Consider the following 115,343-nt stretch of genomic DNA (forward strand, 5'->3'; position numbering starts at 1 on the left):
GCTAGGTGGGAAGCTAGCGACGTTATCGCACGCGCGATCCCGTCGGCGGCGACACAAGCGCCTGAGCGGGCCACGAGTGCGCAAATATATGGTTCGCGGGTTCGGGATCCGTGCTGGCAGACAAACCGCCAGCACGAAAGTCAATTCAGGCAGCTGTTTCTTCGTCCATGGCCGCTGACAATAGCTTGTCGCGTTCGCGTAGTCCTTTATTGAAAAGCCTCGCGACTTTCACCATCAGGGCCCCGATCGCGGCCGGGTCCGCGTCGACACCTTTCGCACGCGCGACCTCCCTTACCACACCGGCGCATAGACGTGAATCTTCCTTCGAAACTGGCGCTATCATTCTTGTCCCCTTGGTCTAGCCCGCCCCGAGCGGGGCGGGCCTGCTTGGTTGCCTAGAAATCCATGCCAGCGGCGGCCGGCAGAGCAGGAGCGGTATCCTTCCTAGGCTTTTCAGCGATCATCGCTTCCGTCGTCACCAGCAGGCCGGCAACGGATGCGGCGTCTTGGAGCGCGGTGCGCACGACCTTTGCCGGATCAATGACGCCCTGCGCGTAGAGATCGCCATACTCACCGGTCTGCGCATTCCAGCCATATGACAGCTCGCTCTTTTCCCGCAGCTTTCCAACCACGATCGATCCCTCGGCGCCGGCGTTTTCCGCGATCTGCCTGATGGGAGCCTCGATCGCCCTTCGGACGATGTCAATCCCGACGCGCTGATCGTCGTTGGCGGTTGGCAGACCGTGGAGTGCATTCACCGCGCGAAGCAATGCAACACCTCCACCCGGAAGGATGCCTTCCTCGACGGCGGCCCGGGTTGCATGCAGGGCGTCGTCGACTCGGTCCTTCTTCTCCTTCACTTCAACTTCCGTCGAACCGCCGACCCGGATGACAGCAACGCCACCGGCTAGCTTGGCAAGGCGTTCCTGCAGCTTCTCGCGGTCGTAATCGGAGCTGGTCTCCTCGATCTGCGCCCGGATCTGGGCGACGCGACCATCAATTTCGGCCTTGGAGCCGACGCCATCGATGATGGTGGTGTTTTCCTTTTCGATTGCCACCTTCTTGGCACGGCCCAGCATGTTCAGCGTGACGTTTTCGAGCTTGATGCCGACATCCTCGGATATAACAGTGCCGCCAGTCAGGACGGCGATGTCTTCCAGCATCGCCTTGCGGCGGTCGCCGAAGCCCGGCGCCTTGACGGCGGCGATCTTAAGGCCGCCGCGCAGCTTGTTGACGACCAGGGTCGCTAGAGCTTCGCCTTCGACGTCTTCCGCGATGATCAGAAGTGGCTTGCCTGACTTCACCACTGCTTCCAGGACCGGAAGCATGGCCTGTAGGTTCGAAAGCTTCTTCTCGTGGATCAGGATGTAGGGATCCTCGAGTTCGACCCGCATCTTGTCCTGGTTGGTGACGAAGTAGGGGCTGAGGTAGCCGCGATCGAACTGCATGCCTTCGACAACCTCGAGCTCCGTCTCCGCCGTCTTGGCCTCCTCGACGGTGATCACACCCTCATTGCCGACTTTTTCCATCGCCTCGGCGAGGTAACGGCCGATCTCTTCATCGCCGTTCGCCGAGATTGTGCCGACCTGGGCGATCTCGGAATTGCTGGTGATCTTGCGGGCGTTGGTCTTCAGTTCCCTAACGACGGCGTCGACGGCGATGTCGATGCCGCGCTTGAGGTCCATCGGGTTCATGCCCGAAGCGACAGCCTTGGCGCCTTCCTTGACGATCGCCTGTGCGAGCACGGTCGCGGTCGTGGTGCCGTCGCCGGCAAGATCATTGGTCTTTGATGCCACTTCTCGCAGCATCTGGGCGCCCATGTTCTCGAATTTGTCTTCGAGCTCGATTTCCTTGGCAACGGATACGCCGTCCTTGGTGATGCGCGGTGCGCCAAAGGACTTGTCGATCACGACGTTGCGCCCCTTTGGGCCGAGGGTCACCTTGACCGCATTGGCAAGCACATCGACCCCACGCAGCATGCGTTCACGGGCATCGGTGTGGAATTTGACTTCTTTCGCAGCCATTTGTCTAACTCCTCAATAGGCAGCTACTGACTGATAGTGGTGGGTATACGAAACAGCCCGTCAGGCCGCCTTCTTCTGCTCGGCTTGAACGTCAATGATGCCTAGGACATCACTTTCCTTCATGATCAGCAGGTCCTCACCGTTAATCTTGATCTCGGTGCCGGACCATTTGCCGAATAGGATGCGATCGCCAGCCTTGACGTCGAGCGCCTGGATCTGGCCGGCCTCGTTACGCGCGCCAGTGCCGACAGCGACGACCTCGCCTTCTGACGGCTTCTCCTTTGCGGTATCGGGGATGATGATGCCGCCCTTGGTCTTTTCCTGGGATCTCGACCCGGCGGACGAGAATGCGATCGTGAAGTGGTCGGAACGACATGTTTTCCTCCATTGAGCAAAAATGATGACGTTGAAACCCTACCGAACCGGATGACCAGTCCGGGCGGGTGCGAACCTCAAACGAGCGTTGGCGGGCAAAATTTATTTTCGAGATTTTTCGATTTCAAGAGGGTCGACAAGAAAAATTAGCACTCGGCGTCGTTGGCTGCTAACATGCTGGAAAGGAACAATAAACAGCATCGCCGAATTCAAAAAAACATTGATGAGTGCAAGATTTTAAGTCACCTTCGCAGCGTCATGAAACGGAGATGAAGCATGCAATTCTCGTCGGATCTGGAGCGTCAGCTCAACGGCTACGGGCTGACCACCGCGCATATCCTCTACCGCATTCCCGACTTCGAATCCGTCCTGCAAACCTACGTCTGGCAGGACTATGATCTCGCACCTGATTTTCCGGAGATGCACAAGTTCCTCGGCTTCTGGCAGGCGAACCTCGACGGGCCTCTCCACTCTGTCCGCTATTCCCACCAGCGGCTGATCGGGCCACACGAATGGCGCCGTGTCGAGGGCGAGTTCAAGCTCCATTGAACTCTTGATTTTGATTTTTCGTCTTCCTCGCTTTTCGACCCACCGAGGACTGCCGAGCTTGGTGCCCCCGAAGGCGACGGAGTAACACCTCTATGGAAGAGAACATCAATATCCTCAAGAACGTCGCATGGATGAACGCGAAGGAATCATAGTGGACTTTGCTCGCTGGCTTGAGACCGCCTCAAAAGAAGCCCTAGTCCAGTAAGGAAAGTTCGCAACGATGTCGAGCATTGCAAAAGCAATCCGTGTCAATGCTGGCGAGCTTGCACGCGGTAGACCGGAGGCAGCCGAGCGTGTTCAGCAAGCATCTGAGATGATGGCCCGGTTCGAGCCCGCCTATCCTCAATCCTAGCGATAAACGCCGAAATCATCCGATTTCGGTCGGTGTGGAATTTTTCGCGCCGCGGATCTTGAAGCCGAAACTCTCAAAAGCCAAATTATTTTCCAGCCAGTTGCTGAGGACAGAGCTGGCCTTGCTGGAGGCGCCGCCTTTCGGCGTTTCCGTACCCATGTTGCTTCAAGGAGGATATGGCTATGGGACCATCTTACGACTACGCCCCCCTGTTCCGCTCGAGCATCGGGTTCGATCGGGTCTTCAATCTTCTCGAAAACGCTCAGCGCGCCCGCTCGATCAGCGACTGGCCGCCCTATGACATCGTAAAGACCGGTGACGACGGTTACCGCATCTCGATCGCGGTGGCCGGGTTTGCTCAGGACGATCTCGACATCACTTTTCAGTCCAACCTGCTGACTGTCAGCGGCAAGAAGCAGGAATCCTCCGCCGATGCCTACCTGCATCGCGGCGTTGCCGGACGTCCGTTCGAGCATCGTTTCGAGCTTGCCGACCACGTCCGGGTGAATGGCGCGGATCTGAGCAACGGCCTCCTTTCGATCGATCTCGTTCGTGAGATCCCGGAGGCGTTGAAGCCGCGGAAGATTTGGATCCAGGGCTCACCAGCTCTGACTTCGTCCTGCCCCGCTCACATCGAGGCGCGGGAAGCGGCGTGATCGAGCTTGTCCACTAATGGGCGCCACGCGCCATGACACCCACCAACATCGCGGGTCGGAAAGGAGAGAGAGATGAAGCCCGATATGTTCAGAGAGCCAATTTGCATTCTCGTCGGCCTAGGTTTTCCGGCCGAGGTTCACAGTGCGACGGACGCGTATCGTCATCTTTGTGAATGGCCAATGAGGCTGAGGGATAATGCGCATGCTGTTGCCTTGAAGGCCTGCGGCGCCGCGTTGCGCGGCGAGATCGAGGCCGAAACGGCGCGCGGCCTTTTCGCGGCATTCGCTGAAAGGCATGATTTGCTGGCGCCGGAAACGGGTGCCATAGCCGCGTCTCGCCTGAGGCGGGATCAAGATCCGCACATCCGGTGAGGAGGAACCCATGCATAGTCAACTGCAACGGGCCGCCAGCCAAGCCGCGACGATAGCGCTGGTGGTTCTCGTTCCCGGCCTTCAGCTTCGGCGGCCGATCGACGTCGTCCGTGCGCCATTTCTCTCGATTGATGATCGTCGCGCCTTCCCGGCGGCTTGGGCACCAGACTTGTAGGTGGTGGATCTCGCAATTATCGCAGCGGCATCTCCCGGGAACGCCAGCCAGGCTCAATGGAGGAGGTGCGGGCGGCTCCGAGGGAGCTTGATCACGACGCTACTGTCGAGTGCACAGCCTGGGATTGACCTCGATGGCACCCCAGGGACGCTTCGCTCCAAGCTGGCGGTGAAAACAGCGCGAGCCGCGTTCCAAGTATATCCATCGACATCCACCACGTGCTGACGGTGGTGGATGCGTATCGGCTCTCACTGTCGCCTAGTTATTACCTATCATAGGGTCCACAAATGATAAGAGGGGCGCGCGGCCTCGCCCCTCGAAGGCGTCAGCCGATCGGATAAATCGGGATTACACGATCACCGATTTCTAACCTGCCTTGCGCAGTTGCAGTCTCGATACGCCGGCCGCGACATTCAGACCGGTCCCGACTTCGGCGCTGAGCGGCTGCAGGCCAAAATTCTTGGCGTTGCCGCCGACCAGCGCGTTCGCCCCCAGGCCGAGGCCAACCGTAGCTCCAGCCGACGCGCCAACGTAAGTACCAGCTAGGCTGCCTTCTCCAACTGTCGTTGGCTTGGTGTTGATCACGACCCAGCTCAAATAGGACTTCCCTGTTACGCCGACATCGATGCCGAGCTTTCCGATCGTACCGGTGTAGCGTTCGACCTTGCCGGTCCGCTGTTTGAACTGGCAGTCAACCGTTCGGCTGGAGCCGATCAGTGAGCCAATACCACCGGCGACTTCGCAAGAAAGTGTACCCAGCCGCTCTTTCGGCTGCGAGGCAACTTTCTCGTTATGCTGGCTTTTGCCGTGGCGGGTATCGGCCGCCGTGGCAACGGAGACAAGGCCAAGGGTGGTGGCCAACGCGAGAATGAGCGTCTTCTTCATTTTCTCTTCCTTGTTCGAGATTAAAGCGTGTTAGGTCGCACGACCGGCTTCACGCGAGCTTGGATGTGGGCGCGACCCGCAGACCGCAAAGCACCGGTCTCGACGTGAAGTCGGCGGCGATCGCGCTCGCCACGCGTGCGGCTTCTTGCGACGACGCCGTGCCGGCTAGCATGATGGAGCCGTCGACGACTTCGACTTCGATCTGGCAGTCTTCCAGGCCATGGGTGTACGCCAAAACGCACTTGATCGCCTCAATAGTCGAAATGTGATCCGCGACGGTCGCCGCGCTTGCGAAAGATTGAAAAAGCATCGGGTTGATCCTTATTGGACGACCACGGCTCGCCTTCGCGGCGAGCCGGTCGATCGCGGAATCTTACTTCAACGCATCCTTAACGGCGTCCTTGCCTTTACCGACGGTGCTCTGCACCTGGCCAGCGGCCTTGTCGACCTTGCCCTCCGCTTCAAGTTTCTCGTTGCCAGTGACCTTCCCAGCAACTTCCTTGATCGTGCCCTTAAGTTCCTTCGCGGCACCTTCGATACGGTTCTTATCCATAATGCGGCCTTTCCTTAGACAGTGTTTCGATCATTGACCCCGGGTATTTCGGCGTCATGAAGAAGGAGATAGAACCGCGATCGGAAGAAATTCAGAGCTGAAAGTACTAGTGCGATTGGTATCCCGTGACCTTTTTTGGAGGTGAGATCTCACTTTTTTCTCGGCCTTCGCTCGGGCCGCTTCCGAGATTTTGGATCGGGTGCCGTGAAGCCGCGCTCCCGAGCCCAAATGACCGCGGCAGCCCGGCGGTTAACACCGATCTTCGCATAAAGGGAAGCGACGTGATTTCGAATTGTATTTCTTGAGAGATGCAACGTTTCGCCCATTTCGGCATCGCTTTGCCCGCTACAGATCAGACCGAGAATTTCCCGCTCTCGTTCGCTGAGTTCCAGCAGTGCTTTCGTCGGAACCGTCGAACCCTGCTTGAGGGTCGCGAGGCGCTCTACAATGGAGCGGCTGAACCACGACGTATCGGCCATTACACTTTCGATCGCCTCGACGAGTTGAGCCTCGCTGCGCCGGCGTTCCGTCACATCCTGGAGTGCCCAGACCACGCACTGCTCGTCATTGATTTCGACCCGCTCGGCGGACACAAGACAGTCCGCGAAATCACCGTCCTTCTGTTTCAGCCGCATGGGTTCGTTTCGAACGAAGATGTTATCGCGCAGCTTCTGCTCCACGGCTCGTCTAGCGGCAATATCATCCCAAAGCCGGACCTCGCCAGCGGTCCGGCCGACAACTTCCGTCAGCTCGTAACCCGAGATCTCCAGAAAGGCGTCGTTTGCCTCGGTGAACACGAAGTCTTCGAGCCGTGAGATTGCAGCCGGGGCAGGCGACAGCCGAAACGACTTGGAGAACCGCTCTTCGCTTTGACGAAGTGCGTTCTGCGCCTTTCGCCTGGCATCGAGGTCGGCAAAGGTGAACAGCATACAAGGCTCTTCGACCACGGAAATAGGTTCACCGGCGACAATCACAAGCCGGTCGCCGCCGTCGGGCAACGGAACCAAGGCTTCGCGGTGGCGTATCACCCGCCCCTCGTTCAGTTTAGACAGTGCATCTTCCGCGGTTTCGCAGTTTGAGAATAGACCGATGGCTTCCACGCTCCTGCCGATGACATCGTCCTTGGTGAAGCCCGTCATCTCCAGGAATCCCTCGTTGACCCGAATGAAACGCTGATCGTGGAGCCGACAAATCAGGCCGGGAGCGGGATTGGCATTGAATGATCGCTCGAACCGCTCCTCTGCTTCAAAACGCGGGGTCTCATCTCTGATGATCAGGGCCAGTGCGTCGGGCTTGTCGCTAGCGTCGGTGATGAACATCGTGCGAACGGTGTGCACCCAGACCATGTCAAGATCGGCCGCCGGCGATACCTCGACTGTCACATCGTCGATTGTCTCGCCAGCGAGAAGTCTCTCGATCGGATATTGGCCTTCCTCGAGAGGATGATTGTTTCGATACCGCAAGGTGAACGCCCGACGATATCCTCTTGCGTCACCACCGAGTTCATCGATGCTGCTAGCGCGATGCATTGCGATCGCCGCGGCGTTTGCCCAGGTTATCCGCCCACCCTGTTCAACAAGGATGATACCATCACTCAGGCCCCCAATCAGTTCTTGGAGGCTACCCTTGTTGATTTTAGGCGGATCAGGATTATCGCTCATTTTGTCCTCAACTGCATCGGCTGACCATTACTTTTCCTCCCCGCTGAGGATTTAAAGGGGCAATGATCATGGAACTGCGCCAACTATCTCTTTTCCGAGCGGTCGCCGAGGAGCTTCACTTCGGGCGGGCCGCGATCAAGATGAACATCGCCCAGCCAGCGCTCAGCAATCATGTCATGGCGCTGGAACGGGAACTCGGCTGTCCGTTGTTCATCCGCTCCACACGTCGGGTTGAGCTGACGAGGGCAGGGGAGACCTTCTACGATCGTGCCGTTCGCATCCTCAGCGAGATGGAGCTGACGACCGAGCTGACGCGGGCCGCCGGCGGCAGTCGCATCCGCCAGATCAAGATCGGTACCGTCTATCCAGCCACCATGGGCATGCTGCCCCTGTTCCTCGGCAAGATCGCCCGAAAGTTTCCCGACGTCCGCATTCACGTTGCTTCAGGCAACACAGGGGACATTATACGCGGACTGGAGACCGGACAATTGAACCTCGGTTTCATCAGACCGGTCGAGAACATCTGATCGCTGCGCTTCTTCTCGGTTGCCCATGAACGTTATCTTCTGGCGGTTGCCGAAAGCAATCCGCTGGCTTCCCTCAACGAAATCTCGATCGAGGACCTACGCGATCAGAAGATCATCGCCTTCAATCGGCAGAACCTCTCCTACACCGAACGGTATTTCAACGGGAGGTTCGAGGAATACGATCTGCCGGTCTTGGCATCGGCTTCGCACCGAAGTGGACAACCGATATCCCGAACCGCAGCTTCGTGCTTAAGAAGGTCAGGGGGATCGACTTCAAGATCGGGCTTGGCATTGCCTGGTCGAAAGAGGATCCGACGGCGTCTCGGGATGGTATCGTCGAGATCGCGAAATCGATGGTGCGGCGAGGTTAGTAGTACTCAATCAAACTGGGCTCGTGAGCGTTCTGGTGTCATGCAACCAACAGGTGCTGAAGGCGTGCCTTGAAGGATCGCGTGACAGTGTCGACGTTGCTTTAGTTGACAAAGTTGCTTTGGCGCTTATATTCAAAGCATCGGAGGTCCGGACCATGGCTACGAAACCGCTACCCAAATCGCATCTGCGCTCCACAAGGGCGAAGCGCACGTCGTCCAAAGACGTTATGACGATGTTCACTGTGAAGCGTGGGGCGGCTAAAGCGTTCGCAGGGCTTGAACTACCCGCCGGCGCCGAGATCGCAATCGTTTCCACTCGGCCTGAAACGGCCGCAAAGATCAAAGAGACATTTCGTGATCGCGTTACGCGGGTTGCGGAAGTGGTCGCCCGTAATCCAGCGAAAGCGCAAGAGAAAGCCTTGCCACTCATAGACAAGAGTGCGTTCGAGCCCGACGCGCGAAGCCGCGCAGTCCTTGCGGGGATCCGCATCGCCCAGGAAGACCTGCGGCATGCAGGTGGAGCTTATGATTTGGAACAGGTGCGCACATTGATGCGCGGTGTTTCCCGGCAGGCGGTCGACAGACGCGTGCAGGAAGGTTCTTTGATCGCTGTGCCCGGCCCAAGCAATCGACGCAGCTATCCGACCGCTCAATTCACACGCGACGGATCAGTCGTGCCAGGACTCAAAGCCGTGCGCGATGCATTGCGGACGACGAACCCTTGGACAGTCCTCAATTTTCTTATCAATTCCGATAGTCGCTTGAATGGACGTAAGCCGATCGACCTCCTAAAGGAAGGTGAGGTGACGACTGTCGTCGACGCAGCCAAGAGACATGGCGAGCAGGGAGCGTGACGGTACCGCTTCCTCCGCATGACCTTGACGCGCGTGACCCGCTTTTGGTCGATATTCCCGCGGGGACAACGTTGGGCCGCTTCTACACGGCGGCGTACGACCCGATTTTTTCGACACGTCGACGCTCGGTCGTTTCAACGCGCCGGATGCTTCCTACGGTGTTCTTTATGTTTCAGAGAACACGGCGGGTGCCTTCGCGGAAAGCTTTCTACGCACCCCCGGAAGGACGCTGATCGACACCGCTCTCCTGAGCAGGAAAGCCTATGTTCAGATTGCGACCAGCCGTCCCCTTTCCCTCATACGCATGACCGGACCTGGTCTTGCACGGTTAGGAGCTACGGCGGAAGTGACCCACGGAGGCTTGCCGTATAATGCGCCGCAGGCATGGTCCATGGCTCTGTCGAAGCATCCGGTGACAGCTGACGGCATCGCCTACTATTCAAGGCATGACGATGAGGAATTGTGCTTCGCGATCTTCGACAGGGCCGGGAGCGCGATCGTTGAGGTTACGCGCGAAACCGATCTCGATCAGGACTGGTTATGGGAAACGGCGGAGCGCTACGGCGTCGGTCTTGCACCATAATACCCCGTTTCGGCGTTTATGCGTGGACGCGTCATGTAGCTCTCCGACCCCAACACAGTCTTTCGAGTGCTTAATTTGGCCATGTATCGGTCATTGGCGATGGAGTGACTGCCGGAGCGATCGAAACCTATCCGGTCACCAAGGGAGCAGACCAATCTCGCTCTATAGTGATGGCGTCATGGGCCAGCGGATCTTCCACGATCACCCATTTCGACCGCCAGCAGCTTCAGCAGGGAGCAGGAAATCGTCGATGTCCTCGGCAGGGATGTCTTCGCCGATCTGCTTGATACCTTCTTCAGCGATGCCGCCGCCATCCTCTCTGATATTAGCCGACATATGCGCGGTGGAGACCGGAAAGCATTGACCAACAGCTTCATTCCCTGAAAGGGGCTGCCGCCAATGTTGGCATGCAGACCATCGCCGACATGGCACAGAGGCTGCGCCAAGACACTGTCATTACCAGTAGCGATTCTGCTCAAGATCAAAAGAGCGGTCGATGACCAGTTCATCGAGGCTCACACCGAGCACCTCTTTGACCAGCACCGGCACGAGGATTTCTTCGGCGTCACCCTCTCCAGAATCAAGCTTTTCGCGAACAGAAGATTGCTGCGGACGCGTCAAGATGGCGCTGAATGCTTCGGATTTTTGGTGCCTTCAGGCAGCGCTAGGCTGGTATGCTTCGCAGCGCGACCCGCTCCGGCCTAAGATAGTCCGGAAATTTGGGTTGAGTTCGTCGAGTATATCACCTGAGTGTCGGGGTAGCTCGCTCGGTCAAAAAGGGGATTCTGAATACGAGCAATCCCGTCTAGCGATCGTGCCCCGTAGCGTGGTGTAAGTCGACGGTAGCAAAGCCGCTCGCGAGCGCGCCCTTAGCGCGCTGTAGCGAGTGAGCGGCTTTGCGGGCGGTCATCGATAATCTCCGGTATGGTTGGGTTGCTGACACTCAACCAGATACGAAGGATACATCGATGACCAACGACATAATGGACCTACGCGAGCTCGTGGAGAAGACCCCGGACGCGGATATTCTGCGCGACATGATCGGTTTTGCTGCTGAGCGACTGATGGAATTGGAAGTTAGCGCTGCAACTGGCGCGGCCCACGGTGAGAAGAGCCCATCACGATTGGCGCAACGCAACGGTTATCGCGACCGTGACTGGGAGACCCGTGCAGGTACGGTAGAGCTGCGTATCCCAAAGCTGCGTAAAGGGTCCTACTTCCCAACCTTCCTCGAGCCACGCCGCATGGCCGAGAAGGCGCTGACAACTGTTATCCAGGAAGCTTACATTCAGGGCATCTCGACGCGTTCCGTAGATGATCTCGTCAAGGCCATGGGGATGAGCGGCATCTCAAAGAGCCAGATTTCCCGCCTGTGCGAAGAGATCGATGACAAGGTCAAAGCCTTTCTCGATCGGCCAATCGAGGGCGACTGGCCGTACTTGTGGGTGGACGGCACCTACCTCAAAGTGCGGCGCGGTGGTCGCATCATCTCTGTTGCCGCCATCATCGCGGTGGGCGTCAACACCGATGGTCGACGAGAAGTCCTCGGTATGGAGGTCGGGACCTCAGAAGCTGAGCCGATCTGGACAGAGTTCTTGCGCAAGCTGACGCGACGAGGCCTACGCGGCGTTAAGTTGGTCATCTCCGATGCCCACGAGGGCATCAAGGCTGCCGTCTCCAAGGTCCTGTGCGCTAGCTGGCAGAGATGCCGGGTCCACTTCGCCCGCAATGTGCTGGCCCATGCAGGCAAGAGTGGCAGGCGGGTTGTTTCCGCCTTCATCGGAACAGCTTTCGCCCAGGAGACCCTGGAGGCCGCAAGCAGCCAATGGCGCAATGTCGCCGATCAAATCCGCCCTAAAGTGCCCAAACTCGCTGCGATCATGGATGAGGCCGAGCACGATGTCCTGGCCTATATGAGTTTTCCGAAGCAACACTGGACGAAGCTTCACTCCACGAATCCCATCGAACGTCTCAATGGAGAAATCAAGAAGCGGACGGATGTCGTCGGCATCTTCCCGAACGAAGACGCCATTGTCAGGCTCGTCGGTGCGATGCTCCTTGAGCAAAATGACGAGTGGGCGGTGCAACGGTCGCGCTACATGACAGTAGTCGGCAGCCTGAAATCACTGCCGTACAGGCCGTTAGACAGGCTCGGCCGTTATCCAGCCGCATGATATCCGCCATATATTCCGATGCCGATATAACCGACGAACGCGAAAATCGCGATGCCTATCCCTATCCAGATGGCAGCTCGTCCAAATCGCAGTTTCGCTCGGTTTTGAGCCGGGCTATCTGCGGACGGCGCGAGAGCTGGATCGTTTTTTTGATCGTTTGGCATCGTAATATTCCCTTGAACAATTCAGTACTCTAAAGCACTAGGGCACGATTTGTTCCTTGTCTCTCATTGTCGCCAGGGTGCGGTCAGGAAGCATGGCCACGTTCAAATTCGCGGGACGTGTCAGCAGGTTCCAGAGAAAGCTCGTTGGCGGCATGATCAAAAACGGCTCAGCCAAGAGTTCCCGGAGAAGAGGTTCAAGCAGATCGGAAACCATGGGGCAGGGACCAGAGGTGAGGGGACCCCTGCTCTGCTTCCATGGTTCTACCTTCCGACATCGCTAGTACCTATTCGACGAATTCTTCAGGGGCCTAAGCTTCGGATGCCTCAAACTGGCAGCGCGCGTTTGACATCACCAACCGATGGCCCTCGAACGATCCGGTATCGTGCCTCAACAAGGTTATATATGCCGAAAGCCGCCAAGCCAACTGCGACGACCACATAGACGATAGATCCGAACGGTAGCTGCCTCAGCCATGACAAGGCCTCGGAGATACTTCCAGCCTGCTCGGGATCCACTGTGAAGCCAGCATACGCGAATAGCACACCAGTGATCGCGAAGACGACGCCACGCGCCACCAGGCCATAGATGCAGACCATGCCGACGACACCTTTGGCATTCGGAAGCCGCAGGTACTTTTCGAATTTTCTAGTCAGGCCCTTCGCCGATGTCACCACGCCACCAACGATGAAGCCGATGCCGATCAAGATGGCGATATAAGATCCAAACGGCTGCGACATGACCCATTGGGCGAGGCCTTTCTCTCCTGAGCCCTCGCTACCGCTCGCTTTCGAAAACGCGTGGCCAAGCGCATAACCAGCCAGGCCGAGATAGGTGATAGCGCTGCCGAGCATGGCAATCCGGATGGCGATTGCCTTTCGATCGGTTCCGTGACCGTCACTGTCTGCTAGCGATTGCGCGAGGCGCCAAGCCACGAACCCGAGCAGACCAAGACCTATGAGGCCGACCCAGACCCGACCGAACGGTTGCTCGAGTAATGTGGAAACTGCTGATTTCGTGTCGGCCTTTCCTCCCGCTACTCCAGAGAGAAGGGCGAGCCCGGCAACGAGAAGGAAGACGATCCCGCGGGCGGCGTAGCCTGACCTGGCGAGAAGTTCGAAGTTGGGTTGGCGGGGCATGTGCGCGTCCTAATGGTGTTGTCTCTGAGGAAAACGCGCGATGTGGACAAAAGTTTTACGTGGCGTTGACGTTGGTCGGCTGTTCGAGAGCGATAAGGCGACGCGGGAATTCAACGGGACGCTGGTTATGGGGCCAAAAGTGGCGATTATGCTAGGGAGCTCAGTCGAGGATTTGGCTGGACGAATCCAATCAATCGTTCGCCCGTAGCTTGTCTCGTTGGACGCGACAACCAGCGACTAGGTCAGGACCAGGATGCCTGTAGCGGCGCGATCGAATTAGTTCCATAAGCTATCTTATGCGATCTTTTCATGTAGCCGCAAAGTTAGAATGTCCTAATTTGGCAAAGTTAGAGTGTCACACTCCCCGCGTTTGATAACGCGGAGACGAGCAGATGGGATTGATAGCGATGAGCGAGCGGGATCTGCGGCGGATCGAGGTTTTGTCGAAGGTGGCGGCTGGCCGTATGACGAGGGTGACGGCGGCGCATGTGCTTGACGTGAGCACGCGCCAGGTGCGCCGATTGTTGACCCGGATGAGCATTGGAGGAGCCGCATCGATCCGCCACAAGGCGATCGGACGTCCATCGAACAACCGGATCAGCGACGGCGTTCGGGATTACGCGGTGACGCTGGTCCGGGAAAGTTATGCAGACTTTGGCCCGACCCTCGCGTCAGAGATGCTGGCGGAGCGGGATGGATTGTGTGTGTCGCGCGAGACGTTGCGTCATTGGATGATCGATGCCGGCATCTGGTTGTCGCGCAAGCAGCGCCGGACCTTCCATCAGCCAAGATTGCGTCGCGAGGCTTATGGCGAACTGGTGCAGATTGATGGCTCCGACCATCGCTGGTTCGAAGATCGTGGCGATCCGTGTACGTTATTGGTGTTCATCGACGATGCGACCGGCAAGTTGATGCAATTGCGGTTTGTGCGATCGGAAAGTGCGTTTTCCTACTTTGAAGCGCTAGGGCTTTATTTGCGTGAGCACGGTGCCCCAATCGCGTTTTATTCAGACAAGCATTCGGTGTTCCGAGTGGCAAGGAAGGATGCCAAGGGCGGCCAGGCCATGACGCAGTTCGGGCGTGCGCTTTGCGAGCTAAACATCGAGATTCTCTGCGCAAATTCCAGCCAAGCCAAGGGTCGTGTCGAACGGATGAACCGGACATTGCAGGATCGCCTGGTCAAGGCGCTGCGACTGGCCAGGATCGATGACATGGAGACTGGCAACGCGTTTCTGGCGAGTTTCATGAGCCGGTATAATGCGCGATTTTCCATCGTCCCTGCCCGTTGCGATGATTTGCACCGGCCGCTGAATCTGGCGCCGGATCGATTGACCGAGATCCTATGTAAACGCGAGCAGCGTTACGTCGGAACACAGCTGACGTTTTCGTTTGAACGCAAGCGGATCATGTTGGCGGAGACCGACGTGACGCGTGGTCTGGTTGGCCATTATGTCGAGACCTATGCCTATGCGGATGGTCGCCTCGATGTACGCTGGAAAGGATACTCCCTACCCTATACGGTGTTCGACAAGGACCAGCGGGTAACGCATGCGGCAATTACCGAGAACAAGCGGCTCGGTGATATTCTGGCTTACGTCAAGGAGCGTCAGGACCAGCATGTGCCGCCGGTCGTCAAGACCAATAGCGAGAAGATCGGTTACCAGCCACGGGGTCGAAAGCCGGGACGGAGCACGGATTTCATGAATGATCCCGCGGTGATTGCGCGGCGCAAAAAGGCGCTGTTGAAGCAGGCAGCCGCGGAGTGAGCTGAAGGTCGAATAACCTCAAAGCTAAAGCCGAAGAGGTGTGTTTGCCACCCGCCCCGATCTGATCTTGCAAGCGGGATTAGCCGCTCCGATCGGGGCTGGTCGGTGTGCCGTGTAGCGACCAGTCGGACATTTCTACTTTGCATATCGGCGGACATTTCAACATGGCTGCCACATTTCATGTAGCCGGGGCAGATTCAATTTTCAAATGCAACGAGGACAATAATGGCCATGGTTTCAGGAGGATGGAATGGCCCGCTCTTTTGTGCAGTTGAGTTTGGATGAACGCCGCATCATCGCGCGGATGCATGAGAAGAAGATCAGTCAAGCGGAGATCGCGCGCGCCCTTCGCCGCGATCGCTCGACGATCTGCCGGGAACTGCGACGCAATTTCTGGCGTGATCGTGACGTTCCGATTGCCGAAGGATACTGGCACGTCACTGCACATGGGATGGCGGTCGACCGACGCCGCAAATACCGCAAGCTGCTGCGGGATCCTGGTCTGTGTGCCGCCGTGATAGATCGCTTGAAGGATGGCTGGTCTCCGGAACAGATTTCCGGGCGGCTGCGGCTTGCCGGTGGTGCCGCCACCCGGCTGAGCCATGAGACAATTTATCAGTACGTCTATTCGCAGGAAGGCCAGGATCAGCAATTGGCGCGTCACCTGCCTGAACGACGCCGCAGACGGCGGCCGAGATATGCACGCAAACCAAGAAACCTCGTATTTCCAATGGAATGCGCCATTCGCAACAGACCTGACATCATCAACTCCCGAAGTGAATTCGGTCACTGGGAAGCGGATCTGATGATCTTCAGAAAGGAGCATGGCGCCGCAAACATCGCCACCGTCGTGGAGCGCAAGAGCCGTTACACTCTGCTGTTTCGCAACAATGACCGGCGCTCGAAGCCGATCATGAACCAGTTGATCCGGCATCTCGCACCCCTGCCCGTCCAAGCCAGGCAAAGCCTGACATTCGATCGAGGACTGGAGTTCGTGTCATGGCGCGAGCTCGAGCACGGCATGGGAACGACCGCCTGGTTCTGCGACCCCCAGGCTCCCTGGCAGAAGGGCACGGTCGAGAACACAAACAAGCGTGTTCGACGATACCTGCCGCCAGAAACGGTCGTGCTGGATGTCAGCGATCAGGAGATCCGTTCCCTGTGTAACAGGCTGAATGACACGCCGCGCAAGTGCCTAGGATTTCAAACGCCAAGGGAGATGTTCAGCAGACCTCTATTGGATCTGGAAAGGCAATGTGAGTAGCTTACGAAGCAACGTTGCATTCAATCTGGAGTCAGCAATCGTACGTTAAATCAACAGCGAAGCCTGAGCCATTTGCACCGCTTTCTGACCTAAGCTCGCTTGCGGAGACCATAGACGTTGTTTCATCGCCTACGCCACGTGCAGCTTAAAAATTGTCGCCGAGTGAGCTGGAAGGAAGTTTCGCTTGAAAGCCGTCACATAGTAGACGAGAAAGGTAGTGTAATCGCGGACGAGGAAGTCACTGCTCTTTGTTTTTGAAACTCCGAGCCATTGAAGATTGCTACGCCAGTTGCGGCGATAACCATTTGTCCAACCACGATCCAATCACCATTTCGGAGATTGGCGTCGATTAGAAGAAACTTCCTGGAGTCAGGTTCTCTCATCCCCTGGCGGACTTTCTCCCAACCGGTTGATAGCTGAAGCCATGTCTCGTGACTTCGGCGATCGGATAGATGTTGCGCAGATCGACCAGCACCGGCGTCTTGACGAGCGTCTTTAGCCGCTTGAAGTCGAGTGCGCGGAACTCTTCCCATTCGGTGACCAGCACCAGCGCATCGGCGCCTTCAGCGATCTCATAAGGGTCGCTGCCGTAGACGACCGGGCCGAGCAGGTCTTTCGCCGCATCCATCCCCTCGGGATCATAGACGTGGACGGTGGCACCACCGTCGAGCAGCGCCTGGATGATGGTGATCGAGGGCGCATCGCGCATGTCGTCGGTATTCGGCTTGAAGGTGAGGCCGAGGATGGCGATCTTCTTGCCACGCACGTTGCCATCGCAGGCCGCGACCACCTTGCGGCCCATGGCGCGCTTGCGGTTGTCGTTGATGGCGACGGTGGTCTCGATCAGCCGCATCGGGCTGTCATGATCCTGCGCGGTCTTGACCAGCGCCAGCGTATCCTTGGGGAAGCACGAGCCGCCGTAGCCTGGACCGGCATGCAGGAACTTGTCGCCGATGCGCTTGTCCATGCCGATGCCCTTCGCGACCTTCTGCACGTCGGCGCCGATCTGCTCGCAGAGATCGGCGATCTCGTTGATGAAGGTGATCTTCATGGCGAGGAACGCGTTGGCGGCGTATTTGATCAGCTCGGAGGTGCGGCGCTCGCAGAAATAGAGCGGGGCTTCGTTGAGATAGAGCGGGCGGTAGACTTCGCGCATGACCTCGATGGCACGCGGCTCCTCGGTACCGAGCACGATGCGGTCGGGGCGCTTGAAGTCGGTGATGGCGGCACCTTCGCGCAGGAATTCCGGGTTCGACACGACCTCGATGTCCTTGTCGGGAAACTCTTCGCGGAAGATGCGCTCAAGCTCATCGCCAGTGCCGACGGGGACCGTCGACTTGGTGACAACGACGGTGAAGCCTTCGACGGATGCGGCGATTTCACGCGCGGCGGCATAGACGTAACTGAGGTCCGCATGACCATCGCCACGGCGCGAGGGCGTGCCGACCGCGATGAAGACGACGTCGGCGGCGGCCACGGGGGCGGCGAGATCCTTGGAGAAATCCAGGCGTCCGGCGGCGCGGTTCTGTGCGATGATGGTGTCGAGGCCGGGTTCGAAGATCGGTACCTGGCCTGCTTCTAGCGCGTCGATCTTGGCGGCCGACTTGTCGACGCAGGTGATATGATGGCCGAAATCCGCGAGGCAGGCCCCCGAGACGAGGCCGACATAGCCCGAGCCGATCATCACAATACGCATTCGACCTCACAATTCCGGGGCGATGAAGCGCCCCAACTTAGCAACGAGTTAAACTGTCAATTGAATTGGGCAATCGCCTTCTGCCCTCAGGTATAGACCCTAAAATAGTCCACGCGCATATGCGTCAACTTATCCTCGTCCCGCAAAGGTTGTGGAAACGGCACGTCGGTTCTCAACGCAAGCGTCAAAAGGGGCCAGAACACGTCAAACTCATCGTCCAGCCGTTCGGACCGTGTGATCGGCCAGTTCGCAACTTGCCCCGTCTTAGTATCCACCACTGGTTTGCGATTGAAGTACGGGACGCACCGTGTGTCATCGACGAGCATGCCGTAGAGGCAATAGCCCGCCGTCATGTCGACTGACGTCTCAACGCCCGTGCTTCTGCTACTTGCGTCCGGGCCTCCCCATTCATGAAGATATGTCCCATAAACAGTCGGCTCCCATCCCTTGTGCTCCACGACATCGAGCTCAATACTGGTTTTGGGCTCCAGGATACTGCGACCGTTCAGCAACCAGAATGCCGGCCAGGTTAGGGGATGACGCGGAAACAACATTCGGGCCTCGAAGTAACCCTTCCGCCAGCCTTTTAGAACCACCCCATCCTTGCGTGCGGATTGGAGGCTTCCGGAAATCCACTGAAATTCGGGCAGAGAGTTCCCATAATACTTGCGCACGTCCATCGGACGGCCAATGTATTTGGCGGCTATCTGCAGTGCCTTGCCGTCTTCGGCAGCATCGTCATCGACAATCGAATATGGATTGAACCCTTCCTCTCCGTGTCGGGTCGCAAAGGCCGAGCGGCCATAGAATCCGGTGCCGTCTGTGGTTGCTTTCGGCCCGGCGTTCCAGATTGACCAGTCGAGCGAATTGAATCGATCCTCGAACACGATGTTCCTGGATGCCGTCGGGTCATTTGTCGTTGCCGCTTCGGATGAAAAGCCTCCACACGGCATCGCTAGCAAGGTGGATGCACCTTGAAGAAACCGACGTCGATCGAATAGTTGCATCATGTGCGCGCCCCGTTCCAACGGTTGTTTCTATGCAAGCTCCTGGACAGCCGAACGAAGCGCCTGCGCGTGAATTTCAACCACGCGTTCCGGGCTGTATCTTTCGATGAAGGCTTTCCGGAAATCAGAATGCGCCTTTTCGCTCGCTATGTTGTCGCAGTAATAGATCATTGCCTCGACCAACGTCGCGCCACCATCCAACGCGACGAGCCGGCCAAGACGACTGTCCACTAGGATATCGCTAGGCCCAAAGTCGCAGTCCGTGGATACGACCGGCAAGCCGAAACGCAATGCCTCGCATATAGCAAGCGACCAGCCCTCCCATCGCGATGTCGAGACGTAAACATCGCTTGTCGCAAGAGCGGGCTCAGGGCTGCTAGGATAGTGCTCGATACGGACAACCTCATCCAACCCGAGCTTTGAGATCTCAGCGCGCAGACTGGCTTCCTCGCTGCCGTATCCGACGACCTTCAGTCTGACGTTTGGACGAACCTTGACGAGCCTCGAGAACGCATGGAGGAGAATGTCCTGGCCCTTTTGAAAGGCAAAACGCCCCACATTGACGAATGTGACCACGTCGGACGACTGGTCGGAAGCTGATCCATTGTCAAGATCAAAAGACCGCACCGGATTAGGCACCCACACTTGTGGTGTTTTGCTGTTGAACATCTCCTTGAAAGACTCCAACTGCCTCGGAGAGGTGCCAAAAACATATGACACTCGAGACAGGAAATAGGTCCGCATCAAAAAGAACAGCACCTTTGCCTTGAAATGGGCCGCCTCGCGCTTCGGATTCCCGTGCAGATGCACGGCAAACCGGCGCTTCAGGCCTAGGCAAGCCGCCATGCACATGACGGTCGGCTCGATTTGCGGGACAACGACGAGGCTGTAATCTGTCGCCTTGATGACGCTCCTGAATGTCCGGATCAATTCGATCCTGCTACGCGCGACCCGGTCGATACTGCGATAGCCGCGTGCTTCGGTGGGGCGGTTTTTATGGACTGATGTGTAAAGGACATCAACCTCGAAATCATCCGGATATCGGTCCGCCAGCATCGCGCAGACGGCATCGACCACCCGCTCTATGCCGGCAAACGCGCTCGTTCCAGGCTGGATATAAAGGATTTTAAGGCGGCGCTTCGGTTTATCGCGCACGCTTGACCCAACCTGAATGTTCATTCGTCCTCCGGGCCAATACTTGGCTAAACACGAGCCGCCGGCACAGGCAGATGGCTTTCACAAAGGGTTTTCACTCGACAGTTGTCGCCGAGACCATCTCAACGTTCGGCAGGCACTTGCTGTGATCGTCGCCACCTCGGCGGCGGCGTTGAACGCCGTGCCAAAGACCGACGATGATGGTTATAATGCAGCCTCGGCATTACTCGGATGTGACAGTTTTATAGACAATACTATCTCAATAAAGATGCCGTGGCTGAGGCGTTATTTTCTAGACGTCTTGCACTGCACTTGTTATGCTGCTTTGCAACATAATCTGTGCGGAGAAGGTTTGCAAGATGTTAAAGTCTCAGCCCCTGCTAAGCGTCATCATTACTTGCTATAACTACGAAACGTACATCGATGAATGCATTCAAAGTGTTCTCTCTCAGGACTATGATAATCTAGAAGTAATTGTTGTTGATGACGGGTCGACCGACGGCTCTTGGAGTAAGATCCAGAAATATGGTGACCGGATCACCGCCATTCGAGGCGAAAACAGTGGCCCGCTTAAGGCGTGTAGAAGTGGCTTGTCACGATCGCATGGCGCCTTCATCTATTTCCTTGATGCCGATGATGCTTTGTGCGAAGGCGCACTGACGGAACTAGAACCCTATCTACGATCTGACGTCTCCAAGATTCAGTTCATGCTACTGCCCGTCGACAAAGACGGGAAGGCCATTGGCAATCCGTTTCCTGAACTGCGTAGATCGGCCAACTCCCAGCAACTTATCCAGTCCATTCGACAAAAGGGTCACTACAATACGCCGCCGACATCCGGAAACGTCTATCGTCGGGATGTCTATGACGGGTTGGGCGAGATGACGTATGAGCGGGCGATCGACGGGGTACCCTATCTTCTGGCGCCCTTCGTCGGAGAAGTCATCTCCATCGACCATCCGCTTGGCCGATACAGAATCCACAACGCTAACCTCTCGTCCTTTTCCGACATCAGTTCCAAACGCATGAAAGCATATGTCGAGCGTTTTATGGGTCGCCTCCACCATCTGGCCGAGCTCGTGGAAGCAAGGAGCGCCACGGCCGCCAAAGTCAACGTGCGTAACGACTATGCCTACGTCACGGAATTGAACACGATGAGTCTGGTCGTCGATGGGAAAAGACCCAGCGTTGGGCAGATCTCGGCGCATATCGGCGCGGTCGTGCGCGAAAATTCTGGCATGAAGCGGGTTGCACTATGCCTATTCGCAGTTGGACTGTTCGCACTTCCAAATGTTCTGGCGAAGCGCCTGGCCGCCGTCAGAATCGATCCTTCCCGCGCGCGTCGGATGCGCTCGCGCCTCAAGCACGTCTTTTCGCTCGCTTGACTTCAACCTACGGTTAGCTTGCCATCGCTGGGGAGGCCGCCGAGGGCGCCCTTGCCTCGTTATAGACCTCAAGTGTTTCCCTGGCGACACGTTCAATCGTCAGATGCTCTATTCTGAACTGGCTTTTCTGGCGCCATTCGGACAGGCGACTGGGAGCTTCCAACAAATGTCGAAGCATGTCGGCAAGGGCGGCCGGATCACGCGGTGGTACCAGAAGACCGGCTTTGCCATGTTCCAACAGCTGTGGAATTCCATCGACAGACGAACCGACGACAGCGCAGCCGGCCTCGCGCGCTTCCGACAGGACGAGAGGGGCCGGATCGGCGTGCGACGGCAAAACGAAGATGTCGGCGCCCAGCATGTAGGGATAGGGATCGGTGGTCGAGCCAACGAACGTGATGTCGCGCGCACTGTCCAACGCCGCGGCTCTGGCTTTGTATTCCTCGCGTAGCGGGCCGTCGCCAACGATGTAAAGGCGGGCATCCGAGTACGATTTGTGGACGACTTCAAAAGCATCGAGAAGATCGGGTAGGCCCTTGCGCGGGTGGAGGCCACCAACGAATAGGATGCTTGGGGAGCGCAGTGGTTTCGGCTCCTCGCTGCGGCCCGTCGACCGGCTCGATCCGATTGTGCCGTTTAGCACGACCTTCAACTTTGAGGGACGCACACCTCGTCGTTGCATCGAGGCGCCAACGACGTCGCTAACAGCAATGACGCGGGTGCCAAGTCCCATCAGCGTTGCGCTTTTCTCGAACTCATTGTGAACAGTGGTAATCAGCGGAACACCCCGCAACTTGCAGATCGGGAACGCGATCACTGCGCTTGTCATCATATGCGCGTGGACAACATCGACGTCATATCTGCCAATCGCACGATGCAAACCAAAAAGCGCCCTTAAAAGATGCGGAATTTTCCGCTGATGTGGGATGTAGATTGTCTTGACACCGTTTGCCTTTAGCAGGCTGTCAAAGTCGCCACCCTCGCTCGCCATGAAGACCTCATGCCCAAGCTTTACTTGCGCACATGCGAGGTCGACTGCGGCATGGACATGCCCGTTCTGGCGCCGCGTGTGATTGAGAACATGTAAAATCCGCATGGTCGACCTCGTGTGACACTCTACTGAGACCCTGATCCGATCTCCGTTGATCGTAGCAATCTCATTGCGATGAGACGGCATTTTCAACGTCCAACGTCGAGACCCGGGCCGTCGGCTGATAGTTGAAGCCGCCCTGGCGGCCGATCGATTCCACGCCGAAGGCTTTCAATCTCGAGATCGCCCGGGCAGCGTCCTGCGCGGCACCTTTAGCGTAGATCGGATAGGCGTTGGCGAGCGTATGGCTTCCTTCGAGCTTGAGATCGCCGAGGAACAGTCGATTGGCATTGGCGTGCCGGCGAAAATCTGCTTCGGCCTCTTCGCACGAATCGACTTGGCCGGCGATGACCTCGACTGCAAAATACTCACGACCATCGACGCGACCGTAAAAGTCTGAGTAGACCGTCAAACGCTTCCATGCACCCTCGTGTGAGAAATTGTAGATGATCGCCTGGGAAAAGCCCTTGTCGCCGGAAAAGCTGAAGTAGAGCGTAATCAGTGTGATCGTCTTCAATCCCGAGGTTTGAACGTTGCCGCATATGCGTTCGGCAACGCTAATCGGAACCGTCGACACGACTCGCTCGGCAACAAGCGTTTCTCCCTTGTGCACCAGTTCATAGCCCGTGGATGCCCGGCTGAGGTGGAGGGCCTCAGCCGATAGTGTGAACACCACACCACGACCTTCGAGCTTGCATCGAGCGAGGCTGTAAAGCGCTTCGAAGCCTTCTCGTGGCCGCGCCATTTGACGATTCTTTGGACCGCTTGCCTTTTTGCGTTTCAAAAATCGACGGCTCAGATTGATGATCGAGGCATATTCGGAGATCCAAAGCATGCGTTTTCGTGCGAGATCAAGGTCGATCTCTTCAGCGGCAATACCATAGAATCGCTGCATGTAAGTCCCCAGTCCGGATCGGTGTAGCAAGTAAGCGCCGATCCAGTAGCGTGCGAAGTCACGCGCGTTTTCCATGCGGCGGCGAAACAGGCGCGCATAAAGGACAGAAGCGAAAATACGCACTACGCCGAGAGGCCCGGCTGCTAGAATGTCGTCGCGTATCGAAATTGGATAAAGCGTGATTTTCCCCTGCGGATTTAGTCTCCCCCAGCTCGGCTTGATGTGTACGTAGCGTTCAAGGAGCTCGGGAAAGTGTCGGAGCAATGGAGAATCGTCTTGAAATATCAGGCTCCCGACATCAAAGGTGTAGCCCGCCCGCGACGACCAATCCATGTGGTTTCCGCCCACATGGGAGTACTCGTCGACAACGGCAACCCGCTTGCCTTCCCCTGAAAAAATCGCCGCGGCAACCAGGCCTGAAATGCCGGCGCCGAGCACGATGACGTCAAAATGCTGCACTGCGGACATGCGTGAGGGTTGATGGCTCACATCATCCATTGTTCACCCCCGAACTGCTATCACTCACGAAAGTGATACAGTATAATTCAATTGAAAAAGCGTCGTTATATCAATCGATACGACGACCAAAGAATAGATAGGTAAATAAATTTTGCAACTATTCTGCACTGCAAAATAAATAATTTTTGCACTTGATGGAATTAAAATAATGCTGCAGAATTTTTGCAATTGCGAATTCACTGATCCAGTCCTTGTTGCAGCGCATCCACAGCAACAGTACTGTCCAATGACAGGAACGGGGCCGATCGATGGCAAAGGGTTATTCGGTGCCACGGCAAAGCCTCGCCCATCTGCTGCAAGCACCCCTGGACGGTATCGACTTGATATCGACAGATGTGTTCGACACCCTCCTCTTGCGGCAGCCTCGATCCCAAAGATCGCGCTTGATACAAGCCGAGAAGCTCTTTTCAGGAGTGCTGCGAGATGAGGGATTTCACATCAGCCCAGATCATCTGTTTCGCACGCGCCAACTTGCCGAGCGCTTTGGTTACCGCGCGCTCAATATCGGTGGCGGGGCCGGAGAAGTTCGGCTTGTCGATATCCTCAAACGTCAGTTCGCAATTCTCGGCCTGCCGGAGCGCTTCATCGAGAAGCGCATCGCGATCGAGGTGGCGATCGAAAAGCGCTCACTGTCGGCAAACCAGATGCTTGCCCGAGTGCTGCGCCTTCATCGCCGGACCGGCATTCGCATTGTTGCAGTCTCGGACACGGCACTGCCAAAGCGCCAACTGTCGGAACTGATCAATCATTTCCACGGGCCCGGTCTGATCGACGATATCTACTCGAGCGCCGAGGTCGGGGAAAGCAAGCGTTTTGGTCATCTCTTTTCGCATGTCCTCCTGACGGAAGGCATTGCGGCATCACGTCTTTTGCATCTCGGAGACGATCTTCTTGCCGACTGCACGGTCCCAAGAACCATGGGTATCCACACGCTGCATCTTCCTAAAGGACGCCTTAGGCGCCTCGCCACGCAAGCCGACGGTGCCAGGTCACAAGCAGCCCGTGGCGTTCGCAATACCGTCATCAAGCCTGCCCGCGTGCCACATCTCGCAGATCGGGAAGGCTTCGGCCGAGACGTCTTCGGTCCTGTTGTCGCGCAGTTTTGCTTCTATATCTGGCTCTACGCCCGACAGGCGGAGATGAAAGGCGATGCGGCTCTCCTGTTTTGTGCGCGCGGCGGTATCGGCATCCGCGCAGCCTTCGAGAAGCTGGTCGCCAAACTTGATCTCCCGATTGCAATCCGACGTGAGAATATTCTCATTTCACGCCTGATTGCCGCGCGATCAGCGCTCATCCAGCAAAGCCCCACAGTTCTTGATGAGTTGGCACGTGAATTCAAGAAGAACACATTTGCCGAGGTAGCCGACGCCCTTGGTGGCGCAACCTACAGACTGTCCGACGCCTGGCAACGACCCTTTGATCCAGCCCAGTTCTACGGGTTGCTGGAGACCACCGAAGGCGGCCGCGTGCTTGCTGATATCGCGCAGCAGAACGCGCTCTTCGAGCGCCATCTGGCGCAGATTGCCGGCGATGCCAAACGCATCATTCTCTGTGACACCGGTCTCTATGGAAGCACCCAGCGTCTCGTCGCAGCTGGGCTCCCCCAGCGCAAATTTGAAACGATCCAGTTCGCGCGGTGCAACTACAAAGGCCTCAGCGAAGATCACTTCTCGCGCGTTACGGGTTTGGTCGTTGAAGAAGACCTCTATAACCCGCTACGGATCGAGACGGTGATTTTGCGTTACTGGCAGATCATCGAGAGCCTGTTCGAACCAGCAATCCCTTCGGTTCGCCATCTTAGCGAGTCGGACGACGGATCCGTTCATAGCAACGCCGGTCCGATCGCCTATGGGCAGCTTGATCCAGCGCAGGTCAACCCCTTGCTTACGGGTGTCTTTCAATACATCGATCGTGTCGAAAGCGGTGCAAGGGTCATGTCGGATGCAGACCGCGCTTGGCGGAGACTTAAGAGGGCAATCACCAAGCCTGACGCGTTCGACATTATAGCACTGGGCGTGGGCGCGCGATCCGTCGATTTCGGACGTGCCGACAATGTCCACGTTCTCGAGAAATCGAACGCACCCAATCTGGCCAACAAGCTGACGGAGATCAAGTCACAGCTGTGGCGGGAAGGTGCGATCGTTCGAGACTTTCCGTTGCTCAAGAGCGCGTTGCTCCCAGCCCTGGAGATGGTCCACATTATCAGGCAGGTGTCTGCACGGCTCAAATAGCCGCGCCAAGACACTGTCCACAGCAAGTCAGATTTCAGCACAGTGATTAAGTTACCCGGCATGGGGGCCTTTCAAGATTGCATGGCCCCGCACAATCACAGCTTTACAGCCTGGCGCAGTGAACGAGCGCTTGAACTTGGAGTAAGAGATGCTTGCGGTAAAGACGATCAAGGGAGCCGGATGGCTGGTCTTTTCCCGCTTTCTCGGACGCATCATCGACTTTTTCACCCTGCTGGTCCTCGCCCGTGTGCTGACGCCGGGCGACTTTGGCCTGGCGGCGATCGCCACATCGCTCGTCGTGGTCGTTGATACGGTGCTTGAGGTTCCTGTAACGCAGGCCCTCGTTCGGCTCCCGACAATCAACAAATCCCACCTTGATACCGGTTTTACCGTAGGCGTGATGAGAGGTGTCGTTATCGGAGCGATAGTCCTGGCGATCGCGTGGCCTTATTCCTGGATCAATCACGACAGCCATCTCGTGCTGCTTGTCGCTGTGCTAAGCCTCGGCCCGATATCCAGGGGGCTGGCCAGCCCAGCAATGGTGAACTTCGCACGGGAGCTGGGATTTCGTCAGACGTTCATTCTGGAATCATCGGGCAAGTTGACCGCCGCGCTCGTTGCTGTCTTCGTTGTCCTTGCCGGTGGAGCGTACTGGGCAATCGTCGCCAATTTCGTTGTCGCCTCGCTTGCATCAACAATCGTGTCCTACGTCCTCGCGCCCTACCGTCCCGCCTTCTCGCTCGCGCGTCTTCCCGACTTCGCCGGCTTTATCGGCTGGTTTTCCTCGGCACAGCTGATTTCTGCATTGAACTGGCAGTTCGATCGATTTCTTGTGGGAGCGCTGGCAGATCGTCCGACCCTCGGTCGCTATGCGGTTGCAAGCGATGTCGCGGTGATCCCAACGCAAAGTCTGATTGGCCCGGCTCTTCAGCCCGTCATGGCTGCTTTTTCGCAAATCAATACCGATCGCGTCCGCGTAAGGCAGGCCTTTTTGAAGGCCACGCGCATCGCGATGATGGTATCGGCCCCCGCCTGCGTGGGCATATCGCTGACAGCAGATCTCGCGACCGATATCCTGCTTGGCGCGAAATGGGAGCATGCAGCACCCCTCCTCAGCCTGCTGGCGTTGGCCGTTGCGCCAATCCCCTATGTTCAGACACTCTCGTCAGTGAGCATCGCGCTGGATCGGCCGCAAATCATCTTTCGGCTGAACGCTATAGACCTCACCTTTCGCGTGCTGCTGATCTCGATAGGCTTCTACCTGGCTTCCGTCACTGGCGTCAGCGTGGCCAGGATCGCCTTGTCCTCGCTCATGTTTGCCTTCTACCTTGCTGAAGCGCGCCGGCTGCTCGACGTTTCCTTTGCAGCCCAACTCCTCAATATTTGGAAGGTGGTGGTTGCGGTGGCTCTCATGGCTGTGGCCGTGTGGCTTTTACGAGAAGAGCTTGCCGGAAGAAATTTTCCGCACGTCGTGGAGCTTGGGATCGCTATAGCCGCCGGTGCAGCCACCTATGCCGCAGGGCTCCTGCTCCTTGGGGTTAGGGTGGCGGCAGGTCGCGGCCGGTTGGCGCTCTACGACAGATATTAAGGTACTGCTCAGCAGGCCTCCGCCGTCAATGGGGGCGAAAAAGCACTGCCAAACCCCAAATTGCGCGAGGCAGTAACCCGGCCTGAGGCGCTTATCAAAGCGGGACCAGCTTAGAGTTGTCAGTACCGGAGCAATACTCCCCATTCGTGCCGTTTCATCTTCCCCAGGTGCTGCGGCCGCTGGTCTTCCGGGGCGCGCGCCGGAAGACCAGCGGCGCGTCATCGCCGATACTCCTTCCGATGGTCGGAAGGGGGACATTGGTGATCAAGCTGAGGGGGACGATCATGATCCTGGATCTGCATCAGCAGGGGCTGACGGTGTCGGCTATTTCCAGGGAAACAGGCATTGATCGCAAGACTGTGCGCAAATAGATTGAACGAGGCCTTGAGGCTCCGGCTTATGGACCGAGAAAGCCTCGCGCGACAGTTATCGATCCGTTCGCTTCATCGGACTGATTGGCATAGTCTTCTATGCTGGCTGGTTCTCCAGGTGAGGCGACGGAAGCGCGAAAATCATGCATAGGCGGATGATGGTCGGATCAAGGGCGACATCAACTTCCCGACCGCATACTTCAATCGCAAAGGTCATTTTTCCGAGCGCAACAAAAACGCAAGGCTAGTTCATATAACGCGTTGACCTGACGCATTGCTTTGAGCTCGCGTCGATCTGTATGCCCTACATCAAGGAGACGCGCGGAGACAACGACCTGGCCGAGTTTGGATTGGCGCCATTCGACGGGCACCTTCACCGTCGTTTTTGATGGTCGCTCGGTGACACCATCCTCCCCCCGGCTCGGGCGGAGGTCGGCATCGGTGCCGTCATGGCGCCGGTCTATACCGCAATGCAGCAGCGTTCGCATGCCACAATGACCCGACATGGATTTGGGTGCTCAGTCGCTCGCTGTCGCGTGACCTGAGACAGTCTCAGTCGTCCGGCCGCAGGAAAACCACTAGCCTTAGCCTATCCACGCGTACGGTTGATCACCGTTCCAATAACATTTGCTCCTGCACGGCGCAGCAACTGAACCGATTCCGATATCTCCTCGATCGTCGTGTGCCCGGCGCGGGCAACGACAAGAACAGCATCGGCATAGCTTGCCAAGGCAAGCGCATCCATCGAGTGGCGCAGCGGCGGCAAGTCGAGCAGAACATCACCTCGAGACCGCGCCACTTCAAATATGCGCCGAACACGAGGATTTCGAAAGTCGGTGAACAGATTGGCGTTGGCGTCTCGCGAGTGGATTGGCAACACCGCAACGCCACTGACTTCCTCAAACGACAATTGCTCCGGCATAAGCCCAGCAAAGGCCGCCCCGGCCAAGGAAAGAGCCGGGCCATGGTCCTCAACTGCGTGGAGATCGGCGCCATCCGAAGCCTTGAAAAGCGTAACCTGCCGACCGCCCCGACTGATCAACTGCGCGACACTGGCACATAACGTTGACACCCCGGCACCCGGGGTCCAACCAACAATGGCGATTACGATGCTTTTTTCGTTCCGCAGGCTCGTGCACGCGATTTCAATGGATGTACGTAGATCTCGAATTGCGGCGACGTACTTCTGTTGCTGAGGGCTTGTAATATGCCAGGGAACGCCTTCTGCCCCGGGCACGTCAGGGATAGATCCCAAACAGCGAAGATCGACTTCGTGCGCCAGTTCTTTAGCGCTGCGCACGCGCCGATCAAGTGCCATGCGCAGGACCACCACGCCGGAACCGAACAAAAGTCCGACAACGGCGCCAAGCGCCATGATAAGTGATCTGCGGGGCGCCGACGGTCCAAGCGGCGGCAAGGCTGCACCGATAATGCGGGCGTCGGCGTCAGGAGTTGCGATCGCCGGCAGGGTGCCGAGGTGCATCGCTTCGCGCGCTGCATCGGACTGCCGAGCAAGCGAATCCAGCCGCCCTTGTAGGGCCTCGGTGCCCGCGCGAGCAATCTGTTCCTTGAATGCCACGGTCTGGTAGATGTACCCCGAAATCGTCGCATTGGCGACGCGCGCCGGTAGCTTCGGGTCGGAAGAGGAATAGTCGATCTGGATTACGAAGGACTGACCGACGCGCCGCGCGTTCAGCCGTGAAAAGAACTTCAGAAAGGCTGCCCGGTCCGCATCATTGTCAAGCTCATCGGTGGCACTGGTTGCACCTGACGCGGTGCCGGTGGTGTCGGCCACGGTATCTGCCGGTCTGGGCCCGAGTAGGTCGAACAACCGCGCGATGAAGCCTGGCTGCTTGCCAGCAAGCTCCGGATCGCTTTTCATGTTCAGGCTCTCAAAAACCGCCGACAGAAGACGCTCGGACTTTATGGTCTGAAGCTCGCTGTCGGCACGATTGAGATCAAGCGTCTGCTGAGCGCCAAATTCCCCCGAAGAAATCACCGATTGACGGGGCTCGAGCAGCAGTGTCGCGGTCGCCTGGTATGTGGGTGGTAAAGAGTAGGCGTAGAGCGCGGAAACGGCCAGGCCGACCGCGCAGCAAATCGCAAGCGTGGCCTTGTGGCGGGCGGCAAGTTCGATAAGAGCGCGCAAAAGCGCGATTGGCCCATCGCCAGCCACGTTGGCTTGCGCCTCATTTTCCCGCCAGAACCTCGATGTGACGTCAATTGGGCGAGGTCTGTTGAACATTGTTCTGCTCCTAGCGTTCATATGGCTTGGCGGCTGGTCGAGGTGTCTCGATCGCTGCAGCGCGTTCCGGCTCAAGGCGCCCTCGTAGGGCGTCAAATGCAGCCAACAGATTGCCGCGGACCCGGCCGCGTCGGTCAATGAATGGCTCGGGCCAGAAGGCTCCGATAAAATTGCTCGCGGTATTGCGGAAGATTTGACCGACGACTTTGGGCAGGCTCATCGTGCCTTTGGTCAGCATGTAAAGCGGGTTGATCACCTGCGAATAGCCAAGCCGGTCGCCACTCACACGCCCGCCTTTTACACCCATATGAACGCCGAAGGATCGCCCCGATTTGACGAGCCGGCCACCGCGCTTGGCAAGAGCAGCGGCGAAGTCGCGATCCTCCAGCCAGCCGTAGAGAACCAAGCGCTCATCGAACCTGAGATCTCCGATGGCCCTGAACCGGAAGGCCATGTTGCAACCATACGGACTGAACCGCTCCTGCCACGTTGCGTCCGATCGTCCTGCCTCGACCAGGTCCACCGCCTGCTGAAACGAAATTCCAGGTCCCTTGATCCCATCCGCGATGACGTTGCCTGTGTAGCCGACAATCTGGTGTTCGTCGCGAAAAGTCTGGATCGCAGCCGCAAGCCAGCCTCCATCGGCGACAAAATCGTCATCGAAGAAGGCAACGATTTCGGTATATGGCGCTACATGCCGCAAAGCCGTGTTGCGCTGCGCGGCAAGACCTGGAGGCCCAGTGATGATCGTCACGTCCGGATGGTCGCTGAGGTCTCCGGCATCGGCCACGTCTACACCGGAGACAATGATCTTATCGGGCGCCACGGTTTGCGTCGCGAGAAATCGACGAACGCTAGCGGCCACGACATCGGGACGCCCGCGCGTCGCGAAGATGACGCTTACACGTGGCAGGCTTGGATCAACGGTCTTGTGCGCGCGGATTTCGGCCTTCGGATTGTCCAGCAGGTCGACATATCCGCGCGCAGAGGTCTCCCATGAAAACTGACGTCGCTGTTCGTGACCAGCACCCACGAGATCGCAACGTAGCTGCTCTGAGGACGCAAGGGCTTTGATCTGCTCGATCCACTCGCGAGGCTCGAACGGAGACGCCGCGAGCGCGGCTTTTCCATAGACTTCGGGCATGCTCGCACTGTGTGACGAGATGACAGGACAGGATCTGGCCATCGCCTCCACGATCGGAAGCCCAAAGCCTTCCGCTAGGGAAGGAAACGCTAGACACAAGGCACGGTCCAGCAAGTAAGCCAAATCATCATCGGAGACACGTCCGAGGAAGTACACATTGCTGCGATGCCGCAAGGTTTGTTGAGCAAATATGCCGTCACCTCCGCCGGCGATGACGACATCAAGGCCCATCTCGTCGAGGGCTTCCGCAATGTCGATCAGAAGAGAAAGGTTCTTATGGATCGCGCGCGACCCAAGCGCCAGAACGAACGGTCGCATTGTCGATCTCGTCGCCAGAAATGTCGGCGCTGCCCGTGCTAGCGAAGGATCCCAACGAAGCGCATGCTCGTGTCCGTTTGGTAGAACCGCGATCTCTGACACGCGAACCGGTAGATATCGGGCCAGCTGTCGCGCCGCAGCGTGCGACACCGTGGCGACGCGAAGTGAACGCCGAACCAGGAGTGGTTGAAGCGTGTGATACAACGCGCGAAACGACCGGCTGTAGCTTTGCGGTGCTGCGAAAATGTTGGCATCATGGATGCAGACAAGCTGATCGCCCTTAAAAGCCGGGGCCGTGTTGCAAAGGTTCAAAAGCGTGCGGTTGCTGCTTAACAATGGCAACTCGACTTGCTCCCAAGCATGACCGGTTAATCGCCCGCGTGTCTCCGATCGTAGTCGTTGCAAAGGGAGTTCGCCGGAAGGCTGCGGCGCGATCAGGACGGCGTGCTCGGCGCCGGCAAGCGTGTCCATCGCAGTGACGATGTTTCGGGCGTAACGCTGGACACCCGTGAGCTCCTGGGTGAGGAAGCGACCATTGACCGCGACGTCTGTTACGCTCATGCACAATCTCCCGGCGACCATCAATCCGCGTCTTGACCACGCAGCTTGACGCACGTGCCGTGAAGCACGTTGCAACAACAATCACGAAGGTGGAAAGGCGCGGTGCCGCGCCGTGTAATGTCAGTAGCTGCCGCGCGAGCGAAGGACCGCCGGAACGGTTTTCAGCATGATTGTCAGATCGCCCAGAACCGTCTGTTCCGCGACGTAGCGCACGTCGAGCTGTACGCGTTCGCTGTAACTGGTGTCACTGCGCCCGCTGACCTGCCACAGACCCGTTACACCCGGACGAACCTGGATGTAATCAGCATAATGAATGCCATAGAGTTCAGCTTCGCCGGCAACGATCGGCCTTGGTCCGACCAGGCTCATCTGACCGCGTATGACGTTCAGAAGCTGGGGAATTTCGTCAATGCTGCTTTTACGCATAAGCGCACCTAGCGGTGTGACGCGAGGATCGTCTCGCAGCTTGCGCGTCGCGTTCCATTCCGCGTTGAGCGAAGGGTTTGCCGCCAAGTGCCGATGGAGAACCTCGTCTGCATTCTTCACCATTGTCCTGAACTTCAGGCAGGGAAACATGATGCCGTGCCGGCCGATGCGCCTATGCGCAATAAAGATGGGCTGCCCCTGCAAGACGAGAAGTACCACGACCAACATCGCAATCATCGGCGCCAAGACGACGAGGCCTACGACTGCGATTGTCGCATCGATGCCATATTTGATGCCATCGAGAATGGCGGAACGTTTTCCGCTTTCAAAAAGATCGGACCGTCGGGATGTCGTCCTGCGAGCGGGCCGCGGCGCCTTGTTGAACCGGCCGAAGTTCCGACTGAGATCAATTTCACTCATCTGCGTACTCCCTTGCAATAGTTCGGAATGTGGGCACGTGCAGACAATGCCTTGTGGCATGCAGAAGAAAGTTAACAAGTATTAAACGGTTTGACAATAAAATTATTGCGCTGCACTATGTAACGGTGCAATGCGGGAAATAACGTCACTAACTGTTCATAAAACTGTTTTTCGTGCCTAATATAAATGCCGAACGTCTAATTATTGATCGATATTTCGGCAAGAACTACACCCGCAATGCAAGCCACGATGTTTTCGATCGATGTATCTCGGGGAGCTTGGCGTGCGCGTAGCAATTATTCACTACTGGTTGGTCGGAATGCGCGGTGGCGAGAAGGTTATCGAAGCCTTGTGCGATATCTTTCCCACAGCTGACATATTCACGCACGTGTGCGATTTGTCCGCGATTTCCGACAAGATTAAGCGGCACAAGATCCAGACGACCTTCATCGGCGGTCTCCCCTATGCGAAGCGGATGTACAAGCGTTATCTTCCGCTGATGCCGATGGCGCTCGAGCAAATCGACCTTTCTCCGTACGATCTCGTTATCAGCAGCGAGTCGGGACCGGCCAAGGGCATTATACCGACCTCGCCTGCGCTTCACCTGTGCTACTGCCACTCCCCGATGCGTTACATCTGGAACATGTACAACAGGTACTACGAGAGCTCCGGGTTGATGACGCGAATGATGATGCCTCCCATGGCGCACTATTTGAGAACATGGGACGTCGCAACGGCCAACCGCGTGGACGGTTTCGTCGCCAACTCGACAACCGTCGCTCAAAGGATCAAGAGCTATTACCGACGCGAGGCCGATGTCATTCATCCTCCCGTCGACACAGCGGCCTTCAGGCCGGTGGCGAGCCGTGAGGTCGAGGACTACTATCTGATGGTCGGCGAACTTGTTAGCTACAAGCGGCCGGACCTTGCAGTCGAGGCGTTCAATCGGATGAAGGCAAAGCTGGTCGTCATTGGCGGCGGCGAAATGCTCGATCACCTCAAGAAGATTGCCGGGCCAACGGTCACCGTTCTTGGCGCGCAGCCTTTCGATTCTCTCAGACATCACTACGCGCACTGCAAGGGGCTGATTTTCCCGGGCGAGGAAGACTTCGGCATCGTACCGGTAGAGGCGATGGCAAGCGGCCGGCCTGTGATCGCCTTTGGTAGAGGGGGTGCAACCGAAACCGTCGTAAACAACAAGACGGGCGTTTTTTTCGAGACCCAAACGACCGATGCCCTCATCGACGCGGTCGAACGGATGGAGCGGCTGGATTTCAATCCCGCAGATGCCGTGTCGCGCGCAGCCGATTTTCGAAGGGACGTCTTTGTGGATCGCTTTCGAGGCTATGTTGCACAAGCCACAGGCGTGAAGCTGGCTGTGTCGGCCTGAGCCCAGACCGGACCGTTGTCAAATAGGAGTATACGATGCCGCTTTCTGCCCTCCCCCGAGTCCTCGTAAGAGGATGCGGCTTTCTTGATCTCCGTTTGATCAGACGCGCCATCAATGCTGGTGTTTGCATCATCGCGTTGACCGCCACAGCTGCAAGCGCAACAATAGCCCATGCCGCAGAGGAATACGTTCCAGGACCGCAGGACACGCTGAAAATCCGCGTCTACGAGTGGCGGCCCAGTACCATGACAGCATTCGAGTGGGCTCCCCTATCCGGCGACTTCGTCGTCTCTTCCGCCGGCAACCTCTCGCTGCCGATCATCGGAAATGTATCGGTGGCCGGCAAGACGCTTGAGCAGATCTCCGAGACCATCGGACAGCGTCTGCAGACGGAAGTCGGTCTGCAAAAGCGACCAAGCGCTTCTGTGGAGATCTCGTCCTATCGTCCCCTCTTTGTCACGGGGCTCGTGGCCAATCCTGGTAAATACAACTTCAGTCCAGGCCTTACCGTCGTTCAGGCACTAAGCATGGCCGGCGGAATAGGGTCGACGGATGCCAACATAATTGGTCTGCAACGGGACGCATTGTCCAGCCAAGGCCAGGTGCGGGCACTGGAAGCAGAGCGGCTCGGGCTCCTTGCGCGGCAGGCACGTGTCGATGCGGTCTTGAGCGGAGCGTCGTCGGTCTCATTCCCACAGGAGTTGATCTCAAGAGGCAGCGAGCCTCGATTTGCCAAGATGATGGACGAAGAGCGGTCGTTGTTTGCGACGCGTGAGCAATCGATGAGGACGGAGATTGACGCTCTCGGCCGCGCCAAGGTTCTCGCCAACAACCAGATCGCGGCACTGAAGGAAAAAACAGTAGCTCTGGCCAAGCAGATTGATCTGGCAAGCAAGGATCTGTCCTCGGTCAACAAGCTGATATCCCAGGGTTTGACAATTTCCGCCCGCCAACTGGGCGCGAACCAGACGGTGGCCGAACTAGAGAGCCGAAATCTCGACGTTTCGCTGGCGATCTTGAAAACCGAGCAGGATCTCGCCAAAGGTGACCAGGATATCGCCGATGTACGAAACCGCTATCGTGTCAGCGCGCTAAGCGAGGCGGCGGAATTGCGTGACCGATTTGCCTCCAACGCTGAAAGGCTTCGGACGGAACGAGACCAATTGAGAAATCTTGAAGTTCGCGCACCGTCGGCAATAGCCTCTCTTGCTGACGAGCAGAACCCCTTTGCATACCTGATGACGGTCAATCGGGTCGTAAACGGCAGCATGGAAACACTCGTCGTCGACGATAACGACCCGGTCACTCCCGGCGACATGATCAAGGTAGAGCGGCGCGAAAAGACTGCCGCCGCGCCGGCTGATATCAGCAGCAATTAAGCTGTTGCCGTTGTCACACGACGGGTCATAATTTGCACTTGCCTCGACATCCCATATGCGGAATTATATCTGCCTGCGGTTCCACGGATTGGGAGTCAGGAGCGACCTATGGGCTGGGCACTTGTTATCTCGCTGCTGATCGGCGCGATCTGTGCCTTGCGCGTGCCTGTGCTTGTGTTCGCACTGTTGGTCATAGCCGTTTTGGTGATCTACGCCGTCGTCAGCTACAGTAGTGGAAGCACACTGTGGCACGCGGTCCTGTGGGGAGGCGCCTTCGCGGTTATGCTAGAGGCTGGATACGTTTTGACCCACGTCCTTCTTCACGCCTTCTATACCCGTCGGGTCGATAACGATGAGAAACGCACCCCGCAAGGCGCGAATCCCAAATACCCCGCTGACTAATCAAAAGGCCTGGGACTAGACCGTGTTGTTTTGCGGAACCGCTTTCGTCTGGGCGCCCGCCTTTGCCTGATCGGCCAGTCGGGAAAGGGCGAGTTCTTCCGCCTGGGCCATGCCGAACTTCAATCGGTATCCGGCATCCCGCAGCCGCCGGCTGGAAAACCGCATGCGCCATAGCGGGTTCCTCAACGGGAGCGTTCTGAAGCGAAGGAAGTCGTGCAACCAGTCGACAGCTGAGGGCGCACTCACGACGCGGTAATGCGGGTCCCCACTTGCCCTGAACGCCTTACGCATAAAGTCGATATGGCGTGGTTGTGGCCGATCGTCTTCCGCAAGGTTGAAGATCTCGACGTCGCCTGGGGTTCCCCGGCCAGCCAATGCCTGTTCGACAGACCAGATGAGTGCGTCGGAGACATCCCACACGTATATGTGATGGGCATGTCGATGTGACGCAAGCATCCGCTTTACCAAGCTCCAGTCGCGTATGCCGATGATCTGGTCCAAATCCACGACGACAGCTGGCCTGAAGATTATGCATCTCATCTGGTCGGCAACGCGTGAAATGGCTCGTTCGCCTGCAAGCTTCGTGCGTCCGTATTCCCGCACGTAGTCGAGCGCCCAATACTCCGAAGCGTTATCCTCATCAATCGACAGCACCGGCGAAGCTTCGGAGATCTCGATCGAGCGTCCGGAACCATAGACGGAAACTGAACTCGTGTAGCAAAACGCCCCAACCCGCGCGTCCTGCGCCGCCTTCGCGAGCCGCTCGGTCGCATCTTCATTGAGCGCCCGCATCCGGCTCTTCTTGCCGATTTCTGCAGCCAGATGGATAACCGCATCGCAACCATCCACCAGCGGAAGTAGATCGTCGTTGCGGGCCAAGTCGGCTTGACGCCATTCGAGCCGCTGAACGCCTTCTGATGGCGGCGACTTTGAAGTAACCGCCCTAACGTGATATCCACGCTGTAGCAGATCGGAAACGACGACCCGGCCGATCCGACCGGTGGCGCCTGTGACGAGCACGATTTTATCCGACACGGGCCATCATCTCCAAAACCAGCGGACGTTGGGCTTTTTCCCTTACATGATCGGCCAGGCGAATAGCCATCGCGACAATCATCTGCGTCGGGTTGCAGTGCCCGGCGGTGGGAAAGACGGAGCTACCGGATACATAAAGTCCCTCGACCCCATGAACCTGGCAATCAACATCGACGACACCGTTCGCCGGATCGCTTGACATGCGTGTCGTGCCGGTTGGATGAGCAACATCGACGAAACTTGTGGGAATGGGTGCCTTATCGCGTACCCAATCGGCAAGCGCTGCAGTAGGAAAATTCAGACGGGAGAATTCGCTGGCGACCAGTTCAGCCATCCGGTGCATCGTCCGCGCCTCGGCCGGATGGCTGCGCCAGTCGATTTTGGGAAGCGGCATGCCATGACGATCGCGACGGTCCGAGAGCGTTACCCTGCTGTCTGCATCGGGCATCTGCTCGCACATGCATTCGAGAGTGAGTTCTCGCAACTTGCGTGGCAACCCATTGCGCGCGACAAAATAGTCGACCGCGCCGCGCACCATAAGTGGAATATTGCGCGCCACGTCGACGAGGTCGTCAGGCAACTTCGGCTTTCGGGCGGCCAAGCGCCGCATCGCGTCCCATGGATCGTCCGGCGCCAAGGTCTCGCCGAGCCAGGCCGCGCAGTTAAGCAGGCGCTCCTCGCGCTGAACCGCAGGGCTAAGCCTAAGGCCCGCCCGGAAAAATCGACCTTGAACGTTGTAACGTCCGAACCTGCGCTGCAGGGCAGCGGAACCTGGCACGGAAATGAACGCTGCCGGGCCGCGCAGATGATCCATGAGATAGCGGCCAACCTGGTCGCGATCGTTGCCAAGTGCCGGACGACCGGGCTCATGTGAGTTAAGCAGAAGACGAGCATTTTCGATGCCGCCGGCACACAGAACCACGGAACCTGCCGCAAGCGTATGCGTACGTCCGTCACCAGTCGCAAACTCCAGCCCGCCGACCTTATTGCGCGTGTCATCGACCAATAGGCGCAAAGCGGTTGCTCCAATGACAGTTGTGACATTGGAACCAAGCCGCTTGGCGATATGGCGACCAAACCGCATGTATTCAAACGGGTAGCTTTCCGCATCATCTCTGCTGAACTGCCAGAAGAATGGCAACAGCAGGTTGGCACGAAATTCTTCCTTCGGTGCTGGTCGTCCCGAAATTCCCCAAAAGCGATCATTGCTGTATCCGGTGCCGACTGCGAGTCCGAGATGAACAGCGCTGCGTTCCAAATAGGGGTCCAGCTCCTTCATGGCGATCGGCCATCCGGAATGATCAACCCACTCTCGATGTTCGAAATCGATAGCGTCAAACGGGCCGCATCGCCCCCCCCACGTGTGCGAGCTCCCGCCAAGAATTCTATTTCTGACGGACCACTGGTCGCTCGCACGCGGCCGGCCGACATTGTCGATGTCGTTTAGTGCATCATTTTCCGCCTGTCGTGTTGTGCCGCCACTCTCGAGAAGGACAATGCTTAGCCCTGACCCCGATAGCTCTCGCGCCAACGTGGCGCCAGCCGGCCCTGATCCGACAATGCACACGTCGCATCGAAGCAATGGTACGATGCTGTTGCCTGGCTGAAGATCGATCACTGGCATTGTCAGTCCCCCGCGGGTCGTTGCCGCGACGCCGTGCAAGGCGTCTCGGAAATGCACTGTCCTCGTCCTAACGACGCATTCTGGTTATTCGTATGAGATAACTTGGCTGATACACCTAGCTCGTCCCCCACCGGGTGGAGAGCCTGTTCTGCTCGCTTAGCTGGAGAAACGGTGCGGGCGCATCGGCAGTGGATGTCGGTCGGGATGCGGCCAGACCCGCTAGAATGAAAAATAGAAGACCAAGATCGACGGTCGGCCCAACGATGAACGATCCAGTAAGCAAACAAAGGCATCCATTGCGTGCCGAAAGCTGAACATCGGCGGTGAAGCTTCTAGCCATTGCACCCGAAGGGCCAAGCGCCGTTGCGATGAACAGCAGGTAGAATACTGCTCCCGGGATGCCTACGTTCGACAACACTGCTACCAGGAAGCTCGAGGTTCGCGCCGTTCCAAGCCCCACACCAATGCCATATGTATCGAAGAAATTCTGCATTCCGTGCGTGTTCCACGCACCGCGCTCCATACCTGAAGCCGAGGTCGATTTGCTTAAGATAGCCATGTCGATATAGTCGTAGATCGAGTTGAATATATCGGTCTGCAGCACAACAGCGAGGCCGACAGCGACGGCGACCAACGGCGCAAAGATGACCACCGCGCTACTGTTGGCGCTCCCATGCGAAGTCCCACTTCGGATCACAGCCGTCACATAGAAAATGGCAAGGCAGACGGGTGCGGCGACAAGCCCACCGGATGAGGTCGACAATATAATCAGCGCAAAAGACGTCAGGGCAAGTGCCCCTGTCCACCTGGAGGATCGCCCACATAGCCACAGCGTGGACGTAAAGCCGAACGCGCCGAGCGTCGTGCCGGCAAACGCGGAAGCTTCTGGCCAAGAGCCAACGATACGCTTCATTCCGTTGATTTTGTCATTGTCATGAAAGACATACTGCGCATTGCGCATAAACTGCAGCATGTCTTGGGCACCGATTGCCCCGGTGACAACGTCGAGCGCCGCGAACACGATGTTGAGAGCCGTGTAGGCTATGAGGCCGCTGATTATGGCCCGAAACCCCTGGGTCGTTGAACCGATCGCCGTCACCAGCAGGAAGCAAGCGAGGTCTGCGATCAGATAAACGGTTTGGGTCAGGTTGCTGGAGACTGGAGCGAGTGACACAACGCCGCTGGTCAGCGGCCGGTCGGCCACACCCAAGGGAACGATCATCGTTGCATCCGCAAACAGGCGCGGAAGAAAGTACGCCGAAAGGCCTCCATAAAGAACCAGGCATCCCAACCAAAATCCTGGGCGACCGAAATGCAACCCATCCGCCAGCGGCGTGGTTTTCTGGGTGCCGCGGAAGATCGAAAGAGCTACAAAAAGAAGAAACAGATGTGCGGGCTGAACGCTGGAAGAGCCGACCACGAAAGCGGCTGCGGCTCCAAGCAGCGTCAACGCAACAAAAACCTTCATCGTCGCAGCCTGATCGAGCGACAGGCAATACAGTCCGAGAGTGACCGTAAAAATACCGATCGGCTCGAAACTCATGGCAAAACGCCCTCGTCCCGGCGCTTCGTCGTCAAATCGCAGCAGTGCATTCCGCGGAGAATGAGATCGACAGAAGAAAGCAACCCAAGGTGGATAACGCTTATGGGCGAGCGTCCCGTGAACGAACTCTTCATCGACATGGTCATTACTCCCGCCGCTGCGCACCGGATTAAGGCTAAATACTACGCTGCGTCGCACAATAGGACGGATTCTAAGATCTGCAAAGAGGATATTGCATTGCGACACTATCTGGCACTTGAGACAAAATATCTAACCAAAATTCCCTCGGCCCATCAGTCTACTAGGCGATCTTGTCGCTAGGAAAGATGACTCACGCATTAAAATGTTGATTATTATAGATTAAATATAAGAAGATGAATATGCGACGTCGGCCTAATCTGGGCCTCAGAATGTTGCGGCGCGTCAAATATTCGTCGCGAGACCGGTGAATTTCCGCCTTGGACTAGGTGACACTTCTCCAATTGTGTTGCATTGTTTGATTAACCATGAGAAATATTGCCAATGACTGGAAATAAAATGACGCGCTTTATCCAGTTAATGCGAGCACCAGGTATCTACTTCAGGATATTCGGCGCTACTTTTGGATTCTCTATAATCGCATATCTGCATTACAGGTCCGTGACTTTGACGTTATACTACAGCGTTATTTGCATGTTTCTTATGCAGGTTGGCTACATTGGAGGCGTTCTGTTCCTTATCTGGCGGGAGGGGGTTCGTCAGAAGATCCACTAGGGGTTGTTTCGAGTTCGTGTGTCATGCCCGGGATTGGAGGACCCGGACATGGGCGCACACATTACAGGGTCTATGTGTGTGATGAAATTTGGGACAAGCGGGCTTCGAGGCCTTTCCGAGGATCTGAAGGGCCGGGCATCGGCACTCTATGCGACGGCGTTTGGCCGCTATCTTCTCGAAAGCGGCCGGGCGAAGGCGGGAGACCCGATCCTTGTCGGTCGCGACTTCCGCGATTCCAGCCCTCAGATATCAGCCGATTGCATCAAGGCGCTCGGCAGGCTCGGCTTTGCGATGATCGATTGCGGCACGATCCCGACGCCGGCGCTGGCGCTTTACGGCCTGCATCTCGGCGCCGCCTCGCTGATGATCACCGGCTCCCACATCCCAGCCGATCGCAACGGCATCAAATTCTATCGGCCGGATGGTGAGATCGACAAGGCTGACGAGGCCGCGATCACGGCGGCCGCCGCAGACCTTGATCGCACGGGTTTCGAATGGCCGCTGGGTGACCGGCAGGCCGAGGATCAGTCGGTCGAGTGTCTCGCTCTCTTCACGAAACGCAACGCCAGCCTGCTACCCGCCAATGCGCTCGCGGGCCTAAAAGTCGGCGTCTACCAGCACAGCACCGTCGCCCGCGATCTCATGGTCGACCTGCTCCAGCACTTCGGCGGAGAGGTCAAGGCGTTCGCGCGCTCCGAACACTTCATTCCCGTCGATACCGAAGCCGTCTCGGAAGAGACCATTGCACTGCTGAAACAGGCGGCACGCGATCATGGCCTCGACGCCATCGTTTCTGCCGATGGCGATGGCGACCGGCCGCTGGTGTCAGATGAGACAGGCACCCCGCTGCGCGGTGACCTCCTTGGCCTGATCGCCGCCAACTTCCTCGGCGCGGACGCCGTGGTGACACCGGTGACCTCCAACTCCGGCATCGAGGCATCAGGCTCGTTCAGCGTCATCCGCACCCGCGTCGGATCGCCCTTCGTGATATCGGGCATGCAGGAGGCGCTGGCATCGGGCAAGACCGGCGTCGTCGGCTTCGAGGCCAATGGCGGCACGTTGGTGGCGAGCGATTTCAATCTCAACGGCACGACGCTTCTGGCCCTGCCGACCCGCGATTGCTTCCTGCCTGTTCTGGCGACGCTGGCGCAGGCGGCGGCAAACAAGCGCCCGCTGTCTTCAATCGCATCCGGCTACGCACTCCTCTTCGCCGCAGCCGACCGACTTGAGAACTTCCCGGTCGAGACCAGCGCGAAACTGATGGCGCATCTGCGCGCGAGCCCGGCCAATCTCTCCGACTTCCTGCAGCCGATTGGAGAAGTCGACAGCACCAGCGACATCGACGGCCTGCGGGTGACACTTGCCGACAAGCGCATCATCCACTTCCGCCCATCGGGCAATGCGCCGGAGATGCGCTGCTATGTGGAAGCGGAAACGGAGAGCGCTGCCACCGACCTTCTTGCCGCCGGTCTCAAGCGCATCCGCGCCTGGGCGAGCGCAAACTGATCAACGATTAAAGACCATTTCGAGGACCAATGCAGATGACGCAGAAGATCGTTCCGGTAATCATGGCAGGCGGCAAGGGCACGCGCCTGTGGCCGCTGTCGCGCGCCGCCGCCCCCAAGCAGTTTATCCGCTTCATCGGCGATACCACCCTCTTTCAGGACACGTTGCTGCGCGTCTCCGACAAGGCGCTCTATGAACCGGCGATCGTCATCACCAACGAGGAATTCCGCTTCCTCGTCGCCGAACAGGCCCGCGAACTCGATCTGACGCTGTCGAGCATCCTTCTGGAGCCGATGGCCCGCAACACGGCCGCCGCCGTTGCCGCAGCCGGCGCGCTGGTGCGTGACCGCTTCGGCGAGAGCGCCATCATGCATGTGCTCGCCTCGGATCACGAGATCGATGCAGACCAAGTCTACTTCGACGCGGTGCGCGCCGCGATCGCCGCCGCATCCTCGGGCAAGCTCGTCACCTTCGGCATCAAGCCGACGGAACCCGCAACCGGCTATGGCTATATCGAAGGCGGCGAGGCGCTGCCGAGTGGCGCGCTGACGGTCAAGCGCTTCATCGAGAAGCCACCGCTCGCGAAAGCCGAGGAGATGCTGGCATCCGGCGGTTTCTACTGGAACTCCGGCATGTTCATGTTCCCGGTCGCCAAGCTGCTCAGCGAGATGACCACGTTTGCCCCCGATGTCCTCAAGGCCGCCGGCGAAGCCGTCATCAAGGGTATCAAGGATCTCGACTTCATCCGCCTCGACAAGGCGGTCTTCGCTGAAAGCCCCGATATCTCGATCGATTACGCGGTCATGGAGAAGACCAAGAACGCAGCCGTCGTTCCCTCGCCCTTCCAATGGTCTGATCTCGGCAGCTGGGACGCGATATGGAAGAGCGGCAATCCTGACGAAAAGGGCAATGTCGCCGCCGAAAACACCACCGTCGTCAACACCCGCAACTCGCTGGTCATGACCCACGGCGTGCATCTCGCGGTCAATGGCATGGACGACGTCGCCGTCATCGCCAGCGAGGATGCCGTCTATGTCGGCCACCTCAAGGACAGCCAGGACGTCGGCGCCACCGTCAAGATGCTGGCCTCCAGGCCGGCGACATCGAAGCTCACCGAGACGCACCCGACCTCCTACCGCCCCTGGGGCGGCTACACCTCGATCTTCAACGGCGACCGCTTCCAGGTGAAGCGCATCTTCGTCACCCCGGGCAAGAAGCTGTCGCTGCAGAAGCACCATCATCGCTCCGAGCACTGGATCGTCGTCAAGGGCACGGCGGAAGTGACGATCGGCGAGAACGTGCAGATGCTGCGCGAAAACGAGATCTGTCTACATACCCCTTGGCGAAGTCCACCGCCTCGCCAACCCGGGCAAGATCCTGCTCGAACTGATCGAAGTCCAGACCGGCTCCTATCTCGGCGAGGACGACATCATCCGTATCGTCGACGAGTTCGGCCGTAGATGACGACAAAGATTGACATCCAGAAACTTGGAGGCGCGCAAATGGGTAACAGCCTGACGGAACATTCATCCCAGACGAGGCAACAACCCGCCCTTGTCGGATTCAGTCGACTCCAGCGTGAAAGCCGGTTCTTTCAAGAAGATTTGGACTGCGGATCGGCTTGCGGCGGCGACAATGCCATCCCTGAATTTGAACCGTTACGACGGCTCAGAATTGGAAGGGTGGATTTTTGAGCGCTTGGCGGTGGCTCAAGCGCCGATCCTCATAGACCGGAGATCAACCGATGCAATCACTCATCAAAACGCAATGGCTCAGACTGCGTGGCGAAATCGAGCGAGGCGACTCGAAAGGACATCGATATGAAGGTTTGGACATACTAAGGGGCGTCGCCGCGCTCGCTGTCCTTTTCAAACACTTCCACTCTCGTCTCGATCTTCCCTATCTCGCTCCAAACGGCTACCTCGCGGTCGATTTCTTTTTTGTCCTCAGCGGCTTCGTCATCGCCAACGCATACGGGAAACAGCTCGAGGATGGAACGCTATCCACAGGCACCTTCTTTTGGAAGCGATGGATCAGGCTCATGCCGCTGATTGTCGTGGGTATGATGATTTCTGTGATCGCGCAGCTCGGGCGACCCGATCCCGATCAGACGCGGCATTTGAGCGATGTAGCAATTGCGCTAATCTTTGGTCTGAGCTTGATGCCGATCCTTCAGACGTCGTTTTTCAAGACGCCGACACTTGAGCAATCGGTATTCCCGCTGAACACACCGATGTGGTCCTTGTTCTTTGAGGTTTTCGCCAACATTGCTTTCGCGGTCTATACAAGGCTTCGACTGCCGCCGTGGTCTCTTCTCGTGATCGTTGTGGTAAGCGGTCTTTGGCTATTGATTGGGATCAGCAGTAGAGGTGACGTAAACTTTGGTTTCAATACAAGTGGCTTTTGGTTCGGCTTTCCGCGGGTGATCTGGTCATTTTCCATCGGCATGCTGATCTATCGGTATCGTTCATTCGCCCCCAGGAACATGTTTTTCCCGGCGATGGTCGTCTTGGTCGCCATTCTCCTAACGCCCACGCTTGGCCTCTCCAGGGTGGCAGCCGATATGATCATCGTGATGATCATAATGCCCGCAATTGTCTTTGCATGCTTGAATGCGGATCTCGGCAGCCGCGCTCGGCTGTGCGCGACCTGGGGCGGTAACCTCTCCTACCCGCTGTATGCGCTCCACTATCCGATCGTCCAAGTCTTGGGCTACGTGGCAAAAGCGCAGAACTTGCCATGGATAATGCAGGCTGGTGTCGTGATCGGAGGAACGGCCTTCCTTGTTGGCCTGTCTGCGGTCGTCTACACCATGGTAGATGTTCCGCTGAGAAGACGCATATCGATGCTGGTGCGGCGCGCTTGAGCGCTTCTTCGATCGCTCTGGGAGCCGTGTCACAGCCAATCAGTGATGGTTGGATTTCGAATGCCAGTTCCAGGCCGAGCTGATGATCTGGGACAGATCATGCTGCGGCACCCAGCCGAGCACTTCGCGTGCCTTGTCGTTGTTGGCGACCAGCGTATGCGATCGCCTTCGCGGCGGCCGACATATTCGACGGGGAATGGCTTGGCGGAGACGTCTTCGATCGCGCCTAGCAGTTCCTTAACCGTCGTGCCGGTGCCGGTGCCGAGATTGAGCGCGACCGAGTCACCGCCGCGCAGCAGGTGCTCGACGGCGCGGACGTGTGCATCGGCAAGATCCAGCACGTGGATATAATCGCGCACGCAGGTTCCGTCGCGGGTCTCATAGTCGCTGCCGAACACCTTGAAGCCGTCGCGCCGTCCGAGTGCTGCGTCGATCGCGAGCGGGATGGCGTGGGTTTCCGGCTGATGCCACTCGCCGATACGACCTTCGAAATCGGCGCCGGCGGCGTTGAAATAGCGCAGCACGACCGAGCGAAAGCCGGTGTACTTGTCGTAGTCGGCAAGCGCCTGCTCGACGATGTATTTCGTCTGGCCGTAGGGGTTGATCGGCACCTGGCGGTGGGTTTCATCCAGCGGCACGCTCTGCGGCAGGCCATAGGTCGCGCATGTGGAGGAGAAAACGAAAGCCTTGATGCCAGCTGCCTGGGCCGCTGCCAACAAGGTGAGCGTGCCGATGACGTTGTTTTCGTAGAAGGTGACCGGGTCTTTTACGGATTCACCCACCTCGATCAGGGCCGCGAAGTGCAGGATGGCTGCGGGCTTGTGCTTGGCCAGAACCTCGTCGAGGCGCGCGCGGTCCCTGATATCGCCTTCTTCTGCCGGACCCCATTTGACGAACTCGCGGTGCCCGTTGGAGAAGTTGTCGTAAACGACGGGCTTGAAGCCCTTGTTGGCGAGATCGAGACATGTGTGGGAGCCGATATAGCCTGCACCACCAACGACCAGAACTGTTTCACCTGACATGCACCACCTTCTACAGTGCCACCATCACAGGGTAATGGCCACGTTCTTCTCATCTGGCAAGGGTCATCCGGGTGCCATCATCTCGAAAGCAAGCGCAACAAAGGCCGCACTTAAACACTTACCGCCCATCCTCAGGCATTCATCAAGCGGTCTTGAGCGGCTAGCTTCGCGTAACGGGGAACGTTGACGTTCTCGAAGGCAGTAAAAAGAAACAGTTTCAACGCAGTGACCTCTATTTCCATCGCAGCCGCCTGTGCTGGATCAGAAGCAGTCCATTGCCGCACGGTTGAGATCGACCTGCTCAGCGCGCCTGGAGAGGTAAGGTTGGCTGCGTCAAACTTCCCGCTATCCGTTACATACCAAACGAACAGGCGGATCGCGACATAGGCTGGATTGTAGTAACCCTCCGCGCAAATATTTTCATGCTCCTTGCGCAGCATAGCGGATGTTTCGCGTTTTAGTCCACGCATGTCCAACCCGAGCTCGCAAAGCTTATCGGCGACACTTTCCGACTGAGTTTCAGGCCTAAGCCTTGCGAGTATGGGTCTCATTTCCATACGCACAGCGTAACGCGAGATTGGCGAGTTGAGAACGGTGCTTACATAAGCAATTTGGCTAATGTAGTGCAGCAAAAATACAGACCGCGATCTTCTATCCAGATCTCGCGGAATTCGCATCGGACATACCGATCAAGTAGGGTTGATGTCTCTCGAAACCCGCTGGCCCTTGAGGCGCTTTGTTCTATTGAACTTTCCTGGACCCTTGGTCGGTGTCAACCACGATCCCGTGCTTTAGGGCTTCGTCCACAATTTCCTCGATCGCTTGCCTTACGCGGTAAACTGCGATGTCAAATCCAGGGCCTCCCCCTAGGGGCAATGTCACCGGCGACAATAAGTGTTAAAATCAACTGTGCAATACTGGATTCGTCATGAATATCGCCCTCATGTAATCGTAGAGACTGGCGGCAATACTCTTATGCTGCAATGCACAATACCAGAATGCGCTTGCGAAATTGCAGTGGCGATGTCTCCGAGGTCAGACTGCGATCCGTTCAAGCGGCCCCACAGTCCTCACTCCCATCACTGTACCGGATATGCGGACTCCTCGCTGTTGACTTTCACCGAGAAATGACCCGGCATTGCCGGGGATGCAGACCTAAAACTTCGATCACCGAGCGTTAGCGCAATCCTATTTTCCGGGGCCTCGAGGAGACCAACATGGTCCCATTCGGCGGCTTCCTTCCCACGGTTGAAGTGGATGCATCGACCGAGGTGCTGGCAACCTTCATTTCGGACTTCCCGATCTTTCCGCCGGAAACGTCTTGGGTGCGAGAACCAAAATCAAACACTCCGGCCATCACCATCAAAACCACGTCCAACGGCGGCAAGCCGCGGCCGACTTGGACCGTTGCTATGGGCGTGACGCCAATCCCGACCTCGCGCTGATCATTGCCAACGCAGTGAATTACGCGATCGGCGACGAACGAAAGGTGGCGCTGTCGGGTACCCACGGTGTCATCATTGCTGAGCTCTACCGTCAGGGAGGCCGCAAGATCCTTCACCTGAACAACAGGATTCTGCTCTCGAACGTCCCAGGAAGACAATATGACCTCGTTCCGATCGGTCCGGTCACTGTCCGCCTTCGCATCGAGAAGGCGTCCGCGAAGATCGACCTGCGTGTTCGTGGGAAGGCCGTGGAAGGAAAGACCGACGGTAACTACGTGACCTTCGTTGTCGACGCCATCCCCCACCATGAAGTTGTCGTGGTGGACTGACGAGGCTAGCCAAGTGATGGGGGCGGTGTGCTCCCATCGCTACCCCAGTCGGTCGGCAGTGGCTTTGCTTGCTGAAATACGCGATCCCACCCCCGACGATCTGGTGCGTTCACCTCTCCGGCAAGCCAGCTTTCCGGAAGCCATCGACGAAGTGGTCCCGCACATATGTGTCGCGCAGCGGCTGGGAGTTTAACCAGTGGTCGATCGTGAAATGAGGGTGGGCGATCAGGAACAATTCCGCTTCTCGGTGCGCTTCCTCATGGTCGCCCAACTGCGCAAGCGTAGCGGCCAGGAATTTGCGTGAGTTGGTGCGATATGTCTCCTCCCTGCGGAGTGTGGCTTTCGCCGCCTGATAGTCGTGTGCGGCGTATTGCGCCTGTCCAAGATGGCAAAGGTACCAGCAGGCTGGATAGGGATTAAGCCGCAGGGCCTTTTCGATCTGCGCCAAGCCGGCGGCAACCTTGCCATCCAGCACGGACATGTCCGACATGGCAGCCCAGGTGTCGGCGTGGTTGGGGTCCAACTCCAGGGCCTTTGCGAAGGCTGTCTCGGATTCCTCCCATCGCCGCTCATAAGCCATGATGGTCCCCAGAATGTAACGGCAGTCGGCATCGTTGGGATCCATGTCGACCGCTTCCTGCGCCAGCGTCACTGCCATCGCCCGGTTTGGATCTTCCGGCTCGCCGAAATGAGTCCAGGCAAGCCAACGATTATATGCGAGCAGACCGAGCGCCTCGGCATATGATGGTTCGAGCTGAACCGCGCGCTGGAGCAACATGTAAGCCTCGCGCTCGGTTTGCGGCGACTCTTCCGTCAGGAGGCGGGCGCGGACACACAGATCGTATGCCTCGACGTTCTTCGGACGATTGCGTTGCGCCGGAGCGGTCAGCCGGCCGACGAGGGCTTCGACGATCTTGGCATTGACTTCGTCCTGCAGCTCGAAAACATCTTCGACCGTCCTGTCAAACCGGTCGGCCCACAGGTGCTTGCCGCCAAGCGCGTCGAACAATTGCGCGTTGATGCGCACACGCCCCATCGTGCGTCTGGCGCTTCCCTCAAGCACGTAGCGGACGCCGAGTTCCTGGGCGACCAGCCGTACGTCGACCGCTTTGCCCTTGTAAACATAGGCGGAATTGCGCGCGATAACGAACAGGCCGGCCGTACGGGACAGGTCGGTGATCAAGTCTTCCGTCAAGCCGTCGACAAAATGAGCGTCAGCATCATCTCCGCTCATATTGGTGAACGGCAATACGGCGATCGAGGGCCCTTCGGGGAGTTGCAATATGCTCTGCAGCGCATCCGGCCAATGCCACACGTGGACCGGGCGGGTCAGGTTCTTCAGGTAGCGTTCGCCGGCATCGAAGAACCGCTCGTTGATTTTGCCGACGATTTCGCCGTGGACGCCGGCTGAAATGCAGATGCCTCCCGATGCGGCCTGCGTCTGAAGGCGCGCGGCGACGTTTACGCCGTCGCCGAGGATGTCCGAGCCGTCGCCGATGACATCTCCCACATTGACGCCTATGCGCAAAGGCAGGCGGCGGTCTCCAACCAGTTCAACAGCGGCAGTGGCCCGCTGTATCTCCAACGCCGCGGCGACCGCGTCCAACGCGCTTGCGAATTCGATGAAAAATCCGTCGCCCATGACCTTGAAAATGCGACCGTTGTGGCGCATCGCGGCCGGTTCGATAGCGCCGGAACGGAGTACCCTGAGGTTCTCCACCGTCGCGACTTCATCAGCCTCCATCAGGCGAGAATATCCCACCACATCGGCAACGACGATGGCGGCAAGGCGCCGCTGAAGAGATAGATCCGTCATCTGAGGACAAGCCTAACGACTGAGCTCGCAGGTTATTGTTCAGCCGTATGTGAGTCAACAAGTCGTGAGAGGTGCAATGTCTACTGTCGGCATGAAGTCGCCATAGGGGCTCCCGCGCTTCCCATTGGCGCGTCCATGATCATTCATCCAAACATGCCGAATAAGCCTTCAGCTTTCGAAGCTCGGTCGATATGAATCGAGTGGATGTCAGTCGAGGTCACCGACCTATGGCAAGTAGAAAATGAGTTGCTGCAGCTTTGATAACAAATCGAAGAAGGGTCGCTTCCGGATCGCGCGACTGTGGTCCAGCCCGCTACGTCTTCTCCACCATGCGATGTCAAAGAGATCCCAGGCGGTCGTGTTCACGTCGGGACAGCTAAGTTGCTTCTTACCTTTGTCGGCGAAGGGCCGCCACGCGTGAAAGCCCCAGGTTACTGACTTCAATCTCGATGGGGCCCATTCGCTGCGGCCTTGGGATTGCAATTGTTTTTGAGTGAGATGCCACGCTCTCGCTATCTTTTGTCGCACCTGCATCCAGTGGCAATTAAAATTAAAATCGATTAGCAGATTCATGGAACGACAGAAATGCCCGGATTCGCGATTTCCAGTACTGGACAGGTATTGACGTCTTTGGTTGATCAGCCTCGGCCATAAACGCCGTGCAATGAATAAGCGCGACCCGGTCGCCGTTAGGGGTACAATAAACATGACATTGAAAATTGGAGCTCCGAAGGAGCTTTTAGCCGGCGAATCGCGCGTGGCGATGACACCGGAATCGGCGTCGCAACTGCAGAAGCTGGGTTATATCTGTCTGATCGAGGCTAGCGCCGGCTCTCTGGCCGGCTTTTCCGACAAAGCCTATCGCGCGGCAGGAGTGGAGGTTGTCGAAACAGCCGAGGCCCTGTTTGAACAAGCCGATATCATCGCCAAGGTGCGCCCTCCCGAACCGCGGGAACTGGAGCGCCTGCGTGCCGGTCAGACGCTGATTTCGTTCTTTTATCCGGGGCAAAACGCCACGCTGCTGGAGCAGGCCAAGGCAACCGGTGCCAACGTCATCGCCATGGACATGGTGCCGCGTATTTCTCGCGCGCAGAAGATGGACGCGCTTTCGTCGATGGCCAACATCGCCGGCTATCGTGCCGTCATCGAGGCAGGCAACAATTTCGGCCGCTTCTTCACCGGCCAGGTCACGGCCGCCGGCAAGGTTCCGCCGGCAAAGGTGCTGGTCATCGGCGCCGGTGTCGCCGGACTTGCCGCGATCGGCACGGCTACTTCGCTCGGCGCCATCACCTACGCCTTCGACGTTCGCCCAGAAGTGGCCGAGCAGATCGAAAGCATGGGGGCCGAATTCGTCTTCCTCGACTTCAAGGGCGACAGCCAAGACGGCGCAGCGACCGGCGGTTATGCAGCACCGTCCTCGCCGGAGTTCCGCGAAAAGCAGCTGGAAAAGTTCCGCGAACTGGCGCCCGAGATCGATATCGTCATCACCACTGCCCTGATCCCCGGCCGCGATGCGCCGAAGCTGTGGCTATCAGACATGGTGGCGCTGATGAAGCCGGGTTCGGTCATTATCGACCTTGCGGCGGAGCGTGGCGGCAACTGTGACCTGACGGTCGCCGACCAAAAGATCGTCTCCGACAACGGCGTGATCGTCATCGGCTACACGGATTTTCCGAGCCGCATGGCCGCGCAGGCATCGACGCTCTATTCGACCAATATCCGCCACATGATGACGGACCTGACGCCCGCCAAGGATGGCAAGCTCGTCCACAACATGGAAGACGACGTCATCCGTGGCGCAACCGTCGCCTTCGAGGGCGCGGTGACCTATCCACCACCGCCGCCGAAGATCCAGGCGATCGCCGCCCAGAAGCCAAGGGAAAAGACCAAGGAGCCGACGGCTGAGGAAAAGAAGGCCCGCGAGGCGGCCGCCTTCAAGGCGCAGACCAAGAGCCAGGGCTTCCTGCTTTTGATCGGCACCGCGCTGCTGCTCCTGGTCGGCGCTTATGCCCCGGCGAGCTTCATGAACCATTTCGTGGTCTTCATGCTCGCCTGCTTCATCGGTTTCCAGGTGATCTGGAACGTCTCGCACTCGCTGCATACGCCGCTGATGGCGGTGACCAACGCGATCTCGGGCATCGTCATTCTCGGCGCGCTGCTGCAGGTCGGTTCGGGCAACTGGCTGGTCGTCATCCTGGCCGCTCTGTCGGTTCTGGTCGCGACGATCAACATCGTGGGCGGTTTTCTTGTCACGCGGCGCATGCTCGCCATGTTCCAGAAGTCCTGATCGGGCCAGGGATATCAAGGGATTTTCAATATGACGATTGGTATCGTTTCGGCCGCCTATATCTCCGCGGCTGTGCTTTTCATCCTCTCGCTCGGCGGCCTGTCGGGCCAGGAAAGCGCCAAGCGCGCCGCTTGGTACGGCATTGTCGGCATGGCGCTCGCCATTGTCGCGACCATTTTCGGCCCCGGTGTCAGCAACTGGTTCATCATTCTTCCGATGATCCTGGCCGGCTCCATCGCCGGCTACTACGTGGCCAACCGCGTACAGATGACCGAGATGCCGCAGCTTGTGGCCGCGCTCCACTCCTTCGTCGGCCTCGCCGCCGTCTTCATCGGCTACAACGCCCACATCGAAGCATGGCGCGTTTCCGGCATCGATGAGGTAGCACGCGCAGCGCTCGATGGTTTCGCCGGCATTCTCGCGCACAAAACCCCGGTCGAGCTCGCGATCATGAAGGTCGAGGTCTTCCTCGGCGTCTTCATCGGTGCGATCACCTTCACCGGCTCGGTCGTTGCCTTCGGCAAGCTGGCCGGCAAGGTCGACGGCAAGGCCAGGAAGCTGCCGGGCGGGCATTTTCTCAATGCCGCCGCCGCGATCCTGTCGCTGATCCTGCTCCTGATGTACGCCAACGATGCTGGCGTCTGGACGCTCATCCTGATGACGCTGCTCGCCTTCTTCATCGGCTACCACCTGATCATGGGCATCGGCGGCGCCGACATGCCGGTCGTGGTGTCGATGCTGAACAGCTATTCCGGCTGGGCGGCCGCCGCCATCGGCTTCACGCTTGGCAACGATCTCCTAATCGTCACCGGCGCGCTGGTCGGCTCGTCCGGTGCGATCCTGTCGTACATCATGTGCAAGGCGATGAACCGCTCGTTCGTCTCGGTCATTCTCGGCGGCTTCGGCACGACGACCGGTCCTGCCATGGAAATCGAGGGCGAACAGGTCGCCATCGACGCCGAAGGCGTGGCGTCCGCGCTCAACGATGCCGATAGCGTCGTCATCGTGCCGGGCTACGGCATGGCGGTCGCGCAGGCGCAGCAGGCGGTGTCCGAGCTTACCCGCAAGCTGCGGGCCGGCGGCAAGACCGTGCGCTTCGCGATCCATCCGGTCGCAGGACGTCTGCCGGGCCACATGAACGTGCTGCTCGCCGAAGCCAAGGTGCCCTACGACATCGTGCTCGAAATGGACGAGATCAACGACGACTTCCCCGAGACCGATGTCGTCATCGTCATCGGCTCCAACGACATCGTCAATCCGGCCGCGCAGGAAGATCCGAACTCGCCGATCGCGGGCATGCCGGTTCTCGAAGTCTGGAAGGCCAAGCAGGTCTTCGTCTCCAAGCGTGGACAGGGCACCGGTTATTCCGGCATTGAGAACCCGCTCTTCTACAAGGACAACACACGGATGTTCTATGGGGACGCAAAGGCGAGCGTTGGAGCGCTGGTGCCTCTTCTCGCATAGTTAGGTGACGAGAGGCAGCCTACCGCGACTTCCAACACTGCGTGAATACACTATGCCGGGCGATCTAAAAGCGTCCGGCATTTTCCCGTCAGGTTGCGTTTTCGCGGACGTTTCTGGCGTCCCACGGCCGCCAGAACATCATTCTCAATGTACCGGTTTTGAAAAATCCTGCGACAAACTTCCTACAGACCCGGCAAACCCCTGCGACAACTCTAAAGTAACTTCCGCTCACCGATAAGTCCTCAAAGGGAGACGGATATGCGTGGAGAACTTTGGCAGGTGATCATTATGCGGCATGTGCTCAACGAGTTCTGCGCTCAGCATGATCTGTCCGTCAAGGATCGCCCCGCGATCGAAGCGGCTGAATTGCTCATGCGGTTTGTGGCGGAAGGTGAGTTGGATCCCGACGAACCGCGGACGCGTCTCGATGACGTGATGGTGGATCACCCTTTCGGCAAGCGGCCCCAGCCCGCAGCGCAAGACGGCGCCCGCGCCTAAAGCCTTTTCGCGTTCACAGTTATAAAATACCGAAGGGGGAGCGAACTGAAGGATGGCTCTGGTATCCGCGTTGAAATTCATTGATGGAAAATTCAGGGTAAGCGCGATTTTCAATGCGCATTGACGGCAGTTGACGGACACTTGCGCTTAGCTGGGTAGCAGTACCCAGCTTTATCAGGCCGCCGTGGTCTTGGAGTAATTGAAGGGCAGCAGGTCGCCGATGTCGTCGGCTTCGTCAAGCTGGGGCAGCTCAGTGAGGACGTGGCGCAGCCAAGAGAGCGGATCGACGCCACAGGCGCGGCAGGTCAGCATCAGACTGTAAATCACAGCGCTGGCCCTGGCTCCGTCAGCGGTATCGCTGAACAGCCACGATTTTCTTCCGGTGGCAAAAACTCTGATCTCGCGTTCCAGAATGTTGTTATCGATCGGCATCCTGCCATCGCTGGTGTAGCGCGTCAGATAATCCCATTGGTTTAGGGTGTAGGACACAGCATCGCCGAGCTTGGTATCCGGTACGACCTTCGGCGCGATGTTATCGAGCCACGTCTTTAGGGCGTTCAGGACAGGCAGGCTGTGCTGCTGGCGGAAACGGCGAATGCAATCGGCCTTTGTCTCCCCTGGATCTGGGGTCTTGTCTCTTGCCTGCTTTTCGATCCGATAGAGCTGCTCGAAGAACCGGAGCGCCTGCTCCGGCGGTCCGCCTCCATTCTTCCTGGTTTTGAGGGCCTCGACAAAGCGCCGCCGTGAATGCGCCATGCATCCGACATGGGTTGCGCCATGCAATGTGCGCCAGGCTGTGTAGCCGTCGGTCACCAATATGCCGTCGTAGTCACCGAGAAAGGTCTGTGGGTGGATTTGACCGCGGCCGGGCTGGTAGTCGAGAAGCACGATTGGTTCGTCACTGTCCTCGCTGCTGCGATAGGCCCACATGTACGACGTGCTGGTCGCTTCCTTGTCTTTTTCCTTCAACACCTGAACCGTCGTCTCATCGCCATGGATGAGAGAATGCGATCGTAGTCGCAGCTTCAAAGCATCATAGATGCGGTATAGATGCTTCTCGCTCGAGCCGATGACCCAATGCGCAAGAGCGCCACGGCTGATCGGAACGCCAGCACGCTCGAATGTTTGCGCCACGCGGTAGAGCGGCGTGCCGTCGACGTATTTATGCACGAGCGCGAAGGCCAGCGTCGAAGCAGTAGCGATGCTGCCCGGCAAGGGTTGCGGTGGCATCGGTGCGATTACCACAGGCGTGTTGATCCCGGTACGATCGCAGTGGCGGCAAGCGTACTTGAACCGCACATTTTGCAGGACCTTTGCCTTGACCTCGATATGGAGCTGCTCGCTAACGGCTTCGCCCATGCGATGCATTGGGCTTTTGCAGCACGGGCAAGCCTTCTGATCGTCAGCAAGGTCGTATTCGACACGCTCGCGCGGCAGGTCTGCCGGCAGAGGCCTGCGTCCCCGCTTTTTGCCCGTAACGCCCTCGGCCGCAGGCAAGCCAGTATCCGGAAGCTCGACAACATCGTCTTCCTCGCGACCACCTTCGACCGCAGCCTCTTCGGCCTCGTTGAAGAGACGATCAATGTGCTTCTCACTGCGGGGTGCAAAGCGATGGAGCTTTGCCAGTGCCAGTTCTTCTTCCAGCTTGACGACCCGCTGCGAGAGCGCTTCCTTCTCGGCTTTGAGCGCAGCGATTTCGGCAGCGTTGGCTGCTAATTGCGCCATCAGTTCTGCAATGCTCGGTTCGCCGGTGCGCGTCATCAGATTCTTGAATCTGAACCGCCCCTGCGCGTCAATCTCAATTCGCCATCCTCAGCCAGCAATCTGATACTGCCGCACGGGATGGCGGATCATCGCATCGATATCGATGCCATCGAGGATCCAGTGGAGTTGCTCTGTCGTCAGCGTCACCACTGCGGTTTCCCGGCGGGGCCACCTGAACCGGTCTTCCGTTAGTTTCTTCAGGACCATAACAAACCCGGACCGATCAAAGAACAAGAGCTTCACCCGGTCACGCCTGCGATTGCAGAAGGCAAACACTGATGGAGCAAACGGGTCTAGCTCCATCACCTCTTGCACAAGGACCGCTAGGCTGTTGATGCCCGCGCGGAAGTCGATGGGTTCCCGATGGAGGTAGACCTTCAGATCAGCGCCCAGTCTGAACATGGCTCAACGCTCCTATGATTGCCGCCAGACCATCGACATCGCTGCATTCCAGCGTCAGGCTGACCCCGTTCGGCAGCACCGCGCTCAGCTTGGATGCATGAGATCGCTTGCCCACCGGCTCCACCTTCGTCAGTGGACCGCTGGCAGAAGACGAGTGCATATCCGTAGCTATCTGAACCGGAACGAACCTAGATACCGCAGGCAATGCACTATCTTCTTTAGCTCTCTTCACCCACTTGCGAACGAGATTGGCGTTGACGCCGTACTCCAGAGCTAGACGCGAAACCGAAACGCCGGGCTCTAAACACGCTGCGACAAGCTGATCTCGGGAGGAAGGGTCATATCGACGGCGACCGTCGCGGCCAACAAGCCGCACCTGCAGTTTAGGAGCATCGTCCATGATTTGGTGTCCACCTGTTTTTGGTGGACACTTCATGCATCAGAGCACTCCGCTTCAAAAGGCGCATAGAAATTCGCGCTTACAATTCAGGCGTCAGCCTTCCGTCCGCTTTCCAGGCTATCAACGAGCTGTCAGGGAATTGTGCCGGATAGTATGAAAAGTGTAACGGGATTGTCTCAACTGGCTGTACGATGCGATCGCAATTCATTGCGTCCGCTGCCACTTTACCGCATCAACGCGCGGCTATGGAACGCGTGACGCTGTCGCGTCAGAGAGCGGGTGCTGACCGCGAAGGGTGGTCGGCGATGTCGTGCTGATCTGGCGCTTCAGACGTGAATAAGTAAGCCTGACGTTTTCATGATCGATCTGCTCGGACGAGACGCCTAAGATAGGCGCTCCGTCACTGTGCGCGGTTGCCGGATCAAGGCAGTGGCGGCGCATTCGTGCGGCCCGCTACCGCTATCTATACCGCACCAGGCAATGCCTATGGATGCTGTTGCACGCTCAGACCGCCATCGATGGTCAGGCAGGTCGCATTCATGAATGGGCATTCGTCCGAGATCATGAAGACCGCGGCCAGTGCGATCTCCTCGGGCGTCGCTATGCGCCCGCCCGGGTGCAGCTTCATCGTCTCGGCCTTGGCGGCGACGGGATCTGGGAAGCTGTCCCAGTAATCGATGACCTTCTGCGTCGCCACGTAGCCCGGTGCCAGGGCGTTTACCCTGACATTGTGGGCCGCATATTCGAGCCCGAGCGACTTTGTCATTCCGAGCAGTGCGTGCTTGGCCAGCGGATAGGGGAATGTGTGGGGTATGATGGTGAAGGCGTGGGTCGATGCGATGTTGAGGATGACGCCACCCCGCATCGCAATCATGTCAGGAAGCACAGCCTTGCAGCAATTCCAGGCACCCTTCAGGTTGACGTCGAAACACCGATCCCACTCCTGATCGGTGGTCCCCAAGGGATGCGAGAAGACGTTGACGCCGGCGTTGTTGACCAGGGCGTTTATCGCGCCGATTTCATCTGCTGCCTGCTTGACCGCGGCGGTGACAGCCGTTGCATCGGTAATATCAACCGAGCAGTAGCCCACCTTTCCGCCAAGCTGCTTGAGACGCTCGGCTTGTTCGGCCAGGAGCGCTGCATCCCTGTCGATCAGGAACAGCGAGGCATCCTGCCGGAAAAACTCCTTCGCGATAGCCAGGCCGATGCCCTGCGCCGCGCCGGTGACAAAGATTTTCTTTCCACTTAATCGACCGGACATATTCTCGCTCCAACCTACCATTCGGCAAAGCTGCCGTCGCCATGGCGCCACACTGGATTGCGCCAACGGTGGCCTTGCTTGGCCTTCTCGATAACGTATTCCTCGTTGACTTCCACCCCAAGCCCCGGCCCTTGAGGGATGCTGACGAAACCGTCCGCATAGTGGAAGACCTCCTTGTTGGAGATGTAGTCCAGGATGTCGTTGCCCTTGTTGTAATGGATGCCGAGGCTCTGTTCCTGGATGAAGGCGTTGTAGCTGACTGCATCGACCTGCAGGCAGGCGGCAAGCGCGATCGGCCCGAGAGGGCAATGCGGGGCGAGCGCCACGTCATAGGCTTCCGCCATGGTGGCGATCTTGCGGCATTCGGTGATGCCACCGGCATGGCTGAGATCGGGTTGAAGGATATCCACATAGCCCTCGGCCAGGATGCGCTTGAAATCCCAGCGCGAGTACAGCCGTTCGCCGAGCGCGATGGGCGTCGAGGAGTGATTGGCGATTTCCTTCAGCGCCTCATGGTTCTCGGAAAGCACCGGTTCTTCAATGAAGAGCAGCTTGTAGGGCTCAAGCTCCTTGGCGAGCACCTTGGCCATCGGTCGATGAACGCGGCCGTGGAAATCGACGCCGATACCAACATGCGGCCCGATGGCCTCACGGATGGTCGCTATGGTCTCGACCGCTTTTTCCACCTTGTCATAGGTATCGACGATCTGCATCTCTTCGCAGCCATTGAGCTTGATGGCCTGGAACCCACGGGCCACCACCTCACGGGCGTTGTTGGCGACATCCGCGGGGCGATCACCACCGATCCAGGAATAGACCTTGATCCGGTCTCGCACCTGGCCTCCGAGCAGCGAGTGAACCGGCTGGCCGAGCGCTTTGCCTTTGATGTCCCAGAGTGCCTGGTCGATGCCGGAGATCGCGCTCATGTGGATTGCGCCGCCGCGGTAGAAGCCGCCGCGATACATGACATTCCAGTGGTCTTCGATCAGAAACGGGTCCTTGCCGATCAGGTAGTCCTCAAGCTCGTGCACGGCGGCCTGAACCGTGAGGGCGCGCCCCTCGACGATCGGCTCACCCCAACCGACAATCCCCTCGTCCGTTTCGATCTTCAGGAACAGCCAGCGCGGCGGAACGATGTAGCTGGTCAGCTTGGTAATCTTCATGGCGTGGGTCCGATCAAGCGAGAATGAGGTCGGCCGCCTTGGCGGCGGCGGCAAGGACAGCGGCGTTGGTGTTGCCGCTAACGATGGTCGGCATGAGCGAGGCGTCGATCACGCGCAGGCCGCGTGTTCCGTAGACGTTCAGGCTTGCATCCAAGACGGCCTCGGGATCGCCGTCGCGGCCCATTTTGCAGGTGCCGACAGGGTGGTAGCCGGTCTTTACGGTGCGTTTGCAGTGGGCGGCGACGGCTGCGTCGCTCGAGACATCCGGGCCCGGGAAAATTTCCTTGTCGATCAGATCACGCAGCGGCGAGGCTTGCAGGACCTTTCGAGCGAAGCGAAAGCTTGCCATCGTCAGCCGCAGGTCGTCGGGGTCGGAAAAGATCTGCGTATCGACAACCGGATCGGCAAATGGATCCGCCGACGAAAGCGTTACGGATCCGCGTGCCTTGGGGCGCAGCAGCAGCGAGTTGATGGTGACGCCGTCTCCCGGCTCCGTCCCCATCACGTCGCGATCTAGGTAGACCGTAGGCACGCAGAACAACTGGATCGTCGGTCGGTCGTTGTTGCCGTCCGGGTCATAGAAGGCGCAGGTCTCGACGCCGGTGGTGGAAACGGGCCCGGACTTGAACAGCAGATATTGCAGCCCTGCCTTGATCATCGGCCAACCCCGGTCGGCGCCGTAATATCCGAACGATCCGCGGGTCGTGGCGACGACCGGGCACTCATAGTGGTCCTGCAGGTTCTTGCCGACACCGGGGAGCGCAAGCCTCGTCTTTATTCCGTGCCTTGAAAGTTCATCTTCCGGTCCGATGCCTGAGATCATCATCAGCTTCGGTGTCTGATAAGCGCCGGCGGCCAGAATGACCTCGGCGCCGGCTGTCGCCGTTTTGCTGCTCCCGCCTTTCATGTAGTCGACGCCTGTCGCGCGGTCGCCTTCCATGCGAATGGCGGTTACGGTCGCACCGGTCTCGATCGTCAGCAACGGATTGTCCATCACCGGCTTCAGGAAGGCATCGACCGCGCTCGAACGCTTGCGCGTCGCCCAATCGATCGTGTGTTGCATGAAGCCGACGCCGAACTGATGCTCGCCGTTGAAATCCGGGTTGTAGGGAATGCCCATGCCCTGCAGCGTTTTCACATAGGTGCGCGTCATCGGGCTTGTATGGCCCAGATGCGATATTTTCAGCGGACCGCCGAAGCCATGATACGCCCCCGCCAGATGATCGTTGTCCTCCTGGCCTTTGAAGTAGCCAAGCATGTCCTGATAGGACCAGGCGCCATCGTTATTGGCACCGGCCGGTGTCACGAGCTCGTTCCAATGATCGAAATCCGCTGCCTGGCCGCGCATGTAAACCATGGCGTTGACCGTGCTGCCGCCGCCGAGAACGCGACCCTGCGGTACGATCGGACCACGATCGCCCAACTGTGGTTGCGGTTTGGTCTTGTGCATGGCGAGGTACGTATCCTTCGCCAGGAATTTCATGTATCCGGCGGGGAAATTCATGATTGGGTTGGGTTTGGCGGGGCCGCGCTCGAGGATGAGCACGCGCGCCTTGCCATCGGCCACAAGTCTCGCGGCAACGACGCAGGCGGAACTGCCTCCGCCAACAATGATGTAGTCGAACTGACCAGTACCGGGCATGCGATTCTCCAGCTATGCGCGACGTATTAAATGGCTTGTGGCCGAAGCCGAATGGATCCCGAGAGCGTCTCGCCGGGTTCCAGCCGCCTGAGATCACCGAGACCGGGAAGATTATGCCCGTTCGCCAGATGCGACATTGGCTCGAAGCAGAAATAATCCCGCTTGAATGAAGGATCGAACGCCGTATCGGAAACGAAGACGAAGGCGTGCTTGAACACGGGGTCCGCCGTCAGATGAAGAGCGGTGTGGCGCTCTGGCCATGATACGATCGCCTCGCCGCACCAGTCCTCGAATCCGTTGTTTACCCACCGATGTGGAAGTTCGGACGGCCTGCTGAAATCGAGGTCCTCGGGAATGTTTGTCGCCTCTCCGGGCAGCCAGCCCTCGACCTCGGTCCAGAACTTCGAAGCCGGGGCGAAGAGCGTTGTCTCAGCTGTCATCGGAAAGTATGGATGCCAGCCGATGCCAAACGGCAAGGCCACTTCTCCGCGGTTCTCCACTGCCAACGTCAAAACCAGTGCGCCATCCTTCAACGCGAAGGACTGCGTCGCATGATATGCATAGGGCGTATGGCCAGCTCGGTGCGTGAAGCCGAGCTCGAGGTGATCATCGCCCTGGCTATCGATCGCCCATTCCGACTGCCATCCCTCGCCATGGAGGTAATGCTCATCCCATGGGGTGTTTGGCGTGAATTGATACCCCCTACCCTCGTACACGAAGCGGTTTTGCCGAACGCGATTTCCGAAGGGCACCAGGGGATAGCATCCTGATGATAGCGCGTCGGCATCATCAGACCGAGCCGGGCGCAACAGCGGCACCTTGCCCAAGTCACTGTCTTGCCAGAAGCCGAGCACAAGGGCGCCCGTGGTCGATACCTTCAGTGACAGCGAGCCTGACGTCAGTTCGATTGCGGACATGATATGCGCTCAGCCCTTGTTTCGCGACATGCTGCGCTTGATCGCCTGGATGTTTGCCAGCACGGCGATGACGATAATGAGACCACGCACGACCTGCTGGAAGAACGGGTTGATACCGAGCAGTACGAGGCCATTACCGATCAGTGTGATGACGAGCACACCAAGAAGCGTTCCCAGCATGGACCCGCGGCCGCCGGACAGCGATGTGCCGCCGACCACTACCGCCGCGATCACGTCGAATTCCAAGCCGGTGGCAGCCGTTGCATTGCCCGATCCGAGACGCGAGACGAGCAGGATGCCGGAGATTGCCGCCATGGCGCCGGCAATGGCAAATAACGCGACCCGAATTTTCGATACGCTGATGCCGCTCAGGAACGCGGCATGCGCATTGCCGCCGATCGCGAATACCGACCGACCGAAGGCTGTCTTTCTGCTGATGAACGCGAAGACCGCAAACAGCACCAGCATGATGATTGCCGCCGGCGGCACGCCGAACAGCGAGCGATCGAGCGCGTCCAGCATGTCGTTGCGACCGATGGAGACAGGCAGCGCATCCGTGACGAACAGGGCCGTACCGCGCAGCGCGCTCCACAGGCCGAGTGTGGCAACGAAGGATGGCACGTCGCAATAGGCGCGCAGCGCGCCTGCGATGGATCCCAGCAAAGCACCGACCACGATCGCGAGCGCAAAGGCCAGCGGTGTCGGAGCACCCCACTGCAGGAAGAAAGCCAATACGACGGAAATGAACGCCACCATCGGTCCGACGCTGACGTCAATTTCGCCGGCGATGATGATCAGCGTGGCCGCCCAGGCAGCGATGCCGATCGTGGCGGCATCGCGCAGGATGTTAATCTGGTTGTTGAACGACAGGAAGCCGTTCGCGGACGAGGTAAACACGACGTAGAGAACGATGATGGCGACGAAGAGGCTCAACTCGTTCATGTGTTGCGACAGACCAAAGCCCGACTTGCTGGATTTTGATCTTGAGGACGGCTTGGCCGTCTGTTCGAGTGACATCTGGTGCCTCCCTCAATGTCCGCTGATGCAGGCGGCCATTACGGCATCCTGATCGATGTTGGGTGATATGAACTCGTCTTTTAGCGTGCCGTCTCTGAGGACGAGGACGCGATCGCACACAAGCGGAAGTTCCTCGATTTCGCTGGAGACAAAGATCACGCTCCGGCCCTCGGCCGCGAGTTGACGGATGATTGCATAGATTTGCGCCTTGGCCTCGACATCGACGCCACGCGTGGGTTCGTCGAGAAGTAGGATACGGCTGTTGGCATAGACCCAGCGACCGATGACGACCTTCTGCTGGTTGCCTCCGGAGAGCGTGCCGATCGGCGTGTCGGTGCGCGCTGCCTTGATATGCAGCCGATCGATCACGCGCCGTGTTGCTTGCGCCATCATCCGGCTCGACAGGACACCTGTCTTGCTGACACCGGAGAAGTTGGTCGAGAGCGTATTCTCATCGACACCCAGCAACGGGACGATGCCTTCTTCCTTGCGGCTCTCCGGTGTGTAGCCGAAGCCACGGCGCAGCATCTCCTTGTAGCGGCCAGGCTTCACGGTCGCGCCATCGACAAGCAACTGACCGGCATCAAAACGGCGCACACCGGCGATCGACTGCAACAGCTCCGTTCGCCCGGAGCCCAGAAGGCCGGCAATGCCGAGCACCTCGCCTTTCCTGAGTGCGAAGGAAACGGAGTTCAGCTTAGGCGCAAGCGCCAGATCCCGCACCTCGAGGACGACCTTGTCACTGCCGGTGTTTTCAAGAGCGGCCGTCCGCGAAGCTTCCGATCCCAGCATCAGCCGAACGATCTCGCGCGTGTCGGCGCCCTTGACGTCAACCGTGTCGATGATGCGCCCGTCACGCATCACGGTCGCCGAATGCGCGATCTGGCGGATCTCGTTCATGCGGTGGCTAACATAGATCACGGCTATGCCCTCGGAAGCGATGCGCGTCACCGCGGCCATCACTTTTTCCGCTTCGGCCGCTGCAAGCGAGCTTGTCGGCTCGTCCAGAATGACGATCGTCGGCTTGCCGACGAGAACACGGGCAATCTCCAGAAGCTGCCGTTCGGCGGGGCTGAGGCCAGCAACCAGCCTGTTGGGAGGCAGGTCGAGGCCCAGCCGTCCCATCGCTTCGGCTGCCGCGGCTTCCATCTCCGCATATTGGATAACGCCGCCCTTGCGCGGCCAGCGGCCGAGGAACAGGTTCTCGGCAAGCGTCATTCCTGGTACCAGGCTGAGTTCCTGATAGACAACCCGAACACCCTTTTCGAATGACTCCTGAGCGCGCCCCGATCCGGCATGCGACAGTTCCGCGCCGTTGATCGAAACCGATCCGCTGTCCGGGATTTCGGCACCGGTCAGCATGCGGATGAGCGTCGATTTTCCGGCGCCGTTTTTTCCGAGCAGCGCCCGGACTTCACCGGCCGCCACCTGGAACGTGGCGTTGTCGAGCGCAAGCACGCCAGGGTAGCGACGCGTACAGCCGATGACGGATGCAACGATGGGCGATGACGCTGGCTGAAGATTGGTAGCTTGTGTCATAGGTCTTTCCACTTATGGAGCGATGCCGCCGGTGGGCCGGCGGCCTCTTTCTTCAAGGCAAGCGAGAGGATCCGCGATCAGGGGATGCCGTCCGCGTGTGCCTTCAGCCAAGCCTTTCCGTCGTCGGAAGACTTGTAGAGGTCGATGTCGTAGGCAACCTTGATGTCGGCCGGAGCCTGCCCGTCAATGGACTTGATCGCCTGGGCCAGAGCCAACTTGCCCAACCCCTGGCCGGAGATGTCGACCACGGCCTTGATGACCGTGAAGTCTGAAAGTTCCTGTGCGATTTCAGTGGTCATGTCGCCGCCGAAGACGACAACCTTGCCGGTCTTGCCCTGGCTCTTGACCGCGCGAGCGGCGCCGAGCGTAGCGCCACCGGCCTCGCCGAAGAACGCATCGATATCCGGGTTGGAGGAAAGCATGGTGCTGGCGACGGATACCGCCTTGTCCAGAACGGCACCTTCCTGGTTCGCGACGATCTGGGCGCCGGGAACCTTGGCTTTCAGGGCATCTTCAAAGCCCTTGCGGCGCGTGACGCACACTTCGACAAATTCACAATTGAGGACCGCGATCTTCGGCGCATCCTTTTTCTCGGCGATGAAGTAATCGGCCGCTGCCTCGCCGAGCTTGTGTCCAAAGTCGTAGGGGTCTCCGACGGCATAGGCGGAGATATATTCCTTCATGTCGGCGTCGTTGAGGCAGGTATTATAGCAGACCACCGGGATGCCGGCGTCATGCGCGCGGCGGATCGCGCGGTAGGAGCCGTCGGCGGAAACGGGCGAGACGATGATCGCTTGAACGCCGGCGGAGATCAGTGAATCGATGAACGACGATTCCTTGCTGACATCGCCCTGCGCATTGGTTTCCACCACGTCCAGTTTGCGCCCGGCGTCGTTGGCGCCAGTCTGGATACCCTTGCGGACGCCGGCATAGAAGCCCTGGGCATCCATGTAGATCGCGCCGACCTTCAGGTCCTTGTCCTGCGCAAAGGCAGGGGCTGCGCTTGACGCAGCAAGGGCGCTAATCGCCGCCAATGCGACGCGGCTGAAACGTTTCATTTTTTCCTCCCAACAAAATTGACCACCGGCGAAGGCCAAGGCTCATCTGCCGCCCTCTCCACGACGACTGGAAACTATTCATCATCGTACAAATGTCAATATAAATACGATTTATTTTCGGAATTTTGCCTGAGTGTGACGCCGGATCGCCGAAAAGGCCCGAGTTCCATCAAATTTGCGGATAATAAATCGTATCTATTTGACGATTTATCGGTGATTGACTACTGCTGCGTGTTGCGGGCATTTGCAGAAGATGAATCGGGAGGGACACGAGTGGCAGGCGCAAGGACGGCACGCACTCTGACGGAAGACGGCGACCCAATCGCAGCACGCGGAAAGCGCAGTGTCCGCGAGGCACTTCTCCATCACTTCGTCGAGAAGATCGTTTCCGGCGAGATGGCGGAGGGCTCCACCTTGCCCAACGAGGCTGAGCTTACCGAGCGATTTGGCGTCAGCCGTACGAGCTTGCGCGAGGCGATGCAGTATTTGTCCGCGCTCGGGCTTGTGCGGTCGCGTACGCGGGCGGGAACGACGGTGCTGCCACGCGAGAACTGGAACTATCTCGATCCGCTGGTTCTGGATGTGCTGCTGTCCATCGGCACCGACGAGAACTTCTACATGTCACTGATCGACGCCCGCCAGTTGCTTGAGCCCGCGGCCGCCGCGCATGCGGCCGCGAATGCAACCGCACGCCAACTCTACCAGATCTCCAAGGCCTTCGAGGACATGGTCGAGGCCAATTCACGTGACAACGAGGCCTGGAGTCGCGCCGACCTCGAGTTCCATACGGCCATTATCGATGCGAGCGGCAACTGGGTCTATCGCCAGTTCGCCAGCGCAATCCGCGCCGCGCTTCTGGCGAGCTTCCGTCTGACGAACCGCGCCAGCCAGTCACACGAGCAGGCGATCCTGAAGCACCAGGACGTGCTTGAAGCAATCAGAATGCGCAGGCCGGAGGCCGCTCGGCACGCGATGGAGCAGCTGATCGGTGTCGCCCGAAGCGAGATCACCGATGCGCTTCGCAAGGTTCGCGTGTGACTACAAGGCTGTTGTCGCGGAGGCTTCATTATTCCGGCCGGTGACGTCTCATTGATCTGACCGCGCTATCGCTCATGTCCAGCAGTGGCGACACGATTGGCAACCCCGCTTCGGCAAGCGACCGGTTGGCAACGACCGGATGCTGAGCTGAAAGGATGAGCGTCCCCTCACCGTTCCGCGGGAATGTCAACGCGGCGGCCTGGCGGCGTCGGATAGCCACTCGAAACTGACAGCCGCTTCGTTCGCAAGCATTCACGCTGGTTCCGTCGCAAGTTCCAGTATGCGCCGCGCCTGCCGCAGGTGCGGTGCATCGATCATCCGGCCATCGAGTTGAAGCACGCCTTTTCCCGGATTCGCTTCGAATGCCGCGACGATGGCTCGGGCCTTTTCGACGTCGGCCCGCGTCGGCGAGAAGGCCTCGTTGATAACGGGGATCTGAGAGGGATGAATTGCCATCATCCCGGTAAAGCCATCGCAGCGCGCCCGGTGCGCGTAGCGCCGCAGGCCCTCGAGATCGCCGAGTGCCGGGTAGATGGTCTCGATGGCAGCGGCGCCGGCGGCGTGACCGGCAAACAATGTCAGGGAGCGCAGCATTTCATAGGGATGGGTATAGCTGCCATCCTCATTTCGCGACCGTGTCGCACCGATCGCCGCTGGCAGATCTTCCGCCCCCCAGGTCAATCCCAGGATCAGGTGACGAACGGCCGCATAGCTTCCGAGCTGGAAGATTGCCGCGGGCGTCTCCGTCGCGATCGGCATGATCGGCACACCGGGGGCGAGCGCCGCCAAGACCTCGACACTTGTGCTGCCCTCGGCCTTCGGCAAGACAAGCGCGTCGGGCCGGGCATCGAGAATGGTCGCGAGATCCTGCTCCAGAAGGCCACTCCCGAGTGAGTTCACCCGCACAAAGAGCTTGGTCCGCCGTTCGGCCGATCGCAGGAACGTCGCGACAGCCTCTCTTGCCGCGAGTTTCTCGACAAGCGCAACGGCATCTTCCAGATCGAGAATGAGGGCATCGGCGGAAAGCGCGAGCGCCTTCCACATGCGATCCGGACGATCTCCTGGCACAAAGAGCAGTGAGCGCAACCTCATGTCGGTCTCCTTTGCACCAGTGCGGTGCGCAGGCATCTGCAAACCACTTCGCCGCGCTGATTGATCATTTCGTGCTGGAAGGTAACGACGCCGGCCGTCGGCCTAGATCGGCTGTCCCTCAGATCGGCGATTTCGGTTTCGGCGCGCATCGTATCACCGATGAAAACGGGTTTCGGCATCACGAGCTTATCATAACCCAAATTCGCAACCAGCGTCCCCAGGGTCGTATCACCGACCGAAAGACCGATCATCAGCGCGAAGGTGAAGGTGCCGTTGACCAGTATCTGGCCGAATTCGCTGGCCTTGGCCGCTTCCGCATCGATGTGCAGCGGCTGCGGATTGTGGGTCATGGTGGAAAAGAGGAGATTGTCTGTCTCGGTGACCGTGCGACGTATCTCGTGCGCAATTCTGTCGCCGATGGTCCAGTCCTCGAAATGACGCCCGGCCATCACTGGTCTCCTTCCAGCTGCATGAGGACACTGCCTTCGACGACCTGGGCGTCGGCAAGGACCTTCATCTCCGAAACGGCGCCATCGAAGGGCGCGCTCAGCGTCTGCTCCATCTTCATTGCCTCGATGACGACGAGGGGCTGCCCTCTGGTCACCCGATCTCCCTTGTCGACCATCAACGCGATCACCCTGCCCGGCATCGGCGCAACAATCGCGCCATCGGAATGGCCGGCGCTCCCTCCGGCATGACCGGCGCGTGGCGGCCCGAAAGCCCAGGCTTCGCCGTCCAGAAACAGCACGCCGGCGTGGGTCACGGCCGGCTCGCCACCATCATCGCGCAGTTCCACCCAATATGCCGCGCCGCCGACCTCGACGCCGATTTCCCGCGACGCCGGCGCGTTCATCCGCAAGCCGCTTACCATCGTCCATATATCGCCGCCCAATTTCGGCAGGATCGCCCGTGCCGCCGCTTGCAGCACGCGCCCGCTGGGTTCGGTCGGCGGGATGAGATCGGTCGCGTGTCTTTCGATGAAGCCGGTATCGACCGTGCCGGCCTTAAAATCGGGATGATCAAGCGTGCGCGCGAGGAAGGCTGCGTTGGTGCGCACGGGCCAGACCTCCACGGAACCGGCCGCCCGGGCCAATCGCCGCGCCGCGTCCTGTCGCGTCGCGCCGTGGCTGATCAGCTTGGCGATCATCGGATCGTAATAGGAGCTGATCTCATTGCCTTCCTCGACACCGCTATCGACCCTTATGCCATCGGGAAACCGCAAATGGCTCAGCCGCCCGGTCGACGGCAGAAAGCCGGTGGACGGATTTTCGGCATAGAGCCTCGCTTCCATCGCCCATCCGTTGATCGATAATTGCTCCTGGCGCAGAGGCAGCGGCTCGCCGGATGCCACCAGGATTTGCCATTCCACCAAATCCTGGCCGGTGATGGCCTCGGTCACAGGATGTTCGACCTGCAGCCGGGTATTCATCTCCATGAACCATATGCGATCGGCGCGAAGTCCGTCGGACGAATCCGCGATGAACTCGATCGTTCCCGCGCCGACATAATCGACCGCGCGCGCTGCCTGGACCGCGGCCTTGCAGACAGCCTCTCGCGTCGACGCATCCATGCCCGGCGCCGGCGCTTCCTCGATGACCTTTTGGTGGCGTCGCTGAAGCGAGCAATCGCGCTCGAACAGGTGAACGACGCTTCCGTGTGTGTCGCCAAAGATCTGGACCTCGATGTGCCGGGGCGAGAGGATGTATTTCTCGAGCAGCACCCGGTCATCGCTGAAGGCGGCAACGGCTTCACGCCGGCAGCTGGCAAGCGCCGCTGGAAATTCCGCTGCGCTATCGACCCGACGCATCCCCTTACCGCCGCCACCGGCGACAGCCTTGATGAGGACAGGATAGCCGATCGCTTCCGCCTCGCGCCGCAGTCGTTCGTCCGTTTGGTCCTCGCCGAGATAGCCTGGCGTGACCGGGACGCCCGCCGCGATCATCCGCTTCTTGGCTGCATCCTTCAGGCCCATGGCCCGGATCGAAGCCGCCGGCGCGCCGACCCAGATCAGACCGGAGGCCGTGACCCGCTCTGCGAACTCGGCATTTTCCGACAGAAAGCCGTATCCCGGATGGATCGCCTTCGCGCCAGTCCTGATGGCGGCCTCGATGATCCTGTCGGCATTGAGATAGCTCTCCTTGGCCGACGCCGGGCCGATGCATACCGCCTCGTCCGCCTCGCGAACGAAGGGCATGTCGCCATCGATCTCGGAGTGCACGGCGATCGTGCGGATCCCGAGCCGTTTCGCCGTTTTTATGATCCTCCTCGCGATCTCGCCGCGATTGGCGATCAGCAGGCTGTCTATCACGGTCTCTCCTCTCCCTGCCTTCGCGACTACATGCGAAACAGACCGAACTGGGCGCGCTCTGGTATCGGCGCATTCAGCGTCGCCGCGAAGGCCAGGCCGAGCACGTCGCGTGTCTGAGCGGGGTCGATGATGCCGTCGTCCCACAGCCGCGCGGTTGCGTAGTAGGGGTTGCCCTCGTCCTCGTACTTCCGCCGGATGGGCGCCTTGAAGGCTTCGGCCTCATCGGCGCTCCAGCTCTCGGCATCGCGATGCACGGTCGCCAGAACCGAGGCCGCCTGCTCACCGCCCATGACGGAAATGCGCGCATTCGGCCAAGTAAACAGAAAGCGCGGCTGATAGGCTCGGCCGCACATGCCGTAATTGCCCGCGCCGAAGCTGCCGCCGATCAGCACCGTTACCTTCGGCACCGATGCCGTTGCCACCGCTGTCACCAGTTTCGCGCCGTTCTTGGCAATCCCCTCGGCTTCATATTTTCCGCCGACCATGAAGCCGGAGATGTTTTGCAGGAAGAGCAGCGGGATGCGCCGCTGGCAAGCAAGCTGGATGAAATGGGCGCCCTTCAGCGCACTCTCGGAGAAGAGCACGCCATTATTGGCGAGAATGGCGACCGGGATACCCCAGATACGCGCGAAACCGCAGACCAGCGTGGTGCCATAGAGCGCCTTGAACTCCTGCAACTCCGATCCGTCGACGATACGGGCGATGACCTCACGGACGTCGTATGGCGTGCGCACGTCTCGCGGAACAATGCCATAAAGCTCCTCCGGATCGAGCTTAGGCGGCTGTGGCTCGGCCACCTCGATATCCACCCGCTTCGGCCGATTGAGCGTGGCGACGATGTCGCGGACGATCAGGAGCGCGTGCTCGTCGTTTTCGGCGACATGGTCGACGACGCCGGATTTCCGGCCGTGCGTATCGGCACCGCCGAGTTCTTCGGCGGATATGATCTCACCCGTCGCCGCCTTCACCAGCGGCGGGCCGGCGAGAAAGATCGTTCCCTGGTTGCGCACGATGACGGTTTCATCGGACATCGCGGGTACGTAAGCCCCACCCGCCGTGCAGCTCCCCATGACGCAGGCGATCTGGGCGATGCCCGCCGCCGACATCCGCGCCTGATTGTAGAAGATGCGCCCGAAATGATCGCGATCTGGAAAGACCTCGGCCTGATGCGGCAGATTGGCTCCGCCCGAGTCGACCAGATAGATGCAGGGCAGTCGGTTTTCCCAGGCGATCTCCTGCGCCCGCAGATGCTTCTTCACCGTCATCGGAAAATAGGCGCCGCCCTTCACCGTCGGGTCGTGCGCCACGATCATGCATTCGACGCCCGAGACACGCCCGATGCCGGCGATCATGCCCGCGCCGGGCGCCTCGTCGTCATACATGCCATTGGCGACAAGCTGTCCGATCTCGAGAAACGGCGAGCCGGGGTCGAGAAGGCGCTGGACGCGGTCGCGCGGGAGAAGCTTGCCGCGCTCGACATGCCGCTCGCGATGCTTTTCGGAACCACCTCGGGCTGCCTGCGCCACCTTGGATCGAAGTGTCTCCACCAGAGCAAGATTATGCGCATGATTGGCGGCGAAGGTTTTCGAGCTGGAATCGAGCATGGTCTGCAGTTCCGGCATCAGCCCCTCCCCTCAGCACCTATGACTTCGCGCCCGATCAGCATGCGGCGCACCTCGTTGGTACCGGCGCCGATGTCGAGCAATTTCGAATCCCGCCAATACCGCTCCACCGGCCAGTCTTTCGTATATCCCGCGCCGCCCAGAGCCTGGATCGCCTGCTCGGCCACTTTGACCGCACTCTCCGACGCATAAAGAATGGCCCCGGCTGCATCATGCCGCGTCGTCTTGCCGGCATCGCAGGCTCGTGCCACTGCGTAAACGTAGGCGCGGGCGGAATTCAGTGCCACGACCATGTCCGCCACCTTCGCCTGGATCAGCTGGAAACTCCCGATCGGGGCTCCGAACTGCTTGCGCTCCATGATATAAGGAAGCACCACATCCACACAGGCCTGCATGATGCCGAGCTGAATACCTGAGAGCACGACGCGCTCGTAGTCGAGCCCGGACATCAGCACTTTAACGCCGCCATTCAGCGGGCCCATGATGTTTTCTTCCGGAACGAAGCAGTCGTCGAAAACCAGTTCCGCGGTCGGTGAGCCCCGCATGCCGACCTTGTTGATCTTCTGCCCGATCGAGAAACCCTCAAAACCCTTTTCGACCAGGAAAGCACTAATGCCCTTCGAGCCACCATCGGGAACGGTCTTGGCATAAACGACCAGCGTATGGGCATAAGGCGCGTTGGTGATCCAGAATTTGGTGCCGTTCAGGCGGTAACCGCCATCGACCCTATCGGCGCGCAGGCGCATCGAGACCACGTCCGAACCGGCGCCCGCTTCCGACATGGCAAGGCTGCCGACATGCGCGCCAGATATCAGAAAGGGAAGGTATCGCTGCTTTTGTTCGGCGGTTCCCCATCGCGAAATCTGGTTGATGCAGAGATTGGAGTGCGCGCCATAGGACAGGCCGACCGATGCCGAAGCGCGGCTGATTTCCTCGCACGCAATAACGTGTTCGAGATAGCCAAGCCCAAGGCCGCCATGCTCTTCGGGCACTGTAATGCCGTGAAGGCCAAGTGCGCCCATCTCGGGCCAGATTTCGACCGGGAACAAGTCTTCCTCGTCAATCCTCGCGGCAAGCGGGGCAATACGCTCTGTCGCAAACCGATGCGTCGTCTCACGGATAGCCTCCGCCATTTCGGATAACCCGAAATCCAACTCCAGCATGTCGCCAGTCCTCCCAGACCGCGATCATGCTACCGCGACGAATGCGATTAGTAAAATCGTATCAACGCCATCGCCTCCTGGCAGGTTGCCGGTAGGCACAATGGGCTACGCCTTGCGCCGCGCCAAAATCTCGGCTGCGACCAGCGCCTGCAGGCGCCATAGGTTACGGTCGCGGATGCCCTCCGCCTGAAGATCGACGATCGTGTTGTGTAGATACTCGGCGCAGGAGCCGCCCTGACCGCAGGCTGCCGCGATCAGCGAGGAAGCTTCCGCCGCCGGCAGCGGTTTCGTCAGTCCGGCCCGCTTGGTGCTGGCCCAGAATGTCAGGGCTTTTTTGGCGCCGCTTTCAGTTCTGACCGGAAGCCAGCGCACCATGTCGATCACTTCACTATACTTGATCTCGCGCGCGACGAGCGCGCGCAGATCCTGGCGGCGGCGATCGGCTGAAAGCTCGAAGGCGATACCATCGCACTGGCCGCCGCGCTCAAGCGCCATCATCAGCCCGGGCTGGTCGCTGGTTGCGCGCCAGCGCTGAATTTTCAAGGAGAACGACCTGTGCCAGCCATAAGCGGTGGCTCGTTCGCGGCTGGCGGGTTCGAACTCCGGGTTCCAGATCAGGGACCCATAGGCAAAGACGAGAAGAGGCTCACCTGCCGCTTCGCGTTCAATCCTGTCGACGAGATCGTCAAGCTCAGCTTCCGAAAGCGGCGTCCAGCCCGGCTCCGGTCCGTCATCACGGACATCTCGGATGGTCAGGGCAACAAGTTCGGGCGTCAGCTGCATGGTGGTATCGATCTGTATCAGGTCAAGGAAATGGAGCAACTGGCCGTGGCGGATGTCCGCCACGGCCAGGTCTTTTCGTTAGGACTGCACGAAAGCGAGCAAGTCGGCGTTCAGCACATCGGCATTGACAGTCAGCATGCCGTGCGAGAAGCCCGGGTAGGTCTTCAGCGAACCGTTCTTCAGGAGCTTGGCCGACTTCAGCGCGGAGTCCGCGATCGGTACGATCTGGTCGTCTTCGCCGTGCAGGACAAGCGTCGGAACGGTGATCGCCTTCAGGTCTTCCGTCTGGTCCGTTTCGGAGAAGGCCTTGATGCCGTCATAGTGCGCCTTGGCGCCGCCCATCATGCCCTGGCGCCACCAATTCTGGATCACGCCTTCCTGAACCTTGGCGCCATCACGGTTGAAACCGTAAAACGGGCCAGCCGGGACATCGCGGAAGAACTGCGCACGGTTGGCGGCAAGCGCGGCACGGAAGCCATCGAACACTTCGATCGGCAGACCCTCGGGGTTGTTTTCGGTCTTCAGCATCAGCGGCGGAACGGCCGATACCAGAACAGCCTTGGCGACACGGCCGGCCGGCTGGCCGAACTTCGCGACATAGCGAGCAACTTCACCGCCGCCGGTGGAATGGCCGATATGGACGGCGTTCTTCAGGTCGAGCGCCTGGACGACGGCATATGCGTCGGCTGCGTAGTGGTCCATGTCGTGTCCGTCGGCAACCTGGGCGGAGCGGCCGTGACCGCGGCGATCATGGGCAACGACGCGGTAACCCTTCGACAGGAAGAACAGCATCTGCGCGTCCCAGTCATCCGACGACAGCGGCCAGCCGTGGTGGAAGACGATTGGCTGTGCGTCCTTCGGACCCCAATCCTTGTAGAAGATTTCGACGCCGTCCTTGGTGGTGATGGTAGCCATTTCAGTATTTCCTTCTGTTTTAGTGTTTGCGGGCGCAGCGCTCGCTGCGAATGTAAAGGCGGGTGAGATTGCCATGGTCGTTGCGGCCGCGCCGGCGGAGAGCAGTGCGCGGCGACGCGTCATGGAAGAAAAAATCTCGGTCATTTCATATCCCGTAATCTTGTCGTTTCAAGCTTCAGACGACGCTGTTGCTCGGCTGATGACTGGAAATTGCCACGGATCGAGGGACGCAAACAATTGCACTAATGCTTTCGATTTAATTGCCTAATTTGCAACAATGGAGAAGAAGGTTTCGGGTGACCGGCGATGAGAGACTTTCTGTCGGTCACGAGCCGATCGCGCGTCGATCCCGCGAGCCGTCGATCAAGGCAGGCGCTTCTGCCCCACCTATGCTTTGCTACCTCAATTGCGTCAGTTCTCTCACGCGATGTGGCTAGTGGTTTGCCAGCTCGCACGGATCATCAGTCCTCAACGCCGGAAAGGCCCGGCTGCGAGCAAGCGTCTCAGCCGAAATCACCCAATTCTTCGTGGATGGCCGAAATGATTTCGGCGCGCTGCTGCGCGGATCGACCGGCGTGAGCAGCGTAGGTCAGTGCCAGAAGTCTTACCGTGCTGAGGATTGTCGTATGCGAAGGACCGAGGGCGAAGCTCGCGACATGGCAGGACAGAACGACTTTGGAATAATGGTGAGCCTCCAGCATCGAGGTGCGGTCGGTGATGGTGATGACATTGAGACGGCTCGTCGCGGCAGCTGAGAATCGGCCGCGAAATCGGCTGATGTGGCGGCAGCGTCACCAAGATCAGCACGTCCTTCGGGCCGGTCATGGCAAGGGTCCTCGGCCCACGATCCCTGATTGATGCCGAGGTTCATCACATTGTGACGAAGCCGCGCCGATCAGTTCGGCGGCCTGGCGTACCTTGTCGGAGCGCATCTCCTCGAAGGTCTTGGTCAAATCACTCAGCTCAAGTTCCAAAAGGGCGCCGATCGTGCGGCCAAGCGCAACCTGTTCGGGCTGGGTAACGGAATAGCCATAAGGTTCGGTGCTTGGCGAGCGCCCCGATACTCAATTGGTCGCAGCGAGCGATAACAATTCTCAAGGTGACGTTTTCGCAGATCGACTGCGCGCTCTGGCGCAGGATGTCGGCTGCTCATATCGTCGATTGCGACCGGCCGCCGAGGACTGGAACGATGTGGTGAAACAGTCCGGAAGGTTCGCTTGACCTCCCTTTATCCTGCGGCATAGACGAGCCGTTTCGACGGTTAGTGTCTGTTCGGGTCGTTTTGAGACTGCTTCAATGGAAGATCGTTGGGGTCGGTGCTACGGACCACCCGCACGCTGCCGCGGATTGCGAGCCAGATGCAGCTCAGCATTGCCGCTGGCATTCCCCATTCGAAGATCACTCCGGCATAGGTCGGCCACGGTTGCCCGGCGCTCAAGCCGTCGATCAGATATCGGTATCCACCAAGAATGAACGACAGCAGGGTTGCCCAACCGATAAGCAGGAGGAGCAGATTGAGCGCCTTCAATTTGAACAGCTTGGATGGTCCGCGCAGGGGGATGTAGCCGCGTTCCCTAGTGCGATCGATGAAGGCTGCAACTCGCCGAGCGTCGTTGAAAAATCGATGGTCGGGACCCACGATCCAGCTGCAAAGCACGTGACGAGCAATTGCCAGTATGAAAAAAATGGATGTGATCGCAAAGACCGCGGATGCAAATCCCTTGCCGTGATTAGGGAACAAATCCACCAGCGGGACGCCGATAATCCAGATCGGCAGGGTTGCGCCCACCACACGCAACGTCCCGAGATTGGCTTCGATGTTTCGGAGCCGATGAAGCTCGAAGATTGACTGCTGGGTCATTGAGGGCTCCCCCAGTTTGGATTTCGGTGATCCATATGATTGCCACAGTCTATGGGTTGTGGATGACCCCGGCAACCGGCAACTTCCTTCATGCGGACATTAAAATGCGTCGACCTTCAAACTTTATGGGCCGCGGCTTTCGCCGTCGGCCCTTTTTTCTTCCCGCGACGCTGGCATCATTCTGATACGATCAGTTGCTCAAGAGGCGTCGGTCGGCGTCGTGCTCGCGCTTGGCGCCGGCAACTTCAAGCTTGAAGTCGCAGGATTATGCTCGACGGCATCGGCGCCGAAACGATCGGTGCGATCGTGCTCTATCACGCATTGGGCTGGTCGAAAGTCTCGGGTCGCACGAACAACAATGCGTAGTAGCGATTGCTCTGTGCACGAGCACAAGAGATCGAGGCCGCCTCGTGAGAGGCGGCCTTTCTGCTCGTTTCTACCGTCATCTGGCCGGAAGACTGATTTCGAAAATTGATATGGATCTATCTGCGCCTGGACGATCAATGGTTCGCTTCCGACGGCCGAAAGGGAGTTGGCTCAACAAATCGAACACCTAGCTTAGCCCGCTCTCATCCGCATCATCATGCGAAAGTTGCGAGGGGTGTCTTCCGTATGGTGTTTGAAAACAGCGTAGAAACGCGCGGGGGAACCGAAACCACAGTCATGTGCGATCTCAAGGATCGGGTCGTCAGTCTCCGCCAGCCGTTGCATGGCACGCGACAACCGAAACCGCGTCAGGTACTCCATGACAGATATCCCTAGCACGTTGCGAAACGCCCTGTTGGCGGTTGTGGGATGCACGCGAGCTAGCTTCGCGATCGATGCGAGCGTCAGTGGTTCACGGTAGCGCTTGCTGATTATCTCCGTGAGAGCCTGCGTATAGCGTATACCCGGACCGGCGAGCGCCGTCGCTTCGCGGCGGGTGATGCCAGCGTCTGCATGGTCAAGGATAAGCCGGCGCACACGAAGAGCAACCTCATCGCTGACCAGTTGCCGCCGCGCCTGATCGCCAGCGGACCATTCACGGACCCACCGGGCGCCTGAAAGCGTCGCGCCTTCGGCGGGATTGGGCTCCTGTATGAACGCCCCTTGCAGGATGGCCTGTCTGGCGGTTGCCTCGATCGGCATTGCCAGAAAGTCCGCGAGCGGAAGATAGGCGCAGACGAGCGGTGATTGTGGCGTCACGACAATCGTTTGATGGGGGATCGCCGCCCAGAACAAGACCAGACGCTCCGCCTCGACATGCTCCTGCTTTCCGTTGAAAAGGTAGGTCATCGAGCCCTCGCGAAGCAGATTGATCTCGATGTGATCGTGCCAATGCGCTGACGTCATCGTATCGGCCATATGCTCTTCAACGAGAAAGTCGCGTGGTGAGCCGAGCCACTTGCCTTGCGTGCCAGCTTCTTCTCCGTTCATCGTCGTCTGCTCCGATCCGAGAATAATTTCCCTATTATCGAGAAGAAAGTCCCAATTAAAAGGGGCATGAAAGGTCGATCTCATCAAAGGAGAACCTTATGCCAAAGATTTGCCTCGTCGGAGCCGGAAGCACGGTCTTTGCCCAGAACATTCTGGGCGACGTGCTATCGACCTCGTCCGACCATGATTATGTAATCAGCCTTTTCGACATAGATCCGGAGCGTCTGAAGACGTCCGAGATTGTCGCGCGACGCATATGTGAGGCGCTGAAGTTGCCCTCGGTGCGGATCGAGGCGAGGCTCAATCGTCGCGAGGCACTCAAGGGCTCGGACTTCGTCATCTTGATGATGCAGGTCGGTGGCTACAAGCCAGCAACGGTCACGGATTTCGACGTGCCGAAGAAATACGGCTTGCGACAGACGATTGCCGATACCCTCGGCATCGGCGGTATCTTCCGGGGTCTCAGAACAATCCCGGTACTCGAGGCCATTTGCCACGACATGGAGGAGGTGTGCCCGAATGCTTTGTTGATGCAGTATGTCAACCCGATGGCGATCAATTGCTGGGCCATCAAGGAGATCGCTCCGACCATCCGCAATGTAGGCCTGTGCCATAGCGTGCAACACACCGCCAGCCACCTTGCAGCGTGCCTTGGAGAGAATATCGACGACATCAACTACGTCTCCGCCGGTATCAATCACATCGCGTTCTTTCTCAAATACGAGAAGATCGGAGCGAATGGTGGCCGCGAAGATCTCTATCCGAGGCTGAAGGCGCTGGCGGATGAGGGCAAGGCTCCCGCCGACGATCGTGTCCGTTTCGATGCCCTGAAACGGCTCGGCCATTTCGTCACCGAATCCAGCGAGCACTTCTCGGAATATACGTCCTGGTACATCAAGGATCGCCGGCCGGAACTGGTGGAGCAACTCAACATACCGCTCGACGAGTATATCCGCCGATGCGAGGTGCAGATTGCCGAATGGCATGCGTTGCGCAAGGACCTCGAGGGTGGCAAGCCGATCGAGGTGTGCCGCAGCAACGAGTATGCCGCCGGCATCATCCACGCGGCCGTGACCGGAAAGCCGGCGCTGATCTATGGCAATGTTCCGAACAACGGCCTGATCGAGAATCTTCCGCCGGAATGCATCGTCGAGGTGCCCTGCCATGTCGACCGCAATGGCATCCAGCCGACGCGGATCGGCAGGATTCCATCGCAGCTCGCAGCCGTCATGCGATTGAGCATTTCGGTGCAGGAACTGACCGTCGAGGCAGCGCTGACGGGTAAGCGGGACCGCATCTACCAGGCCGCGCTGCTCGATCCGCACACATCCGCCGAGCTGTCGCCCGACGAAATCTGGCACATGGTGGATGATCTGATCGAACAACACGGCGACCTGCTGCCAAAGTATCACTGAGCACACCCCTACCCTTTTCAGCGGCGCCTTGTTTAAGGCGCCGTTTTCTTTGTGCGCAAGGAAAACGATCATAAAAAATCATAATAGTGATTGACATTGATCTTTTCAAATGAAAACCTGATTGAAATTATAAAGCCAAAAAGGGAGCATGCCTTGAACCAGAGCGGCGGCCTCAAGACCGATCGGCAAGACCTCATCCGCAGTCATCTGTATGCGAACGGATTTTCCACGATCCAGGACATCGCGGATGCGGTCGGCGCTTCGCTCGCGACCGTGCGGCGCGATCTGCAGCTTTTGCAGGAGGCTGGCGCGATCGATCGGGTACACGGCGGCGCCCGCATCGCCGAAGGGTCTTCGGTGGAGCTCGCGTTTCAGGAGCGCGAGAAGCGTCAATTGGCTGCCAAGCGCGCTATTGCGAATGCGGCCCACGAGCGCCTTCACCCCCGCACCGCAATCTTCCTCGATGCCGGCACGACGGTGCTCCAGCTGGCCAAGCTGATCCGCATCAATCCCATGCCGCTGCGTATCTTCACCAACGGGCTGATCGTGGCGCAGGAGTTCATGAACGTCCCGAACCTCGACGTCGTCCTGCTCGGCGGGCAGTTGCGCAGCGAAAATGCATCGCTCGTCGGCCCCCAGGCCGAAGCCATGCTGGAAACGATCTGGTTCGACCAGCTGTTTCTCGGCGCGAGCGCGGTGAGCAATGATGGCGCGATCTATAGCGTGGACAGCGCCGAAGCGAGCCTCAATCGGAAGATGCTCACCCGATCCAGCCATCGCTTCGTACTCGCGGACTCCTCGAAATTCGGCACGACGGCAACCTACAAGGTGGCGCCGCTGAACAGTGCCAAGCTGATCACCGATGCCGATCTGTCGAAGGACTGGCGCGCGCAGCTTGGCGACCTTGCCGTCGAGACAATTTTCGCCGACCAGGGAGCGAAGTCTTGAGCACCGACCTGATCCTCGGCATCGACGGCGGCGGCACAAAGGTGATGGTGGCGCTTGCCGATCGCAGCGGACGCATCCTTCGTACCGGTTTGGGTGGTGGCGTCAACGCCATGGACAATCCAGCCTGGCGGACCGAACTCGAGGCGCGGATCGAACCGTTTCGCGGCGAAAGGCGATTGACCGCCGTGGCGGCCGCCTTGCCCGTTTACGGAGAGGTCGCCCATCTTTCCCAACAGTTGGAAGAAACCATCGCGCAAGCCTTCCCGAATGCGCGGACACGCGTTCTCAACGATGTCGATGCCGCCCATCTCGGCGCGCTCGCCGGCAAGTCGGGTATTCTCGTACTCTCTGGAACCGGTTCCATGGCCTGGGCGCGCAATGCAGGGGGCGAAGCCGCCCGGACCGGCGGCTGGGGCGACATCATCGGCGACGAAGGCAGCAGCTACTGGATCGGCAGGCTGGCGCTCAATCTTGTCAGCCAGAGCCTGGATGGACGTCTGCCGCCGACCGCCTTGGCAAAGGCTGTCTTTGATCACCTTCAACTCGACCCAACCAACCCGATGGACAGCCTCGGTGCCTGGGCGACGTCTGATGCGAAACGGTCAAGCATCGCTGCGCTGTCCGCCGTGGTCGACAAGGCCGCACTAAACGGCGACACGGCCGCCATTGTTCTCCTCGACCTCGCGGCGGACGAGCTCGCCAAGCACCACCGTGCGATCGCCGGCCACTGTGAACCGGGAGCCGACTGGACATTTGCCGGCGGCACGTTCCGAAGCACGATCCTTTTGAAAGCCCTCGAGCGACGCATCGGTCGCCCCCCGATTGCTCCGAAACTACCCCCGATCGGCGGAGCGCTCTTCGCTGCCGCCCAACTTCTCGACTGGCCCATGGACGAAGGCTGGATCGGGCACGTCGTCGCATCGGCAAATGCGGCGTTTGCGCAATAAAATCACGTAAATTCTTGATAACAAAGAAGGATGGGAACATGCGTAAAACAATCTTATCACTGCTCGCTTCAGCCGCCCTGGCCGTCGCTCTTCCGGCGGCCGCGCAAGACAAGCCGCTTGCCGGTGAATCGATCACCGTATTGATGCCGTCGCCGCAGGGCCCCGATATTGCCGCCGCGTTCGAAGCCGAAACTGGCATCCACGTCGACCTGCAGACGCTTTCCTGGGACGATATCCGCCCGAAGCTGGTGACGGCACTGGTTGCCGGCACGGCGCCGGCCGACGTGACCGAGTTCGACTGGTCCTGGACGGGCCAGTTCGCGGCAGCCGACTGGTATATGCCGCTTAACGATGTGATAGACGCGGACTCCACCAAGGACATCGGCGTTGCCAAGATCTTCACGGTCAATGGAAAGCTGCTTGGCGTCCCCTATTCGAACGACTTCCGCGTGATGCTCATCAACAAGAAGCATTTCGCGGATGCCGGCATCACCGAGACCCCGAAGACGCTCGACCAGCTGGTGGCAGCGGCCAAGAAAATCAAGGAAAAGGGCATCGCCACCTATCCGATCGGCCTGCCGGTGTCCGCGACAGAGGGTGCCTCGACGAGCTGGTACTTGCTGACCAAGGCATTTGGCGGCGAGCTGTTCGACAAGGATTTCAACCCGCTCTTCACCAAGCCCGGTTCCGCCGGCTACAAGGCGCTGGCATTCGAACTGATGCTTTTGAAGGAAGGCCTGGTCGATCCGGCTTCCACTGGTCTCAAGGATAGCCAGATCAACGAGGGTATGTTCTCCCAGGGTCTGACCAGCATCATGATCTCGGGCGAACCCGGTCGTCTCGGACAGATGAACGATCCCAAGCAGTCCAAGGTCGCCGGTCAGGTCGAGGCGATCCTGGTTCCGACCGAAAGCGGCGAGACTCGCAGCTTCGGCCTGCCGGAGGCGCTTGCGATCCCGAACGTCTCGCCCAACAAGGAAGCGGCTGTTGCCTTCGTCAAGTGGTTCACGAGCCGCGAATTCCAGAAGAAGAACATGGCGAACGGCTTCCTGCCGACCCGCACGTCGGCACTGGCCGAGCTCAACTCGGAAGGCAAGCTGAACAGCGGCGATGCGCTCGTGGCGCAGTCTAAGACGGTCGAGGCGCTGTTCCCGCAGGGCACGCCCCCTTGGTACCCGCAGTTCTCCAGCGGCGTGAACACCGCGATCAACAGCGCTGCCAAGGGTCAGATGAGCGTTGACCAGGCTGTCGAAAGCATCGCCTACGCCGCCAAGCAGGCGATGGCGCAATGACTGCTGTCGCCTATAAGGAGACCGCGGCCAAGAAGGGTGTCGGCTTGAATGCCGACACCATTCTCGGCGTGCTGCTGGTGTCGCCCATTCTCATCACCATGACGGCGCTCGTCTTCTATCCTATGGCGCGAACGCTTTGGGACAGCCTTCACCGGGTCAATCCGATGCAGGCCGGCACGCCCTTCGTCGGCCTGGAAAACTACACGCGCATGTTGTCGGACGCGCAGCTCGGCACGACCTGGGTCAACACGCTCATCTATGTCGTGCTCGCAGTGCTCGCGGAAACGGTCTTCGGCGTGCTCGCCGCCTCGCTGATCAATCAGTTGAAGGTCGGCCGGCAGTGGGTTCTCGCGGCGGTCATTCTTCCCTGGGCGCTTCCCGGTGTCGTCAACTCCGTGATCTGGCTATGGATCTATCAGCCTGGCGCGGGCCTGCTGAACGGCATCCTCACCTCGCTCGGCCTTCCCTTCGAAAACCACGTCTGGTTCAACGATCGGACGAGCGCGATCATTGCCGTCACCGTCGTGCATGTCTGGCGCATGATGCCGCTGACGATCGTCATCGTTCTCGCGGCGATGCAGAGCATTCCCTCGCATCTTTATGAAGCGGCACGCATCGATGGCGCGACACGCCCGCAGATGTTCGCGCTTGTCACGCTTCCGCTTGTTCGTAGCGCGATCGCGGTTGCCATGACCAACGCCACGGTTAACGCCTTCAATCTTTTCGACGAGGCCTGGGTTCTTGCCGGCTCCAGTCTCGAGACGCGACCGATCCTCGTGCAGATTTATCTGGAGACCTTCCAGAACTTGCGGTTCTCATACGGCATGGCGCTTTCCGTCGTCATCACCTTCGTCTCGCTTCTCGTCTCGCTCATTTACGTCCTTCGGGTCTATCGCAACACACGGTTCGACTGATGAAACCCACCCTTCTTTATCGCCTGATGATATGGATCGGCGTCGCCGTGCTATTGATCTGGTCGCTCGGTCCGATCTACTGGACGGTCGCCAGTTCGGTGACGCCGACGGACGACTTCTCCGTCCGGCCAATCAACTTCTTCCCTCAACATTTCACGCTAGATCACTACTCTCGGCTGCTCGGCATCAACGTCGATCGTATCGGCGGCGTTGAGGTGTGGCGGCAGTTTCGCGCGGCGCTCTTGAACAGCGTCGTCACCTCGGCGGCCGCGACGCTCCTTTGCGTGGCCATTTCCGCGCTGGGCGCCTACGCCTTCACCCGCATACGCTTCCCCGGCCGCAACGCGCTCTTCGGCCTTGTGGTCGCGACGCTGGCGATCCCGGCCTATGCGGTGCTGATCCCGCTCTACCAGATCATGATCAAGATGCATCTCGTCGATACCTATGTCGGCGTCGCCCTGATCTATGTCTCGGCCTACCTGCCGCTCTCGCTCTGGCTACTGCGCAGCGTCTTCGAGGCCCTGCCCCTGGCGCTGGAGGAAGCCGCGCAGCTCGATGGCGCGGGACGTCTCTACATCTTCTTCAACATCGTGCTGCCGCTGGCCGGTCCCGGCCTGACCGCTGCCGCGATCCTCACCTTCCTCGGCGCCTGGGGGCAATATCTCGTGCCCCTCATATTCTCGCCGCAGGCGACCAAGCCACTGACTGTTCTCATTCCCGAGTTCGTCACGAAAAACTTCATCGACTACGGGCTGATCACGGCTAGCGGTTCCATCGCGATCGTCATCCCCGCCCTCGTCGTCATCTTCCTCAACCGATACCTCGTCAGCGGTCTGCTGGCCGGCTCGGTCAAGTAATCGGAGCCACCATGAACACGACCGAAAAAGTCATCCGCGAGCAGTTCCCCTTCTGGGAGAAGGCACTGGGCTCTAACACCGCGACCACGCGCGACGACGTGCTCGTCTATGTCGGCTGCGGAACATCCTACTACCTCGCCATGTCGCTGGCGGCCCATGCGAACAATGCCGGTCGTCGTGCGATCGCCGTGCCTGGCGCTGAATGGCTCAATCGTCCATCATTCTTCTGGCCGGACTGGAAGAAAACGCATGTCGTCGCGATCTCGCGCAGCGGTGAAACGACCGAGACGGTCGCTGCCGCCAAGAAGAGCCGGGAAAACGGCGCCTTCGTCACCGCGCTGACCGTCGAGGCCGAGAGCTCGCTTGCAAAATGCAGCGACGACGTCGTCGCCTCGCCGACCCACAGCGAGGAAGGCATCGTCATGTCGGTCTCGGCCAGCCTCATGCTGCTGCTTGGCTTGCAGATGATCGGCCATGAGATCCCCGCATCGGCCGTGGCATCCGCAAAAGAGCTCGCTGATGCGCTCGACGCTTCGCTCAGCAAACAGGTTCTCGATCGCAGCCATTTCGTTTTTCTTGGCGGCGGTCCGCTTTTCGGCCTGGCCGCCGAAGGCGCGCTGAAGCTGATGGAAATGAGCCAGGTCCTGACCCAGCCCTTCCATCCGCTTGAATATCGCCATGGCCCAATCAGCCTTGTGGACGAGAAGACCGCGACCGTCATGCTCTACAGCACCGACCAGAAGGATGCCGAAGCCAAACTCGTCGAAGAGCTGCGGGAAAAGGGCGCTATCGTCATCGGCCTCGGCGGACCTGGCGATATCGAACTCGCTGTCGACGCCGATCTTTCGCTCGCCGCACTCGTCGTTCTCCCTGCCCTGCAGATGCTCGGTGAGCGTGTCGCGCAATCGAGAGGCATAGACACGGTATCGCCGCGACACCTGACCAAGGTTGTAACGTTGGTATGAGCGACGCCCTCGATCAAAATCGTGAGCGCGCGCTCTCCAAGCTTTTTGGCGCGCGCCAACAAGCCTTGCCGCGCGGGATAACGTCAGTGTGCTCGGCACATCCACTCGTGATCGAGGCCGCCTTGCGGCGGGCGGCACGGGAAGGCACCGTGGTCCTCATCGAGGCCACCTGCAACCAGGTCAACCAGGAAGGCGGTTATACGGGCATGACTCCGGCAGCCTTCCGGCGGTTCATTGAGCGGATCGCCACAGAGGTCGGTTTCCCACTGGAGAGGATCATCCTCGGCGGCGATCATCTTGGTCCCAATCCCTGGAAGAAGCAGGGTGCGGACGAAGCCATTGCTCAAGCCGAGGTAATGGTCGCGGCTTATGTCGAGGCAGGCTTCGAGAAGCTGCATCTTGACACGTCGATGGGATGCGCTGGGGAACCGCCGGCGCTCGACGACGAGGTAACCGCCGAAAGGGCGGCACGTCTGGCACGGGTCGCGGAGGAAACGGCACGCCGCATCCGGCAACGGCCTCCGGTGTATATCATCGGCACCGAGGTCCCTCCACCCGGCGGCGCGACGCATGCGATCAAGGAGCTTGAGGTCACCTCTCCCGATGCCGCCCTGAAGACGCTTGCCATCCACGCATCGGCTTTCGAGAAGGCTGGCGCCGGAGCGGCCATGGACCGCGTGATCGGGATCGTCGTCCAGCCAGGCGTCGAGTTTGGGAATGCGAATGTCGTCCTTTACAAGCCGGACCGCGCCCAGGGATTGGCATCGTCGCTTTCCCGGATGCCGGGACTCCTCTTCGAGGCCCATTCGACGGATTACCAGACCGTTGCCGAGCTTTCGGCTCTCGTCGATGACGGTTTCGCGATCGTGAAAGTCGGCCCCGGCTTGACCTTCGCACTGCGCGAGGCGCTCTACGGGCTTGATGCCATCAGGCAGGTACTTGATGGCGGGTCGGATAGCCTGCATGCCGAGATGGAAGCGATCATGTTGAGCCAGCCGCGACACTGGGCGGGTCACTACACAGGGTCTGCCGAGGAACTGAGGCTGCAGCGCCACTTCAGCTACAGCGACCGTATCCGCTACTATTGGCCCGACAGGCAGGCTGCCGGCGCGGTGGAAACGCTGATGCAAGCGCTTCCCGATCCGATCCCGGAAACGCTGATCAGCCAGTATCTCGCTCGTGTTTATCCTGACGTCGTGACAGGACGCGTGGCGCCACGAGCTCGCGATCTTTGCCTCGCCGCAATCGATGCGGCGCTGGCGCCCTATTCCACGGCCACGGCCAGCCAGTAAATTTCAAGTGGTGCGGCAGGCTGCCGGTACGGCGGCCACACGTCACACAGTTTCAGTCGGAGAGAATTATGGCGTCAGTCAGCGTCGCGAATGCCCGCAAGAACTACGGTCACCTGGAAATCCTTCATGGGGTCGATATCGACATTCAGGACGGCGAGTTCGTCATTCTTGTCGGTCCCTCGGGCTGCGGAAAATCCACCCTTCTGCGGATGATCGCGGGCCTGGAGGAGATTTCCGGCGGACGCATCTCGATCGGTGGGCGTGTCGTCAACGACGTCGCCCCGAAGGAGCGCGACATCGCCATGGTGTTCCAGTCTTATGCTCTTTATCCGCATATGACGGTGGAGGCCAACATGGGCTTTTCCCTGAGGTTGGCGAAGGCACCGAAAGAAGAGATCAAGGCACGCGTGCGTGAAGCAGCTCAAATTCTCGGGCTGGAAAAACTGCTCGACCGCCATCCAAGAAACCTGTCCGGCGGCCAGCGCCAGCGCGTCGCCATGGGGCGCGCCATCGTGCGCCAGCCGCAGGTCTTCCTGTTTGACGAACCATTGTCCAATCTGGATGCCAAGCTGCGCGTCCAGATGCGCTCGGAAATCAAGCAACTGCACCAGCGCCTCAAAACCACCACCATCTACGTCACGCACGACCAGATCGAGGCGATGACCATGGCAGACAAGATCGTCGTCATGCGCGATGGTCATGTCGAGCAGATCGGATCGCCGCTCGACCTCTACGACAGCCCGACCAACCTCTTCGTCGCCGGCTTCATCGGTTCGCCGGGAATGAACTTCATCAAAGGCCAGATCAGTGCCGAAGGTCCCATCGAGTTTATCGCGAATGGAGACGCGAGGTTGCCCATTCCCGCCGACGTTCCAGTCACCCGCGGCCAGCAGGTCATCTATGGCATCCGCCCGGAACATCTGACGATCAACCAGGGTGGCGCGCAGGCTGACGTCACCTTGATCGAACCAACGGGCGCTGAAACGCAGATCACGGCTGGCCTTGGAGACGTGCAGATCGTGGCAACCGTCCGTGACCGTCTTGCGCTGCACGCTGGCGACTCGATATCGATCGCACCAGAGCTGACCAAAGTGCAACTCTTCGATGCAGTTACCGAGAAGGCGTTGCGAGTGTGATGGGACCGACTGACTGTGACCAGCGATAAGCCGTTGCAGCGGCGGTTGACGCTAGCGCGACAGGCGCCCCCTCATCGTCGATCCGTGTGAGACCTTCGGATTTTTGACAAAGTTTGCCAATATCAGTAATGAAGATCGGACAGATGGAGGCCTGCTATGGCGACAATGAATGTTTCTCTCCCTGACCCGATGAAGGACTGGGTCGAGGCGCAAACCAAAACCGGGCGATACTCCAATGCCAGCGACTACGTGCGGGACCTGATCAGGCGGGACCAATCGCGCAATGACAAGATTGCCGCAATGCAGCGCTTCGTCGACGACGGGCTTGAAAGTGGCGTCGGTACTCGATCCAAAGACCAACTCTTTGCCGAAGCTACGGCTCGCGCCGGCAACTCATGAGTTTCAAGCTCTCAGTCGAGGCAGAAGAAGACATTATTACAATCGCGGCGCAAGGCGTTCGTCTGTTCGGCGTCGCACAGGCGCGACGTTATCACGATGATCTCTACGGCCTATTGGATCTGATCGCAGGCAATCCGCTTATCGCCCGCGAAAGAGACGAAATCCATCCGCCGGTTAGAGTTCATCCTTTCAAGGTTCATCTCGTAGTTTATCGGATCGAGGACGACGATTCGATTCTGATTATCCGAATTCGACACGGTCATGACGATTGGGCGAGCGATGCATTCTAAAATTAGCGCAGCCTCTGTATTCCCCTGTGCCGTGTCTGGCTTACCCGGCGTCTAAAAGAAAGAGCCGATGATTTTGGCCATAGACGCCGTGAAGTGACTATCCAACCTTGGCTACGCAGAGATGCCTCTCGCTAGTAGGCGCCTTACTTGAAACTCTCTTCGAGCTGACACCAGATGGCAAGCAAAGGCTGAAAGGTGCATCTTATCGCGAGTGGGAGGGATGGCCGACACTGTCGAGTTTGCGTTTCACGAAGTCGAGGTGTGCCTGATAGCACGCACAAAGCCAGCGTATATATCAGCCTTATATTGTTGATATGATTTGTGTTGCTGCGCTGAGCCGCTCATCTTTCCTCTTTTACCCCTTCATCACGTACGGCGGTCATGGTCTTGGCGATAGCCTGGATGTGGCCCGCTCGCTTGCGCCGCGATCCGACGTTCGTCAGGCATTGTCGATGGAAGCCGATCAGGAACGCCGGACGCTGAAAGAGGTCATGGGGTGGCTCTCGCGGGAGTCAACCGCCTTCAACGCCGTTGCCATCGCCGTCCGTTTATCCTCGGTGCCTTATCAAGCGCGGAAATCAAGACCGATATCGAGAATGGGCGCGCTGTGGGTGATCCAGCCGACGGAGACCAAATCGACCCCCGATGCTGCAATGTCGCGCGCGGTTTCAGGCGTTATGCGCCCCGAAGCCTCCGTGATTGCACGTCCTCCGACCATCGCCACCGCTTCGCTGAGCTGCCGGGCCCCCATATTGTCGAGAAGAACCGCATCGACACCCTCCTCCATCACGTCACTGAGTTGATCGAGCGTATCGACTTCGATCTCGATCTTCAGCATATGTCCCGCCGCTGCTTTAGCCCGACGCAGAGCCTCCCGGACACCACCGGCAATCACGATGTGATTGTCCTTGATCAGCATCGCGTCATGCAGCGCGAACCGGTGGTTCATCCCGCCGCCGGCGCGCACCGCGTATTTTTCGAGCGCCCTTAGTCCCGGCGTCGTTTTGCGGGTACAGGCGACGGCCGCGCCGCTGCCGGCAACCGCTTCGACGATCGATGCGGTCACCGTTGCTATCCCTGACAGATGGCTGAGGAAGTTGAGCGCTGTGCGCTCACCGGTCAGTATTCCTCTGGACGGCCCGCTGATGGTGGCGATCACGTCACCCGGCCCTACCGTGCTTCCCTCACGGATGTGCCGGGCGACCGATATCGCGGGATCGACCAGCTCGAATGCAAGGGCTGCGGCATCCAATCCTGCGACAATGCCGGGCTGACGCGCGGCCATGACGACGGTCGACATGTGCTTTTCAGGAATGACTGCGGCCGAGGTGACGTCACCGGCCATTCCCAGATCTTCGGCAAGCGCTGTTCTGACCGCAGGTTCGATGACGAGACGTGGAAGAGATGTGACGTGCATTTCATGCACTCCTTGCAAAGTTTGATGAGCTTGCGGAACGGGCGATCTGCAACGCCTGTTCAAGCGTTATCCGGCTGCGCTCAGCAACCGCGTGCTTCAACGGATAGTCGGTCCGGGCATGCGCCCCGCGCGATTCCGTGCGCAGGCTTGCGGAGACGGCGATCATCAACGCGACGATCGCGGGGTCGGCCGCTATGTCATTGCCTTCTGCCACAGGCAACAGCTCCTCAATCGCCTGGTGAATGCCGACCGCGCCGCGCAGAACGCCAACTTGCCGGGAGACAATTGGGCGCACGGTCGTCGTGTCGGGCACGCTCGGCATGGGCGGAACATATCCAAGCGTAACCGCCGTCAGCTTTGATCTCATGTCGTTGGCCGCGCGCACGCCCATGACGGCGGCTTCCAGCAGCGAATTGCTGGCGAGCCTGTTGGCGCCATGCAATCCGGTCGAAGCGGCCTCACCCGCGACCCAAAGGCCAGCAACGGTACTGCGTCCGGCTCGATCCGTCGCAACACCGCCCATGTGGTAATGCGCGGCCGGGCGAACGGGGATCGGCTGCTCGGCGGTATCGATCCCGGCCGAGCGGCAAGCGGCATGGATCGTGGGAAAGCGCGAGGCGAAGCGCGCGCCAATCGCTTGGCGCGCATCGAGAAAGGCGCGGCCGCCGCGGGCGATCTCGGCGCTGATTGCACGCGCGACAACATCGCGCGGCGCGAGTTCAGCACCTGCAACATGCCTCATGAAGCGTTCGCCGCGCTCGTTGATCAGCACGGCGCCCTCGCCCCTCACCGCCTCGCTGATCAGGACCAGAGGGCGCCGATTGCCGTCAAGTGCGGTCGGGTGGAACTGGACGAATTCCATATCGGCGAGCACGGCACCCGCGCGCGCGGCGAGCACGATCCCCTGGCCGAAGTTGCCGGCAGGATTGGTCGTCGCCTCATACAGTCCGCCAATGCCGCCGGTGGCGAGAAGAATGCGCGACGACGGCAAGACCATGCCCCCGCCAGAACTGGCGCAGAGCAAGCCGGAAACAACGCCATCAGTCGTCAATATCCGCCGCGCATCCACCCCTTCGATAACGGTGATTGCAGGATCGGCATGGACCGCCCTTTTGAGGGCGGCGATAATGGCCGCACCCGAGCCATCGCCGCCGGCATGCACGACGCGCCGACGCGAATGGGCAGCCTCCAGGCCGAGCGCCAGACTCCCATTGCCATCTTGATCGAACGAGACGCCGAGACGCTGCAAGGCTCCGATCACGGACGGCGCTTCAGCAATAATTTCGGCGGCTGCAGCGGCATCGCAAAGGCCATCGCCGGCAGCGAGGGTATCGGCAAGGTGCAGGTCCACACTATCATCTGCACCGATGCATGCCGCGATGCCACCCTGCGCCCACCCGCTCGAGCTCTCGGCGCCGAGATGTGCGCGGGTGACGAGCACGCAGGGCTCGGGAGACAGCGTCAATGCCGCGATCAGCCCGGCAAGCCCGCTTCCGACAATGACCGGTCGATCCGCGAGGTTTTGGAGGATCTCGGTCATATCGCCAGCATCCTTTCGACAGCGCGGCGAGCAGCAGTCGCGACATTGGCGTCGACGACGACTTCGTGCTGGTTTTCCTCAAGCGCGGTTCGAATGTTGCGCAAGGTGATGCGCTTCATGTGCGGGCAGAGATTACAGGGGCGAATGAACTCGACATCGGGATGATGCACCGCGACGTTGTCGCTCATCGAGCACTCGGTCAGAAGCACGACGCGGGCAGGCTTCTTCTCTCCGACATAGTCGGACATGACCGCCGTCGAGCCTGCAAAGTCGGCTTCCGCCACGACATCCGGCGGGCATTCGGGATGGGCGAGCACGGTGACGCCGGGATGGTTCTCCCGAAGCTGGCGAACATCTTCGGCGGAGAACAGTTCATGCACTTCGCAGTGCCCGTGCCAGGCGATGATCTCGACATTCGTTTCCTTGGCGACGTTGCGTGCCAGGTATTCGTCGGGGATCATCAGAACTCTGGGAACGCCGAGCGCCTCGACGATCTGCTTGGCATTGCCCGATGTGCAGCAGATGTCAGATGCTGCCTTCACAGCGGCCGATGTGTTGACGTAGGTGATCACGGGAACGCCGGGGTAAGCCTTGCGCAGCAGGGCGACGTCCTCGGGCGTGATGGAATCCGCCAGCGAACAGCCCGCCTCGGTGTCGGGGATCAAAACCGTCTTTTTCGGGTTCAGCAGCTTGGCCGTCTCGGCCATGAAATGCACACCCGCGAGCACGATCACGTCGGCGTCGACGTCGATTGCCTTGCGGGCAAGCGCCAGGCTGTCACCGACGATATCGGCGACACCGTGGAAGATCTCCGGCGTTTGATAGTTATGCGCGAGGATGACCGCGTTGCGTTTGCGCTTCAGCTCCAGGATTGCCTCGACATCCTCCTCGAAGCTCATCCATTCCGCTTTGGGAATGACCCGGCTGACACGGTTGTAAAGCGACGCGGCAGACACTGCGGTATTCATCTCATCCTCCATTATACTCAGTTCGAGTATATCTAGGAGAAATAGATATTCTCACAGTGAGCATATGTCAATTGCGGGCGAGAGGCAGCTTTGTCCCTGATAGAGCGCGTTCTTCGACGACCGTCTGCCGGAAGCGGAAGAGCTTGGCGGGGCGGCCGCCGGTTTCGCTGGTGATGCCACCGGTTTCCTCGACAAGCTCCTGCTGCTCGATAAGGCGGCGGAAGTTCTGTTTGTGGAGGCAAAGGCCGGCCAAGGCCTCGACCGTTCGCTGCAGCTGCAGCAAGGTGAACGCGCTCGGCATCAGCTCGAAGACGACCGGGCGGTATTTTATCTTCGCGCGCAGGCGCGCTATGCCGGTCGCCAGGATCCTGCGGTGGTCGGCAAACATCGGCCGGCCAAAATTGTCGCTCACATCACCTGCTTCTGTCACCAACCCGGCTTCGTAGAGCAATTCGTATCGCTGCAGCGTCAGATCCTCGTTCCAGCCACCGTGATCGAGGCCGAAGGTGAAGTCGGCGCGCTGGTGACGCTCGTCGCGACGTCTTGGGTCGACATCGGCCCAGACCCGGAGCTTCTCGATGATCGCATCCAGAACCTTGGGTCGTCCCTGCCGATGATCCTCCCACGGCAGATATTCGTACCACCCATGCCATGCCGGACGGCCCGCACCTGGCGCATCCTGTTCCAGCACCAGCCCGAGATAGCTGATCGAGATCGTTCGTCCGCCACGAATGTCGTTGTTGCGGTCCCGGTCGGCGAATGTGTAGAGCTGCTCAAGGTAGCCGATCGGGTGGCCGGTCTGCTCCTGGATCCATTCGCGCAAGCCGCTCTGCAGCGTGCGATGTCCAAGCTCGAACGGGCCGGACGGCAAGGCTTCGCCGGAACGCACCGTCATCACACGTGGCTCGTTGCTGGTGACGGCTGCCACAACAGCCATGAGTTCCGCGTGGGCAAGCCCGATCGTCAAGCAATTCTCCCTGAATTTAGCAACATCAATTGCACGCCGGCCGCTTTACCGCCTGCCCGCAACCTTCTGCCCCAAGAGGCTTGCCACGTCGAGCATCCGGTTCGCGAAGCCAAATTCGTTGTCGTACCAGCCGAACACGCGAAGCAGTCCACCCGGCGCGATCGATGTCTCCGGACCGGAGACGACCAATGACTCCTGGCGCGCCCGCATGTCCACGGAAACCACCGGCTTCTCCGTCCAACCAAGAACACGTGACGCGGCGGCAGCTTTTTGCATCTGCGCGCGCGCATCGGCGAGTGACGGGGTGTCTCGCAACGACACTGTCAGATCGATCGCCGAAACGCTCGCCGTCGGCACCCTTATGGCACGCGCCTCGATCGCTCCAGCCAGCGACGGCAGGACCTTGCCGAGAAGCTTGTGCGCGCTGGTGGTCGTCGGCACCATGGAGAGCGCGGCGGCGCGGCTTCTCGCGAAATCGTCACGCGGCTGGTCAACCGTGGGCTGGCTCCCGGTATAGCAATGCACAGTGGTCATCTGGCCGCCCACCACGCCCCAGGCATCGTCGATAACCTTGAGCAACGGGGCAAGCGCATTGGTCGTGCAGGAAGCGTTGGAGACGATGAGGTGATCCCCAAGCATCTCCTCGTTGGCGCCGAGAACAACCGTCACATCGGCGGCCTCGGCGGGCCCTGAGATCAACACGCTTTTCGCGCCCGCTTCCAGCGCACGAGAAATGAACTCGCGTGTATAGCGCTGGCCCGTGCACTCGAGAAAGACATCGACATCCGAGAGATCAAGCTGGCGGACATCGCGAACATTGTGGAAGGCGATCAGCCTGTCGCCCACCTGCAGCGCCTGGTCGCGGACCGCGACCTCTTCCGGCCAGGGGCCGAAAACACTGTCATACTGGAAGAGGTAGGCGCAGCTTTCCAGCGCCGCGACATCGTTGATCAGGACGAGTTCGAAACTCCCGCCCTTGCTCAGCAGGACACGCAGCACCGTTCGGCCGATGCGACCGAAACCATTGATGGCTATTTTCGTCTTCCGCTTTGTCATGTGTGCCCGGACTCACATTGCCTGTCATTGCTCGGTACGCCCGTCAGACGGATTTCGCAACATGGAGATCTGGCTTCCTCAGCCTCCGTGGCAGCGCAACCGCCGACTGCGCGGATATGTCCCTCCCGGGTCTGCGATTGATTGTTAGAAATGGAAAAATCGGGGGCACATCTCTGCGACAAATCAATATTAGCTATGCGTCACGCAAAGCTGGCAGGCACGATTGAAATGCCAACGGCTGACTCGGGTCGCGGTCAATCACGGAGGCGACAACGACCGTTGAGTTCGATCGGATTGGTGGGCGTTCTGTTTGCCGCGAGCCGTTGGCCGATGAATGCCATGAACGGTGCGCGGCGACGACCGACGTGTGAAGCAGACGAAAGAGAACGTGAATCATGTTAGAAAAAATGATCCACGTCCTGCGCTTTCGCTCTCTACCTTGCGCAAGCGTGGTGTTGCTACCTAATTCCGGAAGATTGGAGCAGGCGTCGGGGACTGACAGTTTCAGTGGTTTCATCCCGACCGGTCGATAAAGAGCGACGAGAACACCGCGCGTTGCCACTCATGTCACCGCTCTCGTCAGCAGAGCCAGTTCATGTTCACGCTTTTTGAAGCAAAGAGCGTCAGCAGTTGAGCAGGCCGTTCACGAAGATCTCGGGCAGCGCACGCCAGCGGCTCGGCGGACGCATCGTCCTTGCCGTCTGCATGGACACGCTCATGCTGCTTGGTCTCGCATACTGGTGGCTCGAAAACCTCGCCCAGGAGCTTTTTGGAACCGCGTTGTTCCTGCTTCTTGTAAGGCATATCTACCGGAACCGGAGCTGGTTTCGGAACATCGTCAAAAGGCATTATGGTTTACGACGCACGGTTATCGTCACATTTCATGCCGCGCTCGCTCTGAACATGGCTGCGCTTCTGGCAACAAGTCTCGCCATATCCCAATCCCTATTCGCGGCTCTGCCACGGCCGGATAGCGCCGTGCTGACCGAAATACACTGGTTCTCTTGGGCCGTGATCGCGATCGGGTGCCATGTCGGGCCGCACTGGTCGAGGATCGGGGCAATCACGAGCGCCGCCCTCGATCTGCCGCCGGCCACACCGGCTCAGACACGGTCCTGACGTTACTCGCCGTCGTGCTTGTCGCAATCGGCATATCGAGCCTTTCAGCGCTCGGTGTCCAAACGAAGCTATCCTTTGAGCTAAGTCCCAATTTCTGGGACTTCAGCACTTCGGCAACACCATTCTTTGTCCGCAGGACCGGTGTTCTTGCACTGCCCGCGATCACAACCTATTGCGCAATGGATATTGTTCCACGCCTCCGAACGCGATCGAAGCTCTGATGTGACGCTAGGAGCGGCTTGCGCTCGTTGCGGCTATCGCGTTGAGCGTCTGCGCATCGCGACCATAGATGTCGTCGTAATAGTGAATGATGCCGTCGGCCGTCGGCCATGCCGTGAAATAGGAGACGTAAACGGGAACTTCCTCGGGAACCGGAACGTCCTTCTTCTCACCGCCCGCAATTTCCTGCGCGACCGAATCCACCGATGTTTTCAAGACGGCGGCGGCCATGGCTCTCGGATTTTCCAGCCGCACGCAACCGTGGCTGAACATTCTATCCTGCGAAGCGAATTTTCCGCGCGCCGGCGTGTCGTGCATGTAGATGGCATGCGGATTGGGGAACAATATCTTCAGCTGGCCGAGCGCATTATCGGGGCCTGGCGGCTGTACGACGGCGATATTCTCGAGCGGTTGCGCCCAATCGACTTTCGCCGAGGACATCGGCTTGCCGTTGACCGATACCTTGTAGCCCTCGCGGTCGAGGTAGGACGGATCCCGCTTCAGATGCGGAAGCATCTCGTTCTTGATGATCGACTGCGGCACCCCCCAATCGGGATTGAATTCGACTGTCTTGATCGAAGCATCGAAAAAGTTCGTCTGGTGATCTTGCTGCCCAATCACCGCCTTCATCGAAAGGGTGACATCGCCGTTCTCGGTGTAGTAGGCCATATAGGCCGGCTGATTGATGAATACGTACCGATCCGGAAACTCCTGCGGCAACCATCGCAGCTCCTCCATGGCGACAATCACCTTGTTCTCGTTGACGGTCGTATCCCCGCCCTGGCCTGATGTTCGCAACCAGTGCAATTCGGCGGCGAGCTGGGCAAACTTTGGACTGCTCGGCATGAAGCGGTCGACCGCCGACGCCAGGTTTTGCGCTGCTGCCAACTGAGCAAGCGTCGCTTTCAAATCGACGGGCTTACGCTTGAAGTCATAATAGTTCGACAGCTTGTTCGGATCGATGCGCCCCCTGAAATTATCCTGGAGAAACATCAGCATATTGTTTGAGAGGGACAGTTCGAACGCTGCCAAAGCTTTGGCGCGGTCGGGCGAATTCTGCTGCAAAGTCTCCGGAGATGGCGAAACGGCATAGTCCGAAACGGTTAGTCCCCAATCGTCGGCCTGCCGCAAGAGGTCAAGCGCTTGCCTCGCCTTGGCGTTCGGTCCCTTCGCGTCAGTCCAGATGAGCTTTGTTTTCGGCTGACCATAATAGGCTTCAAGCGCGGCGGCAATGTCGCTGTTCATCGATGGAGAAAGGCCAGCCATCTCCCGCAGGACCTTGGCCGGGTTTCCAGCCCCGCTTTCGAACAGCGTCGACAGCGCTGAATCGTCACCGTGACCGGCGACATGCACGAGCCGGCGCTCGGGAACGGCATATCCCTTCGAGGCGGAGAGCTGCGCAGCGGGCGCGGCGGGCTGCGGCTCCGCACGGGCGCCTATCCCGCTTGCCATAAGCGCGACCACGCTCATCAGAGTGATCTTCAGGCGTAAAGCTGATGTGTCTGCCATTCCAAATATCCCCAGCACTCGACGAGAAAAGCCACTCCGGATGAGCACACTATCTTCGCTTGTCGTCACCGCGGACTAGAGCGGCAACATTCAGGCGGAAGCTGGGCAAAACGCCATCACGAGAGGTTGAAAGCAGGACCACGACAAAAATGTCACGCGTATGAAATGCAGGCGCGACAGTATGGTGGGCGGGTCATCACTCAGGTGAATCGTTCACCCTCGATTGATTCATAAGTCTCGTTGGACGCCAGCACCTGCTTCCCCGATTCTAGGGGCATGATCGCTCAGCTATATCATCACCATGTCGAACGCACGGACGCCGAGAGGAACATGGCCCGGTATTACATCATGAAGATCTCCCTGGCGCTATTCGGCGAGATCCGCCTGACACGCAGCTGGGGTCGGATTGGCCAAAATGGACAAACCAAGGAGCACCATTTCGAGCGTGAGACGGAGCAGTCGGTCTGTTTCTCGCGCTCGTCCGGCAGCGGGCACGCGGTTATCGGCCGCGTGTCGCACCTCTCAGCCCATGAGACCGGGCCGCGGCTGGTCGATTTGACGCCGTGTCAGGCGCCACACTGGCGACGCCTGACACGATCATAGGCTCAGAAGTCTTCCCAGGCTTTGTCCACGACCGCTACCGCGGCCGGCCGGCCATCACGGCGCCAGGATATGATTTCATCGTGCATGGATGCAGTCCCGTCTTATATGGCTGTCATTACACGGCATGCTCCCGTCGAATGCAAAAGTCTGCAAAACCTGCGATGCAAAGGTTAGGTGTATCGCATCCCACGTCATCGTCGGCGACACTCCGCCTCTGAACGATCGTGCGCTTCAGCGATATTCGGTCGGATTTAGGAAATCCCTCCCAAAAGCATTCTCGGACGTCGTTGATATGGTTCCCGGATAGGCCACGAACGCCAAGATTTTACTTCTAAACGTGCACTCCGGGCTTTCGGATGATTGAGAACAGTGCTATTTGTGGCTAGACAGCCTAGCTAGATTGGAGCAAATTCATGGATTGGCAGCTGCAGGACGCTAAAAACCAATTTTCGAAAGTAGTGCAAAAAGCCCGCTTTGAAGGCCCGCAAGAGATAACCGTGCGTGGCGAGCGGACGGCGGTTGTCTTGTCCGCAAAAGACTATGACGCTTTGCGCGCAGGGCGACCGACTTTGGTCGATGATCTGCTTGCCGGTCGGCCTTGGGATGACGCCTTCACCGACGCGGTCGACGCGCGGGCTAAAGTCTCAAGCCGCGACGTGGCTTTCTGATGTATCTAGTGGATACGAATATCGTCTCGGAGGCAAGGCGGGGCACCCCGCAGGCAGTGTCCTGGCTGCGCTCGGTCGATCCTCTCAGCGTCCACTTGAGTGCGCTGACGCTTGGTGAGATCATGCGCGGTATTGCCTTGAAACAAAAATCAGATCCCAAGGCTGCGGCACATCTTGCCGAATGGCTGCGCAAGCTGCGCCACGATCATTCTGACCGCATCCTCACGGTGACCGACGAGATCGCAGTCGAATGGGGCCGCATCGCCGCGATCCGTCCGCGCGGAGACATCGACGGGCTGATCGCAGCCACCGCAATCGTCCATGACCTGATCCTCGTCACTCGCAACGTCAAGGACTTTGAGGACACAGGCGCAGCCGTGATCAATCCATGGGAAGCGTGAGATGAGCGACATACTCGGTGGAGAAGCTGTGGCGGACGAGCCTTCCATTTCCAGAGCAGAAATCCCCTCCCCTCCCCACAACCGGGGTCCAGCCTGTCAGGCCAGCTGCAAGACCTCAACGATCGCGCTCGAAGCTACGTCGAGGCAGCCAGCTCGATCAACACCCGAAAAGCCTACGCATCCGACTGGAAGCATTTTTCCGCTTGGTGCCGGCGCTCCAATCTTTCCCCCCACACCCACAGGCGGTCGGGCTTTACATTACCGCCTGTGCTTCCGGCACGGCCGAACGCGGCATGAAGGCGAATTCTGTCGCGACGATCGAGCGTCGTCTCTCGTCAATATCCTGGAACTATGCACAACGCGGTCTGAGCCTTGATCGCAAGGACCGGCATATCGCCACTGTCATGGCTGGCATCCGCAACAGCCATGGACGGCCGCCGGTCCAGAAGGAAGCTGTCATGGCGACAGACGTCATCGCCATGCTAGAAACACTCGATCGCGGCACTCCGCGTGGTGTGCGCGACCGGGCGATGCTGCTGGTCGGCTACGCAGGTGGACGCCGGCGCCCCGAGATCGTCGGCCTCGGTCTAAAGGTGGATCAGACCGAAGACAGCCGTGGCTGGATCGAAATCCTCAATAAGGGCATGCTCCTCACTTGCGTGGCAAGACCGGATGGCGGGAGGTCGAGATCGGCCGCGGCTCAGCCGATGCGACCTGCCCGGTCGCCGCAGTTGAGACCTGGATCAAGTTCGCCAAGCTGGCTCATGGCCCGCTTTTTCGCCGGGTGACCGGACAAGGCAAAGCAGTTGGGACAGAACGACTGAATGACAAGGAAGTAGCTCGGCTGGTGAAGCGGGCCGCAATGGCGGCCGGCGTTCGCGGTGATCTTAGCGAGATCGGACGCGCCATCAAATTCTCCGGACATTCCCTTCGCGCGGGCTTGGCCTCCTCCGCCGAAGTCGACGAGCGTTACGTCCAGAAGCAGCTCGGTCATGCTTCAGCGGAGATCACACGCAGATATCAGCGCCGGCGGGATCGCTTCCGCGTGAATCTCACCAAGGCATCAGGGCGTTAGTTGGCCCTCCCCTACTCCGCAGCGAAATCGAAAGAGGAGATTTCAGCGCCGAATTCCTCGCTTAGCGCTTCAATTGAAATCGGGAGCTAAAAGCCACAGCCGTATCGCCGCGTGCAAGAGATGTCATGCGCTCGCGCAATCTCGCGATCGGTGCGGTAATCCCGCGCGCGGACACCAGCAGGGCCGCCGCGATACTTGCCGCGAAGATGAGGGTCAGCATCGTGAGGGAGATGAAAATCGTCGAGCGCGTCTGCTGGGTCAGCTCGTTCGCTCGCGCATTGATATTCTTCTTCATCAATGTCGTGAGATCGCGCATATCGGACAGCAGCGGCCTGATCAGGATATCCGCCTGCGCCAGAATCGCTAGCGCTTCGGCTGCACGCCCGCTTCCCAATTTGACGGCGGCATCGGTCTTGGCGATCACGTCATTCGACCTCGCGATGAAGGCATCGATCGCCTCAGCATCCTCTGGACGACCACCCTTGGATTGCTGGAGGCGAGCGATCAGGCTCCCGGCGTTGTCCTTGTAAAAGTCGTTCGCCGCCTTGAAGGCCGGATCCCGAGCGTCGTAGGCAAGCGTCTGGTAGGCCGCGTAACCGATGGAAACCAGGCTTCGCGTGGAGGCGACGAGGTCGACCTCTGCCTGATAGTCCTGCGCGATGAACTCCGAATAGGTGGCATCGACGGCCTTGAACTTATCGGACATGAAGAGCGTGGCGCCGATGCCCACCACACAGATGGGAATGATGAGAGAGAGAATTTTCGTGCGAATGCGCGCGTTTTTCAGAAACGACATGTGACCTCTGTTTGACGGGATCGAGTGGCACGAGGCCGCGAATTCCCATTCGACAGCACGACAACACGACGGCGCCGGGACAACGGCACATGACGTGCCGAAGCGATGCGTATCGTTTCGCCATGCAGGGATAGGTCCATGGTTTCTTGGCCGCCAATCCACTCATCGATCGGGTGGGGATATCGACATGGCAGAGATCTTGGCCATCATGGCGACTTGAGCGGCTTCTACCAATTACAAATTCGGCTCAAGGCTAAGGTTTTCAGTATGTCTTGAAGGCAAATCAAAAGCACGGCGTAGCATGCGCCATGCCTACGCTTAAATCATCTAAGCAAATGCAATCTAGGACTATTTACTAGTTGTGAGAGCGTGGCCGCGCAATCAGTCTTTACTGGAATCAGTTTTCATAAAAATTGAACCAACATGCATCTTCCCGGCATCTCGAAACGATGCCAGGACGCGGCTAATAGCCCCGATCGAAATCGATCCCGTCGGGCGGGACGCCGGTCGCGCGGTATTCGTCGATCCTGTTGGCAACGATCTTTGCCGCGGTCGACGGGTTGGTGGGCGCCGAGATATGCGGCAGCACGGTCACGCCCGGGTGATCCCATAGAGGGCTCTGCTCATCGAGTGGTTCGGTCTCGAAGACATCAAGCACGGTATGCTTGACAGCGCCCGCATCGAGCGCCGCGATCAGCTCGATCGTTTTGACGATGCGGCCACGCCCGAAATTGATGAAGCCGGCGTTTGGGGGCAGTAGTGCGAATTCACGCGCGCCGAGGAGCCCCGTCGTTTCAGCCGTCAACGGCAGAAGGCAGACCACGATGTCGGACGTCCTGAGCATGGCGTCCAAGCCGTCCGCGCCGAAATAGGTCTCGACACCGTCGACCTGCTTTTCGGTCCGGCTCCAGCCGCTGACCGCAAAACCCGCCAACCGCAGTTGTCGTGCGGCCGCGCGGCCGAGCGTCCCGAGGCCCAGCAGGCCGACCCGCGTGTCGGGTGCCGACCGATAGGGAAGCTGTCGCCAAAGGCTTTGGCGTTGCTGCATGTCATAGGCGGGCATGTCGCGGGAGAGATAGAGGGTCCAGGCGAGCACGGCCTCGGCCATGGTGCGCGCGAGATCAGGATCGACGAGGCGTACGATCGGACGTGAGAAGCCCTTGAGTTCCAAGACCAACCGCTCGACACCCGCCCAGAGGCTGTGCACCCATTTCAAGTTCGGCAGCCGCTCGAGATCTGCGGGGTCGGGATTGGCGACGATGGCGATATCGACACGGCCGAGCTCATCCGGCGAAAGCTGACGAATGGAACGGATGGTTTCTTGCGGCATGGCTGCGCTGAGCGCCATGAGCCAGTTGCTTTCGGCTGCTTCGGACAAGCGCGTGACAAGCGCGATGAGAGGCGACATCGATCTGCTCTACATGGATTGCCCGGCGCGAAAGCCTGGCGGCATCAAGGAAAAAGGCCGGGCACTTTCGGTGCCCAGCCATGCGATCATTACTGAATGGTCTTGATCGGGTCCTTCGGCGTCGGATCGAAGCCGACCAGATCGGTCGTCAGCTTGGCGTAGGTGCCGTCGGCAACCATGTCGGCCAGCGCCTTGTTCACGGCCTCGACCAGATGCGGCTTGCCCTTCTTGAAGGCGAAGCCCTTTTGAACGTGGCTGACATAATCGTCGGTCATGGTCAGCGGCATCTTCGCGGACTTGATGGCGTAGGCGGCGGCGATCGCATCGGTGATGACGGCGTCGACGTTGCCGTTGACGAGGTCCTGCATGGCGTCGGATTCGGCCTTGTAGCCCTTGGCGGTCGCGCCCTTGTCTTCGGCGATCTTCGTCCAGCTCGATGCAACGAGCGCACCGACCGTCTTGCCCTTGAGATCGGCAGCGCTCTTGATCGCGGAATCGGTCGGGATAACAACGCGGCCGCCGGATTCAAGCCAGCCGTTCGAGAAGGTGACCTGCTGCTGACGGGCTTCGGTGATGTCCATGGCCGCGCTGATGACGTCGTACTGGTCAGCCTGGAGGCCAACGAGCAGCGAGTCCCACTTGATCAGGACGGGCGTGTATTCGAGGTTGAGGCGCTTCGCGACTTCGGTCATGACGCGGATTTCGAGGCCGTCGAGCTTACCATCGGGCGCGCGCATGCTGAACGGCGCGTAGGTGCCTTCGGTGGCGACCATCAGCTTGCCCGGCTGAAGCAGCTCGAGGTCGGCGGCGTGGGCGATGGAGCTCACGGCCATGCCCGCAAGGGCGGCGGCGGTCATGATGAGAGATTTCAATTTCATGGTTCAGTTCCCTTTATGTTGGTTCATTGCATTCACGCGGCATCGCACGCCGGTTTTCGTTAACCCTTCGCCTGAGCGCGTTGGGAAGCAAGCAAGGCCATCAGTTCCGCCATCACGGTCGCGGCCATCAGGGCGGTGATCTGTCCCGGCCCATCGTAGAGTGGATTGGCCTCGACCACGTCGCAGCCGACGAGGTTGATGCCGTGGAGGGCGCGCAGAATCTGCAAGGTCTCACGCGCTGTCGGCCCACCCGCCTCGGGTGTCTGGACCGCGGGGCCGCGGACGGATCGATGAAATCCATGTCGAAGGAAATGAAGGCCGGCCGGCCGCCGGCACGATCGGCGATGCGTTGGGCGAGACCATGGGGGCCGAGATCGAGTGCATCGTCGGTCGTCAGCACGTCGTAGCCGAGATCGATCGACTGGTTGATATCGTCCTTCTGGAACAGCGAGCCCCGCATGCCGATCTGAATAGAGTGCGCGGGATCGATGATGGCTTCCTCCGCGCCGCGGCGGAACGGGGTTCCGGCGCTATACTTCTTGCCGGCGAAATACTTGTCCCAGGTGTCGGTGTGGGAATCGAAGTGGATCAGTGAGATCGGGCCATGGACCTTGGCGAGCGCCCTGATCTCGGCCAGCGTGATCGAGTGATCGCCGCCGATCGCGAAGGGGACGATGCCGGCATTGACCAATGCCGCGACCGACTCTTCGATGCGCTCCAAGGATTCGATCTCGTAACCCGGCACGACGCTGGCGTCGCCGACGTCAGCCACGGCGAGCTCTTCGAAGACATTGATATCGCCGCGATAGGGATTGATCGGACGCAGCATCACCGACATGGCGCGCACCGCGTTCGGCGCGAAGCGCGCGCCGGTGCGGTACGGGCCGCCGGAATCGGAGGGAAGTCCGATCACGGCCGCGTCCAACCCGCTCAATGTCGTTGCCTGCGGCAGGCGCATGAAGGTCGGCACACCGCAGAACCGAGGCGTTTCAAGCGAGTCGATCGGCAGGACACTCATGGCTGACCTCAACCCAGGTTGGCGTAGCGTCGCTCAAGCCAGGAGGCGACGAATGTGAGGATCGTGGTCAGCAAGAGATAGATGACGGCTACCGCGATGTAGAACTCGAAGGGACGGAAGGTCGCCGCGATGAGGGTCTGCGCATAAAGCGTCAGCTCGACGACGGTGATCGTCGAAAGAAGCGAGGTGTTCTTCAGGGTCGAGATCGCCTCGTTGGTGACCGCGGGCAGGATGATGCGGAAGACCTGCGGCAGGATGATAGTGCGCATGGTCTCGCTGGGGCTGAAGCCGAGTGCCAGCGCCGATTCATTCTGGCCGCGCGGGATGGCGTTCAGGCCACCGCGGACGATCTCGGCGACATAGGCGCCGCTATTGATGCCGAGCGCGATGACGCCGGCCGTAAACGGCGAAAGCCGGATACCGATCTGCGGAAGGCCGAAATAGATGATGAAGACCTGGATCAGCGTCGGCGTGCCACGAATGAACCAGATATAGAAGCCCGCCGCCACGCGCGCGGATTTCCATTTGGAACGCTGTGCCAAGGCAGCCAGCAGGCCGCATGCCCAACTGACGACGATCGTCAGGATCGTCAGGCCGAATACCGTCCAGGCGGCTTCAAGAAAGCCTGGACCATAAAGCTGAACTTCTTCGATAAAACCGCTCATTACGCCTGCGCTCCCTGACCCTGATCGTTCGAGAAGGAATGACCAACGTCGTCATGCAGGATGCGATGAAGGAACTGCTTCAGGCGGTCGCTTTCGGGGTGCCTCAGAATATCCGGCGGCCCCTCTTCGGCGATCACGCCCTTGTCGAAGAACAGGACGCGCGAGGAGACGTCGCGCGCGAAGGCGATCTCGTGGGTAACGAGCAGCATGGTCATGCCCTCGGACGCCAGCGATGCCATCAGCACCAGCACCTCGTGAACGAGCTCCGGATCGAGCGCCGAGGTGACCTCGTCGAACAGCATCAGGCGCGGCTTCATGGCGAGCGCACGGGCGATCGCCACGCGCTGCTGCTGGCCGCCCGAGAGTCGCGACGGATAGCTATGGCGCTTTTCGAACAGGCCGATCCGCGACAGTAGAGCCTCGGCCTCCTCGATCGCCCGCGCGCGCGGCAGCTTCAAGAGACGGATCGGCGCGTGGGTGACGTTTTCGAGCACCGTCATGTGCGGCCAAAGATTGTAGCTCTGGAACACCATGCCGACGCGCGCCCGCAGGGACTGTAGCTGCGACGGCGTCGGGAAGAAGCGCGAGGCTGGACGGAAATCGAAAGACAGGCCCTCGAATTCCATGAAACCCGATTGCGGCATTTCCAGCGCGTTGATCGAGCGCAGGAAGGTGCTCTTGCCGGAGCCGCTGGCGCCGATGATCGAAACGACCTCGCCCGCCTTGACGTCCAGCGAGACGCCTTTCAGCACCTCGTTCTCGCCAAAGCTCTTGCGGATTTCGCGCAGTTTCAGAAGCTGCTCGCTCATGCTGACACCTCCGACGGATAGGTATCGAGGATATTGACCGCCACATCGCGCGGGGTGCGCGCGGCGCCGTTGATCGGCGTGATGTCCTGCGGACAGGCCGACAGGACGAAGATCAGATCCATCTCGGCGCGCATGACAACATAGTCGCCGGCAGCCGTATCGGGTGGGACGCGATCGACGGTGCCATCGGAAGTAACGGGCACGTTCATGAAGAGGTTCAACGACGCGGGCGTGAACGGCATTTCGATACCTACGCCAGAAAGCGCCTCGTGGAAGTTGTCGGTGCAACTGCGATGATACTCCTCGCATCCGAGCTGCTGATAGAGCTCGCGATTGCACGGGCAAAGCAACGTGTCGTGCCTGACCTTGGCGCTGTCGGCGACCATTGTCAGCATGGGGCGGCGGCGTGAACTCATCAGCGCCATCCCCTCGGTGAAGAAGATGTTGCTGTTCATCGAACGCGTGTGATCGAGCGAAGACGTCTCGAAGTGATCGCTGTCAGCCAACGCCCAGGCATCGACAACCTGGTTGCCATGGGTGTTCGTCACGAGGGCAAATTGCCCGGCCTTCATCTTGAAGGAGCGCCCCCTGCTGGCGGGCACGATATCTGCGTCTAGGCTCATTTCAAACTCGTCTTTCTTCGATGCGATCGGCATTGAGTGAGGGTCGATCGATCAAGTCCCAGCAACCCTATTCAGTATACCAGTGGAGTTCAAGTAGCAATTTCAACAAATTACAGCCCACATAATCGGCTTCGTGCGTGTAATTTAAGCAGAGTATGATTATATCATGAGCACATTTCGTCGGCTGATGCTTTAATTAGCAGAAGCGCGCATCGCTCGATTGACCTTCGGATACTCGTGGTGTACCGAAAATCAAGGCCTTACCGCGAGAGTGCATACGGAGTGATATGATGGATCGCTATTTTCCGCTGGACGAATACGAGGCGCGCTGGGATCGCGTTCAAAACGAGATGAAACGGCGTGGGTTTGCCACGACGGTCGTCTTCGGACGCGGCGGCGGAACGACCGACAATTGCGGCGACATTCTCTACCTCTCCAACCACTATGCCATCAGCGGCGGCATGGACTCGTTGATCTGGACCGCAAGATCCTTCGCGGGCGTCATCTTACAGGAAGGACTTGCGCCGCAGCTGCATATCGACGAGCCGGAAGTTCGTCGCGATCTGGTATCGATCGATGATGTGCTCAGCAGCAATCATCCCTTCGAAAGCGTCGCCCGCTCGCTCGTCGAACGCGGCGTGAAGGGCCCCGTCGCGCTTGTTGGCACCAACCTGATCCCGGTGAAATACTACCGCGAGTTGGAAGCCATTGCGCCCGATATCGAATGGGTCCCGGCCGACGACCTTGTCAGATCCGTTCGGCGGATCAAGAGCAAGCGCGAACTCGACTGTTATCGCGTCGCGGGCGAGACCGCGACGGCGGGAATGACGATCCTGATGGAAAGCCTGATCAGCGGCATGTCGGAGCGTGAAGCGGCCGGCGAGGCCGCTCGCGAGGTCGTCCGCCGCGGTGGCCGCATCCAGATGATCGGCACCAACCATGGCGACACGCTAGGCTTCGATCAGCGCTTCCCGCTCACGGGCTACAGCGCCGACGTGCCTGCTATCGGCGACATCGTCACCGGCACGCTTCATGGCCCGCTGTTTCAGGGATATTACCTTGACCCGGGCCGTACGGCTGTGCGTGGCAAGGCCAACAGCGAACAGCTGCGCCTGATCGAAGCCGCGGGCAACATCGTGCACCGCTTGTCGGATATGCTGAGACCCGGCACGAAGCTGCTTGACGTCGCGGCCGAAGGTGATCGCATGACGGCGGCATTCGGCGGCTCGATCTCGCCGATCATGAAGAACTTCCCCTTCTATGGCCACGGCATCGGTCTCGGCTTCGAGTTGCCGCGCATCTCGACGACCATGTCGATGCCTGAAGATGTCGTGGAAGAGAACATGGCATTCGGCGTCGAGGCGTTTCTATCGCTCGACGGCGTTGGTGCTGCCTTCTTCGAAGACATCATCATCATCGGCGGGGATGGCAACGAGCTCCTGACGAAGTCGCCGAGCGTCTTCTAGACTGAGCGACAACCGCGACCTGGATAAAAAAGGACCGGGCGAGATGATCGCCCGGTCCTTTTCTTTTAGTGCGCGAAGACGCTGTCGAAGTCCTTGAAGCCCTTGACTTCGATCGGGTTGCCGCTCGGGTCGAAGAAGAACATCGTCCGCTGCTCGCCCGGCTCACCCTCGAAACGGACGACTGGCGGAATATCGAAGGCGATGTTGCCCTTTTGCAGGCGTTCGGCGAGCGCGAACCAATCATCGAGCGGCAGTACGACGCCGAGATGCGGCATCATCACCATGTGATCGCCGACCTTGCCGGTGCGCGTGACCTCGAACGGCTTGCCGAGGTGCAGCGAGATCTGGTGGCCGAAGAAGTCGAAATCGACCCAGGTATCGGTCGAACGGCCTTCGGCGCAACCGAGGACGTCGCCGTAGAAGCGTCTCGACGCGTCGAGATCGGTGACGTGGTAGGCGAGATGGAAGAGTGAGCGCACGGTGGTCTCCTTTGTGATGGCGATATGATCTTGATCAGCGAATGGTGAGGGTTCTGGGCAGGCTCGATAGCGGCTCGGCGCCGTGTTCGGTAACGATCACCGTCTCCGACGCACCGACCGTCCAATGGCCGTATCTGCGAAGCGTGGCAGGCAGGTGGAACACCATGCCGGGCTCGATTACGCGCGAGACGCCGGTAAACAGGCTGAGGATCCCCCCTCGCCCCAGTCGGGCGCGAAGGCGACGCCCATCGAGTAGCCGATACGCTTGCGAAACGCGACGGTGTAGCCGGCCTCGTCGATGACGCTCTGTGCGGCCTCATGCGGCGCCGAACACGGCGCGCCCGGGCGGATCGCCGATAGCGCGGCATCAAGGGCGCGCAGCGAGCAATCCATCATCCGCTGTGCGTCATCCGGCGGGCCGCCGATCCAGACGCTGCGCATGAGCGCGGAATGATAACGGGCATGGCTGCCCGCGAGTTCGAGGAAAACGGGATCGCCCGCTTCCAACAGGCGCCGGCGCCAGGTCATGTGCGGCAGGCCGCTGCGTGGTCCCGACGAGACGAGCGGCTCCATTGCCATGGCCTCGGAACCGGCCTGCGTTGCGGCCCGCAGCATGGCCGCGGCGATGTCGTTTTCGTTGGCGCCACCACGGCAGGCGTCGATGGCCGCGATCATGCCCGCTTCGGCATAACGCGCGGCAGCACGGATCGCGGCGAGTTCATCGGCTGATTTGACCATGCGCAACGGCGGCAGGATGTCCGAGCCATCCGCAAGACGCTGCTGTCCAAGCTCCCTGGCGATCTCATCCGCGAGCCTGGGCGGCAGGAACCAGCCACCGAGCTCGATCGCCGGCCGCGTGATCTCGCGGTCTCGCAGCAGTGCCACCAGCGCCGAGACAGGGCTCTCGCCATCCTGGTAGACGACGATGTCGGAAAGCCAGGTATTGGCCACCGTTCCGTAGAGTTCCAGCTGCCGCACCAGCAGCGTGAGCTCGCCCGATGCCGTGAGGATCAGCGCCTGAAACGCGAAGTATCCGGCGGTTTGGCGCCCTGTCAGCCAATAGATCGTCTCAGGCCCGGTGACGACAAGCGCCTCGTGGCCGCTGGCCACCAGCGCCGACACTGCCCGCGCCTGACGCCTGGCGAATTCGTCTCGCGAGAACGAAGCCTCGCTTCCGCGAAGAGCGTCCAGGCCGTCATTGGGTGCCTTGGATTGCATTTTCATTGCCTCAGCTCCGCGCCAGCCAGCCCAGGAAGCGGGCGCGCACGCTGTCGAAGTGGGCCTCCATCGCTAGTCTTGCAGCGACGCCGTCCCCGGCTTCGATCGCATCGATGACCGCGATGTGCTCGAGCGCCTGCTGGTCGAAGCGGTCGTGTGTGCGGGTGATCGTGCAGCGGCGGGCGATGCCGCGCATCTCGGTCAGCATGGCCGCGAGCAGGGGAAGCTCGGCGGCATGGGCGACAGCATTGTGAAAGGCATCGTCGTCGAGCCAGAAGTGATCGAAAGCGATGTCGCCGCCATTGGCGTAGGCACGCATGCGTTCGCGCGACTGGATGAGATCGGGCGTGAGCGGTCGCGTGGCCGCTGTCTCGGCTGCTGCTCCTTCGAGCAAGCGTCTGAGCTGGACGATCTCAAGCAGCTGCTCCACGGTCACCTGGCGCACCATGAGCGCGCCGTTCGGCAGCCTTGAGATCACGTCCTCTTTTTCCAGGCGGGAAATCGCCGCGCGCAGTGGCGTGCGGGAAATACCGGAGTCCTGCGCGAGCGAACGTTCCGTCAGCATATCGCCGGAGGAAAACTGCCCTTCCAGGATACGCTGCTTCAGATCGCGATAGACCTGTTGTGTCAGGTTTTCCTTTTCACTCATCGTGAACCGCCCGTCTCACCGGCAATCGCGGCGTACAAGATTTCGACTGCCGCGGCCAAATCCGCGTTGTCCATGGCTTCATCGGGATTGTGGCTGCCGTTCCAGTTGCGCAGGAACACCATGACGGAGTCCCAGCCCGCCTGCGCGAAGGCTGCCGCATCATGGCCGCCCCCCGACAGCATCCGGCGCGGGGAGTGGCCGAGCCGTTTCGCCGCGTCGGCAATCATGTTGCCGAGATCAGTCGACAGCCGGGTCGGCTGGCTGCGCGACTGTTGCCCGAAGTCGAAGCGCACGCCACGCGAGGCCGCGATCGATGCCGCCTCGGCCCGCAGCAGCGCATCGGCGCGTTCGAGAACCGCGACATCGTCACTGCGCAGATCAACGCAGAAATCGACGCGGCCCGGCACCTTGGCGAAGGCGTGTTCGGAGCTCGCCGCATCGACCCGACCGAAGGTGACGGCGAGATCGTCGCCACCATCGAGGATCTCACCCCAGTGCTTGTCAATGGCAACGATCAGATCGGCCAGCGCGAAGACCGCGTCCGAGCGCGCGGCGCGCGGCGCTCCGCCCGAATGCGCCCATGTTCCGTCGATGCGCGCCTCGCGATATCGCAATCCGCCGCGTACGCCATCGACGATGCCGAACGCTTCCTTCGCGTCGTCGAGCACCGGCCCCTGCTCGATATGCAGCTCGATGAAGCGCGCCGGCGAAAGGCCCGGGCCATTCAAAATCGCATTAGGATCTCCGCCTTCCGCGCGGATATGGTCGCCGAGGGTCCGGCCGTTATCGGCTCGCTTCGCCTGCAGTTCAGGCGCGGTCAGGCGTCCCAGCGCTGCCCGCGAGCCGGCGTAGGAGACAGGAAACCACACGCTTTCCTCCGCGCGCGTCACGGTAACGACAAGATCGACCGGCGGCGCCTGCCCGCTGTCCACGAAGGCAGCCGCAAGCGCAACGGCGCCGGCGACGCCGGCCGCGCCGTCATAAGCGCCGCCCATGGAAACCGTATCTACGTGCGAGCCGATGTAGATCGGCGGGGCGTCGCGATCACGTCCCGACAGGCGCGCGAAGAGATTGAGCGCGGCGTCCCGGGTCACGGTCATGCCCAGGCGCTCTACTTCCTCGGCGACCACTTCATGCGCGCGGCTTTCGAGTGGGCTGTAGGATGGGCGGGTGAAGCCCGGGCCGGGATCGGAGATGGCGTTGATGCGATCGAGCAGTCTATCGATCGTGTCCCTGATGATTGCGCTCACGCGGATGCCTCCGGTAGAAATTCAATGGTCGTGGCCGGCTTCTCGCCGGAAAGCGCCAGGAGCACATTGCGGGCGGCGCCGACCGCGACCCGCTGCAACGCCTCGGGCGTCGTGCCGCCGAGATGCGGGGTGAAGATGACGCGCTCGGTGGCGCCCAGTGGACCGCTCGGTGCTTCTGGCGAATAGACGTCCAGCGCGGCAGCGGCAACGACGCCGCTCGCGAGCGCCTCGGCAAGTGCCGTCTCGTCGATCAAGCCGGCACGCGCCGTGTTGACGAGAATGGCGCCCGGTTTCATGGCCGCGAAAGCAATTTTGCCGATCATTCCGCGTGTTTCCTCACGCATGGGGGTGTGGAGCGAGACGACATCGGCCTGTGCGAGGCCCTCGGCAAGCGTGCCCGCTCGCTGGAACGAACCGGTATCCGCGCTTCTCGGCGAAAAGACGAGAACCCGCATGCCGAGCGCCGCGTGAAGCATCCGCCCCAATCCGGCGCCCGTCGCGCCCCAGCCGACGACGAACGCGGTCTTGCCGGACAATTCATGAAACGTATGGGCCTCGCGAAAGCCGCGCTCACCGGAACGAACAGCACGATCGGCGGCCGGCACCAGCCGGGCCGCGGCGAGCATAAGCCCCAATGCGAGTTCCGAAACCGATTGCGCGTTGGCGCCGGGTGTATTGCAGACCAGCACGCCCTTCTCATGCGCCGCGCGCTTGTCGACCGCATCGTGGCCGGCGCCGTGGACCACGATAACCTTCAGACGATCGCTCGCGAGAATGGGCGCGGCCGGCAGGCCCGCATCGCGGGTGATGGCTGCGTCGCAGCCCATGATCATCGTCGATACGGTCTCAGCATCCGGCGACGGGCACAAGACGGGTTCCACGCCCGCCTGCCGTAGGAGATCAAGGCCGTCCTTGTGAATGGGCTGAACGATCAGGCACTTCATCGCGTTGCTTTCCGCTCGTTGTGTTCAAGCCGCCCAACGATTGCATCGCGGGCATTGAGGACATGTCGGCTCATCAGCTTTCCAGCCTGCTCGCCATCCTTGGCGCGCAGCGCCGCGATGATTTCGAGGTGCTCCTCGCAGCCCTTCAGATAGCGTGCGGGAACGAGGCTGTGGTCGAACATGCAGGTCCGGCGCCTGAGATCGCTGATGGTGCGCACCATCATCTCGTTGGACGTGGAGCGGGCCAGCGTCAGATGGAAATCGTCGTCGACCCGGCGCTGCTCGTCTTCCTCGCCCGGTCCTTCGGTCATCAGGGCGGTCACACGCCTCTCGAGACCGTCGAGGATAGCGGGCGCGACCGCCGTCGCATGGCGGGCGCAATAGCCTTCGATGACACTTCTGAGAAAGAAGATCTCGTTCACCTCGCCCGGGGTCAGCGTGCGAACCTTGAGAAAGCGCCCGTCCTGAACGGCAAGTCCTTCGGCCTCGATGCGCTTGATCGCTTCGCGAACCGGGGTGCGCGACATGGCGAGCTCCTCTCCGAGCTTCGCCTCTTGCAAGACGTCTCCGGGCTTCAGCCCGCCGGCGAGGATCATCTCGATGATTTTCGCATAGGCCTGCTTGGCAAGCGGTTGGCTCATGTTTGTCGGTCCTCCACCTTTGCCGCGTCCCCTGGTTTTTCCTCGAGAGAAGCAAGGATATTCGCGAGCGCGTTATAGCGCGCGATCAGCAAATCTTCCGCCTCTTCCTGTGATATGGATTTGAAGCGAATGGTGCTGCCCGTCGCCGTCTGCGCCAATCTTGGCAGGTCGACCGAGGCAACGGTCGCGATCTTCGGGTAGCCGCCCGTGGTCTGGCGCTCCGCCATCAGCACGATCGGGCGCCCGGACGACGGCACCTGGATCGAGCCCGCCACCGTCCCATCAGAGACGATATCGTGACCGGCGAAGGCACGGATGGCGGGACCATCGAGAACCTGCGCCATCCGGTCCCGGCTTGGGGTGACACTAAAGGGTTCCCGCAGGAAATTCTTCCAGGCGGCCGCGTCGAAATGATCCGCCTGCGGCCCCGGAACGACGCGCACCGGGCCGTTCGATCGCGAGAACGGCTTGCGCAATGCAAGGAGCGAAGACTTCTTGGTCTCGCCAAGCGGCAGCGCATCGCCGATCGCAAGACGCCGTCCGTCAATGCCGCCGAGACCGGAGCGAAGATGCGTCGAGCGCGCCTCCAAAACCTTCGGCGTATCGATGCCACCCGAGATGGCGAGATAACCCCAGACGGCCCGCCGCAGGGCGCCGATCTTCAGCACCTCGCCCGGCATGAGCCAGTGGCTTTCCCAACCATGCCTGAGCTGACCGTCGACGGTGATATCGATGGCGCCGCCGGTTACCGCGAAACGCACCGGTTTTTCGGCCACGAACGCCCCGCCGACATGCGCGAACTCCAGCGCCGCGTCACTATCCGCGTTGCCGACCAGCCGGTTGGCGATCAGCATCGACGTCGGGTCCATCGCACCGGCGCCGGAGACGCCGAGGTGCATGAGCCCGGTGCGTCCGAGATCCTGGACCGTCAGCATGGGGCCGGCTTGCTTGATATGGAGCATGGTCATGGTGCCTCCCACTCCTCCACCGCCTCGCCTCGGCTGATGGCGGCATCGAGGCTTTCGGCCTCGTCGGCGCCGACAGGACGAAAGCGCACGCGATCGCCCGCGCGCAAAAGGAATGGCTGAGGTCGCGAGGGATCGAACAGCTTGAGCGGCGTGCGGCCGATGAAGCGCCAACCGCTTGGGCCGGGAACGGAATTGATGCTGGCCTGCTTGCCTCCAATGCCGATCGCGCTCGCGTCGATCCGCTGGCGCGGAACGGCCAGGCGCGGTGTATGCAATTGCCGAGGCAGGCCGCCGAGATAGGAAAAGCCCGGCGCGAAGCCGATCATATAGACGCGATAATCGGCGGACGCATGCAACGCGATCAGCTCCTCGCGCGACATCTGCTTCATATCCGCGAGTTCATCGAGATCGATCCCGACCTCCTCGCCATAAAGAACGGGTACGGTGATCCGGCGCGCGGTTGCGCCGCCCACCGACAGCTGGCCAAGCAATGTTTGGAGCGAAGAGGAAAGCGTCTTCCCGCGTATGATGACGGGATCATAAGCGACAAGGAGCGAACGGTAGGTTGGAACGGTTTCGATGACGCCTGTTATCGGCCGCGTCGCCAGCATGTCCGCCAAGGCAATGACACGCTCATTCGTATATTCATCGATCTGGTCGGAGAATTCGACCACCAGCGCACTGTCACCGCACGCGATAATGCGCGGATAGTTGGGATGGACCGACTGCATCATGGCCATGGGCGCGACTTTACCTGCAAGAAGGGCGCGGACGCGGTAACATGCCGCTCCAGAGGCCTAGGTGCCGAGCGCAAACGGAAAGCGAGAGATATTTCCACCATCACCATCAAACACGTCTCGACAAGCGAGATTCTCAATCGACAATGCCCTTGTCATTTCAGTACACCAACCGTATGTCAAGCACTATCACACCCTCAGCGGCGATTGACGAATGGCCGGCGGCGCCCTCGCGAACAAGGAGTTCAGCCATGGTATCAGTAGATTTGAACTGCGACATGGGCGAGAGCTTCGGCGCCTACAAGATCGGCGACGACGCGGCCATGATGGAGATCATTACCACGGCGAACGTGGCCTGCGGTTTCCATGCCGGCGATCCTATTGTCATGCGCGACACGATCCTGAACGCCAAGAAGCATGGCGTCGCCGTCGGCGCCCATCCATCCTTCATGGACCTCTACGGTTTCGGCCGACGCAGAATTTCGGGCGAGCGGCCTGAGGATATAGAGGCGCAGATCATCTATCAGATCGCCGCGATCCAGGGGATGGCGTCGGCGCTCGGCTGGCCGATCACCCATGTGAAG

At 59.5% G+C, this 115,343-nt stretch carries 102 protein-coding genes and 10 pseudogenes (1 of these 112 running past the window's edge); 46 read left to right on the forward strand and 66 right to left on the reverse strand.

Features of this window, described 5'->3' with window-relative positions:
• Nucleotides 1-395: 395 nt before the first annotated feature.
• Together groL and groES are read right to left on the reverse strand one after the other, a co-directional pair.
• On the reverse strand, nt 396-2,024 hold the full coding sequence (gene groL, locus P3R82_RS08045; protein ID WP_112949882.1) for a chaperonin GroEL: 1,629 nt from the start codon (nt 2,022-2,024) through the stop codon (nt 396-398).
• 60 nt (nt 2,025-2,084) lie between these two features.
• Nucleotides 2,085-2,400 (reverse strand): annotated as a pseudogene (gene groES / locus P3R82_RS08050) (co-chaperone GroES).
• A 275-nt stretch (nt 2,401-2,675) separates the two neighbouring features.
• Here groES and P3R82_RS08055 point away from each other — a divergent pair.
• Together P3R82_RS08055 and P3R82_RS30255 are read left to right on the forward strand one after the other, a co-directional pair.
• On the forward strand, nt 2,676-2,948 hold the full coding sequence (locus tag P3R82_RS08055; RefSeq protein ID WP_111565412.1) for an aspartate-semialdehyde dehydrogenase: 273 nt from the start codon (nt 2,676-2,678) through the stop codon (nt 2,946-2,948).
• 92 nt (nt 2,949-3,040) lie between these two features.
• Nucleotides 3,041-3,300 (forward strand): annotated as a pseudogene (locus tag P3R82_RS30255) (hypothetical protein).
• A gap of 15 nt (nt 3,301-3,315) precedes the next feature.
• Here the strand turns inward: P3R82_RS30255 and P3R82_RS08060 are convergent.
• On the reverse strand, nt 3,316-3,459 hold the full coding sequence (locus P3R82_RS08060) for a hypothetical protein (protein WP_162724622.1): 144 nt from the start codon (nt 3,457-3,459) through the stop codon (nt 3,316-3,318).
• A 23-nt stretch (nt 3,460-3,482) separates the two neighbouring features.
• Here P3R82_RS08060 and P3R82_RS08065 point away from each other — a divergent pair, with 23 nt between their 5' ends.
• From P3R82_RS08065 to P3R82_RS30260, 3 genes are all read left to right on the forward strand, one after another.
• On the forward strand, nt 3,483-3,956 hold the full coding sequence (locus tag P3R82_RS08065) for an Hsp20 family protein (RefSeq protein WP_112949884.1): 474 nt from the start codon (nt 3,483-3,485) through the stop codon (nt 3,954-3,956).
• Between the two features lie 72 nt (nt 3,957-4,028).
• Nucleotides 4,029-4,328: a DUF982 domain-containing protein gene (locus P3R82_RS08070; protein ID WP_111565438.1), complete on the forward strand. Its 300-nt coding sequence runs from the start codon at nt 4,029-4,031 to the stop codon at nt 4,326-4,328.
• Between the two features lie 10 nt (nt 4,329-4,338).
• A complete protein-coding gene (locus P3R82_RS30260) occupies nt 4,339-4,503 on the forward strand; it encodes a hypothetical protein (RefSeq protein WP_349294048.1) in 165 nt (54 codons plus the stop codon).
• A gap of 366 nt (nt 4,504-4,869) precedes the next feature.
• Here the strand turns inward: P3R82_RS30260 and P3R82_RS08080 are convergent, their stop codons facing one another.
• From P3R82_RS08080 to P3R82_RS08095, 4 genes are all read right to left on the reverse strand, one after another.
• Nucleotides 4,870-5,388, reverse strand: coding sequence for a DUF992 domain-containing protein (locus tag P3R82_RS08080; protein WP_283193653.1), 519 nt, complete (start codon nt 5,386-5,388; stop codon nt 4,870-4,872).
• A gap of 49 nt (nt 5,389-5,437) precedes the next feature.
• The gene (locus P3R82_RS08085) at nt 5,438-5,698 is read right to left on the reverse strand and encodes a hypothetical protein (RefSeq protein ID WP_283193654.1); all 261 of its coding nucleotides are present in this window, start codon (nt 5,696-5,698) and stop codon (nt 5,438-5,440) included.
• Between the two features lie 63 nt (nt 5,699-5,761).
• Complete coding sequence (locus P3R82_RS08090; RefSeq protein WP_111565435.1) at nt 5,762-5,941, reverse strand: CsbD family protein; 180 nt, start codon at nt 5,939-5,941, stop codon at nt 5,762-5,764.
• A gap of 149 nt (nt 5,942-6,090) precedes the next feature.
• Nucleotides 6,091-7,602 carry a helix-turn-helix transcriptional regulator gene (locus tag P3R82_RS08095; protein ID WP_283193655.1) on the reverse strand — a complete coding sequence of 504 codons (1,512 nt, stop codon included), beginning with the start codon at nt 7,600-7,602 and terminating at the stop codon, nt 6,091-6,093.
• A 68-nt stretch (nt 7,603-7,670) separates the two neighbouring features.
• On the opposite strand from P3R82_RS08095, the pseudogene P3R82_RS08100 reads away from it, so the two are divergent.
• The 3 genes and pseudogenes from P3R82_RS08100 to P3R82_RS08110 all read left to right on the forward strand — a co-directional run.
• Nucleotides 7,671-8,500: pseudogene (locus P3R82_RS08100) on the forward strand (LysR family transcriptional regulator).
• Between the two features lie 155 nt (nt 8,501-8,655).
• Complete coding sequence (locus P3R82_RS08105) at nt 8,656-9,354, forward strand: hypothetical protein (protein ID WP_283193656.1); 699 nt, start codon at nt 8,656-8,658, stop codon at nt 9,352-9,354.
• 184 nt (nt 9,355-9,538) lie between these two features.
• A pseudogene (locus P3R82_RS08110) lies at nt 9,539-9,937 on the forward strand (RES family NAD+ phosphorylase); the annotation flags it as partial.
• A gap of 201 nt (nt 9,938-10,138) precedes the next feature.
• Here P3R82_RS08110 and P3R82_RS08115 read toward each other — a convergent pair.
• Together P3R82_RS08115 and P3R82_RS08120 are read right to left on the reverse strand one after the other, a co-directional pair.
• The gene (locus tag P3R82_RS08115) at nt 10,139-10,273 is read right to left on the reverse strand and encodes a hypothetical protein (protein ID WP_283193657.1); all 135 of its coding nucleotides are present in this window, start codon (nt 10,271-10,273) and stop codon (nt 10,139-10,141) included.
• 120 nt (nt 10,274-10,393) lie between these two features.
• A complete protein-coding gene (locus P3R82_RS08120; protein WP_283193658.1) occupies nt 10,394-10,558 on the reverse strand; it encodes a hypothetical protein in 165 nt (54 codons plus the stop codon).
• A gap of 347 nt (nt 10,559-10,905) precedes the next feature.
• On the opposite strand from P3R82_RS08120, the gene P3R82_RS08125 reads away from it, so the two are divergent.
• Nucleotides 10,906-12,111, forward strand: a complete 1,206-nt coding sequence (locus P3R82_RS08125; protein ID WP_283193659.1) for an IS256 family transposase — start codon at nt 10,906-10,908, stop codon at nt 12,109-12,111.
• 488 nt (nt 12,112-12,599) lie between these two features.
• Here P3R82_RS08125 and P3R82_RS08130 read toward each other — a convergent pair whose 3' ends face one another.
• Nucleotides 12,600-13,412, reverse strand: coding sequence for a DUF1206 domain-containing protein (locus P3R82_RS08130; protein WP_283193660.1), 813 nt, complete (start codon nt 13,410-13,412; stop codon nt 12,600-12,602).
• 392 nt (nt 13,413-13,804) lie between these two features.
• Here P3R82_RS08130 and P3R82_RS08135 point away from each other — a divergent pair, with 392 nt between their 5' ends.
• On the forward strand, nt 13,805-15,178 hold the full coding sequence (locus P3R82_RS08135) for an ISNCY family transposase (RefSeq protein ID WP_283193661.1): 1,374 nt from the start codon (nt 13,805-13,807) through the stop codon (nt 15,176-15,178).
• 250 nt (nt 15,179-15,428) lie between these two features.
• Nucleotides 15,429-16,442: an IS30 family transposase gene (locus tag P3R82_RS08140; protein ID WP_283193662.1), complete on the forward strand. Its 1,014-nt coding sequence runs from the start codon at nt 15,429-15,431 to the stop codon at nt 16,440-16,442.
• A gap of 379 nt (nt 16,443-16,821) precedes the next feature.
• On the opposite strand, the gene P3R82_RS08145 is transcribed toward P3R82_RS08140, so the two are convergent.
• The 3 genes from P3R82_RS08145 to P3R82_RS08155 all read right to left on the reverse strand — a co-directional run bounded on the left by P3R82_RS08145 (nt 16,822) and on the right by P3R82_RS08155 (nt 20,324).
• The gene (locus tag P3R82_RS08145; RefSeq protein WP_283193663.1) at nt 16,822-18,138 is read right to left on the reverse strand and encodes a UDP-glucose/GDP-mannose dehydrogenase family protein; all 1,317 of its coding nucleotides are present in this window, start codon (nt 18,136-18,138) and stop codon (nt 16,822-16,824) included.
• 86 nt (nt 18,139-18,224) lie between these two features.
• Nucleotides 18,225-19,148: a family 16 glycosylhydrolase gene (locus P3R82_RS08150; protein ID WP_112436884.1), complete on the reverse strand. Its 924-nt coding sequence runs from the start codon at nt 19,146-19,148 to the stop codon at nt 18,225-18,227.
• A 27-nt stretch (nt 19,149-19,175) separates the two neighbouring features.
• A complete protein-coding gene (locus tag P3R82_RS08155) occupies nt 19,176-20,324 on the reverse strand; it encodes a glycosyltransferase (RefSeq protein WP_112436883.1) in 1,149 nt (382 codons plus the stop codon).
• Between the two features lie 335 nt (nt 20,325-20,659).
• Here P3R82_RS08155 and P3R82_RS08160 point away from each other — a divergent pair, with 335 nt between their 5' ends.
• The gene (locus P3R82_RS08160; protein WP_113177167.1) at nt 20,660-21,685 is read left to right on the forward strand and encodes a glycosyltransferase family 2 protein; all 1,026 of its coding nucleotides are present in this window, start codon (nt 20,660-20,662) and stop codon (nt 21,683-21,685) included.
• A gap of 13 nt (nt 21,686-21,698) precedes the next feature.
• Here P3R82_RS08160 and P3R82_RS08165 read toward each other — a convergent pair whose 3' ends face one another.
• Both P3R82_RS08165 and P3R82_RS08170 read right to left on the reverse strand, forming a co-directional pair.
• Nucleotides 21,699-22,781, reverse strand: a complete 1,083-nt coding sequence (locus P3R82_RS08165) for a glycosyltransferase family 4 protein (RefSeq protein WP_283193664.1) — start codon at nt 22,779-22,781, stop codon at nt 21,699-21,701.
• A gap of 61 nt (nt 22,782-22,842) precedes the next feature.
• Nucleotides 22,843-24,168, reverse strand: coding sequence for an NAD(P)-binding protein (locus tag P3R82_RS08170; RefSeq protein ID WP_112436880.1), 1,326 nt, complete (start codon nt 24,166-24,168; stop codon nt 22,843-22,845).
• Nucleotides 24,169-24,437: 269 nt separating this feature from the next.
• On the opposite strand from P3R82_RS08170, the gene P3R82_RS08175 reads away from it, so the two are divergent.
• The 3 genes and pseudogenes from P3R82_RS08175 to P3R82_RS30265 all read left to right on the forward strand — a co-directional run.
• Complete coding sequence (locus P3R82_RS08175) at nt 24,438-26,420, forward strand: hydrolase (RefSeq protein ID WP_283193665.1); 1,983 nt, start codon at nt 24,438-24,440, stop codon at nt 26,418-26,420.
• A gap of 148 nt (nt 26,421-26,568) precedes the next feature.
• The gene (locus P3R82_RS08180) at nt 26,569-28,008 is read left to right on the forward strand and encodes an oligosaccharide flippase family protein (protein WP_112436879.1); all 1,440 of its coding nucleotides are present in this window, start codon (nt 26,569-26,571) and stop codon (nt 28,006-28,008) included.
• 239 nt (nt 28,009-28,247) lie between these two features.
• Nucleotides 28,248-28,376, forward strand: a pseudogene (locus tag P3R82_RS30265) (helix-turn-helix domain-containing protein); the annotation flags it as partial.
• A 592-nt stretch (nt 28,377-28,968) separates the two neighbouring features.
• On the opposite strand, the gene P3R82_RS08190 reads toward P3R82_RS30265, so the two are convergent.
• The 3 genes from P3R82_RS08190 to P3R82_RS08200 form a co-directional block, all read right to left on the reverse strand.
• Nucleotides 28,969-30,624, reverse strand: a complete 1,656-nt coding sequence (locus P3R82_RS08190) for a Wzz/FepE/Etk N-terminal domain-containing protein (protein WP_112436878.1) — start codon at nt 30,622-30,624, stop codon at nt 28,969-28,971.
• A gap of 10 nt (nt 30,625-30,634) precedes the next feature.
• A complete protein-coding gene (locus P3R82_RS08195) occupies nt 30,635-32,647 on the reverse strand; it encodes a glycosyltransferase (protein ID WP_112436877.1) in 2,013 nt (670 codons plus the stop codon).
• 120 nt (nt 32,648-32,767) lie between these two features.
• A complete protein-coding gene (locus P3R82_RS08200) occupies nt 32,768-33,493 on the reverse strand; it encodes a sugar transferase (protein WP_112436876.1) in 726 nt (241 codons plus the stop codon).
• Nucleotides 33,494-33,812: 319 nt separating this feature from the next.
• On the opposite strand from P3R82_RS08200, the gene P3R82_RS08205 reads away from it, so the two are divergent.
• From P3R82_RS08205 to P3R82_RS08215, 3 genes are all read left to right on the forward strand, one after another.
• On the forward strand, nt 33,813-34,883 hold the full coding sequence (locus tag P3R82_RS08205) for a glycosyltransferase (RefSeq protein WP_112436875.1): 1,071 nt from the start codon (nt 33,813-33,815) through the stop codon (nt 34,881-34,883).
• A 35-nt stretch (nt 34,884-34,918) separates the two neighbouring features.
• The gene (locus P3R82_RS08210; protein ID WP_112436874.1) at nt 34,919-36,262 is read left to right on the forward strand and encodes a polysaccharide biosynthesis/export family protein; all 1,344 of its coding nucleotides are present in this window, start codon (nt 34,919-34,921) and stop codon (nt 36,260-36,262) included.
• A 108-nt stretch (nt 36,263-36,370) separates the two neighbouring features.
• The gene (locus P3R82_RS08215; protein ID WP_112436873.1) at nt 36,371-36,664 is read left to right on the forward strand and encodes a hypothetical protein; all 294 of its coding nucleotides are present in this window, start codon (nt 36,371-36,373) and stop codon (nt 36,662-36,664) included.
• 15 nt (nt 36,665-36,679) lie between these two features.
• On the opposite strand, the gene P3R82_RS08220 is transcribed toward P3R82_RS08215, so the two are convergent.
• From P3R82_RS08220 to P3R82_RS08230, 3 genes are all read right to left on the reverse strand, one after another.
• The gene (locus P3R82_RS08220) at nt 36,680-37,699 is read right to left on the reverse strand and encodes an NAD-dependent epimerase/dehydratase family protein (RefSeq protein ID WP_112436872.1); all 1,020 of its coding nucleotides are present in this window, start codon (nt 37,697-37,699) and stop codon (nt 36,680-36,682) included.
• Nucleotides 37,689-39,323 (reverse strand): GMC family oxidoreductase, encoded by a 1,635-nt coding sequence (locus P3R82_RS08225; RefSeq protein ID WP_112436871.1) that lies wholly within the window; start codon nt 39,321-39,323, stop codon nt 37,689-37,691. The genes P3R82_RS08220 and P3R82_RS08225 overlap by 11 nt, the downstream gene beginning before the upstream one ends.
• 115 nt (nt 39,324-39,438) lie before the next feature.
• Nucleotides 39,439-41,112 carry a hypothetical protein gene (locus tag P3R82_RS08230; protein ID WP_349294049.1) on the reverse strand — a complete coding sequence of 558 codons (1,674 nt, stop codon included), beginning with the start codon at nt 41,110-41,112 and terminating at the stop codon, nt 39,439-39,441.
• A 588-nt stretch (nt 41,113-41,700) separates the two neighbouring features.
• Here P3R82_RS08230 and P3R82_RS08235 point away from each other — a divergent pair.
• The 3 genes and pseudogenes from P3R82_RS08235 to P3R82_RS08245 all read left to right on the forward strand — a co-directional run bounded on the left by P3R82_RS08235 (nt 41,701) and on the right by P3R82_RS08245 (nt 45,991).
• The gene (locus tag P3R82_RS08235) at nt 41,701-43,125 is read left to right on the forward strand and encodes a phosphomannomutase (RefSeq protein WP_283193667.1); all 1,425 of its coding nucleotides are present in this window, start codon (nt 41,701-41,703) and stop codon (nt 43,123-43,125) included.
• A 35-nt stretch (nt 43,126-43,160) separates the two neighbouring features.
• Nucleotides 43,161-44,589: pseudogene (locus P3R82_RS08240) on the forward strand (mannose-1-phosphate guanylyltransferase/mannose-6-phosphate isomerase).
• A gap of 280 nt (nt 44,590-44,869) precedes the next feature.
• Complete coding sequence (locus P3R82_RS08245; protein WP_112437119.1) at nt 44,870-45,991, forward strand: acyltransferase; 1,122 nt, start codon at nt 44,870-44,872, stop codon at nt 45,989-45,991.
• Nucleotides 45,992-46,030: 39 nt separating this feature from the next.
• Here the strand turns inward: P3R82_RS08245 and galE are convergent.
• Both galE and P3R82_RS08255 read right to left on the reverse strand, forming a co-directional pair.
• Nucleotides 46,031-47,013 (reverse strand): annotated as a pseudogene (gene galE, locus P3R82_RS08250) (UDP-glucose 4-epimerase GalE).
• 131 nt (nt 47,014-47,144) lie between these two features.
• Nucleotides 47,145-47,453, reverse strand: a complete 309-nt coding sequence (locus P3R82_RS08255) for a hypothetical protein (protein ID WP_283193668.1) — start codon at nt 47,451-47,453, stop codon at nt 47,145-47,147.
• 777 nt (nt 47,454-48,230) lie between these two features.
• Between P3R82_RS08255 and P3R82_RS08260 the strand changes: the two genes are divergently transcribed.
• Nucleotides 48,231-48,458 (forward strand): hypothetical protein, encoded by a 228-nt coding sequence (locus tag P3R82_RS08260; protein WP_112437121.1) that lies wholly within the window; start codon nt 48,231-48,233, stop codon nt 48,456-48,458.
• The gene (locus P3R82_RS08265; protein ID WP_162718220.1) at nt 48,413-48,787 is read left to right on the forward strand and encodes a hypothetical protein; all 375 of its coding nucleotides are present in this window, start codon (nt 48,413-48,415) and stop codon (nt 48,785-48,787) included. The genes P3R82_RS08260 and P3R82_RS08265 overlap by 46 nt, the downstream gene beginning before the upstream one ends.
• 109 nt (nt 48,788-48,896) lie before the next feature.
• Here P3R82_RS08265 and P3R82_RS08270 read toward each other — a convergent pair whose 3' ends face one another.
• A complete protein-coding gene (locus P3R82_RS08270) occupies nt 48,897-50,603 on the reverse strand; it encodes an adenylate/guanylate cyclase domain-containing protein (protein ID WP_113177601.1) in 1,707 nt (568 codons plus the stop codon).
• A gap of 712 nt (nt 50,604-51,315) precedes the next feature.
• Between P3R82_RS08270 and P3R82_RS08275 the strand changes: the two genes are divergently transcribed.
• The 3 genes from P3R82_RS08275 (at nt 51,316) to P3R82_RS08285 (ending at nt 54,852) form a co-directional block, all read left to right on the forward strand.
• The gene (locus P3R82_RS08275) at nt 51,316-52,890 is read left to right on the forward strand and encodes a Re/Si-specific NAD(P)(+) transhydrogenase subunit alpha (RefSeq protein ID WP_112437136.1); all 1,575 of its coding nucleotides are present in this window, start codon (nt 51,316-51,318) and stop codon (nt 52,888-52,890) included.
• 30 nt (nt 52,891-52,920) lie between these two features.
• On the forward strand, nt 52,921-54,354 hold the full coding sequence (locus P3R82_RS08280) for an NAD(P)(+) transhydrogenase (Re/Si-specific) subunit beta (protein ID WP_112437124.1): 1,434 nt from the start codon (nt 52,921-52,923) through the stop codon (nt 54,352-54,354).
• 258 nt (nt 54,355-54,612) lie between these two features.
• The gene (locus P3R82_RS08285) at nt 54,613-54,852 is read left to right on the forward strand and encodes a hypothetical protein (RefSeq protein WP_112437125.1); all 240 of its coding nucleotides are present in this window, start codon (nt 54,613-54,615) and stop codon (nt 54,850-54,852) included.
• Between the two features lie 174 nt (nt 54,853-55,026).
• On the opposite strand, the gene P3R82_RS08290 is transcribed toward P3R82_RS08285, so the two are convergent.
• The 10 genes from P3R82_RS08290 to P3R82_RS08335 all read right to left on the reverse strand — a co-directional run bounded on the left by P3R82_RS08290 (nt 55,027) and on the right by P3R82_RS08335 (nt 66,015).
• The gene (locus P3R82_RS08290) at nt 55,027-56,613 is read right to left on the reverse strand and encodes an IS66 family transposase (protein ID WP_283193606.1); all 1,587 of its coding nucleotides are present in this window, start codon (nt 56,611-56,613) and stop codon (nt 55,027-55,029) included.
• A gap of 51 nt (nt 56,614-56,664) precedes the next feature.
• Nucleotides 56,665-57,018, reverse strand: a complete 354-nt coding sequence (gene tnpB, locus P3R82_RS08295; protein ID WP_076846215.1) for an IS66 family insertion sequence element accessory protein TnpB — start codon at nt 57,016-57,018, stop codon at nt 56,665-56,667.
• Nucleotides 56,999-57,421, reverse strand: a complete 423-nt coding sequence (locus P3R82_RS08300; protein WP_283193908.1) for a transposase — start codon at nt 57,419-57,421, stop codon at nt 56,999-57,001. Before P3R82_RS08300 ends, tnpB begins: the two co-directional genes overlap by 20 nt.
• Before the next feature lie 481 nt (nt 57,422-57,902).
• The gene (locus tag P3R82_RS08305; protein WP_112950356.1) at nt 57,903-58,679 is read right to left on the reverse strand and encodes an SDR family oxidoreductase; all 777 of its coding nucleotides are present in this window, start codon (nt 58,677-58,679) and stop codon (nt 57,903-57,905) included.
• 14 nt (nt 58,680-58,693) lie between these two features.
• Complete coding sequence (gene dgoD / locus P3R82_RS08310) at nt 58,694-59,842, reverse strand: galactonate dehydratase (RefSeq protein ID WP_111564581.1); 1,149 nt, start codon at nt 59,840-59,842, stop codon at nt 58,694-58,696.
• A gap of 13 nt (nt 59,843-59,855) precedes the next feature.
• Nucleotides 59,856-61,484, reverse strand: coding sequence for a GMC family oxidoreductase N-terminal domain-containing protein (locus P3R82_RS08315; protein WP_113177595.1), 1,629 nt, complete (start codon nt 61,482-61,484; stop codon nt 59,856-59,858).
• Between the two features lie 26 nt (nt 61,485-61,510).
• Nucleotides 61,511-62,401 carry an aldose 1-epimerase gene (locus P3R82_RS08320; protein WP_112980980.1) on the reverse strand — a complete coding sequence of 297 codons (891 nt, stop codon included), beginning with the start codon at nt 62,399-62,401 and terminating at the stop codon, nt 61,511-61,513.
• A 9-nt stretch (nt 62,402-62,410) separates the two neighbouring features.
• A complete protein-coding gene (locus P3R82_RS08325; protein ID WP_112437129.1) occupies nt 62,411-63,418 on the reverse strand; it encodes an ABC transporter permease in 1,008 nt (335 codons plus the stop codon).
• A 12-nt stretch (nt 63,419-63,430) separates the two neighbouring features.
• A complete protein-coding gene (locus P3R82_RS08330; RefSeq protein ID WP_112980979.1) occupies nt 63,431-64,957 on the reverse strand; it encodes a sugar ABC transporter ATP-binding protein in 1,527 nt (508 codons plus the stop codon).
• A gap of 77 nt (nt 64,958-65,034) precedes the next feature.
• Nucleotides 65,035-66,015 carry a substrate-binding domain-containing protein gene (locus P3R82_RS08335; protein WP_111564576.1) on the reverse strand — a complete coding sequence of 327 codons (981 nt, stop codon included), beginning with the start codon at nt 66,013-66,015 and terminating at the stop codon, nt 65,035-65,037.
• A gap of 273 nt (nt 66,016-66,288) precedes the next feature.
• Between P3R82_RS08335 and P3R82_RS08340 the strand changes: the two genes are divergently transcribed.
• Nucleotides 66,289-67,053: a FadR/GntR family transcriptional regulator gene (locus P3R82_RS08340; RefSeq protein WP_283193669.1), complete on the forward strand. Its 765-nt coding sequence runs from the start codon at nt 66,289-66,291 to the stop codon at nt 67,051-67,053.
• A 252-nt stretch (nt 67,054-67,305) separates the two neighbouring features.
• Here P3R82_RS08340 and P3R82_RS08345 read toward each other — a convergent pair whose 3' ends face one another.
• The 7 genes from P3R82_RS08345 to P3R82_RS08375 all read right to left on the reverse strand — a co-directional run bounded on the left by P3R82_RS08345 (nt 67,306) and on the right by P3R82_RS08375 (nt 74,936).
• Complete coding sequence (locus P3R82_RS08345; protein ID WP_111564574.1) at nt 67,306-68,145, reverse strand: CoA ester lyase; 840 nt, start codon at nt 68,143-68,145, stop codon at nt 67,306-67,308.
• Nucleotides 68,142-68,594: a MaoC family dehydratase gene (locus P3R82_RS08350; RefSeq protein ID WP_111564573.1), complete on the reverse strand. Its 453-nt coding sequence runs from the start codon at nt 68,592-68,594 to the stop codon at nt 68,142-68,144. Before P3R82_RS08350 ends, P3R82_RS08345 begins: the two co-directional genes overlap by 4 nt.
• Entirely contained in the window at nt 68,594-70,453 is a 1,860-nt protein-coding gene (locus tag P3R82_RS08355) for an acetyl/propionyl/methylcrotonyl-CoA carboxylase subunit alpha (RefSeq protein WP_112980978.1), read from the reverse strand. The genes P3R82_RS08350 and P3R82_RS08355 overlap by 1 nt, the downstream gene beginning before the upstream one ends.
• 26 nt (nt 70,454-70,479) lie before the next feature.
• Entirely contained in the window at nt 70,480-72,075 is a 1,596-nt protein-coding gene (locus P3R82_RS08360) for a carboxyl transferase domain-containing protein (protein ID WP_111564571.1), read from the reverse strand.
• Nucleotides 72,075-73,238 carry an isovaleryl-CoA dehydrogenase gene (locus tag P3R82_RS08365; RefSeq protein ID WP_113177587.1) on the reverse strand — a complete coding sequence of 388 codons (1,164 nt, stop codon included), beginning with the start codon at nt 73,236-73,238 and terminating at the stop codon, nt 72,075-72,077. The genes P3R82_RS08360 and P3R82_RS08365 overlap by 1 nt, the downstream gene beginning before the upstream one ends.
• Before the next feature lie 105 nt (nt 73,239-73,343).
• Nucleotides 73,344-74,021: a gamma-glutamylcyclotransferase gene (locus P3R82_RS08370; protein ID WP_111564597.1), complete on the reverse strand. Its 678-nt coding sequence runs from the start codon at nt 74,019-74,021 to the stop codon at nt 73,344-73,346.
• Between the two features lie 78 nt (nt 74,022-74,099).
• On the reverse strand, nt 74,100-74,936 hold the full coding sequence (locus P3R82_RS08375) for an alpha/beta hydrolase (protein WP_349294050.1): 837 nt from the start codon (nt 74,934-74,936) through the stop codon (nt 74,100-74,102).
• Nucleotides 74,937-75,977: 1,041 nt separating this feature from the next.
• On the opposite strand from P3R82_RS08375, the gene P3R82_RS08380 reads away from it, so the two are divergent.
• Complete coding sequence (locus P3R82_RS08380; protein WP_111564568.1) at nt 75,978-76,157, forward strand: toprim domain-containing protein; 180 nt, start codon at nt 75,978-75,980, stop codon at nt 76,155-76,157.
• 40 nt (nt 76,158-76,197) lie between these two features.
• Here P3R82_RS08380 and P3R82_RS08385 read toward each other — a convergent pair whose 3' ends face one another.
• Nucleotides 76,198-76,797, reverse strand: coding sequence for a hypothetical protein (locus tag P3R82_RS08385; protein WP_111564567.1), 600 nt, complete (start codon nt 76,795-76,797; stop codon nt 76,198-76,200).
• 558 nt (nt 76,798-77,355) lie between these two features.
• Nucleotides 77,356-78,213, reverse strand: coding sequence for a helix-turn-helix domain-containing protein (locus tag P3R82_RS08390; RefSeq protein WP_283193914.1), 858 nt, complete (start codon nt 78,211-78,213; stop codon nt 77,356-77,358).
• Nucleotides 78,214-78,311: 98 nt separating this feature from the next.
• Here P3R82_RS08390 and P3R82_RS08395 point away from each other — a divergent pair, with 98 nt between their 5' ends.
• From P3R82_RS08395 to P3R82_RS08445, 11 genes are all read left to right on the forward strand, one after another.
• Nucleotides 78,312-79,628 (forward strand): alpha-glucosidase/alpha-galactosidase, encoded by a 1,317-nt coding sequence (locus tag P3R82_RS08395; protein ID WP_283193671.1) that lies wholly within the window; start codon nt 78,312-78,314, stop codon nt 79,626-79,628.
• A gap of 153 nt (nt 79,629-79,781) precedes the next feature.
• Nucleotides 79,782-80,576 (forward strand): DeoR/GlpR family DNA-binding transcription regulator, encoded by a 795-nt coding sequence (locus P3R82_RS08400; protein WP_111564564.1) that lies wholly within the window; start codon nt 79,782-79,784, stop codon nt 80,574-80,576.
• Nucleotides 80,573-81,523, forward strand: a complete 951-nt coding sequence (locus P3R82_RS08405) for a BadF/BadG/BcrA/BcrD ATPase family protein (RefSeq protein WP_112435605.1) — start codon at nt 80,573-80,575, stop codon at nt 81,521-81,523. Before P3R82_RS08400 ends, P3R82_RS08405 begins: the two co-directional genes overlap by 4 nt.
• Nucleotides 81,524-81,561: 38 nt before the next feature.
• Nucleotides 81,562-82,815 (forward strand): sugar ABC transporter substrate-binding protein, encoded by a 1,254-nt coding sequence (locus P3R82_RS08410; protein WP_111564562.1) that lies wholly within the window; start codon nt 81,562-81,564, stop codon nt 82,813-82,815.
• The gene (locus P3R82_RS08415; RefSeq protein WP_111564561.1) at nt 82,812-83,729 is read left to right on the forward strand and encodes a sugar ABC transporter permease; all 918 of its coding nucleotides are present in this window, start codon (nt 82,812-82,814) and stop codon (nt 83,727-83,729) included. Before P3R82_RS08410 ends, P3R82_RS08415 begins: the two co-directional genes overlap by 4 nt.
• Entirely contained in the window at nt 83,729-84,586 is an 858-nt protein-coding gene (locus P3R82_RS08420) for a carbohydrate ABC transporter permease (RefSeq protein ID WP_111564560.1), read from the forward strand. The genes P3R82_RS08415 and P3R82_RS08420 overlap by 1 nt, the downstream gene beginning before the upstream one ends.
• 11 nt (nt 84,587-84,597) lie before the next feature.
• Nucleotides 84,598-85,551, forward strand: coding sequence for an SIS domain-containing protein (locus P3R82_RS08425; RefSeq protein WP_283193672.1), 954 nt, complete (start codon nt 84,598-84,600; stop codon nt 85,549-85,551).
• On the forward strand, nt 85,548-86,843 hold the full coding sequence (locus tag P3R82_RS08430) for a D-tagatose-bisphosphate aldolase, class II, non-catalytic subunit (RefSeq protein ID WP_283193673.1): 1,296 nt from the start codon (nt 85,548-85,550) through the stop codon (nt 86,841-86,843). The genes P3R82_RS08425 and P3R82_RS08430 overlap by 4 nt, the downstream gene beginning before the upstream one ends.
• A gap of 68 nt (nt 86,844-86,911) precedes the next feature.
• Entirely contained in the window at nt 86,912-87,979 is a 1,068-nt protein-coding gene (gene ugpC, locus P3R82_RS08435) for a sn-glycerol-3-phosphate ABC transporter ATP-binding protein UgpC (RefSeq protein WP_111564557.1), read from the forward strand.
• Between the two features lie 156 nt (nt 87,980-88,135).
• On the forward strand, nt 88,136-88,378 hold the full coding sequence (locus P3R82_RS08440) for a type II toxin-antitoxin system ParD family antitoxin (protein WP_111564556.1): 243 nt from the start codon (nt 88,136-88,138) through the stop codon (nt 88,376-88,378).
• Nucleotides 88,375-88,668, forward strand: a complete 294-nt coding sequence (locus tag P3R82_RS08445) for a type II toxin-antitoxin system RelE/ParE family toxin (protein WP_283193674.1) — start codon at nt 88,375-88,377, stop codon at nt 88,666-88,668. The genes P3R82_RS08440 and P3R82_RS08445 overlap by 4 nt, the downstream gene beginning before the upstream one ends.
• Before the next feature lie 565 nt (nt 88,669-89,233).
• Here the strand turns inward: P3R82_RS08445 and nadC are convergent.
• The 7 genes from nadC to P3R82_RS08480 form a co-directional block, all read right to left on the reverse strand.
• Nucleotides 89,234-90,085: a carboxylating nicotinate-nucleotide diphosphorylase gene (nadC, locus tag P3R82_RS08450; protein ID WP_111564554.1), complete on the reverse strand. Its 852-nt coding sequence runs from the start codon at nt 90,083-90,085 to the stop codon at nt 89,234-89,236.
• A 1-nt stretch (nt 90,086) separates the two neighbouring features.
• A complete protein-coding gene (locus P3R82_RS08455) occupies nt 90,087-91,625 on the reverse strand; it encodes an L-aspartate oxidase (RefSeq protein WP_111564553.1) in 1,539 nt (512 codons plus the stop codon).
• Nucleotides 91,622-92,593 carry a quinolinate synthase NadA gene (gene nadA / locus P3R82_RS08460; RefSeq protein ID WP_111564552.1) on the reverse strand — a complete coding sequence of 324 codons (972 nt, stop codon included), beginning with the start codon at nt 92,591-92,593 and terminating at the stop codon, nt 91,622-91,624. Before nadA ends, P3R82_RS08455 begins: the two co-directional genes overlap by 4 nt.
• A gap of 67 nt (nt 92,594-92,660) precedes the next feature.
• Nucleotides 92,661-93,560, reverse strand: coding sequence for a hypothetical protein (locus P3R82_RS08465; RefSeq protein WP_111564551.1), 900 nt, complete (start codon nt 93,558-93,560; stop codon nt 92,661-92,663).
• Between the two features lie 45 nt (nt 93,561-93,605).
• Complete coding sequence (locus P3R82_RS08470; protein WP_113177585.1) at nt 93,606-94,616, reverse strand: glyceraldehyde 3-phosphate dehydrogenase NAD-binding domain-containing protein; 1,011 nt, start codon at nt 94,614-94,616, stop codon at nt 93,606-93,608.
• Nucleotides 94,617-95,195: 579 nt separating this feature from the next.
• Nucleotides 95,196-95,420 carry a hypothetical protein gene (locus P3R82_RS08475; RefSeq protein WP_162725546.1) on the reverse strand — a complete coding sequence of 75 codons (225 nt, stop codon included), beginning with the start codon at nt 95,418-95,420 and terminating at the stop codon, nt 95,196-95,198.
• A 543-nt stretch (nt 95,421-95,963) separates the two neighbouring features.
• A complete protein-coding gene (locus tag P3R82_RS08480; protein WP_283193675.1) occupies nt 95,964-97,463 on the reverse strand; it encodes a L,D-transpeptidase family protein in 1,500 nt (499 codons plus the stop codon).
• A gap of 276 nt (nt 97,464-97,739) precedes the next feature.
• Here P3R82_RS08480 and P3R82_RS08485 point away from each other — a divergent pair, with 276 nt between their 5' ends.
• From P3R82_RS08485 to P3R82_RS08500, 4 genes and pseudogenes are all read left to right on the forward strand, one after another.
• Nucleotides 97,740-98,066 carry a WGR domain-containing protein gene (locus P3R82_RS08485; RefSeq protein WP_283193676.1) on the forward strand — a complete coding sequence of 109 codons (327 nt, stop codon included), beginning with the start codon at nt 97,740-97,742 and terminating at the stop codon, nt 98,064-98,066.
• Nucleotides 98,067-98,479: 413 nt separating this feature from the next.
• Nucleotides 98,480-98,734, forward strand: a complete 255-nt coding sequence (locus tag P3R82_RS08490) for a type II toxin-antitoxin system Phd/YefM family antitoxin (RefSeq protein WP_113177581.1) — start codon at nt 98,480-98,482, stop codon at nt 98,732-98,734.
• Nucleotides 98,734-99,135 (forward strand): type II toxin-antitoxin system VapC family toxin, encoded by a 402-nt coding sequence (locus P3R82_RS08495; RefSeq protein ID WP_111564547.1) that lies wholly within the window; start codon nt 98,734-98,736, stop codon nt 99,133-99,135. Before P3R82_RS08490 ends, P3R82_RS08495 begins: the two co-directional genes overlap by 1 nt.
• A 93-nt stretch (nt 99,136-99,228) precedes the next feature.
• Nucleotides 99,229-100,210: pseudogene (locus P3R82_RS08500) on the forward strand (tyrosine-type recombinase/integrase).
• A gap of 61 nt (nt 100,211-100,271) precedes the next feature.
• Here the strand turns inward: P3R82_RS08500 and P3R82_RS08505 are convergent.
• Nucleotides 100,272-101,006: a hypothetical protein gene (locus P3R82_RS08505; RefSeq protein WP_283193677.1), complete on the reverse strand. Its 735-nt coding sequence runs from the start codon at nt 101,004-101,006 to the stop codon at nt 100,272-100,274.
• A 463-nt stretch (nt 101,007-101,469) separates the two neighbouring features.
• A complete protein-coding gene (locus P3R82_RS08510; RefSeq protein WP_112435610.1) occupies nt 101,470-102,414 on the reverse strand; it encodes a glyoxylate/hydroxypyruvate reductase A in 945 nt (314 codons plus the stop codon).
• Between P3R82_RS08510 and P3R82_RS08515 the strand changes: the two genes are divergently transcribed.
• A complete protein-coding gene (locus P3R82_RS08515) occupies nt 102,353-102,520 on the forward strand; it encodes a hypothetical protein (RefSeq protein WP_283193943.1) in 168 nt (55 codons plus the stop codon). The genes P3R82_RS08510 and P3R82_RS08515 overlap by 62 nt on opposite strands.
• On the opposite strand, the gene P3R82_RS08520 is transcribed toward P3R82_RS08515, so the two are convergent.
• The 6 genes and pseudogenes from P3R82_RS08520 to P3R82_RS08545 form a co-directional block, all read right to left on the reverse strand.
• On the reverse strand, nt 102,504-103,292 hold the full coding sequence (locus P3R82_RS08520; protein WP_111564545.1) for a transporter substrate-binding domain-containing protein: 789 nt from the start codon (nt 103,290-103,292) through the stop codon (nt 102,504-102,506). The genes P3R82_RS08515 and P3R82_RS08520 overlap by 17 nt on opposite strands.
• A 59-nt stretch (nt 103,293-103,351) precedes the next feature.
• Nucleotides 103,352-103,519: an arginase family protein gene (locus tag P3R82_RS08525; protein WP_283193678.1), complete on the reverse strand. Its 168-nt coding sequence runs from the start codon at nt 103,517-103,519 to the stop codon at nt 103,352-103,354.
• A gap of 101 nt (nt 103,520-103,620) precedes the next feature.
• Nucleotides 103,621-104,310: pseudogene (locus P3R82_RS08530) on the reverse strand (arginase family protein); the annotation flags it as partial.
• Between the two features lie 8 nt (nt 104,311-104,318).
• Complete coding sequence (locus P3R82_RS08535; protein ID WP_111564543.1) at nt 104,319-104,975, reverse strand: amino acid ABC transporter permease; 657 nt, start codon at nt 104,973-104,975, stop codon at nt 104,319-104,321.
• Complete coding sequence (locus tag P3R82_RS08540; protein ID WP_111564542.1) at nt 104,975-105,784, reverse strand: amino acid ABC transporter ATP-binding protein; 810 nt, start codon at nt 105,782-105,784, stop codon at nt 104,975-104,977. Before P3R82_RS08540 ends, P3R82_RS08535 begins: the two co-directional genes overlap by 1 nt.
• Complete coding sequence (locus tag P3R82_RS08545) at nt 105,781-106,407, reverse strand: urea carboxylase-associated family protein (protein WP_111564596.1); 627 nt, start codon at nt 106,405-106,407, stop codon at nt 105,781-105,783. The genes P3R82_RS08540 and P3R82_RS08545 overlap by 4 nt, the downstream gene beginning before the upstream one ends.
• A gap of 290 nt (nt 106,408-106,697) precedes the next feature.
• On the opposite strand from P3R82_RS08545, the gene P3R82_RS08550 reads away from it, so the two are divergent.
• Nucleotides 106,698-107,873: a M24 family metallopeptidase gene (locus P3R82_RS08550; protein WP_112435611.1), complete on the forward strand. Its 1,176-nt coding sequence runs from the start codon at nt 106,698-106,700 to the stop codon at nt 107,871-107,873.
• A 65-nt stretch (nt 107,874-107,938) separates the two neighbouring features.
• Here the strand turns inward: P3R82_RS08550 and P3R82_RS08555 are convergent, their stop codons facing one another.
• From P3R82_RS08555 to pxpB, 8 genes and pseudogenes are all read right to left on the reverse strand, one after another.
• Nucleotides 107,939-108,352: a VOC family protein gene (locus P3R82_RS08555; protein ID WP_112435612.1), complete on the reverse strand. Its 414-nt coding sequence runs from the start codon at nt 108,350-108,352 to the stop codon at nt 107,939-107,941.
• 34 nt (nt 108,353-108,386) lie between these two features.
• Nucleotides 108,387-109,576, reverse strand: a pseudogene (locus P3R82_RS08560) (Xaa-Pro peptidase family protein).
• A 4-nt stretch (nt 109,577-109,580) separates the two neighbouring features.
• A complete protein-coding gene (locus tag P3R82_RS08565) occupies nt 109,581-110,219 on the reverse strand; it encodes a GntR family transcriptional regulator (protein WP_111564538.1) in 639 nt (212 codons plus the stop codon).
• Nucleotides 110,216-111,469 (reverse strand): hydantoinase/carbamoylase family amidase, encoded by a 1,254-nt coding sequence (locus P3R82_RS08570; RefSeq protein ID WP_111564537.1) that lies wholly within the window; start codon nt 111,467-111,469, stop codon nt 110,216-110,218. Before P3R82_RS08570 ends, P3R82_RS08565 begins: the two co-directional genes overlap by 4 nt.
• On the reverse strand, nt 111,466-112,413 hold the full coding sequence (locus P3R82_RS08575) for an NAD(P)-dependent oxidoreductase (RefSeq protein WP_112435614.1): 948 nt from the start codon (nt 112,411-112,413) through the stop codon (nt 111,466-111,468). Before P3R82_RS08575 ends, P3R82_RS08570 begins: the two co-directional genes overlap by 4 nt.
• A complete protein-coding gene (locus tag P3R82_RS08580) occupies nt 112,410-113,054 on the reverse strand; it encodes a GntR family transcriptional regulator (RefSeq protein ID WP_112435615.1) in 645 nt (214 codons plus the stop codon). Before P3R82_RS08580 ends, P3R82_RS08575 begins: the two co-directional genes overlap by 4 nt.
• Nucleotides 113,051-114,022, reverse strand: a complete 972-nt coding sequence (locus tag P3R82_RS08585; protein ID WP_111564534.1) for a biotin-dependent carboxyltransferase family protein — start codon at nt 114,020-114,022, stop codon at nt 113,051-113,053. Before P3R82_RS08585 ends, P3R82_RS08580 begins: the two co-directional genes overlap by 4 nt.
• Nucleotides 114,019-114,762 (reverse strand): 5-oxoprolinase subunit PxpB, encoded by a 744-nt coding sequence (gene pxpB / locus P3R82_RS08590; protein WP_111564533.1) that lies wholly within the window; start codon nt 114,760-114,762, stop codon nt 114,019-114,021. The genes P3R82_RS08585 and pxpB overlap by 4 nt, the downstream gene beginning before the upstream one ends.
• A gap of 248 nt (nt 114,763-115,010) precedes the next feature.
• Here pxpB and P3R82_RS08595 point away from each other — a divergent pair, with 248 nt between their 5' ends.
• Nucleotides 115,011-115,343, forward strand: the start of a protein-coding gene (locus P3R82_RS08595; protein WP_111564532.1) for a 5-oxoprolinase subunit PxpA. The gene runs 441 nt beyond the window's last position; the window shows 333 of its 774 coding nt (coding positions 1-333); the start codon lies at nt 115,011-115,013; the stop codon falls past the right edge of the window.

It is taken from the genome of Rhizobium sp. AN80A (genome assembly GCF_030053015.1).
GTDB classification, from domain to species: Bacteria; Pseudomonadota; Alphaproteobacteria; order Rhizobiales; family Rhizobiaceae; genus Rhizobium; species Rhizobium metallidurans.

Coding starts and splice junctions, on each gene's coding strand:
- groL (WP_112949882.1), bottom strand. CDS start 2,024: ATGGCTGCGAAAGAAGTCAAATTCCACACCGATGCCCGTGAACGCATG.
- P3R82_RS08055 (WP_111565412.1), top strand. CDS start 2,676: ATGCAATTCTCGTCGGATCTGGAGCGTCAGCTCAACGGCTACGGGCTG.
- P3R82_RS08060 (WP_162724622.1), bottom strand. CDS start 3,459: ATGGGTACGGAAACGCCGAAAGGCGGCGCCTCCAGCAAGGCCAGCTCT.
- P3R82_RS08065 (WP_112949884.1), top strand. CDS start 3,483: ATGGGACCATCTTACGACTACGCCCCCCTGTTCCGCTCGAGCATCGGG.
- P3R82_RS08070 (WP_111565438.1), top strand. CDS start 4,029: ATGAAGCCCGATATGTTCAGAGAGCCAATTTGCATTCTCGTCGGCCTA.
- P3R82_RS30260 (WP_349294048.1), top strand. CDS start 4,339: ATGCATAGTCAACTGCAACGGGCCGCCAGCCAAGCCGCGACGATAGCG.
- P3R82_RS08080 (WP_283193653.1), bottom strand. CDS start 5,388: ATGAAGAAGACGCTCATTCTCGCGTTGGCCACCACCCTTGGCCTTGTC.
- P3R82_RS08085 (WP_283193654.1), bottom strand. CDS start 5,698: ATGCTTTTTCAATCTTTCGCAAGCGCGGCGACCGTCGCGGATCACATT.
- P3R82_RS08090 (WP_111565435.1), bottom strand. CDS start 5,941: ATGGATAAGAACCGTATCGAAGGTGCCGCGAAGGAACTTAAGGGCACG.
- P3R82_RS08095 (WP_283193655.1), bottom strand. CDS start 7,602: ATGAGCGATAATCCTGATCCGCCTAAAATCAACAAGGGTAGCCTCCAA.
- P3R82_RS08105 (WP_283193656.1), top strand. CDS start 8,656: ATGGCTACGAAACCGCTACCCAAATCGCATCTGCGCTCCACAAGGGCG.
- P3R82_RS08115 (WP_283193657.1), bottom strand. CDS start 10,273: ATGTCGGCTAATATCAGAGAGGATGGCGGCGGCATCGCTGAAGAAGGT.
- P3R82_RS08125 (WP_283193659.1), top strand. CDS start 10,906: ATGACCAACGACATAATGGACCTACGCGAGCTCGTGGAGAAGACCCCG.
- P3R82_RS08130 (WP_283193660.1), bottom strand. CDS start 13,412: ATGCCCCGCCAACCCAACTTCGAACTTCTCGCCAGGTCAGGCTACGCC.
- P3R82_RS08135 (WP_283193661.1), top strand. CDS start 13,805: ATGGGATTGATAGCGATGAGCGAGCGGGATCTGCGGCGGATCGAGGTT.
- P3R82_RS08140 (WP_283193662.1), top strand. CDS start 15,429: ATGGCCCGCTCTTTTGTGCAGTTGAGTTTGGATGAACGCCGCATCATC.
- P3R82_RS08145 (WP_283193663.1), bottom strand. CDS start 18,138: ATGCGTATTGTGATGATCGGCTCGGGCTATGTCGGCCTCGTCTCGGGG.
- P3R82_RS08150 (WP_112436884.1), bottom strand. CDS start 19,148: ATGATGCAACTATTCGATCGACGTCGGTTTCTTCAAGGTGCATCCACC.
- P3R82_RS08155 (WP_112436883.1), bottom strand. CDS start 20,324: ATGAACATTCAGGTTGGGTCAAGCGTGCGCGATAAACCGAAGCGCCGC.
- P3R82_RS08160 (WP_113177167.1), top strand. CDS start 20,660: ATGTTAAAGTCTCAGCCCCTGCTAAGCGTCATCATTACTTGCTATAAC.
- P3R82_RS08165 (WP_283193664.1), bottom strand. CDS start 22,781: ATGCGGATTTTACATGTTCTCAATCACACGCGGCGCCAGAACGGGCAT.
- P3R82_RS08170 (WP_112436880.1), bottom strand. CDS start 24,168: ATGGATGATGTGAGCCATCAACCCTCACGCATGTCCGCAGTGCAGCAT.
- P3R82_RS08175 (WP_283193665.1), top strand. CDS start 24,438: ATGGCAAAGGGTTATTCGGTGCCACGGCAAAGCCTCGCCCATCTGCTG.
- P3R82_RS08180 (WP_112436879.1), top strand. CDS start 26,569: ATGCTTGCGGTAAAGACGATCAAGGGAGCCGGATGGCTGGTCTTTTCC.
- P3R82_RS08190 (WP_112436878.1), bottom strand. CDS start 30,624: ATGTTCAACAGACCTCGCCCAATTGACGTCACATCGAGGTTCTGGCGG.
- P3R82_RS08195 (WP_112436877.1), bottom strand. CDS start 32,647: ATGAGCGTAACAGACGTCGCGGTCAATGGTCGCTTCCTCACCCAGGAG.
- P3R82_RS08200 (WP_112436876.1), bottom strand. CDS start 33,493: ATGAGTGAAATTGATCTCAGTCGGAACTTCGGCCGGTTCAACAAGGCG.
- P3R82_RS08205 (WP_112436875.1), top strand. CDS start 33,813: ATGCGCGGTGGCGAGAAGGTTATCGAAGCCTTGTGCGATATCTTTCCC.
- P3R82_RS08210 (WP_112436874.1), top strand. CDS start 34,919: ATGCCGCTTTCTGCCCTCCCCCGAGTCCTCGTAAGAGGATGCGGCTTT.
- P3R82_RS08215 (WP_112436873.1), top strand. CDS start 36,371: ATGGGCTGGGCACTTGTTATCTCGCTGCTGATCGGCGCGATCTGTGCC.
- P3R82_RS08225 (WP_112436871.1), bottom strand. CDS start 39,323: ATGCCAGTGATCGATCTTCAGCCAGGCAACAGCATCGTACCATTGCTT.
- P3R82_RS08235 (WP_283193667.1), top strand. CDS start 41,701: ATGAAATTTGGGACAAGCGGGCTTCGAGGCCTTTCCGAGGATCTGAAG.
- P3R82_RS08245 (WP_112437119.1), top strand. CDS start 44,870: ATGCAATCACTCATCAAAACGCAATGGCTCAGACTGCGTGGCGAAATC.
- P3R82_RS08255 (WP_283193668.1), bottom strand. CDS start 47,453: ATGCTGCGCAAGGAGCATGAAAATATTTGCGCGGAGGGTTACTACAAT.
- P3R82_RS08260 (WP_112437121.1), top strand. CDS start 48,231: ATGGTCCCATTCGGCGGCTTCCTTCCCACGGTTGAAGTGGATGCATCG.
- P3R82_RS08270 (WP_113177601.1), bottom strand. CDS start 50,603: ATGACGGATCTATCTCTTCAGCGGCGCCTTGCCGCCATCGTCGTTGCC.
- P3R82_RS08280 (WP_112437124.1), top strand. CDS start 52,921: ATGACGATTGGTATCGTTTCGGCCGCCTATATCTCCGCGGCTGTGCTT.
- P3R82_RS08285 (WP_112437125.1), top strand. CDS start 54,613: ATGCGTGGAGAACTTTGGCAGGTGATCATTATGCGGCATGTGCTCAAC.
- P3R82_RS08290 (WP_283193606.1), bottom strand. CDS start 56,613: ATGACGCGCACCGGCGAACCGAGCATTGCAGAACTGATGGCGCAATTA.
- tnpB (WP_076846215.1), bottom strand. CDS start 57,018: ATGTTCAGACTGGGCGCTGATCTGAAGGTCTACCTCCATCGGGAACCC.
- P3R82_RS08305 (WP_112950356.1), bottom strand. CDS start 58,679: ATGTCCGGTCGATTAAGTGGAAAGAAAATCTTTGTCACCGGCGCGGCG.
- dgoD (WP_111564581.1), bottom strand. CDS start 59,842: ATGAAGATTACCAAGCTGACCAGCTACATCGTTCCGCCGCGCTGGCTG.
- P3R82_RS08315 (WP_113177595.1), bottom strand. CDS start 61,484: ATGCCCGGTACTGGTCAGTTCGACTACATCATTGTTGGCGGAGGCAGT.
- P3R82_RS08320 (WP_112980980.1), bottom strand. CDS start 62,401: ATGTCCGCAATCGAACTGACGTCAGGCTCGCTGTCACTGAAGGTATCG.
- P3R82_RS08325 (WP_112437129.1), bottom strand. CDS start 63,418: ATGTCACTCGAACAGACGGCCAAGCCGTCCTCAAGATCAAAATCCAGC.
- P3R82_RS08330 (WP_112980979.1), bottom strand. CDS start 64,957: ATGACACAAGCTACCAATCTTCAGCCAGCGTCATCGCCCATCGTTGCA.
- P3R82_RS08335 (WP_111564576.1), bottom strand. CDS start 66,015: ATGAAACGTTTCAGCCGCGTCGCATTGGCGGCGATTAGCGCCCTTGCT.
- P3R82_RS08345 (WP_111564574.1), bottom strand. CDS start 68,145: ATGAGGTTGCGCTCACTGCTCTTTGTGCCAGGAGATCGTCCGGATCGC.
- P3R82_RS08350 (WP_111564573.1), bottom strand. CDS start 68,594: ATGGCCGGGCGTCATTTCGAGGACTGGACCATCGGCGACAGAATTGCG.
- P3R82_RS08360 (WP_111564571.1), bottom strand. CDS start 72,075: ATGCCGGAACTGCAGACCATGCTCGATTCCAGCTCGAAAACCTTCGCC.
- P3R82_RS08365 (WP_113177587.1), bottom strand. CDS start 73,238: ATGCTGGAGTTGGATTTCGGGTTATCCGAAATGGCGGAGGCTATCCGT.
- P3R82_RS08370 (WP_111564597.1), bottom strand. CDS start 74,021: ATGCAGCTGACGCCCGAACTTGTTGCCCTGACCATCCGAGATGTCCGT.
- P3R82_RS08375 (WP_349294050.1), bottom strand. CDS start 74,936: ATGGCTACCATCACCACCAAGGACGGCGTCGAAATCTTCTACAAGGAT.
- P3R82_RS08385 (WP_111564567.1), bottom strand. CDS start 76,797: ATGACCCAGCAGTCAATCTTCGAGCTTCATCGGCTCCGAAACATCGAA.
- P3R82_RS08390 (WP_283193914.1), bottom strand. CDS start 78,213: ATGAACGGAGAAGAAGCTGGCACGCAAGGCAAGTGGCTCGGCTCACCA.
- P3R82_RS08395 (WP_283193671.1), top strand. CDS start 78,312: ATGCCAAAGATTTGCCTCGTCGGAGCCGGAAGCACGGTCTTTGCCCAG.
- P3R82_RS08410 (WP_111564562.1), top strand. CDS start 81,562: ATGCGTAAAACAATCTTATCACTGCTCGCTTCAGCCGCCCTGGCCGTC.
- P3R82_RS08415 (WP_111564561.1), top strand. CDS start 82,812: ATGACTGCTGTCGCCTATAAGGAGACCGCGGCCAAGAAGGGTGTCGGC.
- P3R82_RS08420 (WP_111564560.1), top strand. CDS start 83,729: ATGAAACCCACCCTTCTTTATCGCCTGATGATATGGATCGGCGTCGCC.
- P3R82_RS08425 (WP_283193672.1), top strand. CDS start 84,598: ATGAACACGACCGAAAAAGTCATCCGCGAGCAGTTCCCCTTCTGGGAG.
- P3R82_RS08430 (WP_283193673.1), top strand. CDS start 85,548: ATGAGCGACGCCCTCGATCAAAATCGTGAGCGCGCGCTCTCCAAGCTT.
- ugpC (WP_111564557.1), top strand. CDS start 86,912: ATGGCGTCAGTCAGCGTCGCGAATGCCCGCAAGAACTACGGTCACCTG.
- P3R82_RS08440 (WP_111564556.1), top strand. CDS start 88,136: ATGGCGACAATGAATGTTTCTCTCCCTGACCCGATGAAGGACTGGGTC.
- P3R82_RS08445 (WP_283193674.1), top strand. CDS start 88,375: ATGAGTTTCAAGCTCTCAGTCGAGGCAGAAGAAGACATTATTACAATC.
- nadC (WP_111564554.1), bottom strand. CDS start 90,085: ATGCACGTCACATCTCTTCCACGTCTCGTCATCGAACCTGCGGTCAGA.
- P3R82_RS08455 (WP_111564553.1), bottom strand. CDS start 91,625: ATGACCGAGATCCTCCAAAACCTCGCGGATCGACCGGTCATTGTCGGA.
- nadA (WP_111564552.1), bottom strand. CDS start 92,593: ATGAATACCGCAGTGTCTGCCGCGTCGCTTTACAACCGTGTCAGCCGG.
- P3R82_RS08470 (WP_113177585.1), bottom strand. CDS start 94,616: ATGACAAAGCGGAAGACGAAAATAGCCATCAATGGTTTCGGTCGCATC.
- P3R82_RS08475 (WP_162725546.1), bottom strand. CDS start 95,420: ATGCCTTACAAGAAGCAGGAACAACGCGGTTCCAAAAAGCTCCTGGGC.
- P3R82_RS08480 (WP_283193675.1), bottom strand. CDS start 97,463: ATGGCAGACACATCAGCTTTACGCCTGAAGATCACTCTGATGAGCGTG.
- P3R82_RS08485 (WP_283193676.1), top strand. CDS start 97,740: ATGATCGCTCAGCTATATCATCACCATGTCGAACGCACGGACGCCGAG.
- P3R82_RS08490 (WP_113177581.1), top strand. CDS start 98,480: ATGGATTGGCAGCTGCAGGACGCTAAAAACCAATTTTCGAAAGTAGTG.
- P3R82_RS08495 (WP_111564547.1), top strand. CDS start 98,734: ATGTATCTAGTGGATACGAATATCGTCTCGGAGGCAAGGCGGGGCACC.
- P3R82_RS08505 (WP_283193677.1), bottom strand. CDS start 101,006: ATGTCGTTTCTGAAAAACGCGCGCATTCGCACGAAAATTCTCTCTCTC.
- P3R82_RS08515 (WP_283193943.1), top strand. CDS start 102,353: ATGAGCCAGTTGCTTTCGGCTGCTTCGGACAAGCGCGTGACAAGCGCG.
- P3R82_RS08510 (WP_112435610.1), bottom strand. CDS start 102,414: ATGTCGCCTCTCATCGCGCTTGTCACGCGCTTGTCCGAAGCAGCCGAA.
- P3R82_RS08520 (WP_111564545.1), bottom strand. CDS start 103,292: ATGAAATTGAAATCTCTCATCATGACCGCCGCCGCCCTTGCGGGCATG.
- P3R82_RS08535 (WP_111564543.1), bottom strand. CDS start 104,975: ATGAGCGGTTTTATCGAAGAAGTTCAGCTTTATGGTCCAGGCTTTCTT.
- P3R82_RS08540 (WP_111564542.1), bottom strand. CDS start 105,784: ATGAGCGAGCAGCTTCTGAAACTGCGCGAAATCCGCAAGAGCTTTGGC.
- P3R82_RS08545 (WP_111564596.1), bottom strand. CDS start 106,407: ATGAGCCTAGACGCAGATATCGTGCCCGCCAGCAGGGGGCGCTCCTTC.
- P3R82_RS08550 (WP_112435611.1), top strand. CDS start 106,698: ATGGATCGCTATTTTCCGCTGGACGAATACGAGGCGCGCTGGGATCGC.
- P3R82_RS08565 (WP_111564538.1), bottom strand. CDS start 110,219: ATGAGTGAAAAGGAAAACCTGACACAACAGGTCTATCGCGATCTGAAG.
- P3R82_RS08575 (WP_112435614.1), bottom strand. CDS start 112,413: ATGAAGTGCCTGATCGTTCAGCCCATTCACAAGGACGGCCTTGATCTC.
- P3R82_RS08580 (WP_112435615.1), bottom strand. CDS start 113,054: ATGAGCCAACCGCTTGCCAAGCAGGCCTATGCGAAAATCATCGAGATG.
- P3R82_RS08585 (WP_111564534.1), bottom strand. CDS start 114,022: ATGACCATGCTCCATATCAAGCAAGCCGGCCCCATGCTGACGGTCCAG.
- pxpB (WP_111564533.1), bottom strand. CDS start 114,762: ATGGCCATGATGCAGTCGGTCCATCCCAACTATCCGCGCATTATCGCG.